This window comes from Psychrobium sp. MM17-31 (assembly GCF_022347785.1).
Lineage (GTDB): Bacteria > Pseudomonadota > Gammaproteobacteria > Enterobacterales > Psychrobiaceae > Psychrobium.
Genome location: NZ_JAKRGA010000006.1, coordinates 1 through 115,343 on the forward strand (window position 1 = coordinate 1; position 115,343 = coordinate 115,343).

The window sequence follows — 115,343 nt, forward strand, 5'->3', positions numbered from 1 at the left end:
TAGTTTGGTAACCATAGCAAGTTGGTCCCACCTGATCCCATTCCGAACTCAGTAGTGAAACGACTTAGCGCCGATGGTAGTGTGGGGCTTCCCCATGTGAGAGTAGGACATTGCCAAACACCTATTTCATATTATGAGTTGAGAATACTCCTCGTGATATACAAAATTAGACTGGTAACCATAGCAAGTTGGTCCCACCTGATCCCATTCCGAACTCAGTAGTGAAACGACTTAGCGCCGATGGTAGTGTGGGGCTTCCCCATGTGAGAGTAGGACATTGCCAGTCACATATTTAGAAAAAGCCGCTGCAGAAATGTAGCGGCTTTTTTGCTTTCTGTCTGAGAAGTGACTTAGCGCCGAGGTAGCGATCGTCGCTCGCGGAGCGAGTGCAATATAGTTAAGGTTCTTTTGCAAATATTACAACACAGCGTGGGGCTTCCCCAACTTGGCAAACCGAGCTGCGTCAGTTCGCTGGACTAACGGTCTCGGCTTGCCTGAGTAGGACATTGCCAGTCACCTATTTAGAGAAAAGCCTCCGCATTGATTGCGGGAGCTTTTTTCGTTGCTGTGTATTTGAAATATTTCATCGATTCATTTGAGAGCAACGCACAGGCGGAGGCTTCACTCTAAAGCGCTAGCGCGCAGTTCCTACTCCCGATGCTCACCCGCTGCTTTGCTAGGAATTCATTCGCTACATCCATGTAGCTCACCCTTCGGGCGGCTTACGCCGTGCAAAATGGCTTTCCTGCCATTTTGTCCCCAACTTAGTTGATATTGCTACTCACCTTATACTGCTTCTTATATTTTTTATCTGAAATATTGTCGTAGCAGCACTATTGATAGCTGTGTATGATGGCGTTTTTAGTTACCACTTATCTGAACATGCTGTATTTCATAACCATATTTATTAGTGCACTCTTACTGTTTTTAGTCCAGCCGATGGTGGCGCGGGTGATTCTGCCGAACTTTGGTGGCGGTGCTGCGGTGTGGTCTATGTGTATGTTGTTTTTTCAGGTGCTGCTGCTTGGTGGTTATTGTTATGCCCATTGGCTAACTAAGTTATTTAAGCCAAAGGTTCAGCTAACTATCCATGCTGTGTTACTTAGTATCGCCTTATTGTTTACACCATTGGATGTAGAAGTCATTATGAGTGGTTCTTCTCCTCAGTTTGCTATTCTCGTGACACTGGCGTTGAGTATCGGTGTACCGTATTTTGTATTGGCGGCTAACGCTCCTTTGATTCAGCGTTGGTTTTCTTATGATAAACCGACGCTCTCTCCCTATAAATTGTATGCGTTTTCTAATGTTGGTTCGCTATTGGGGCTACTTCTCTATCCGTTTATTATCGAGCCTTTCGTTACGCTAGAAAATCAGCTGCTTGGCTGGAGTGTTGGCTATTGGTTGTTTGTTGCGTCCTCTGTGAGTTTACTTTTACTACTTGCTCGTTCTCTCAAAGGAAAGTCGATTTGTACAACGAATGAGGACAGTCGATGGACTCTTTCTAACTTTTCACTTTGGACTATTTTGTCTGCTTTAGGTGTTGTTACGCTATTAGCGGTTACTAGCGCAATGACACAAAATATCTCATCTATTCCTTTTCTCTGGCTATTACCGCTTTGTCTTTACTTAGTGAGCTTTATTGTCGCTTTTGGTCACGAATCTTTGGCGGCTAGACGCGTTTGGTTAATAGCGACGCTTTGTGCGCTGCCGTTAAGTATTTTACTGTTTTTCTTCGCCTCGATGTTTTCAATCGGTGTACAAGTAGTGTTATTTAGCCTTATTCTGGTTTCTACTTGTATGCTGTGTCATGGTGAATTGGCGCGTGGTAAGCCTGCTTCTGAACAATTAACGAGTTATTATCTAGCTATGTCGTTAGGTGGTGTTATCGGTGGCTTACTGGTTAACTTTTTAGCGCCTGTATTATTCGAGCAGTTTATTGAATTTCCGTTAGTCAACTTACTCGCTTTAATTGTTGTTGTGACGCTTTTGAATAAGGCAGGTGCCGCTAAGAAATATGTTTATGGCGCAGCAGCATATCTGGCTATTTGTGCAATAGGTTTTGTCGCTATCAATAATTTGTATCAGCGTTTTGATGTGGCTGCCGATCGTAATTTTTACGGGCAGCTGGCGGTGAAAGATGTACAAGTCGGCGAGTTTAACGAGCGACGTTTGGTTGATGGCACGACATCGCATGGCACTCAATCACTGGATAGTAGTTTTAGTAAAGAGCCTTTGAGTTACTATCGTCGAGGAACGGGTATTAGCGCTGCATTCGAAACAGTGCAAACAAAGCCAATAAACGCTGTGATGATTGGCTTAGGTGCTGGCACGTTAGCGGCCTATGGACGCTCTGGCGATAAGTTAGAGTTCTTGGAGTTAAATCCGCTTGTTCGCGATTATGCGACTGAATATTTTACATACATCGCAGACTCTCGAGCTCAAGTGAGTGTTGTGATTGGCGATGGTCGTCAGTTATTAGCTGATATAGACGATGAAAGTGCTGACTTGTTAGTGGTTGATGCGTTTTCAAGTGATGCCATTCCCGTTCATTTGCTAACTGCTGAAGCTTTAGCGCTTTACGCATCAAAGCTAACTGACGATGGAATACTTGCCTTGCATATTTCAAACTCTCATCTTGATTTAGTGCCGTTAACGTATTCATTAGCGCAACATGCCAACCTCGCTAGTGCCTTTGTGCTAACACCTGCCGCAGATGCAACGCAAAATACCACGCAATGGGTGTTAATGAGTAAGGATGCAGACACGTTGCAATCGTCTTTCATCGAGTCTGTGCGCACCCCTTGGCCTGATTCAGTACAAAAGCCTGTGATTTGGACGGATGATTACAGTAATTTGCTCTCCGTTTTAAAATAAGTGTTCTGAAGTAAATGTCTTAAATAATTGACGAAGTGTGACAATTTGTCGCACTCGTCTTTTGTTGATTTTCCATAAAATAGCGCCAAGTTTTTACGTTATTAAGGAAAGTCATGATCTTCCTTCGTTTTAGTCTGCTAACAGCTGCTTTATTCGCTAGTTTTAACGCTAACGCAGATGACATTGAATCTATTACTGTGCTCGGTAAATCCGCTGTGGCAAATGCTAGTCACGGTGGTATCGACGTTAAGTTATTGCCGATTAATGTTCATGTCGTTAATCGCGATGAGATTGAGCGCATTCGTTTTGTTGACCCTAACGAGCTATTGGACCGTATTCCCGGTGAAACACAGGTTCGCAATTTACGTATTCCCAATGGTAGTAAAGGCTACACCATAGTTTTGGTGGACAGCATGCCGATCGAAAATCCATATGGCGGCGCCACTAGTCGTTTAACCCGCTTAAATACTGCTGACATCGAGCGTGTAGAAATCTATAAAGGTCCGTCGTCAGCGCTGTTTGGTAACAATGCTTTTGGCGGAGTGGTTAATCTTATTACTCGCGGCACGCCAACTGAATATAGTCATAAGGTGCATGTTGAAAGTGGCGATCATGGACGCGTGCGTTATGGTATCGATAGCGAAGGATTACTAGGCGATGTTGGCTATGTATTTAATGCCAATAGTCGAAAAATAGATGGTCTACGAGCTGAAGGTAAAGACGATAAAGATCAGTTGAGTAGTAAGTTTTCCTATGATTTTAACGATAATACCTCTCTGATTTCTCGTGTTGAATATTTAGATGAAGACACAGTAACCCGTGGTGATTTAACGACAGCGCAAATCGACGATGATAAAACACAAGCTGGATCCTTGTCGTCGTCGGAGCAGGTAAAGCAAGCGTTAGCTGCTTTTAAACTTAGCCATGAATTTGACGACGCGACATTGGAAGTGTCATTAGCTAATCGTTTGCATAAGGCGATTGGTGTTTCTCGTTATCGCGGTCCGAAAGATACCCGTGATCGCGGTATTATGGCCAAGATTAACTATATACAGCAGTTAGATAGCGGTAACTTTGTTATTGGTAGTGAGCATTACAATGGCAATGAAGATGTCAAAGCATTTGGTCGCAAAGACCTTGCGATGACAGGAGCCTATACCAGCCAATTTAATGAGTTTGAAGACTTAGCATTTTTCTATCAGCAGCACTGGCAAATCAATAATCAATGGTCGCTTGATGCGGGCGCACGTTATGAGAAGATTTCGCTTGCGGCGACGCAAGGTGGTGAACGTCAGCGTGTTGAGTTCGATGATATATCGCCAAAGCTTGGGATAAGTTGCCAGCTAAACAGCGATAACCGATTGTGGTTAGGGCTGTCGCAGGGTTTTTATGCGCCGCACCTCGACGATGTATACAGTACTGATGCTGATAGTAGTAATCCTAATTTATCCCCTGAAAAATCAAATAACATTGAACTCGGCCTGCGCGGTCATATCGGTAACTTTAGCTATGATAGTTCGTTATACGTTAATCGCATTTCCGATTATCTGGTGGAGCAAGAGTTTGTGCGTGGTGATGGTTCTGAATATCAGCGCGTTACCAATGCTGGCCAGGTGTCGATTCGCGGTTTGGAAACCGTGCTTGAGTATCGCCTGCATCAAGATTGGCGTTTGTCTTTAACTCATACCTATACCGATAATACCTATGATAAATTCGTTCAATCAACTGTTGGCGCAAGCGATGATTTGTCTGGCAAGGTTTTGCGTCGTTCTCCTGCTCATCATTACAACGCTCGTGTCGCTTGGAATCCACTAGAAGGATTAAATATTGAATTAGAGGGCGACTTCTATTCAAGTTACTTCGCTGATCACCAGAACTCACCTGAATCTAAATTTAAGCGTGACGAGCGAATAAACTTACGTGTTAACTATCAATATAATGAATATTGGAAGTTCTGGATTAACGGCCTGAATCTTACCGATACCTTGGAAGACCGTGCGACCTATAGTCGCGGTAAAATGAAGTTTAGAACTATCGACGGTCGCACGCTTTACGCTGGCCTGTCGTATGAGTTTTAAGGGGCTTTACTGATGTCGCCAAAGATAACTCAATGGTGTTGGCGTTGGCATGTGATAGCTGGGTTGCTATCACTACCTTTTGTCATCTTACTCACCGTGACAGGCATTGCTTATATGTTCAAAGCTGAAGTAAATCACTACTTTTATCAACATATGACAGAAGTAACTCCTCAATTGTCTGAGCCGCTTAGTTATGAGCAACAGCTGGCGTCAGTGCAACGATTCAGTAATCTGCCTGTGGTAAGTGTGACTTTAGCCGCCAATGCCAATCAAGCTAGCGCCTTTCGACTCAAGGGCAAAGGTCGAACGAAACATCTGGTGTATATAGATCCCTATACGGGAACCATGATGGGAGAGTTCAAGCAGGTGGATTCTCTGATGTACAAAATTCGTAAGTTACATGGCGAGTTATTGCTAGATAAGCCGGGCACGTTAGTGGTGGAACTTATCGCCAGTTGGTTTATTGTTTTGCTGATCACTGGGCTAATCATTTGGTGGCCGAGTACTAAGCAATTGGCGGGAGTCTTTAGTGTTCGATTTAAGGCGTCAAAACGAATCTTATGGCGTGATTTACATGCTGTGACCAGCTTTTGGATCGGCCTGATTTTGTTAGTCGTTATAGCAGGTGCCATGCCATGGACAGATGTTTTCGGTTCCAACCTAAAACGCGTCCAAAAGATGACTGATAGCGGATACCCGATGGCGTGGCGCAGTGATAAAGGAGTTTATTCACAAGTCGTTGGCAGACCAATGACGCTCGATGAGATGGTAAATAAAGCGCAGGCTCAAAACTTAGCAGGCACCATTGAAATTAAGTTACCGCAAAAAGATGAAAGTCCGTTTAAGGTGTCAAATCGCAGCTTTTGGCTGAGCGATCAGCAGGTGATGTATTTTGATCAATACTCAGGTCAAGTTTTAAACCAACTAACTTGGGATGATGTTGGGCTCTTAATGGATATGAGGCAAGTTTTTATGCGCTTGCATCAAGGAGAGTATGGGCGCGTAAATTGGTGGATTTTACTTGTTGGTTGCATGCTGTTTTTAATGGCAAATATCGCGTCGATTATCGCTTATATTAAACGTAAACCACGACAACGACTTGGTATTCCAGCTGTGCCTAAGTCTTTTAAAATCGGATATGGACTATTGTTGCTAATTGCCCTATTGGCTATTGTTTTTCCTTTATTTGGCTTGAGTGTAATACTAATTATCGGCGGGCAATACGTTTTTAATAGACAACAAAGTACCTAACAAAAAGGCCGACTCATCAATATGAGTCGGCCTTCAAAATTGCATTTTGGTAATCGAGATTAGTCAATTAAGCCACGGCTGCGCAGTAGTGGTTCGATGCTGGCATCTTTACCACGGAATTGACGGTAAAGCGTTAGTGCATCGTCGCTGCCGCCAGACGATAAGATGTGCTTTCTGAACGCATCAGCTGTCTTCTTATCGAAAATACCGTTTTCTTGGAAGGCTGCGAATGCATCGGCGCCGAATACATCAGACCATATGTAGCTGTAGTAACCCGCTGAGTAACCGCCAGAGAAGATGTGAGCAAAGTAAGTTGAACGATAACGTGGATCGATCTCTTTAATTAGACCCCATTCTTTAAGTGCGTCTGCTTCAAATTTCGCCGTATCACGGATTTTGTCATCTTCAAGCGAGTGCCAGTTTAAATCTAATAAGGTTGCGGCCATGTACTCGGTAGTAGCGAAACCTTGGTTAAATTTGCTTGCCGCTTGGATCTTGTTAACAAGCTCTTGTGGAATCACTTCACCAGTTTTGTAGTGCTTAGCAAATTGCGCTAATACTTCCGGTTGTAACATCCAGTTTTCCATTACTTGCGATGGGAACTCTACGAAATCACGTGGTGTTGCAGTACCCGTTTGTGAGCGGTATTTACCGTCAGATAATAAACCGTGTAGCGCGTGGCCAAACTCGTGGAATAAGGTGCTTGCTTGATCGAACGTTAATAGCGCAGGTGCGTCGCCAGTTGGGCGCGGGTAGTTCAATACGTTAACAATAATTGGTGTAGAGTCTTCGCCGTTCATGTTGTATTGCTTGCGGTATGAGTTCATCCAAGCACCGCCACGTTTGCCAGGGCGTACGTAGTGATCAGCTAGGAATAAACCAACATAAGTGCCGTCTGCTTCGTAGATTTCGAAGGTGCGAACATCGTCGTGGTACTTAGGTAAATCTGTGCGCTCTTTTACTGTGATGCCAAAGAGTTTTTGCGCAGTGTGGAATACGCCTTGTAGCGTTGATTCTAGTGCGAAGTAAGGACGTGTTTGTTCTTCGTCTAAATCGTAACGCGCCTTGCGAATTTTCTCAGCGTAGTATGGGTAGTCCCAAGCTTCAATCTTGAAGTTACCGCCTTCAGCGTCAACAAGCTTTTGCATATCAGCCACTTCAACTTTCGCTTTCTCAAGTGCCGTTGGCCAGATCTTGTTAAGTAGTTCGTAAACAGCTGCAGGTGTTTTAGCTACGCGATCTTCTAGCACGAAGTGAGCGTGAGATTTGTAACCCATCAATTGTGCTTTTTGGACACGTAATGAAGCAATTTGGGCTAAGATTTCTTTGTTATCGTGCTCGTTATTGTTGTTAGCGCGATTGATGTAACCAAGGTATAGCTCTTTACGCAATTCGCGGTTGTCTGCAAATTTAGTTACTGGCGTAATTGATGGGCGGTGAGTTGTAAATACCCATTTGCCTTCGTGACCACGCTCTTTTGCTGTAGCTGCCGCGGCGGCAATAACAGAGTCTGATAAGCCAGATAATTTGCTCTTATCTGAAACTACAACTTCGAAACCATTAGTTTCAGCGAGTAGGTTGTCGCCAAACTGTAGTGTTAGCTTAGCGATTTCTGCGTTTAGCTCACGGATTTTTTCTTTTTGTTCGCTGTTTAACTTAGCACCACTGCGTACGAAACCGACGTAAGTGTCTTCAAGCAATTTCTTTTGCGCTGTTGTTAGCTCAAGCGAGTCTTTCTTATCGTAAACCGCTGCAACACGCTTAAATAACGCATCGTTTAACGAAATATCGTCAGAATGCGCTGAAAGTAGTGGTGAAACTTCTTTGGCGATGGCCTTTAAATCATCGTTAGTTTCTGCTGACGTTAGGTTGTAGAACACGCCAGATACTTTTGAAAGTAGGTTGCCGCTGAATTCGATAGCTTCGATAGTGTTTTCAAAAGTCGGTGCTGACTTTTGGTTTAAGATCGCTGCAATTTCTTGTTTTTGCTGCTTAATTGCTGCTTTGAATGCTGGCAGATAGTGCTCGCTTTTGATCACTGCAAAGTTAGGCATTTCATGTGGCGTGCCCCACTTTTTTGAGAATGGGTTGCTGTCAGCGAGTAATTGCTGTTGTTCTACCGCTGGTTTTTCTTGAGAAGTGGTTGGGGTTGTCGCCGAATCACAACCGACAAGTGCGATGGCTAGCGCAAGTGGCGCCAAAGTAAATTTCTTCATAAAAAAGGGCCCTAAAAATATGATTATTTTTGTTTTCGCCGCCTATCCTACGGGGATTAGCGGCAGATGTAAAACATTCACAACACCGTCGCTAAGGGCTATAATTACGCCACTACATCAATTGTGAGATAAGGCCATGAAAAAGCAACAAGACGAGTTGTTTTCACATCACGAACACGCACTGGAAAAAGAGTATGAATCTTGTCCGAAGTGTGGCCTTTCTTTGCAAATAAGAAATTCTAAACACGGCCCTTTTTTGGGATGTACTGGCTATCCTTCTTGTGATTACAGCAGACCGCTGGTCGAGCATGAAACCATGGAACAGCAAGTTATCGTCGGATCGAGCTGCCCAGAATGTGGCAATGAACTAGCGATAAAAAATGGCCGTTACGGCATGTTTATCGGCTGTACTAACTATCCCGAATGTAAGCATATAGAGCATCAAGAAGACGAAGAAGAGACTTTAGATTGTCCTGAATGTGGTAAAGGGCATATTGCTCAGCGGGTTTCTCGTTACGGCAAAACTTTTTATGCGTGTGATACCTACCCGAAGTGTAAATTCGCAGTAAATTATCATCCCATTGCTGGGGAATGTGAGCAATGTGGCTTTGGATTGTTGGTAGAGCGTAAGATGAGTGGTGAAAAGCGCTTAGTTTGTGCTAAAAAATCTTGTAGTCACAAACAAGCGCTTTAGTGCTTCGCTAATTAGCTACATTGTTTGGCGATGTAGCTTTTGATATCTGCAAAGCTTTCATTTGGCAGTAATTGCGCAATTGTCAGCAAGCGTTGCTCGAGCTGAGCTTGATCTTTACCCGACACATTAATGTGTCCCATCTTGCGACCCGCACGTTTTTCTTTGCCATACCAATGTACGTTTACACCATCCATACCCAAGGCCGCTTGCGGAAGAGTATCTTCACCCAAAATATTAATCATGGCTGTAGGACGCGCCAACTCAGTAGAACCAAGTGGTAAGCCGCATACTGCGCGGATGTGATTGGCAAATTGGCTACAATCACAGCCTTGTTGGGTCCAGTGACCTGAATTATGAACGCGTGGCGCGATTTCATTGACCAGCAGTTGATCGCCAACTTGGAAGAATTCAATCGCCAATACGCCAACGTATTCCATTTCTTGAGTAAGACGGGTAAATACTTCTGTTGCTTGTTGTTGCAGTTGCGGCTCATCTGCGAGCGCTGTCGACACTGACAGTACACCGTCGGTGTGATGGTTTTCGGTAAGTGGGTAAGTTTTTACCTCACCGCTTACACTGCGTGCACCAACTAGCGATACTTCGCGTGAAAATGGCACCATTTGTTCGGCGACAATTCCTTGCTTTGGATTGCTGCTAATGAAGCGCTCGATGTCTTGCCAAATTGTAGCTGCATCTTCTTTTGATTTTAGACGCCACTGTCCCTTGCCGTCATAGCCTTCAAGGGCACTTTTTAAAATTATAGGTAATGAAAGCGCTTCAATAGCAGTCTGAAAATCTTGCTCTGAGCTAATGATGTGATGTTTAGCATTCGCGGCATCACAAGTGGTGAGTAGTGCTTTCTCTAAACGGCGATCGCCACCAATTTTAATTGCTTGCGCACTTGGTTTGAGCTTGCCAGAAGCTTCACATAACGCCAGTACATCGTGAGCGACGTGTTCAAATTCGGCGGTAATAACATCGGCGCGCTCGATTCCTGCGGCTAAGTCACATACAGGGTGTTGCGGAGCAAGCGGATTTACCACTTGTTTAGAGCCAACGTCATAGGCCAAAACTTCAATGTTTAGTGGCTTAATACTCAATGCCATCATACGCGCTAGTTGGCCGGCACCTAATACTAAAACGTTCATCAAATTATCCTACTCGGCCGCTGGATCTGGGTTGTTTAAGATACTTTCGGTTTGCGCTTTGCGGAAGGCCTCAACGTTCGCCATGATAGCTTCATCGTGAGTACCGATAATTTGCGCAGCCATTAAACCAGCATTGGCGGCACCCGCTTCGCCAATCGCTAATGTGCCTACAGCAATGCCTTTAGGCATTTGAACAATAGATAGTAGTGAATCTTTACCGCTTAATACGCGAGACTGCACTGGCACGCCGAGTACTGGGAGGCTGGTGTAAGCCGCTGCCATACCTGGTAAATGCGCTGCGCCACCTGCGCCAGCAATAATTACTTTTAATCCACGCTCTTTGGCTGTTTCAGAGTACTCGGCAAGCAAATGCGGCGTGCGATGCGCAGATACCACTTTGGTTTCGTATGGAACACCAAGAGAATCAAGCATTTGTGCTGCATGTTGCATAGTTGGCCAATCTGATTTTGAACCCATGATAATACCGACAGTCATTATTTTTACGCCTTTATGAGGTGGATGATAGTGTGTGCTAGGTCACATTTTTCGGGGATTATACACAGGTTTTAATGAGATCGGAATCAAACTTGGCGCTAGTTGTAGACCAATTATCTTGATAAAATTGCGGCACTATTTTTTAGAGAGTTTTTAGCGAGATTTAACAGTGAATTATTGTGATGCGCCAAGTGCATTTTTAGCTGGTGGACTCATTGCTTATCCGACGGAAGCGGTGTTTGGTGTGGGATGTGATCCCGACAATAACCAAGCGCTTGAGCGATTGTTGGCGATGAAACAGCGGGACCCGAGCAAAGGACTGATTCTATTGGCTAGCAGTTTCGAGCAATTGACACCTTATATCGATAAAGATCGCCTAACTCCTGATATGATATCGGCGATGCTTAGTCGCTGGCCAAATGGCGTAACTCAAGTTGTGCCTAAATCGAAGAATTTGGCGCCGTTATTATCGGGTAAATTCGATAGTATTGCGGTGCGAGTGACGGATCAGTCAGATGTTGTAGCCTTGTGTGAAGCGGTTAGTAGGCCCATCGTTTCTACAAGCGCTAATTTATCGGGGCTAGAGCCTGCGACGACGTGGCAGACGCTTGACCCTCAACTCGTCGAACAATTGGATTTCGTTGTCAAAGGTGAGACTCTTGGTTTTGACAAACCATCGACCATTGTCGATGCAATTAGCGGTCAGTGTTACCGTTAAATTATTTTTAAAAGGCATTTAATTATGACAACTCAGATTTCAGCGCAAGTTGTAAAAGACTATCTGTTAGCGCTTCAAGCGAGTATTTGTGAAGGGCTAGAAAGCCAAGAGCCAAGCGTGCGCTTTGAGCATGATGCTTGGGAGCGTGAAGAAGGCGGTGGCGGTGAAAGTCGAGTGTTGACCGGTGGTCAGGTGTTTGAACAAGCTGGCGTTAATTTCTCGCATGTGATGGGAGATACGTTACCTCCTTCGGCAACCGCTGCTCGCCCTGAGTTGACTGGTCGTCGCTATGAAGCCATGGGCGTGTCGTTGGTTATTCATCCGAATAATCCTTATGTGCCGACGTCCCACGCTAACGTTCGTTTCTTTATCGCTTACAAAGAAGGTGAAGATCCTATCTGGTGGTTTGGCGGTGGATTCGATTTAACACCGTACTACGGCAATGAGGAAGACTGTAAATTCTGGCACCAAACGGCTAAGGATTTATGTGAGCCTTTCGGCAGTGATAAATACCCGAAATACAAAAAGTGGTGTGATGACTATTTTTACCTCAAACATCGCAATGAAGCACGTGGTATTGGTGGTTTGTTTTTCGACGACCTCAATGAAGATGGTTTCGAGCAAAGCTTTGCCTTCATGCAGGCGGTGGGCAATGGCTTTATAGAGGCTTATCTTCCGATCGTTAAAGCGCGCAAAGATACTGAATACGGTGAGCGACAACGTCAATTCCAGCTGTATCGCCGTGGCCGTTATGTTGAATTTAACTTGGTGTATGATCGCGGCACGCACTTTGGTTTACAAAGTGGTGGCCGTACGGAATCCATTTTAATGTCGATGCCGCCATTGGTAAGATGGCAGTATTGTTATTCCCCTGAACCAGATTCTGAAGAAGCGAATCTATATTCACAATTTCTACCAGTACGAGACTGGGTGTAAGGATATATTATGAAAAATAAACTATTAATTGCTGGCGCAGTCTTTTTGTTAGCGGCTTGTGGCAAGATCAACAAAGAAAATTACGACGCATTAGCAGTAGGTATGGATTACACGGAAGTTGAATCGCTATTAGGCAACCCTGCTGAATGTGATGAAACCCTTGGCATGAAACAATGTAAATGGGGCGACGATAGCAAAAACATCAATGTGAAATTTGTAGCGGACAAAGTTACTATTTATTCACAGAAAGGCCTTTAGGCTACTAACAGATTAATTAGCCTTACCTCAGGCTAATTAACAAAGACCACTTCGTAAGGACAGTTAAGCTGTTTTATGGGGTGGTCTTTTTTTATTGGTGTGTAAACCAAAGCTTCTCGCGGTCCCATGGGGGTATCGCGCATTGCCTCGCTTTGTATAAAACGCACAGGTGCTAAATCCTTAAAGTTGGCGGTGACTATGCTGCCGTCAAATGCCCAAAAGCCTCGTTTAAAGACTAAGCGGTAATCGCCGTTGCGGTGGACGTCGTATTCCAGTTCCAGTTTGTGGTCGGGGCTAAAGAATAAGGTTGCTTGTTGTTTGCCACAATTAAATGAGCGCACATAAAGCGGCAGTGTTTCATTAAGGTTGATATCGGGATGACGTAAATAGAGGCCGATGTTGCCTTGATTGTAAAAATGACGCTTTTGGCCAAATTGCATTTCTAATGCCTGTGGTAATTCATTGGCCGCGACAAATTTCTTTAATTTCTCTATATCGGTCGGTTTGGGATGCGCAGGATGAAAGGAGATAACTGTGCTAGGAAAGTGATTTGGCATCACAATATCGGCTTCGCGAACATTAAACCCTTGTTGTGACAGGGTAACAACGAATTGCTGACGCTCTTGTTCTGAATAGCCTTGGGTGATCAAGTGTACTTTAGTGGCGCAGCCAGATAAGCAAAAGCAACATAAAAGTGTATAAACGATAGCTTTCATTTTAATAACCGATAAAGATAACCCGAACTCAGGTTAAGTAAAAAACAATAGATTACACGTGTAATCTATTGTTTGCAAATTATCGTAGTTACTAAAATTGGCTGTAAAAATACCTCAAGTCTTTCTCTTTATTTATCAGTGGCTAATGTGTAATATCTTCTCGTCACTCATTATAAGGATAGTTGTTTTGTGGTTTTTTATTGCGTTGCTGGCTGTTGTTAATTTGGTTTATTACGCTGAATTTGATCAGCTAAATCTTGCATTCTCGGTGATGTTTATCGGACTAATCATTGAGAAGCTTCGACGCTTAAAACAGCAATAAGACGGCGTTATTCTTCCACCAACCATTCAACTTTAAAGCTAGCTTTGTCGTCTTGAGCTAGTTGCTCCATTAGCCACGGTAATGTTTCACGCATTTGCTGTTCTAACTTCCATGGTGGATTGACTACAATCATGCCTGTGCCTGTCATGCCGTATTCTTCGGTGTCGGCTTTTACATTGAGTTCAATGCGCAGAATTTTACGAATGCCTTGTGCTTTAAAATCGTCACAAAACTTTTCCACTTGGCGTCGCGAGACGACAGGATACCATAGCGCATAGATACCGGTTGCAAAGCGCTTATGGGCTTCGACGATACCTTTGATAGCATCTTGATGCTCGGTTTTTAATTCATAAGGTGGATCTATTAATACCAAGGCGCGGCGCTGTGCTGGTGGCATATTGGCTTTTAATCCTTTGTAACCATCAGTCTTTTGAATGCGCACTTTTCTATCGCCAGCGAATTCTTGTTCAAGCAGTGCTAAATCAGCGGGGTGAAGTTCGGTGAGCTCCATTCGTTGGCTGTGCCCAATCAGCGATTTAGCTACCAGTGGTGAGCCGGGGTATTGGGTTAGCTCACCTGTTTGATTAAAGGACTTAATCATTTCGATATAGCTGCTCATAACCACTGGGATATCGTCACGTTGCCAAATTCTGCCGATACCGTCTTTGTATTCGCCTGTTTTTTCACTCGTTTTATCACGCAGGTTATAACGACCAGCCGCCGAATGGGTGTCGCAATACATAAAAGGTTTTGGCTTTTGTTGGAGTGCTTCAATGATGAGAACTTGTACTAGGTGCTTGAGTACATCGGCGAAATTGCCGGCGTGAAAGCTGTGGCGATAACTTAGCATGAAATGGTCCAAAAATTATTTTGGCTAAGTATACCGCTTAGTTTTCATTTGTTTTAGGATGGGAAGTAATTAATTCAAGAAATAAGAAGATTAAATGAATTCAGCTATTTTGCCTCTGGTTGAGCAGATCGACCGCGTCCTTTTGGGGAAGCAGCAACAGATAAAGTTATCATTATGCTGCTTAATGGCCGGTGGTCACTTGTTGATTGAAGACGTTCCCGGTGTTGGCAAAACCACCTTGGCAAATAGTTTGGCTCATTCATTGGGTCTATCATATCAACGGGTGCAATTTACCAGTGATATGTTGCCTGCCGATTTACTTGGTGTGTCGATCTTCAACCAAGACAGTCATGAATTTACTTTTCACAAAGGCCCAGTTTTTAGCCAAGTGGTATTAGGGGATGAGATTAATCGCGCCAGTCCCAAGACACAAAGCGCATTGCTCGAAGCTATGGCGGAAGGACAAGTGAGTATTGATGGCGAAACCTATACCTTGCCGCAGCCATTTTTTGTTATTGCCACTCAAAACCCACTGGAGCATTCCGGTACCTTTGAATTGCCAGATTCGCAACTCGATCGCTTTCTAATGCGAGTGACTTTGGGTTATCCAAGTGCCGATGCCGAAAAGGCAATGCTTAATCAAGTTGAGCAACCAACAATAGCTAAGGTAATTAACAGCGAGCAACTCAGTGAGCTTAAGCAACAGGTCAATCAAGTGACTGCGGCCGATGCGGTGTTGGATTATATTCTGCGATTAGTCAATGAGACGCGTAGCAACAGCCACTATGCACACCCATTGTCACCTCGTGCTTCGCGGGCGCTATTGGCGGCGAGCAAGGCTTGGGCTTTCATCGAAGGGCGTGATTACGTATTGCCTGAAGATGTGCAGGCGGTTATTCCTGCGGTGTGTGAACATCGCTTGCGCGGGGCTTCTAGTCCTCAAGCGCAGAGTTTGAGTGAACAATTGCTTCACAGCGTTAACCCCTTGGGATAATACCTCGTGAAAAAGTTATTTCAGCAGCGGTGGCTCAAATGGTTGAAAAGGCGGATACCCGTGCAATCACAGGTAACCTTGCATCGTCGTAATATCTTTATTTTGCCGAGCAAGTTTGGTGTCGTATTCCTCGTGCTCAATATCTTATTGTTTATCTTGGGCGTTAACTATCAGAATAACTTGGTCATTATTTTAAGCAGTTTCTGTTTTTCGCTATTTGTTACCACCATGCTGTTTTGCTATCAAAATATGGCAGGACTGCAAATAAAGCCTGTATTACGACAAGAATACACAGCGGGGCAGCTGGTTAGTGTCGAATGTCATCTAAGCAGTGAGCAAGATAAACACGCGATAGATTTTTGTTATCAGCGCCAACCATTGCAATCGGTGCCATTAGTTGGCCATCAAACCAATGTTGCCTTGACGTTGCACGAAAAAAAGCGCGGTGTTCATCAATTGCCACGCTTAATAGTCGCCAGTCATTATCCGCTAGGAATTTTTCGAGCTTGGTCTAATTTAGAGTTTGAGCAACGTCTTATTGTGTTTCCTGAGTCGCTACCTTATGCCGAGCAATTATCGGCGATTGAACAAAGCGATGGTGCTTATGATTCTAAACGCACGACCAGTGGCGACAGCTTTTCAGGACTTGAACCATATCGTGAAGGTGAATCTTTGAAACGTGTGGCGTGGAAACAGCTGGCACAGGGTAAGGGTATGTTAACTAAGCAGTTTGAACAGACCTTAGGTGAGCCACAATGGTTAGATATTGCGGATATCGATGGCCAAAATATAGAACTGAAATTGAGTTATTTGGCGTATTTAGTTAATTACTTTTCCAGCTTAAGCCAACCGTTTGGCTTATTACTAGGCGCGCAAAAACTGGCTATTGGCCACGGCAATCAACACCGATTGGATGCGCTTACCATGCTTGCGACCTATGGCGTTAACGGAGCTGATTATGAATAGTTCGTGGTTGGTCAATCGTCATATTATCGTGTGGATGATGGCCGCCTATTTTATTAGCCTGCTGATGTTGTTTGAACATACGCCGTGGTGGATTCTGCTGTTTAGTGGTGTCGCCATTGGCTGGCGCTGGCTTTATGTTATCGGCAAGGTCAGCGTGTTTAATCGCCTTGCTCATCATGGCTTAACCATCTCTGCGGTGGCGATGTTAATTGTCTCTAGCCTTGGCAGCGGCATGATGGAAAATATGGTCAATCTATTGCTGCTTGCTTATGGTTTGAAATTTATTGAGTTACGGCAAAAGCGCGATGTATTTGTATTGGTCTTAGTTGGCCTTATTACTATTGCTGTAACCTTTATTTACAGCGAATCGCTGGCGACTACCCTAGTTGCTGCCGTGCTGGTGGTGTTGCAGTTGAGTATTTTGGTGGCACTGCACGCGCCGCAAATGAAATGGCATCAGCAAATGAAGATGGCGGGTAAAATTGCTGCGTTGTCGTTGCCAATGACTATCAGTTTGTTTTTGATAATGCCGCAGCTCGGGCCGCTGTGGTCGGTTACCATGGCTGGCGGTGCAACAACGGGATTATCTGACAATATGTCGCCGGGGGATATTGCTAGTTTACGTGGTAGCTCTAAATTGGCGTTTAGCGTAACTTTCGACGGCGAGCCTGTGCCTGAGCGAGATCGCTATTGGCGTGCTCTGGTGTTAGATCGCTTTGATGGCCGAGCGTGGCAGCAACGAGAGCGACGTTCGCGCTGGCAGCCTTATGAAGATGAGGTAACTTGGCCTGATCTGAGCAGTGAGCCAAGTATTAGCTATCGAATTATTGCTAAGTCGAGCAATCAACATTGGTTGTTTGGTTTGAATGTCGCGACAAGTCGCGATAACGATGTTAAACAAATGGCGGACTTAACGTTAAAGTCTGCGACGCCTTTGGCTTCTACAACGGCTTATAACGTGGTGAGTTATCCGCAACTCGCCAGCAAGCTGGCACTGCCCAAAGCAGAGCGAGCACGTAATCTCCAGTTACCAGAGCAAAGTAATTTACAAACTAAAGCTTGGGTTGCACAGCAAAGGCCGCTATTTGCCTCTGATCTTAAGTTTGCTGAATCGGTATTGCGACACTTCAACCAGCAGCCATTTTATTACACTTTAGAGCCGCCGTTGCTCGGAGAAAATAGTGTCGATGAATTCTTGTTTTCAACGCAGCGTGGCTTTTGTTCTCACTACAGCAGTGCCTTTACCTTGATGATGCGCTATGCGGGCATTCCAGCGCGTGTAGTGACGGGCTATAAAGGAGGAGAGTGGAATGAAGAAGTTAAATATCTCAATGTATATCAATATGATGCTCATGCTTGGAGCGAAATTTGGATTGAAGGCGCTGGTTGGACTCGCGTCGATCCAACGGCGAGCATAGCGCCTGAGCGAGTAATTTCGAGTCTCGACAATGAAACCGCCCAACCCTTTTTAGGTGGTAATGCCTTTAGTTTGGTGCGCTACAAGGAAAACCCATGGCTCAATAGTTTGCGTTTAACCTTAGCGGATATTGAGTTTTATTGGAGCCGTTGGGTTGTTGAATATAACAATGAAAAACAAATGCAGCTGCTGCAAATGATTCTAGGAAAACTAACAGGTTTGCGAATTGTCGCTTTCACGCTATTTCTGATGGCAGCAATAGGTTTATTACTGTGGTGGCAAAGTGGTTTTCGCTGGCAGCGGCCTACGATGCAGGACAAATTTGAAGCCGTGTATCAATCGCTGATCAAACAGATGGCTCGACGGGGTGTGGTGCGAGAAAATCATCACACTGCCAGCGAGTTTGAAGCGGTTATCTGTGCGCAACATCCTGAGTTATCAAAAGAAATTAAGGAATTTACGGCGTTTTACAATCGGGTAAATTACCGCACTCAATCAGCTGCTAGGGCGGATGATGTAAAGTGCGCCAAGCAGCTATTGAATCGACTACTCAAGAAAATCTAAGATGGCATGGGCCACGTCGCGCGGTGCTTCCATCGGTAATAAGTGATGTTGGCCCTGAAATTCAATATAGGTGTCATGGGGTTTTATTTTTTGCCATTTTTGCCATGACTTAGGCGTTAAGAATTCAGACTTCTCGGCACGCAGTCCTAAAAATGGTTTGTCGAGCTTGCGTAGCATTGGCCACGCATAAGGAGGGTGTTGATAGAACCACGCCTCCCAATGCTTACTGTATTTCAATTGCCATTGTTCACCCACGGCTTTGGTGCCGCCAACAATATATTGCCATAACGCTGGATCGGGCAATGCGCGATAGGCTCGCTTACTGCGATGAAAATCAAAGGCTTGTTGTAGGCTGTCCCAAGTATCTGGCCTGCCAAGAGTTTTGGTTATCATCTTAGTTTTGCGGGTAAATTTATTGGGTAGCCAATTTGCGAGTTTTACAAGTGGAGTGGGTAAGAATATTGGATCGATAAATACTATTTTTCCAAATAATTCAGGTGCTTGCTCAATTGCCATTAATAACACAATAGCGCCCATTGAATGACAGACGCAATGGAAAGGTTGATTTTGCTGGTGGGCGCGCGCGAACTTTACAAGATCGGCGGCGAGTACCGGCCATTGATTGTTTTGCCATGGGTCGCTGTCATCCCAACACGGACGACTAAGTGGCGCTAATACATCATAACCTTGTAGTTGTTCTAACAAGGGCTTATAACAGGCGCTAGGGTAGCCGTTGGCATGAATAAATAGGCAGGGCATGTCGCCTTGTGAAAACTGGATGAAGGGAATGTTGGTGGTTGCACAAATTTGCTCTTCTACGGCGTTGTACTTGTCGCTAGTATCCATGTTCTGGCATCATACCTATTCAAAAATTAGTTGGAAAAACAATGAGTCACTGGTTAGGGAATTTACAACAAAGTACGCTCCAAGGCACTAACAATATCGAAATTCACTATTGTGCCATGGTGCAAGAAGGCGCGTCACCTGCGATGATTATGGTGAACGGGCGTACTGAAAGTTATTTAAAATATCAGTCACTTATTAATGAATTCTATCAACTTGGTTACAGTGTTTATATGCTAGATCACCGTGGACAAGGCTTGTCGCAGCGGTTGTTGGATAATCATCACAAAGGTCATGTTGAAGAATTTTCTTATTACGTCGAAGATTTAGCAAAGTACATCGATGACGTGGTGTTGCCAAACAAGCATACTCATCACATTTTGCTCGGACATTCGATGGGGGCAACAATCGCTACTCGTTACGTGCAGACAAAAGTACATCAAATTGAGCGCCTGATCTTAGCCAGCCCAATGCACGGTATTTTATTGCCTGCGCCACAATTTGTGGTGGAACAGATCGCCAATGCGGCATTAATGGCGGATAAGTTATTGCAGCGGGAATCGAGCTATGTGCTTGGTGGCAAGCCGTATGACAACGCAGCGTTTGAAGAGAACGAATTAACGCAAGACGAAGCACGTTATTCTAATTTTCGTCAGATCTATGATGATAATCCGCAACTGCAATTAGGCTCGCCCACTTACCATTGGCTCCAGACGTCACTTATTGCCTGTAAAGCTTGTATTGCTGATGCGCCAAAGATCACTATTCCGACCTTATTATTGCAAGCTGGTGCAGAAACCATCGTCGACAATGAGGCGCAAAATGAATTTGTTGCCAATATGAATCCTGAACTGATCGAAAAAATGGCAGTAGACGGCGCGCGTCATGAATTGTTTTTTGAGTTAGAAGACTATCGCACCCCAGTTATTGCCAAGGTGCGACAATTTCTCTCTTTTAATGATGATGCTTAGTCGCAGTGTGTTTGTTACTTAAGCTACGATAAAATAACTTAGTGGTGCGCTCCTCTGGCAGCCAGCTGCTGTATTTGAGCTTCAGTGGTGCTAGCGGACGCATTGTGACGACTTGCTCCATGGTTTTACCATCGCTCATCGCCTCAACCATTAAACTACGAGCTCGTTTTAGTAGTTTGAGATACTTTTTTAAGTCTTGTTTATTAGTAACTTGGCCGTGCCCGGGGATAATGATGGTTTGGTTGTCTACCTGTTTCAATATATCGGCGACTGCATCGATTACGCCACTTAAACTACCGCCACTATCGACATCGACAAAAGGCAATCCACCGAGGTTAAAGTAAATATCGCCAAGATGTACCGCATTCGCCTTAGTGAAAAAGATAACTGAATCGCCATCGGTATGGGCGTGAGGATAGTGCTTTAGGTTGGCTTTCTCATCGTTAAAGTGCAGTGTCATGTCGTGACCAAAGCTAAGTACAGGTAAGAACTTAGAGTTTTTACCGTGCTTGTGTTCAAGCCTTTTATACACGTTGTGATGAGCGATAATATGACTGCCATCATTGGCAAAGTTTTCGTTACCGCCGGTGTGGTCGCCGTGATGATGAGTGCTTACTACAAACTCGGCGCGATTGGTTTGAATGTTGCCCAAGGCTTTTTTGATCTCGTCTGACAAACGAGCAAATTGATCATCAATGATATATAAACCGTCCTTGCCATGGCTTACAGCGATATTACCGCCTTGACCATAAATAACGTGCAGTTGCTTAGCAACAGGAGTGACCGTTAATGGGCTTTTGTGTTCATCGGCAATCGCCAATGAGCTTCCCCATAACAAACTTGCACTTAATAATGTTGTTAATTTCATTATCGATACGCTTATTGGTTGGTTCTTTTTAGTCACTTTGACATACTAGCTGCAGAACGTAAATCAAATAAATGTAACCGTATGAATCTCAAGTTGTTAACCGCTAGCCTGTTTTTAATTGTCAGTCATCCATTGGTGGCTAAAGCAAGCAATTTCACTATTGAAAACAAAGCGCTTTCAGGAGCAATGACGCCGTTAAGTAGTGACGACCTATGTGATGTCGCCTCTGGCACTATTAATTATCTCGATAAGGGCAAGGCTTATGACGGCCATGCTAATCACGCAGGAATTAGCCAGCAGTTCGGTGGTGATTTAGCGCGCGTAAAGGCAACACTAGCTTTTATTTGTAAAGTAAATCAGCAAGATAAGAAAGCGGGGCGACAATCTCGTTTACATAATATCAACTTCATCAACCGTCATTTTGAGATGGTTCGTTGGCTACCAGATCAGCAGCAGGTGGCTAAGTTTTCCCATCAAAAACCTTTGTTGCAGAATATTCCAGACGGTCATTTACTATTAACTAAGTATTACATTAAGAAAGCCAAGGGCAGTGCTACTCAGTCTGAGTCGACACCGCATGCGCTGTATCAAATTCCCCATGATGAGGCGTCATTAACGCTAGAACAGGCGGACGCTAAAAAAGACCACATTACCCGTTATCAATACACCAAGCAGCAAGTCTTGTCTGGTGTATTAGATAAAAAAGAATTAGCAGAGCCTATGGTGTGGTTATCTCGAAGTGATTTAGAAGATACCTTGATGCAGGGCACTGTGATGATCGAAGATGCGGCGGGTAATCCAAAGCACTTTTTTAATGTGCACCGTAATAATGGTATTGCTTATGATCGCAACCTCAAGAAAGAGCAGCAAGGTCGCTATTGGTATTTCAAGAAAACCCAAAGTGTATTGGGATATGGTAAAGACGCCAGTTACAAGATTCCTATTAAGCCGTTAGTGACAGTGGCAGGGGATTTAGCGCACTTGGGATTGGGCAAGCTTATTATGCTAAGCCACAATAATCAGCATCGTTTGGTGGTGCTGGCTGATACGGGGGGAGCGTTTGAAAACAACCAGTATCAGCTGGATTATTTGGGAGGTTATTTCTATAACTGGGGTGATTACATTAATACTTATCGCCATTTTCCTGATTATTTTGAAGCGCGTATTTTGCTGTTAAAAGAAGAGGCTAGCCAGTGAAAACCGTTCAGTGGATAGCAGGGCATCGCGTCGATTGGCAACGTGGCGAAGTCGTTTTCGGTAAAGATATCAAATCGGTTGAGCCAAAGGCGATGGCGGTACTTAAGGTACTAGTCGAAGCCAATGGGGATGTGGTTACGCAGCAGAAAATACTCGATGCTGTGTGGGGAGAAGTTGTCGTTGCACCGAATGCTTTGCAGCGGTGTATCGCTCAGTTGCGCAAGGTTTTTGCCGACGATGCTAAGTCGCAATCGGTCATCAAAACTCATCCTAAACTCGGTTATAGCTTGGTGGCTAAGGTTAATAAGAATCCGGTGGCGAGTGTTGCCACGAATAGCCGTTTTAAAAGTTACTCATTGATTGTTATCGCGATTTTGGCGCTGGCCTTTGGTTTATTGAAACCGCCGACTCAGCAATCACCTGACAGTACGCCGAAAATAAAACAACTGAAGATGCTTACCAGTGCCGATGAGGCGCAATATGGCGGCGTAATTGTTGATGGTAAATTGATTTATATTCAAGGGGATAACCCTCGCCAATTAAGCATTGTCCGTCAAAATCTTAGTGATGGCAGCTCAGAAGTATTAGCACGAGAGTTATGGATTGAAGGCGGCTTGTCATTTGATCATTACAATAATGCGTTATTGTTTAGTCGCTTGCGTTTGAATGGAGCAATCAAGTGCAGTGAAGTTGCCAAGCTCACCCTTGACTCGCTAAGTGTAGAAACGTTGATCCCTTGTAAGCGCGGCTTTATGACAACGCCAAATGCGCTGAATGCGGCGCAAGTATTGACGATTTATCGTGATTATCAAGGCAAAATCTCATTACAACGTCATGATTTATCGCAAGGTACTATGCGTGATATTGCGCTTGAGCTAGGTAAATTGAATAGTTTGGCGATTGAACCACAAAGCGGCAAGCTAGCCATTATTAGCGCCGATGAAACTCAGCCTTATCTCACGGTTGGACAACTTGAAGATAACGAGTTTAAGGTGTTACAACAATGGCCGCTTAGCAAGGAGCTTTCATCGTCAAATGTTAGGTGGCACACACCATCAAAAGTGATTATTGCCGCTGAGCAGCGCTTGAAGATCTTTGAAGTTGGAAACGAAGAATCCACTATCGCTATTCCGAGTAGAGATAAGTTATTTGCTGTTATAAATTATGATGACCGACTCATTGTCGAGTTAGGGCGTGAAGATTGGGATGTTCATTCGGCCCAGCTCTTAAACTCGCAGAAAAGCGTTCAATCAATAGCGCGCTCGATTTATCGAGATTTTGATGCTCGCTTTCGGCCACAACACCAAGATATGAGTTTACTCTCAGATCGCAATGGCGGCGTCCAATTATGGCTGCAATCGACGCAACAAACTCAGCAGTTGACTAATAGTCAGTCCGATGTGTCGTCTTATGCATGGAGTCCACAGGGTAATTCATTGGTATTTGTTGCTGGTGACGAGCTTTGGAGCAAAGTCGTAGGAAAGCAAGCTCAGCGCGTTAATTTAACGGCAAAACCACTAAGAGTTTATCAATGGTTTGAGGGTTCTGCGCCGACGGCGTTGTTAAGTGGATTAGTAGATAATGAACAGTGGTTAATGGAAATTAACTTAACCACGGGAAGCACTCGAAAAGTCATGAAAACTGATACGCAGTGGGCACAGCGTATCGGCGATCAGCATTATCTGACCAATAGCACCGATGGTTATTTACGGCACATAGATTTAAAAGGCACTTTATACGTCGCAGAACCAATCGCATTAACCAAAGATATGAAGCTGCAATGGCGTTTTATCATTGGCACTGACAGCGGTATTTATTTTCAAGATAAGCAGCAAAATGTGTGGCGCTTATCGTCTGATTTGTTAACCATTAAACGTGTTGGTCACTATGATGAAAACACCCTGTTAATGACGGACGTCGATCCAAAAACTGGGCGTTTTTTAAGTGATGCCTTTAAGCGCAATATTCGAGATTTTGCGCTCTTAGACTAGCTATAGCTACATAATTAGTATTAGCTTTTTTCGCTGATAATGTGCTGAATATACTCTATCGCCTCTTCATTGTTAGCGGCTTTCGCCAGCGCTAATGCCTCGTCGATGTAGTGCTGATATTGCGCTTGTTGTTTGTTATCGAAAAACACGTTTGCCAACATAATCCGATAAAACACATTGTCTGGCTTTAGTTTGAGGATGTGTTTTAAGGTTTGGACTTGTTTTTTAGGCTGGTTGTGTTGAGCGTAATAATCGCTGAGATCGTGCAGAGTGTTAATTGGCGATAGTGAGTAGCCGTATTTTTTAGCAAGTTGCTGATAGTAGCTATCCACTGCTGCAATTCCGCCTTTGGCCAGCGCTGACAAGTCTTTTGGATTGCGATCACTAAAGACTAATTCTAAGGCCTTGGGAAAGAGCACCATTGGCGCGGTGTAATAATTAATATCACTTTGCTTGTCTAAGGTTAGTGACAACTTGGTATCTACCTGCTCACTTAGGTGCTTAAATTCGGAAAAAGCCGCGTTATTTTGATGGAAGCTACCTAAGGACACATAAGCGGAACGATATTTTAACTGGTCGCTGGTCAGTTGTTTTTTAAGTCTCGTCATAACATTGTTCTTATCTAAGACCCATGCTGGATTGATGCTGATATAGGCATTAAACAGCTGCGGTGCATCTGCCATGATATTTAGCGGCAAGTTAGCATTAGTGGAATAGCCTTCAAGAATGCTAAATGGCAAAATTGAATAGTGTTTCTTTACCAGCGGCAGAATCTCTTGTTCGAGAACATCGATGGTGATCGCTGTATTGTTGCCAGATGCTTGCACGTCTTTCATGGGCACTTCGTTCGGTGCGGGAATATAGGGCAATTGAATAACGATCATCTTCGGAATTGGACCAAAACTGACGTGGCTCATCCAATCGATTTGTTCCAACATACTCTTTAATCGTCTGTCACCTGCTGTGGTATACAGCGGAATGTATTGCTGTTTTTCGTCGTAATCTTGCGGCAGGTGAACGCGCAATTCGATAGCTTGTTTGCTGAATTTGCTCGCTATTTTATGCTGTTTGAGTTGATGTTCAGCGGTTGCATGGCTCGCGAGTAATAAGCTAAGTGCAAATATGCTGGCTAGTCTGTTAATCATGGATAAAAACATGAGAGTTCCTTGTGGTTTTTGTTGTCGCGACATTACAACCAGAGAATTGGATAATTGATTGATTTTTCTATGAGTAAAAGCTGATGTTTTTATGATGAAAAGTCAAAATAGTTGAGCTGAAACAAAGCGATATTCTTCATTTCTAAGCTATGATACATTAGCGCTAATAACCATTGACTAAACAACACAGCCTCGAACTTATGCAAACACGCTCCCTGATTCGAATTCTTGGTCTATTAATCACCATTTTCAGTACCACTTTGTTGGTTCCTGCGTTAATTGCAGCTTATTACGACGATGGTGGTGGTGTTGCTTTTGTCGAATCTTTTGTGGTTTGTGTCATCATCGGCTTGTTTTGTTGGTATCCGAACCGCGAGCATAAGCGCGAACTCAAGGTACGTGACGGATTCGTTGTCGTTGTGATGTTTTGGCTTGCGCTAGGCAGCGTGGGTGCGGTTCCTTTCTTATTGTCAGATAAGCCCGACATGAGCTTAACCGACAGTGTCTTTGAGTCTTTTTCTGCCCTGACCACGACGGGCGCAACTGTTATCACTGGGTTAGATAATTTACCAAAAGCGATTTTGTTTTATCGTCATCTGCTGCAGTGGCTTGGTGGTATGGGGATAATCGTATTGGCGGTAGCTGTACTGCCAATGCTTGGCGTTGGTGGCATGCAGCTGTACCGCGCGGAAACACCGGGACCCGTAAAAGATTCCAAGATGACACCGCGGATTGCCGAAACCGCTAAGGCGCTGTGGTATATCTATGTTGCCTTGACCACGCTTTGTAGCTTGGCGTATTGGGCGGCGGGCATGACGCCATTTGATGCTATTTGTCATAGCTTCTCCACCATTGCCATCGGTGGTTTCTCAACCCATGACGCTAGTATTGGTTATTTCGATTCATCACTTATCAATCTGATTTGTGTAATATTTTTATTAATATCAGCCGTTAACTTTAGCCTTCACTACGCCGCGATTATTCGTCCCAAACAAATGCTGCGCTCGTATTTTAAAGATCCTGAGATGCGCCTATTTTTCCTATTTCAGTTGGCGCTGGTGGTTATCGTATTTACCGTGTTGTACCGCGAAAATATCTATAACTCAGTCGACGAAGCATTCGATCATGCTTTATTCCAAGCGGTATCTGTGTCAACCACCGCAGGATTTGGTACCCAAAGCTTTAGCGGCTGGCCGTTATTCTTACCGCTATTACTAATCTTCGCATCATTTATGGGGGGGTGTGCTGGTTCTACTGGTGGTGGCATGAAGGTTATTCGCGTGGTATTACTGTTTTTACAAGGCGCACGTGAATTAAAGCGCTTGGTGCATCCGCGGGCAGTTTATGCAATTCGCTTGGGTAGCAAGGCATTGCCAGATCGGGTGGTTGATGCAGTGTGGGGCTTCTTTGCCGCTTATGCGCTGGTGTTTGTAATCTGTATGCTAGCGCTGCTATTCACCGGCCTCGATGATATTACGGCGTTTAGTGCGACCGCTGCATCATTAAACAACTTAGGCCCAGGCTTGGGTGAGGTCGCGGCGCATTATGGCGATATCAATGATGCTGCGAAATGGATTTTGGTGATTGCTATGCTGTTTGGCCGTCTTGAAATCTTTACCTTACTTGTCTTATTTACGCCGGTATTCTGGAAAAACTAATGTCGATTATTGCTCTAATTTACTCAACTCACGATGGCCAAACACTAAAGATATGTCAGCGCATGGCGCAGCGTATGGCGCAAGGTGGTCAGGAAACTAAATTGATGTCGTTGGCGGAGGCAGATGCGATAAATTGCAGTGATTACAGTCAGGTAATTATCGGGGCTTCAATCCGTTACGGCCATCTAAACAAGGCGCTCTATCAGTTTATAAACAAGCATCAAGCGCAGCTTGAGCAAGTAAAAAACGGTTTTTTCTGCGTTAATTTAACCGCTAGAAAACCGGAGAAAAACACGCCGCAAACCAATGCCTATATGAAGAAGTTTATGAGTTTGTCGCCGTGGCAGCCGCATAGTCTTGCAGTGTTTGCGGGGGCTTTACTCTATAGTCGTTACGGTTTTTTCGACAAGTTTATGATCCGTTTAATCATGAAAATAACGGGTGGCGAAACCGATACCAGCAAGGATATCGAATACACCGATTGGCAAAAAGTGGACGAGTTCGCTGATTCGTTGTTGGAAAATCACGACTAGTTTATGAAGCTGCCACTGCGGATAAAGTCACCGGCACCTAACTATAAGCAGTTTTTTATGGTGGCGGGTGTCGCTTTACTGGTTTTGGCTATCTTGGGGCAGTTGTGGTGGCCATCATTGTCACTGCAATTTGGTTTGGTGTGTTTGGCGGCTGTTTCACTGTTTTTTATTGGCATTGCTAAACATTTTGAGCCGTCTGTTAGCTTAGAGCTAACTCAGCAACACCTGCGCTACTTTCATCGTTATGGCCAGTGGAATCTTGATTGGGAAAATATCAGTCGCATCCACATTCCTCGTTTCTATTATCAACTGCAACAAAAAGAAATTCACTATATTGGTGTAAAAATCATTGATTTAGAAAAGCTAATCGATAATGTCTCGCCACGCTTAGCTAGCCGTATTATTCATGAGCATCGCGATATTCTGGCATTGGCTATTTCACAAGGAGATTTAACAGCTGAGGAGGCGCAAATTGATTTGGCACCGTTTAAGATGCCATCCGGCTTTCAGGTCGTTGGGCCATTAGCACCATTTTTTCATCAAATGGTTTTATTGGAAAAACACTACGGTGCCCACTTATTTATTCCATTTAGCGGCTTTAATGAAGCCGTCGATGAAGTGGTTAACCAAATGAATACTATAAGAAAAATGCGCTAGGTGAGAACAGGCGCTCAATATCGCCGATGTGTTTTTTATCGATTAAAAACAGAATAACGTGATCGCCTGTTTTGATTTCGGTTTTGTCATGAGCAATGAGCACATCATTATCACGCACTATTGCACCTATAGTAGCCCCCGGCGGCAATTTAATATCCATGATGCGACGACCAACAACCTTCGATGTCATGGAATCACCGTTAGCGATGGCTTCGATGGCTTCTGCCGCGCCACGGCGTAGTGAATATACGTTACTAATATCACCGCGTCTTACGTGAGAAAGCAGCGCTGAAATCGTGATTTGTTGCGGTGAAATGGTGATATCAATGTTGGTATCTTCCATTAAATCAGCGTAAACACTACGCTGAATAAGCACCATGACTTTTTTCGCCCCCATGCGTTTTGCGAGCATCGACGACATGATATTTGCTTCATCGTCATTGGTTACGGCGATGAATAAGTCGGTTTGCTCGATGTGTTCTTCGCTCAGTAGTTCGTGATCGGCGCCATCACCAACAAACACCGTCGCGTCGGTCAGCTCTTGTGATAGGGCTTCGGCGCGTTTCTGATTGCGCTCGATAAGCTTAACCTGATGGCTTTCTTCAAGCTGCTTAGCAAGCCCTGCACCGATATTACCACCACCGACAATCATTATTCGTTTATAGTGATTTTCGAGCTTTTGTAGCTCACCCATTACCGCGCGAATGTGGCCTGTAGCCGCAACAAAGAATACCTCGTCATCTGCTTCGATAATGGTGGTACCTTGCGGCCTTACTGGACGACCTTGACGGAAGATGGCAGCTACACGGGCGTCGATATTAGGCATATGCTCCCGCAGTGCAGAAAGCGCGTGACCAACCAAGGGGCCGCCGTAGTAGGCACGTACCGCAACTAGGCTGACTTTTTTGTTGGCGAACTGTAGTACCTGTAATGCACCGGGGTAATCTACAAGGCGGCGAATGTAGCCAGTTACCAAGGTTTCTGGCGAGATAAGCTCGTCGATAACAAAACCTGCCGCAGGATCTTTTTTCTCCAGCTTCTTATCGTCTTTAAAACAGGCTTTCTTGGAGTGAAAGAGATGTTTAGCAACACGTAGATAATCGTCGTTGCGAATACGGGCGATTTTAGTAGGTACTTTATACAAAGAGTAAGCAACATGGCACGCGGCCATGTTGATTTCGTCAGAGTTGGTTACTGCAATGACGAGATCGGCGTCGTCGGCACCCGCATCTAACAACACCTGTGGGTGTGATGCATGGCCGTGAACGGCGCGTAAGTCTAATTTATCTTTGAGCTCGGCAAGTGCCGCGCGGTCGCTGTCGACAATGGTGATATCGCTGTCTTCACCGACTAGGTTTTCTGCGAGGCTACCGCCTACTTGTCCTGCGCCTAAGATAATTATTTTCACGCGACTGACCTTTTATTGTTTTTGTAGTTTAGCGTAGTAAAAACCATCACTATTATTGTCGCCGGGCAGCAGTTGCCATCCTGGCGTTTGTGGCGTATCGCCTTGATGTAATGGAATTAATTTAGCATCTTGATGACGCTCTAGAAACCTAGCAACTTGCTGGCTATTTTCATTAGGGAGAATAGAGCAAGTAGCATAAACAAGCGTACCGCCTGATTTTAGTAGTTTCCAGCTCGCATCGAAGATTTGTTGTTGAAGTTCGACTAATTGCTCAATATCGCTGTCGCGACGCAGCCATTTAATATCGGGGTTGCGGCGAATTACACCTGTTGCTGAACAAGGGGCATCGAGTAATATGCGGTCGAATTCTTTGCCGTCCCACCAAGTTTCTGGCGCCGTGCCGTCACCACAAATTAGCGTAGCTTCAAGGCCGATGCGCTCTAGATTTTGGGCAACGCGATCTAAACGTTTTTGATCGCAATCTAAGGCTGTAACTTCAATATCTTTTGCCAATTCAAGTATATGGCAAGTTTTTCCACCTGGTGCTGCACAGGCATCTAAAATGCGTTCGCCTGCTTGGGCATCAAGTAATTCAGCCGCTTGTTGGGCGGCAATATCTTGTACCGAGCTAGCGCCTTTATCAAAATCTGGTAAGGCGGTTACTGGCACAGGATTGGCTAACAAAATGCTGTTATCACCAATTGCGCCTGCGGTAGCCTCAATTTCTAACTCAGCTAGTTGAGCAAGATACTGGTCACGACTTTGCATTGCACTGTTGTTACGCAGCCACATCGGTGAACGTTCATTGTTAGCCTTGAGAATTTGTTGCCATTGTTTTGGATAAGCAGCCGTAGCACGTTTGATTAACCATTTCGGGTGGTTAAAGGTAATAGGGCCTTTGGTTGGCATGTTCTCGCGCAGTTCTTCACTCTGGCGTTGCAGATTACGCAGCACACCATTGACCAAACTCTTGAATTTCGGACGCTGAATATCATCTACCGCAGCAACGGTTTCCCCAAGCGCCGCATGTGCTGGAATGCGAGTGTGTAAAAGCTGATAAGCACCGACGATAAGCAGGTGATGAACAATGCGTTGCTTACCTTTTAATGGTTTATCCATCAAGGTGTTAACAAAATACTCTAGCTGAGTTAACTCACGCATTACTCCATAACAAAGCTCTTGCAGTAGTGCTTTATTTTTGGGGTTGTCAATTTGCGATTGAGCTGCTGGTAATGCTGTGGCGAGAGACTCGCCACGTTCGAGTACGGCGGCAACCGTTTGTGCTGCTAGGGCACGTAAGTTCATAGTTGGCTGCCTACTTCAAATAATGCTTTGCGGCTATTGAGAATATCGTTAATCGCCATCGCTTTTTTACCTGGGAATTGCAGGTTCAATAAGGTGATAGTGCCTTCACCAGTCGCCACTACAATGCCTTTCTTATCGGCGTTAATGATAGTACCAGCAGCTTGACTAACAGGCGTTAAGTCCGCTGTAGCTTGCCAAACTTTAACATTGAGATCAGCTACTTGGAAAAAAGATACTGGCCACGGATTAAAGGCGCGAACACAGCGCTCGATATGTGCTGCACTGTCATTCCAATCTATCTTAGCTTCATCTTTCGACAACTTATGGGCATAGGTAGCTTGTTCGTCATCTTGAGCTTCTGCTGTTAGTTTGCCTTCACTAAGCAAATCTATTGCTTCAACTAAGGCGCTAGGTCCTAACTCGGCTAAACGCTCATAAAGCGTAGCACTGGTTTCTTGGGCATCAATATCTAAACTTGCTTTATATAGCATGGCGCCAGTATCTAGACCTTTGTCCATTTGCATAATAGTAACGCCACTTTGTTTGTCACCCGCCCAAACAGCACGTTGAATGGGCGCTGCGCCACGCCATTTCGGCAATAGCGAACCGTGAACATTGATACAACCAAGTCGCGGTGTGTCTAACACTTCTTGTGGCAGGATAAGACCGTAAGCGACAACTACCATCAGATCTGCATTAAAGGTAGCCAATTCTGTCTGTGCATTTTCATTGCGCAGTGATTTAGGTTGGACAACAGGTAGCTCGTGCTCTAGTGCAAGTTGTTTTACAGCACTAGCTTGTAGTTTCTTACCACGACCCGATGGTGTGTCTTCTTTCGTGTAAACCGCCACAATTTCATGTGGCGATTCAATTAAAGCGGCTAGGTGTTTTGCGGCGAAATCTGGAGTGCCAGCAAATATAATTCGCAATGGTTGCAAACTTGTATCCTTATTTAGCGAGTAGTTTAGCTTCTTTTTCTAATTTCTTAGTGATGCGGTTGCGCTTAAGTGGCGACAGGTAATCAACGAATACCTTGCCTAGCAGATGATCTAGCTCGTGTTGCACACAAATCGCCAGTAGTTCTTCTGCGTCGAATTCAAACTCTTTGCCATCGCGATCTAGGGCGCGAACCGTTACTTTTTCGGCGCGCTCTACGCTAGCGTAAACGCCTGGTACAGATAAACAGCCTTCTTCATTCATCATTGAGCCTTCGCGGGCGATGATTTCTGGGTTCACCATAATGATTGGCGTGTCTTGATCTTCTGAACAATCCATTACTACGATGCGTTGGTGAATGTCGACTTGCGTTGCGGCTAAGCCTACGCCTTTCTCGTCGTACATGGTTTCTAGCATGTCATCGATGATTTTTTGCGTTTCGCTAGTAACTTCTGCAACAGGCTCAGCAACTGTGCGTAATCTTTTGTCTGGGAATCTTAAAACTGTAAGGACTGCCATAATTTTTCTCGTTTATCCTAGCGATCTAGGGTTAGGTCCGCTATTAATCTGTGTTATGTTGGTATTTTAAACATTTCAACAGCGCTTTGACAGTTTTATTGTTGTGGAGCAAAGGTTAATTTGAGATCGTTGTTGCAATTTGATTAAATCAAAATGTTTTTATTTTTATCCCAAGAGTTTACGCAAGGATCAAGCTATGTGGCGAGTGATAATTTTGTGTCTGCTTGTTGTAACAACAAGCTGGGCAAATGCAGACGAATTGAAGGTTAAAGCAGATTCTCCCAAGCGCTATGTGGTAGTGAAAGGCGATACGCTGTGGGATATTTCATCAAAGTTCTTATCTACTCCTTGGCGTTGGCCAGAATTATGGGGCATGAATAAGCAGATTGCTGATCCTCATTGGATTTATCCCGGAGATGTACTCAATTTAGTTATGGTGGATGGCAAACCACGTCTTGTTGTAGAGCGGGGCAAACCTAAGTTGAAAATGACTCGCCACGGCCGTAAATCGCGAAAAGTTAATCCTATTCCGACTATTCCACTAAAAGATATTCAGCAGCATTTGACTGAACACCAAGTTGTTACCTTGGGAGAGTATGACGATTTACCTGTGTTAGTAGGTGCGGAGCGCAATAGTGTTTTCTATAAAAATACTGATATTGTGTTCGTTAATCAGAAGCTTGTGAAAGACGCTAAATATGGACTTTATTCTCGAGGCCGCGTTTTTTCATCGCCTAAAACTAATCAAACTCTTGGCTTAGAGCTAAACCTTATCGCCACTGGTGTCGCCGTTGAATCGGCAGATATCAGCCAACTGCAACTAACTAGCGTTAAATCTCAAGTGAGTAATGGTGCGGTGATCATGCCGTTGCCAGAAGATGATTTCCCAGCTTACTTTATGCCGGAAGCGGCACCAGCTGATCTAGCGTCTGAGGTAATTGGCTCTGCAAAGCTGTATCGCGAGTCGGGTTTACACAACGTGGTTATTATTGACGGCGGCAGTGAGCAAGGTATTAAACAAGGTAATGTATTTAGTGCTTATCAACCTGGAAAAATTCAGTTTGTAGATTCAGATGGTGTAGTACGCGATCCGGCAAACTACCGCTCTTATGACCGCATTAAGGCGTACTTCGTTGATGACGAAACTCAAAAATTGCCTAATGTTTATCGTGGCAAAGTGATGGTTTTCAGAAGCTTTTCAAATTTGAGCTATGCTTTAATTATCGATATCAAACGTCCTGTTAGATTAGGTGATGAATTAATTAATCCATAGTTGTATCTTAAATTAATCATTCTCCTTTTAGGCGTCATAAGGAGAATGAATGCAACGTCTACATCAGGTCCTCACATTAGATCTCTTGCCGCAGCTGGGTGTTTATCGCCTTGAACAGCGCTTGCGGGGGCGTGATCCTTTTTCACTATTTGCTTTGTCGGAGCCTGAATTAGTTGATTTGGGCTTTAACCCTCAGCAAATAACTTTGCTGCAAAATCCTCCCATCGATAAACTGCAAACGATAGAAGATTGGCTGTCTCAAGCAGTCAATCGCAGCGTCATTAGTTACTATGACGATGATTATCCTACCTTATTAAAAGAAATATCCTCACCTCCGATGCTGCTGTTTTGTGAAGGCAATCAGGGCTTACTTCACGCACCGCAAGTTGCCATTGTTGGTAGCAGAACTGCGACTATTTCAGGTAAAGAAACCGCCAAGCGTCTAGCAAGTGATTTAGCTAAACAAGGCATTTGCGTAACCAGCGGTTTGGCGGCTGGTATCGATGGTTTTGCCCATAAAGGCGCGCTGCTTGGTGGCGGAGCAACTATCGCTGTCATGGGCTGTGGTTTAAATACTATTTATCCAAAGTCTCATACGACCTTAGCAAAGGAAGTTGCTAACTCGGGATTGCTTCTTTCCGAGTTTTGGCCAGAGATTACGCCAAAAGCAGTGCAATTTCCAAGGCGCAATCGCATTGTTAGCGGCTTGTCGCTTGGTGTTGTGGTGGTCGAGGCAGCAGATAAAAGTGGCTCACTTATTACGGCGCGACTCGCCACCGAGCAAAACAGAGAGGTGTTTGCAGTACCTGGTTCTATCAATAACCCAAAAGTGGCGGGATGCCACAAATTAATTTCACAAGGCGCTAAACTTATCACTGGCGTGGCCGATATCTTAGAAGAGCTTTCTCACTACACCCTTATTCGGGACAACAATGTAAGTGCTGAAATTTCAGATGACAACAATCAAACAACTTTAAACTCTCCAACCGCAGACGATATTGTATTGGCGAATGTCGGCTATGAAGTAACCGCGGTTGACGTTATTGCGCAGCGTTGCGAAATGACGGTAGAGCAAGTACTTGAGCGTCTTCTAATGCTTGAATTATCCGGCTGGGTCAGTGCTGAATCTGGCGGCTATATTCGTATTCAGGGGGAAGCTTAATGTTTGAATGTCTAATGTATTTATTTGAGAACTATGTTCATAGCGAGATGGATGTGATGATGGAAAATAAGATCCTCACTGATGAATTATCGGATGCGGGCTTTCAGAAAGACGCCGTATTTAAGGCGCTAGCGTGGATTGAAGGGCTAGCCGATATGCAAGAAAGGCTAGATTATTCGGCACTATCACAGCAACCTGTTCATTCAGTTCGCATTTTTACTGACAGCGAGTGCGTCAAGCTAGATCAAGACTGCCGTGGCTTTATTTATTTTCTCGAAAAGATTGGTGTGCTCAGTGCTGAAACCCGTGAGATGGTTATTGAACGTGCGACACAAATTGAAAGTAAATCGTTTTCGGTAGATGATTTAAAATGGGTTGTCTTAATGGTGCTGTTTAATTTACCCGATCAACAAGCCGCTTTTACTCAGTTAGAAGGACTGATGTTTGATGAAGCTGGTGGCACCATGCATTAATTGTCTGCTAATTTGTTTAAAAAAACCGCTGTTATACCATTGGTATACAGCGGTTTTTTTGTGCTATGGCGAGTTTGTTATAACTAATAAGTTTAAATTCGTTGTTCGTTATTCCTTGGGGGTATAAACTTTTTGCTATTACGATGATCGAGTTATAAGCAAATGAGCACACTAATAGACAAAATTGATAGTAAAAGTGTATTCGCAAAAGGCGAGGTGGCACTTGTTGGCGCTGGACCTGGTGATCCAGAGCTATTGACTATTAAAGCACTGCGTTTTATCGAGCGTGCTGAAGTAGCTGTTTATGATCGCTTAGTGAGCGCCGAAATTATGGCATTGCTCAGTGACGACTGTGAGCTGATTTACGTTGGTAAAAAGCAAGCCGATCATCGATTAACACAAGACAAAATCAATGAGCTATTGGCAGAGCAAGCCAAGTTAGGTAAACGCGTATTGCGCTTAAAAGGCGGCGACCCTTTCATTTTTGGTCGCGGTGGCGAAGAAGCGCTTCATTTGCTCGCTGAGGGAGTGAGCTGTCACGTTGTACCTGGTATGACGGCGGCTTCATCGTGTGCCGCTTATGCTGGCATTCCTTTAACGCATCGCGGTGTTGCGCAAGGTTGTAGCTTTATCACTGGGCACCTACAGACCGAAGGACGTTTAGATTTACCGTGGCCGGCGCTAAGTGTTGATACGCAGACTATTGTTTTCTATATGGGAATTAATACCTTACCTATCATTAGGCAGCAACTGATTGAACATGGCCGCAATCCTCATACACCAGCGGCTATTATTGAAAAGGGCACACGCCCTGAGCAGCGAACCATTCGCGGTACGCTGACAACATTGCCTGAGTTAGTAAAACAACATGACATTAAGCCGCCGTCTTTAATCGTTATTGGCGATGTTGTTGCCCAGTTTGATGAAGAAAACATTAACAACAACGGCTACCTGCAAGCTACAGAGAATACCGATGCAATATTTTCCGATTTTCGTCGATACACAGCAGCTTAATGTTTTAGTGGTTGGTGGCGGCGAAGTAGCTACTCGAAAAATTGAGCTGTTATTGAAAAGTGAGGCTTGTGTTAGCGTCGTTTCTCCGGATTTATCCTCGGAAATTCAAGAGTTTGTTAAAAGTGGCCGCGTAACTCATATCGATGGCTTTTTTGATGAGTCCATGCTCGAAGGGCGCCAATTGGTATTTGTGGCAACGGCTAACGAAGCACTCAATGCGCAAATCAGTCGGTGTGCAAAAGCGCTTAATGTAATGGCCAATGTGGTTGATTCACAAGAACTTTGTCACTTTATTACCCCATCTATTATCGATCGCAGTCCCATGGTGTATGCCATTAGCAGTGAAGGTAAAGCGCCCGTATTAGTGCGCTATTGGCGTGAGCGTTTAGAAAGTTTAATTCCGCTAAACTTAGGAAAAATAGCTGATTTTTCGGGAAGTAAACGTCAGATAATTAAAGATGCCTTTACTGATGGCAACAAACGCCGCCGCTTTTGGGAACGTTTCTTTTCAGCTGGCGATAGCGATAGTGTCGGAAAACTTGAAGGGCTGTTTAATCGCTTGTTTCGCGAAGAGCAGGCAACGCAAACTGTCGATGGCGAGCTTTATGTGGTGCAAGTAACAAATGATGCTCAAATGTTGTCACTAGGTGCTTTGCGTCATATGCAGCAATCGGATATTGCATTACTCGACAACGATATCGATGGGCAAGTGGTAGAGCTAGTGCGCCGAGACGCCAATGTGGCGAATTTGGATGCCAATGAACCGTTAAATCAAGTTGGTGATCTATTGGCGGACAATCAGCGAGTTTGCATTCTAACGACCAAGCCCGTCGATGAGTTTGTTGAGCTTTGCCTACATTTTGAAAGCGATTATCTGATTAGGCGTTTTAATTCCGCGCTATCAATTGGTTAAATATGGCGCTAAAGTAGGCGCAGTTTTAATTTTGAGTCTATTTGCGCTATGAATATTTGGGTGGACGCCGACGCCTGTCCTGTCGTTATTAAAGAAATCCTCTATCGCGCCGCACATCGCGCGCAAATTCCTATGACCTTGGTGGCCAATCATGCCTTATCGACGCCGCCATCTCCTTATATAAAAACGCAAACCGTCGTTAGTGGCTTTGATGTTGCCGATGATGAGATTGTGAAAAAGGTTGAGGCTAACGATTTGGTGATCACTAGTGATATTCCGCTCGCCGATGAAGTCATCACCAAGGGCGCTAAGGCGTTAAGCCCTCGTGGCGAGCTGTTTACCAAGAGTAATATTAAAGCGCGACTCAACATTCGAGATTTTATGGACACTATGCGTGCCAGTGGCGTACAAACCGGCGGCCAAGCGCCGTTGAGTCAGGCTGATCGCCAAAACTTCGCCAATCATCTAGATACTATTATCTGCAAAGCACAAGCGAGTATTCGCAAGGCACAATCCAGCAAAGGGAATTCATAAGATGCAGTCACAGCCTAAAATAGCGCTAATCACTGGTGGCAGTCGTGGTATTGGCGCAGCGACAGCGCGCGCGTTAGCTGCTCAAGGATATTATCTTTGTATTAACTATCGCGGTAATCATGACGCTGCAACAGAGTTACAACAAGAGTTGTTACAAGTAACCGAAAAAGTCGTGATTAAACAAGCTGATATTGCTGTTGAGTCGCAGGTAGTCGAGCTATTTGAATTTATAGATCGCGAATTAGGAACCATAACAGCGTTGGTAAACAATGCAGGTATTTTACGGCAACAATGTCGCTTGCAAGATTTGACTGCTGAGCGCATAGATCAAATTTTAAAAACCAATGTGACTGGTAGTTTTATTTGTGCTCGTGAAGCCGTTAAGCGCATGTCGACGGCCTTAGGTGGCCAAGGTGGCGCTATTGTTAATGTTAGCTCGGCAGCCTCTTATACTGGGGCGCCAAACGAGTATGTCGATTATGCTGCCTCTAAAGGTGCAATGGACAGCATGACCAAAGGTCTGTCGTTGGAAGTTGCAGCAGAAGGCATTCGAGTGAACAGTGTGCGACCGGGTTGTATTTATACCCAAATGCATGCCGATGGCGGCGAAGCTGGACGAGTCGATAGGTTAGCGCCGTTAATTCCAATGCAACGCGGCGGCAAGCCACTAGAAGTAGCCAATGCTATCGCTTGGTTGTTGTCTGATGAAGCTTCTTACGCCACAGGCACCTTTATCGACTTAGCTGGTGGGCGATAAATAGATGGTCAATAAGAGTATTTACAGGTTGTGCACTATTTAGCTCTTCGGGCCGATTTGGTGTGCTAATTGAGTTTAGCTGTTTATTCAAATTAAGCGATAGCACACCAGTTACTTTTCTTAAATGAAATACTTCCATGTATTTCACCCGATGGGTAGCCTGCGGCTATTCAAATTTGTTCCAAACAAATTTGTGCGTCGCCACTAGAATATCTGGAATATTCTAAGACTGCGCTAGCAGGTCGCAAAGCGATAAGTCTCAGGACGAGACTTACAAAGAAAAGTAACCAAAAGAAAGGCGACCCGCGATTTATCGCTTAATCTTAAATGATAAATTGTCTATTCAATACCGTATTTGATCCGCATCCCTGCGGCAAATACTCAAAAATCGTCCCTGATTTTTGCATTGGCCAATTTCTAATTTAAGGCGACAAATAACGGGAGAGATCCGCGCTGCAGTATTTCTACTAAATTTAAGGTAATAATATTAAGACGCGAATATGCCCTCTATATTCATCAAAATTATAATTATCACCAAATCTCAGTTGTGTATGAGATTATTATTTAGATAGCGTCTCAATAAACTTATTAGACTCAGCAATAGACTGATTTACTTCCTTTATCAAAACGGCAATCTCTTGTTTTAGTTGCTTAAATTCAACTTCTATTGCGTTAACAGCGTTGGCGTTTAGATTGTGTTTTAAGTAGAGCACATTGTCGTTCAACGCTGCTAAAACAGGATCCATTTTCTTTTCTGACTGATGCATACTGCGCAGCATTCGGGCGTAAAGACGCTTAGTGTCATTGAGTTGTTTGGTGCTGTTACGCTTAAACGTGGCACTGGTGTATTGGTCAATCTCATCTTCCCATTCATCAAATAGCGCCTGTGCAACAGATTCGACACTGTCGATACGCTTTGATACCAAGGCCTTGGCTTCTGTGCTTGATTGGTATTGATCATTGAGGTTGTTGTAAATGGTTTCTAATTCGCCGCCATCGAAGTTGATCAGTGCGGACAACTCTTCGAGTGCCGAGTTAAATTGTTGCTGCGCTTCATTTTGCGCATCGCGAGTTTCCTCAACGCGGTCGACTAGTATGTCGCGTTTGTGGATTCCTACTTTTTCCATCGCGCCGTAATAGGCGCTTTGACAGCCCACTAAACCGACGAGAGCCAGTGCAAATAAAAAGCTTCTTTTCATGGTTTTATCCTTATCAATTGACTTGAATTCGTGCAATTTCAAGTAGTTTGGTTATTATATCTAATACTCTTAATGCAAAGGCCTGCCAAGTGAACAATAGATTTTCAGTGGACAATATTAAATCCATTATTGCGACAATTCCGCCGTTAGTGATGCACGTATTTCATCGTGCGAAACAAAATCGATTGCGGATCGTAGCTGGCTACCTTGCTTATGTATCACTGCTATCGATTGTACCACTGGTAACGGTGATCTTTTCGGTTTTATCGGCATTTCCTGTGTTTAAATCGATGCGTACGCAAATCGAAAACTATGTCTATGGCAACTTTATTCCCGCTGCTGGCGATGTCGTTCAAACCACCATCGGTGAGTTTGTTGATAATGCCTCAAAAGGTGGTGCCATTGGTATTGGTGCGTTAGTCGTCTTTGCGTTAATGCTGATTTCCAATATTGATAAAGTCCTTAATCAGATTTGGAAAAGCCCCAAGAAGCGTCCATTAATTATTTCTTTTTCAATTTATTGGATGGTCATTACTTTAGGGCCGCTATTTGTGGGGGCCAGCATTGCTATTACCTCTTATGCAATTTCATTAGGCGGATTGCAAGATGGCGTATTTAGCGGGGCAATGGAATTTTTCTTACGTTGGTTACCGCTGTTTTTCTCAGTCTTGGCTTTCTTGATGATGTATTTATTGGTACCAAATGTGCGCGTAAAAGTGCGAGATGCATTAGTGGGTGCGATTATCGCTGCCTTGTTATTCGAACTCACCAAGAAAGGTTTCGCTTTATACATTAGTAACTTCCCATCTTATCAAGCAATTTATGGCGCGTTAGCGGCGATTCCGATTCTATTTGTTTGGGTCTATTTGTCGTGGATAGTGGTGTTAATTGGCGCCGAAATTACCGCTGGTTTACCTGAATTTTATGCCCCAAAAGAGGCTAATGAAAGCCAGTCTACAACCGAGGAGTTAACAGATGAATCCGTTGTTTCCGGAGATAAAACCCTTTAAAGAGCAATTTTTATCGGTCAGTTCTATTCACACCTTGAGTATTGGGCAATATGGCAATCCCAATGGTATTCCTGTGGTTATTCTTCACGGTGGCCCTGGCGGCGCTCGCAGTCCTCGTTTAACGCAGTTTTTCGATCCTAAACACTATCACATGGTGACCTTTGATCAGCGCGGTTGTGGTCATTCGACGCCGTATGGCGAGCTTCGTGACAATAATGCCCAAGCACTGATTGAAGATATCGAGGCGATTAGGCAGTTGCTCGATATCGACCAATGGCTGGTGAGTGGTGGCTCATGGGGGGCGCAGTTGGGGTTGCGTTACGGTTTTAGGTATCCAGAGCGAGTGCTGGGCTTTATTTTACGCAGCCCATTTCTGGGGCGGCGACAAGATTTAGCGTGGCGTTTTGCGCCCAACGGCGGGGCGGCGCAGATTTTTCCAGACCATTACGCCGATTTTTGCCAGCGATTAACCGAGCAGCAAACTGCCGATCCCGTAATGGCCTATTGTGATGTCTTTGCCAATGGCAGTGAGTTTGAGCAATTGGCGGCGGCGCAACAGTGGTCGGTATGGAAGGGCAGTTTGTCACACCTTTTACCGCCTAAGGTGGCTCACGAGCGCTTTGGTTTGGGTAAAAAATCATTAGCACTGGCGCGGATCGAGAGTTACTTTTATCGCGAGCATTGTTTTATGCCCGATAATCATATTATTGATAATCTTGATAAAATTAAACATATCAACGGTATTTTGGTGCATGGTCGCTACGACATGGTGTGTAAATTAGAAGGATCTCAATTAATCGCTCAGCATTGGCCTAATTGTCAGTTGCAAATCGTGCCGGGCGCAGGACATTCGAGTAGTGAAATTGGTATTATTGATGCGCTAGTGCAGGGTACCAATACCATGGCGAATTGGTTAAATAGTAAGAATTAGAGTTAGGAAAAAAGAAGTGATTGCGTTAATTCAACGAGTAAAAAATGCAAAGGTTGAAGTAGATAACCAGACGGTTGGTCAAATCAATCAAGGGTTATTGGTGCTGTTAGGCGTAGAGAAAGATGATACTCCTGCGTTGGCCGATAAATTATTAAAAAAGGTCGTTAGTTATCGCGTGTTTAACGATGACGATGACAAGATGAATCTCAGTTTAAAAGACATTAACGGTGAGTTGCTGGTGGTGTCTCAATTTACGTTAGCCGCGGATACTAGTAAAGGGCTGCGTCCGGGGTTTTCAGTCGCTGCGACACCAAGTGATGCACAAAAGCTGTATGAGTATTTTGTTGCGCAAAGTAAAACAATGGATTTTGATACTCAAACTGGTGAATTTGGCGCAGACATGCAGGTGTCTTTGGTTAACGATGGCCCAGTTACATTTTCATTAAGAGTTTGATGTTATGAATATTACTTGGGAACTACTGCCATGTGATAACTTGCGTTTGTGTCAGTTCATGGCTAACTATGAATTACGTCAACAAGATTATTTAGTCGCTTTTGATGGTGATGTAATTCTCGGTGCTGGACTGTTAAAAGACGATGGCGCAGATGCGCACGTCGATGTGGTGGTGGCTCCCGAATACCGTAAGCAAGGCATAGGCAAAACTATCGTCAGCCGCTTAATTGAATCGGCAAAATCACAACGCGTTGAGCGCTTAACCAGCCATGGTGATTTTGCTTTTTGGCAAACACTTGGTTTTGAAAATATTGCCGATAATCAATATTGTAAACTGCTGCCTGCAGCAGCGCAGGGGTTAGTTGAAACTTGGCATCAGGGCATTCCCGTCACTGAGTTTTTGGGATTAACTATTACTCACAGCAGTTCGACGCGGGTAGAAACCTCGGCCGATATGGAAAAGAGCATTAATGTCCATCAAAGTATGTTTGCTGGTGCTATTTACTCGCAAGCGGTACTAACCGGCTGGGGGCTGATTCATCTTCGAGCGCAACAGGCGGGCATTAATGGCTCGATTGTGTTGGCGTCTGGTGATATTAAATATCGTAAGCCAATCACAGAATCGCCGCGTGGGGTTGTTAATGCGTCACTGCCGTTGTCAGATTTTATGGTTATAAATGATGGTGATAAATATCGGGTCGAGCTGACGGTGATTATGCATCAAGGGGAAAGTGATGACGTTAGCGCCCAATTTATTGGACGCTATGTGATTTTGCCGAAGAGCTAGATTATTGCTGTTCTAGCTGCGCTAAAGCGCCTTGGATTTGCTGTAACTTAGGGCGCAGTTTGGTGATGTTGTCTGGGCCCATGCGCAGCATTAATTTTTGAATATCTGATAGTCCTTCTAATTGCGGGTCGGCGTATTTATACATTGCCGATGGCGCAACAACCTTAATTGGATTTCTAATCACTGGTGCTTGTAGCATTTCCTCAAGTGCTTGATTTAATGTGCCAATAAAGGCTCCCTTATCGTAACCCAATTCCATATAAGCCTCGTCAACTAGTGGCATCAACGTAGTTAGTGCTGAGATAGCTAAATCGACATTGAGGGAGTTTATAACATCGACGTACGGGTTGTAGCGCTCGTAACTTTCGGGGGTGATGTACATCTCACGCTCTATTTCATTAACGGTAAACTTATCGCTTGGAGAGATAATTGGGCTAAATTTTGCGGCTAAATCACCACGCGAGGCATTATCAACAAAGGTAACAAAGTTTCTGACTAGATCTTTGTTGTTGAGATAGCTTGTCGCCGTCGGTAGCCATGACAGTGATTTGGCTTTGTCCATTACTAGCGTATCGGAATCGTCGAGTGATGGGAGTGGCTCTGGTTTAGGCTCTGGCGCTGCTATTGGTGCTGGTTGCTCGGTTTCAGCGACAACGATTGGCTTCTCTTCGACAACTGTGTCGACTACAGGCTCAACAACAGGCGTTTCGACCACTGGCTCTGGCTCAACGACGGGAGCAGGTGTTTGTTCTGTGACGACCTCAACAGGGGTTGGTGTTGGTTGTGGCGCTTTGTCGTTAAGAAGAATTACGCCTACCACCGCAGATACTAAAACGGCTGCGCCAATGGCGTAAATTTTTAGGGGCGCTTTTGCTGGCGTCGCTGTTTGATTTTCTTGCATGCTAAATTCCTTACTAGGCTTGGCTAAAGTGACTCTTGTTGCCAAGCCAGCGTTTAACAATGGGCGCAACCCATTGTGGGTAATGTATTAATAGTTGGTTGGCTAGATAGTCAACTTGCGGTACCAGTTGTTGGTCGCGCACGAGATCTGCGATTTTTAAGTCTGCCAATCCTGTTTGTTTGGTGCCCAGTACTTCACCGGGACCTCGAATTTCTAAATCTTTTTGGGCGATAACAAAGCCATCGTTTGTTTCTCGCAACACTCCCAAGCGTTTATTAGCGGTAAACGACAATGGTGTCTTGTATAGCAACACACAGTGACTTTCTACGCTGCCACGACCGACGCGACCACGTAATTGGTGCAGTTGCGCCAAGCCAAGTCGCTCAGGGTTTTCAATAATCATTAAACTGGCGTTAGGAACATCGACGCCAACTTCAATAACAGTTGTAGCAACCAGAAGATGAATGTCACCTTGCTTGAACTCATCCATGACACTTTGTTTTTCTTTCGCGCTCATTCGGCCGTGTACTAAGCCTACTTTTAAGTCCTTTAATAACTGAGTTAGTTCCGTTGCAGTTTGCTCAGCTGCCTGACATTGCAGCACTTCTGATTCATCGATTAGCGTACACACCCAGTAACTTTGGCGACCATTGAGACAAGCGTTTTTAACACGCTCAATCACCTCATCGCGTCGGATGTCACCGATGGCAACGGTTTTTATTGGCGTACGTCCTGGTGGCAGCTCATCGATTATTGAGGTGTCGAGATCAGCATAAGCCGTCATTGCTAAGGTGCGCGGAATTGGCGTTGCCGTCATGACAAGTTGGTGTGGATAACGATTATTGTGTAATCCTTTTTCACGCAGTGCTAATCGCTGTTGTACACCAAAGCGATGTTGTTCATCAATAATGACCAAAGCTAAGTTGTGATAGTGAACATCTGGCTGAAAGACTGCGTGAGTACCCACAATCATATTGATGGTGCCGTCGGCAATCTCAGTCATGGTTTGTTCGCGCTTCTTGCCCTTGAGTTTGCCCGCTAGCCAACCGACTTTGAGCCCCAGTGGTGCTAGCCAATTTTCGAAATTTATTGCGTGTTGCTCCGCCAGCAACTCAGTTGGCGCCATCAGTACGACTTGATGGCCTTGAGATAGTGGTCCCAAAGACGCAAGTGCGGCAACGAGTGTTTTACCTGAACTAACATCACCTTGCACTAGTCGCATCATGGGTTTTTCTAATATCATATCCTGTTTGATTTCACCAATGACTCGCTGTTGCGCATTGGTTGGCGAGAAGGGTAATGCCGCTAACAGCTTTTCTTCTAATGGATTAGTTGGATTTATGATGACCGATTTCAGTTGCTGTGTTTGTTGTTTGGCTTGCAGCATCGACAGATTGTGGGCGATGAGCTCTTCAAGTGCCAATCGCTGCTGCATTGGGTGTTGACCCATGGTCAATAGCTCTACATCGGCTTCCGGTGGTGGTTGGTGAATATAAAGCAATGCTTCTTTAAGCGTCGATTGCTCAGCGTATAAATTTGGTGGCAACAAGTCAGTTATTTCATAACGCTGCAAATAACTCATTGCCTGCTGCGCAATATTGCGCATGGTAATTTGTTTTACCCCGTCAGTAGTTGGATAAATCGCAGTCAGTGATTCTTGGGTTTCAATCTGACTGTATTCATCGACGAACTTATATTCGGGGTGAATGATTTCTATGCCGCGGCTGCCACGTTTTATTTCACCAAAACAGCGGATCTGCCGTCCGGGTTGTAATGCATTACGCTGACTAGCGGCAAAGTTAAAAAATATTAGTGTCGCGCGACCAAAATCATCGCTAACGGTGCAAATTAGCATTCGCCTGCGGCCCGCAGTAATTTCGCTGTGTTCTACTGTGGCAATGAAGCTGACATGATCGCCTGGCACTAACTGATTGAGGAAATAAAGGCGAGTGCGGTCTTCGTAGCGGCTGGGTAAGTGAAACAGCATATCTTCAATGGTTCGTAGGCCGATTTTTTCTAAACGCTGGGCCATTTTGTCACCGACGCCTTTAAGATCCGTCAGTGGTGAAGTTAGCATGCTGGTGCGGTGTAACATTGCAATCTGTGATTAATGTGATGTCGTTTGACAATATACTCCACTGGATCTATTGGCAAGTACTAACTGTGACAAAGTATTTCTTCAGAAAAAATCTCCCATCATAATAATTAACATTTTGTTTACATGATTAGGTGGGCGTTAGTTGTCACATGTGACAACTTTTTGTTTTGTGAACTAGCCCTTGAAAAATCGACTATTTTTTAACTTCTTAATTTTCGTGTGTGATGCAAGTCACGCATTGGGAATGTTGCTAAATTGTAATATTTAACCTTTCTTTACATTTAAATTATTTAATTCAATGCTTTAGCTTTTTAATCCTCATTTTAGTTGTTTTTTCTTATATTTTGCTCTGTAGACAATGCTTTTTTCGTTGGGTTTAATGCCGAAAATTTGAAGAATCGCCAGCTTATGTTTTTAAGTATTGCGATTTATTGCTTTTTCTCTCAAGCAATTGCTTCAAATTTTGCACACGCGTATATGCGAAAACTAAAAATCATGGAAAACAATGATGAAACTAACTAGCAAGTTACAACTAAGTGCTTTGACTTTGGCACTAGGTGTTTCAACTGCGGCACAAGCAGAACTGATTATCACCGAATATATCGAAGGTAGTAGTAACAATAAAGCGGTTGAATTAACAAATCGTGGCACAACAACATTAGATTTAACTGGTTATGTGTTAAATCTTCACTCAAACGGCGGTACTGACGCTCGTAATCCTCAAGAACTTACTGGTGAATTAGCCGCTGGCGCAAGCATTGTAATTTACAATAGCAGAGCAACGGATTCATTTAAAAAACCAGCACCACAAGGTATTGAATCTTCAGTTACATTTTTCAACGGTGATGATGCATTAACGCTGACGCTAAACGGTGTTGTTGTAGATAGCTTTGGTCAAGTTGGAACGGATCCTGGTTCTTCTTGGAGCGGTGCAAATGGGTTCGAAACTAAAGACAAAACATTGCGCCGTCTTGAAAGCGTCACTACAGGCGACGTTATTACCTATGATGCCTTCCCTGGTGATGCACCTCAATGGCAAGTATTTGATAAAGATACTGCAGATGGTTTAGGTTGTGACGGCATTGAAGCTTGTGATGGTAGCGTTACACCACCAGTTGACCCTGTTGATCCGGTAGAGCCAACACCGCCAGTTGAGTTGCCAACGGCTGAGTCACCATTAGTTTTCTCTGAATACATCGAAGGCGGCAGTTTTAATAAAGCAATCGAAATTGGTAACACTAGCGATAGCGCATTAGATCTGACTGGCTATTCTGTAGCTATGTACTCTAATGGTGCGACAGATGCTAAGTACACATTAGATCTATCAGGTTCATTAACAGCCAAAGGTACTTTAGTTATTTATAACAAAGGTGCAGAAAACGCATTTAAGATTGCTGATGGTATCGAGTCAAACGTTACTGCATTTAACGGTGATGATGCGTTATTACTATTATTAAATGGCGCTGTAGTTGATAGCTTTGGTCAACTAGGTACAGACCCTGGTACATCATGGTCAAGCGGTGACTTTAACTCTAAAGACAAGACACTACGTCGTAAAAACAGCGTAACTGCTGGTGACAAAGTGGTTGGCGATGCATACCCAGGTGCTGGCGCTAGCGAGTGGATCGTTTTAGCTAAAGACACTAGCGACGGCTTAGGCTGTATTGGTGATTTGGTATGTCCTGACGTTGAGCGTGTACCAGAAGAATTACCAAATGACGACGAGTGTACTAACTGTCCTACAGTAGCCAAAGTTGCTGATCGCAATACTTATGATGAGAACGTTTACTACGCTAACGCGCTTGTTGCTTCTGATGAAGAGCTACGTGGTGCAATTAACAAAGACATCAGTAAAGATCAGAAGAAACTAACTTACAGCGAAGTGTGGACTGTTGTTACTCATTCTGACGAAGATCCAACTGATGCTGGTAAAGTTATTGAAATTTACACTGGTCGTTCAATTGGTAAAGGTCTAAACGCAGGTAAGATCGGTAACAGCGGCGACGCTTGGAACCGTGAGCACGTTTGGGCGAAGAGCCATGGCTTCCCAGATCAAGGTCAATACGCTTACACAGATGCACATCATCTACGTCCAGCTGACGCTTCTGTAAACTCTGAGCGCAGTAATCTTGATTTCGATAACGGCGGTACGCCAATTACTGAAGCACCTGAAAATGCTAAAGATAGCGATTCATTTGAGCCACGCGATCAAATGAAAGGTGATGTAGCACGTATGCTGTTCTACATGGACGTGCGCTATGAAGGTGCCGCAGAAGATAAGACACCAGATCTTGTTCTTGTTGATCGCACTGGCACTGAAAACGGTACGCCAGAACTAGGTAAACTGTGTACGCTTTACGCTTGGCATCAAGCTGATCCAGTAAGTGACTGGGAGCGTAACCGAAACGACGTGGTATACGAGTTCCAAGGTAACCGTAATCCGTTCATCGATCGCCCTGAGTGGGTACAACAAATCTTCGGCGCTGCTTGTGGTGATGCACCTATCATAAACACTGCTCCTACGGTTGAAATTCCTACGGTTGACGCTGTAACTGAAGGTGATTCAGTATCTGTTACTGCAACAGCTGTTGACGCTGAAGGTGACGAGCTAACTTACCTATGGACACAAACAGCGGGTCCTGCTGTTGAGTTTGACGCTACAAGTGCAACATTAAGCTTCACAGCGCCAGAAATTGATGAAGATACAATAGTAGCCTTCACGCTAGTCGTATCTGACGGTGAGTTCTCAGTTGAGAGTGGCGTATCTGTTGCTGTTGAAGCAAAACCAGCACCTATTCATCCAGCAGTTGCAGCGGCAATCGCTTACATCAAGCGTATTCTAGCTTACTTCGCTTGGTTGCAATCTCTGTTCTCTAAATTCTGGTTTTAATCACTAAATTTACTCAAGCCCAATTATTTAGGTAATTGGGCTTTATTGCTTTATAGCACGATTCTTGGAGTCAAAACTCGAGTTGAGATTGTATTCAATATTCGAGTTTTAACTTCGTTATAAGCGCTAGATGCGCATTAAATCATGGAAAACAATGATGAAAATGAAAAATAAGCTACAACTTAGCTCATTAGCTTTCGCATTAGGAATGACTGGAGTAGCAAATGCTAATCTGATTATTACCGAATATGTCGAAGGTGGAAGCAGCAATAAAGCCGTAGAATTAACTAACCGTGGTTCTGCAACTATAGATTTAACGGGATACGTTTTAAATCTTCATTCTAATGGAAAAACAGAAGCTTCGAACCCTCAAGCATTAACAGGTACTTTGGAAGCAGGAAAGAGCATTGTTATATACAATGCGAATGCAACAGATGCATTCAAAAAGCCTGCTCCTCAAGGAATTGAATCAACCGTTACTTTTTTTAATGGTGATGATGCATTAACGCTAACCTTAAATGGTGCAGTTGTTGATAGTTTTGGTCAGGTAGGGACAGATCCTGGTTCATCGTGGGATGGCCCAAATGGTTTTGCTACTTCGAATAAGACACTGCGACGCCTAGAAAGTGTTACTTCTGGTGATACTGTAGTTGATGATGCATTTCCAGGAGATACACCAGAGTGGCAAGTGTTTGATCAAGATACTTCAGACGGCATCGGTTGTGATGGCGTTGCAGCTTGTGCTGGAAGTACACCGACACCAACACCGGAGCCAACACCTACACCAACGCTAGAGAGTGTTGAATCACCTTTAATTTTCTCTGAGTATGTAGAAGGTGGAAGTAACAATAAAGCGATTGAGATTGCTAACACTTCTGACGCAGCGGTTGATTTAACAGGATACAAGGTATCACTTCACTCGAATGGTAAAGAGTTTAACGATCCAACCTCTACTTATGAAATGTCAGGCTCATTAGGGCCAAAGGAAGTCTTTGTTCTTTATAATTCTGGCGCAGCAGATGAATTCAAAATCCTTAAAGGCGCAGAGTCTAATGTGACGTGGTTTAATGGTGATGATGCCCTGCTACTGACGCTAAACGATAAAATAGTCGATAGTTTCGGTCAATTAGGTACAGATCCAGGTTCTTCTTGGGAAAGCGGTGACTTTAATACAAAAGATAAGACTCTGCGTCGTAAAGACAGTGTAGTGGCTGGTGATAAAGCTCCTGCTGACGAATACCCTGGGACAGGTGTGAATGAATGGGTTGTGTTAGCCAAAGACACCAGTAATGGCTTAGGTTGCATTGGTGAAGGAGAATGTACAGATGTGGAGCTTGTTGATAGCGAGGCTGCAAGCGGTGTTTGTAGTAACTGCCCTGAATTGACGACTGTAGCCAAGCAAGAAGAGTATGATGAGAATAAGTACTACGCTAATGCTTTGGTAGCTGAAGGTGCTGCTTTACGTGCTGCTATTAATAAAGATATTAGTAAAGATCATAAGCAATTAACTTACAGTGAAGTTTGGACTGTTGTTACACATTCAGATGAAGATCCAACAGACGATACAAAGGTTGTTTTAATATACAAAGGCACCTCTATTGGTAAAGGGCTGAATGCTGGTTTAGCGGGTAATGGCGGTGATAACTGGAATCGCGAACATGTATGGTCTAAGAGCCATGGCTTCCCTGATCAAGACCAATGGGCTTATACCGATGCCCATCACCTTCGTCCAGCAGATGCATCAATTAATTCTGAACGTAGCAATCTTGATTTTAATGAAGGTGGTGAAGCTTTAACTGAAGCGCCTGAAAATAAGAAAGATAATGATTCATTCGAACCACGTGATGAGGTGAAAGGTGACGTTGCTCGTATGATGTTCTACATGGATGTGCGCTATGAAGGCGCTGCTTCTGACAATACGCCAAATCTAGTATTGGTTAAGGACGAAGTAACTGAGAGCGGTGAGCCAGAGTTTGGTAACCTTTGTACACTTTACAAGTGGCATCAAGAAGATCCTGTGAGTGATTTTGAGAAAAATCGTAATAATGTAGTATACGAGTTTCAAGGTAACCGTAATCCATTTATTGACCGTCCTGAGTGGGTTCAAGAAATTTTCGGCCCAGCCTGTGGTGATGCGCCGAATCTTCCTCCAGTAATTGGTACTATTGAAACAGTGCTAGTTGATGAAGGCGAGTCAGTTACTATAACTTTGCCAGTTACAGACGCAGAAGGTGATGAAGTTACTTATCTATGGGCTCAAACAGGTGGTTATGATGTGGAGTTTAATGCAACAACTAATGAACTAACTTTTACTGCACCAAATGTTAAAGGTGACGCAAAGTTAAGCTTTAGCCTAACAGCAAGTGATGGTACTACTAGCGCGACTGGTAATGTAGATGTCATCGTATCTGCGAACCGCAACACCAGCAGTGGTGGTATTGGTGCGTTTGTATTAGCACTAGCTGCAATGGTATTTGTTAGAAAACGTAAACTTGCATAATTATCAAAATACCTAGATAAACAAAAAGCCCAAATAACATTGTTATTTGGGCTTTTTTAATGGGGTTGGAAAATGGTTTATAGAACCATTACACCGTCCATTTCTACTTGGCTGCCTTTTGGCAGTGCGCTCACTTCAATGGCCGCACGTGCTGGATAAGGTTGCTCGAAGTAGCGAGACATTACATCATTAACAGTCGCGAAGTTGCTTAGGTCTGTCATAAAGATGTTTAACTTTACGATGTCATTCATGCTGCCGCCGGCTGCTTTGGTTACAGCAGTTAGGTTGTCAAATACCTGAACAACTTGGGCTTCAAAATCTTCGCTAACCATTTCCATTGTCGATGGTACTAATGGGATCTGGCCAGATAGGTATACTGTATTGTCAACTTTTACCGCTTGGCTGTAGGTACCGATTGCCGCTGGCGCGTTGTCTGTTGCAATGATTTCTTTATTTGCCATTTTTGTTCTCTCTAAAAGTTAGTGTTTGATACGTTGTACTTTGATTACGTCGGTTAATACGCGCACTCGGCGGAATACGTTGGCGAGATGGATGCGATCGTTAACGCTGATAGTCGCGTCAATCATGTAAATCTTGCCTTCTTTCTCTTCGGTGTTCATCGAGTGGATGTTAGCACCAGCTTTGGAGATAGCGGTAGTTACTGCTGCTAGAATACCTTGGTGGTTAATCATCTCGATGCGTACGCGTGTTACGTATTCTTCTTCGCTATCGTTATCCCATTCAACGTGGACGTATTTGTCTTTTTCTTTCTCAAAACCAGAAATATTGGCACAAGATTCGATGTGAATCACTAAGCCTTTACCTGGGCTTAAGTGAGCAATTACAGGATCACCAGGAATCGGTCGACAACACTTGGCGTATGACACAAGCATGCCGTCCGCACCTTTAATTGAAACGCGTTGTTGATCGGCATCCATTAGCCCATCGGCGAGCTGGTGGGCAATGGCAAAGCTCATTGCGTTGCCTAAGCCGATATTTGATAGCAGTTCATCGAAGGATTCGTTGTTGGTGTCTTTAACAACCTGCGCCACGCGCTCTTGATCTAGGGTGTCTAAATCGATATCGCCCATCGCGTGTTTGAGTAGACGACGACCTAAGCGAATAGATTCTTGCGTGTGACGGTTCTTCAGCACGTTTCTGATTTTAGAACGCGCACGAGCTGTTACCACGAAATTTAGCCATGCTGCATTGGGCTGTGAACCTGGTGCAGTAATGATTTCAACGGTTTGACCACTGGTCAGTGGTTGACTCAGTGGGTAGGCTTGGCGATTGACGCGAGAACCAACACAAGCATTACCGACATCGGTGTGTACGGCATAAGCAAAGTCGACTGGCGTTGAACCTGCAGGCAGTTCTAACAAGTTGCCATCTGGCGTGAATACGTAGATTTCGTCAGGGAATAAATCGGTTTTAACGTTTTCGATAAATTCGAAAGAGTTACCGGCGCTTTGTTGTAATTCAAGTAGGCTTTGAACCCAGCGACGAGCGCGAACTTGCGCGGTGGTACCTTGTGAATCATCGTTTTTGTAGACCCAATGCGCTGCAACACCTTTATCCGCCATTTGATCCATGTGATCGGTACGGATTTGAATCTCTACTGGAATACCGTGTGGACCAAGTAAAGAAGTGTGGAGCGATTGATAGCCATTGGCTTTGGGTAGAGCGATGTAATCTTTGAAGCGACCAGGACGTGGCTTAAACAAGGTGTGCATAGCGCCTAGACTGCGGTAACAGGTATCGATATCGTCAACGATAATACGGAAGGCGTAAATATCCATCACGTCTTCAAACTGAATTTCCTTACTGCGCATCTTGTTGTAGATGGAGTAGAGATTCTTTTGACGGCCGACAATCTTCGCATCGATATTGGCTTCTTCTAAACGGCCGAGAATTTCCTGTTTAACGTTTTCAAGAACTTCTTTGCGGTTGCCTTTGGCGTGTTTCACAACTTCGTTCAGTACGCGGAAGCGATTTGGATAAAGGCCTTTAAAGCCTAATTCTTCGAGTTCGTACTTAATGTTGTGAATACCAAGGCGATTGGCAATTGGCGCGTAAATATCTAGTGTTTCACGCGCGATGCGGCGACGTTTGTCAGGGCGTAAAGAACCCAAGGTGCGCATGTTGTGCGTGCGATCAGCAAGTTTGATTAAGATAACGCGTAGGTCTTGAACCATCGCCATCATCATCTTGCGGAAGTTCTCTGCTTGCGCTTCTTTTTTATCGCGGAATTTGAGCTTGTCGAGCTTTGAAACGCCTTCAACCAATTCGCCTACGGTTTCACCAAATTGCGCCGCCAGCTCTTCTTGAGTGACTTCGGTATCTTCGATGACATCGTGCAGCAGAGCTGCCATTAAGGTTTCATGATCGAGACGCATGTCTGCCAAAATTTGGCAAACAGCGACGGGGTGAGTTACATAAGGTTCGCCCGATGAGCGAAATTGACCTTCGTGTGCCGCGTGCGCGACTTTGTAAGCTTCAATGATTTGCTCGACTTGAGCAGGTTCGAGGTAGCTGGATGCCACCTCAACAAGGTTTTCTATTAGATACAATGTTCACCCCGACGTTGAAAAGGATGAAGCGGTATTACTCGCTGATACGGCCTTCTGCAATGGCAGCTACCGCAGCTAGTTCTGCTGCTTCTTGTTCGCGTTGAACCACACGCTCACACTCATCCATTGTTTCGTTGGTCACTAGACCTTTTTCAATTTCACGAAGTGCAATTACTGTTGGTTTATCGTTTTCTTCGTCTACTAGAGCGTCTTGGCCGCCGTTTGCTAACTGACGAGCACGACGTGCTGCTGTTAGGATTAAATCAAAACGGTTGCCAACTTGATCTAAAGCATCTTCAACTGTTACGCGAGCCATGGAAACTCCTAAATTTATCTGTATAAAAAATGACGCAAAAGTATACTCGATTTGAGTTACTGCGCCAATAGATCTTTTAACATATCACTGTGTTTTAGTGATTGTTGTGCTCTAGCTAGACGATTGCCATTGATAATAGCACTAAAATCGACTAATGCTTGTTCGAAATCATCATTAATAATCAAATAATCGTATTCGTCGTAATGCGACATTTCGCTTACCGCTTGTTGCATACGCGAAGCGATCACTTCATCACTGTCGGTACCACGACCTACAAGACGGCGCTCTAGCTCGGTGCGCGATGGCGGCATAATGAAAATGCCTTTCGCTTGTGGCATTAGTTCTTTCACTTGGCGAGCACCTTGCCAGTCGATATCTAAGAATACATCGATGCCGTTGGCCAATTGCTCTTCAATAACAGTGCGTGAAGTACCGTAGTAATTATCGAATACTTGCGCCCACTCAAAAAACACGCCTTCATCGATTAGTGATTTAAATTGCTCAACGTCTACAAAGTGATAGTGAACACCGTTTTCTTCTCCCGGACGTGGTTGACGGGTGGTGTGAGACACGGACACTTGGAGATCGTTGTTGGTATTCTTTTGAATCAATGCCGAAATTAAGCTCGATTTACCTGCACCACTTGGGGCAGAAACAATGTAAAGGGTGCCTAGTGCGGCCATGAACGTCTCCAAAGAAATAACCATAAAAATAATGTTACAAATATACCGTATTTCATCGCTGATGCCCATTGGCAATGTGTCTTATCGATAATTTTTGTGCGCCAGTGCTATTGCTACTTGCTATTGCTAATTTTTTGCGAGATAACAAGGCATTATTTTGAGGTGTTACAAGGTTTTTACGTGCTAGACAATATTCTCGCTGGGCCGATTTTGCGGCGTTTATCAACGACACAACTGGTTTTGTGGTGGGTAAGTCCACAGCCGTGTCGCGGCCAGTTCCAGTGTTATATTGATGACCGAGTGGTACTTGATATCGTGCTTGACCAAAAGAGCGTGAGCGAATATCGCGTCGGTGCTAAAGCAGTTATTCATTTACTCGACATCGAGATTGATTTACCTATCGATACCTATATTGAATATGATCTGCAGCTTGAAACAGAGCGCGGCACAGAAGGCCTTGCGCAGTCTATTCCACATTTGATGTATGAAGGAAGGTCACGTCCGTCGTTTATTATCCAGCCGCAAACCACCAATATTTTGCACGGCTCTTGTCGCAACCCGCATGCGGCATGTGATGATAGCTTGTTGGCAGGTGATGAGTTAATCAGCAAAGCCTTAGATGACAGTGAAGCTAGGCCGTCGTTTTTAATGATGAGTGGTGATCAAATTTATGCCGATCACGTCGCAGCGCCAACACTTTACGCCATCCATCAAGTTATCGATTTACTGGGACTCAATGACGAATCCTTTGAAGGCTGCGAGCTAGCCACTGCCGATGAGCTGCATCAGCTTGAAGATCAATATTATTATCGCCACGATTATCTGCCGACTACCCAACTTGGCGCGCCTTGGTATAACAAAAATGCCAAACAGGATATTTTCACCTCAGTTTATGCCCACAACCATTTGATTTCATTTGCTGAAGTGATGGCGATGTATTTAATGGTGTGGTCGCCATCGCTGTGGGAGAAAGTATCATTAAGCGGTTACGAAGTGCCGAGTGCATTTGAAAAAATGCATAAAACAGAGCGCTATGCCATCGCTGGTTTTATCGAAGGTTTGCCGCGTGTTCAACGACTGCTGGCGCACATTCCCACCTATATGATTTTTGATGATCACGATGTAACCGATGATTGGAATTTGACGGCTTTATGGGAGCAAGCTGCTTACGAAAATCCGTTTTCTAAGCAGATTATCGGCAATATGATGATGGGCTATTGGTTGTGTCAGGGCTGGGGTAATGATCCTAAACAGTTCAATAGTGAATTTTTAGAAATTGCTAATAATTACAATGAACTACCTAATAAAGAGAATCATGATTCATTTGTTGATTTGGTGCTCCATTATTCCCATTGGCATTTCACCTTAGACACTTTTCCCAAGGTTGTGGTACTCGACAGCCGCACTCGCCGCTGGCGCAGCGAACAAGACTTGGCGCACCCGTCTGGTTTAATGGACTGGGAAGCAATGTGCGAACTGCAGCAAGAACTGATTGGTGAAGACTCAATCGTGTTAGTGTCGCCGGCGCCGATTTTCGGGGTCAAAGTTATTGAAGCCATTCAACGTGTTGCCACTATGTGTGGTAAACCGTTAGCGGTTGATGCAGAGAATTGGATGGCGCATCCAGGCTCGGCGAGTACCATTCTTAACATTTTTAAACACCCTAAAACGCCACAGCATTTTGTGATCCTCTCTGGCGATGTTCATTACTCTTTTGTTTATGACATCGAACTGCGCTTTAGAGAGCATTCGCCTAAGATCTGGCAAGTAACCTCAAGTGGCATTAAAAATATGTTCCCTGAGCCGTTAATTGGTTGCCTCGACCACCTCAATCGTTGGTTGTATGGCTCATATTCTCCATTGAATTTTTTCACTAAGCGTCGCTCAATGCGCGTTAAAGGTCGCGATGTGGTTGGTGGCGGTCAGCGTCGTTTAATTGCTAAAAGCGGGCTTGGTTATCTAGAGCTCAATAGCGATGGCTCACCACGATTAATATGTGATTTACATAACGATGGCTCTAAGACGGAATTTGTCGAAGGACACGAAGAACAAGTACCCTAATAAGGAAACACCATGAAGAAACTATATTTATCGGCAGTTGCTGGCGTATTAATGCTTGGTGCATTAACTGGCTGTCAGTCAACAACACCTAATCCTGACGTGGCGACGACGCAAATTAATCAGTTTATGGACCAATGGCACCGTGCTGCGGCGAAAGCTGACGCTGATGGTTACTTTGGGGTAATGAACGAAAACTCGATTTTTATTGGCACCGATGCCTTGGAAAACTGGCGCAAAGATGCCTTTTTCGATTGGAGTAAGAAATACTTTGAGCGCGGCAAGGCGTGGGATTTTACTGCCATCGATCGCAATATCTACTTTTCACAAGATGGAAAAATCGCTTGGTTTGACGAGCTGTTAGATACGCCTAATTTGGGTATTTGTCGCGGATCGGGCGTGATTCGAATGACAGATAACGGCTGGAAAATAGAGCATTATGTGTTGTCAGTTACCTCACCTAATGAAACTGTCGATAAGGTAACTGAGCTTAACAAGCCTTTTGAGGCGGGGATTAAGGCGAAGTTTAAAAACTAACTTAACTATTCTGCTAATAGTTTTGTTGTCAGCTAAGCGAGAATTTTGATAAATGGGAATAATTTGGTGTGCTGATAAAGCCTATCTGCTTATTTAAAATTCGTGAAAGCACACCAGTTACTTTTCTTTGCGTCGCCAAAGAAAAGTAACCAAAAGAAAGGCGACCCGAAATTTATCGTTTGATCTTAAATGATAAATTGCCTATTCAATACCGTATTTGATCCGCATCTCGGCAACTGCTCCTGCGTTGCTCTACCTCCTGCATCCATGCAGTCGCCTACGGCAAATACTCAAAAGTTTGTCTGGAACAAACTTTAACAGCTGTAGCTGGCCTCGAAGAGGTGAGTACATGGAATGTACGAATCAAAATCATCCCTGATTTTTGCATTGGTCAATTTCTAATTTAAGACGCTAAATGGCGGGAGCTGGCCGCGCTGTCAACCTATAATAATCTTTAACTGTTCGGTATTACGAACCAAAGCTAAGAAATAAAGATTTAGCTTTTAATACCAAGTGCTGCAGCGAGATCTTTAGCAGGTAAGTAACCTGGTAATAGCTCGCCTGATTCCATAATAATCGCTGGAGTGCCTGTTACGCCTAAGCGATTACCTAGGATAAAGTGTTGGGCTACTGGATTATCTTTACAGGCTGACGTGTAAACTGGTTGGCCATTTTTAAGTTTGGTTAGTGCATCTTGTTTGTTGTCTGAACACCAAGCGCTAACCACTTTGTTGTATGACGGCGAGTTAATGCCAGCACGAGGGTAGGCTAGGTAACGTACTTCGATACCCAAATCATTAATTTGCGCCATTTCTTTGTGAAGCTTACGACAGTAGCCGCAATCAACATCGGTAAATACGGTAATGCTAGCCTTTTTCTTACCCGTGGCTGGGTAGATAATCATTTCATTTTTATCGATTGCTGCAATCGCTGCCTTACGCGGCTTTTCCATGCGTTTTTCTTTGACGTTTACAAAGCGGCTGCCGTTGATTTGCAATAAATCGCCTGTGAAAAAGTAATCGCCTTTAGGAACGTAATATACGGTGCCTTTGCCTGAGAAATTGAGCAGGTACATGCCGTCAATATCTGTTTCTTCAACATCTGATACCACAAGCTCTGGACGAACGCTGGCAAATTTTTTGGCGATACTGTCTTTTTCCGCTTGAGATATTTGTGCATAGGCGTTGATACTAGAAAGCATCAAACTAGCGGGAAGTGCGACAACGGCGCACTTTTTCAATAACTTACTAAACATTTTTGTTCCTAAACTTTTTTTCCTAATACGGGGATCATTTATCCCTGATTTTTATATTGCCCGAAGGTTAACACATCATAGTGACGATTGATGTGTTTTCTCTATATTGGCCAATAGCAATCTAACATTGGGTTTATAAACCCGACCGACGGGAATTGTGACATCACCGAGGGTTAATTCGTTCGCTGTAAACAGAGTTACAGCATTGAGAGCTACTAAATAAGAACGGTGAACACGGCAAAAAATCTCAGCAGGTAGCAATTTTTCAAAATCGGAGATTTTCATTTGGCTGATGATGTGGCCGTCCCTTAGCTCAATGGAGGTAAAGTTACCGTTGGCTTTTATATAGCGGATATCAGTTAGTGGCACCTTATGGTGCTTTTTTTCATCCTTAATAAATATGTGATTTGAGGTTGATTTAGTCGGATTTGGTGCGTTGTCATTGGCAGTGAGCTCGGCGCTTACTTTTCTGACGGCTTTTTCAAAACGCTCAAAATCAAAGGGTTTTAGCAGGTAGTCGCTAATGGCGTATTCGTAGCTTTCTAGGGCGTATTCTTTGTGCGCGGAAATAATAATGACTTTGGGCGGGTTACTCAGCGATTGCAGAAATTCGAATCCCGAAACTTGGGGCATTCGAATGTCGAGAAAAATGAAATCGACTCGCTGCTGCGCTAAAAAATCTTTGGCTTGCTGCGCGTTATGGCAGTTTCCTAGATGGGTTAAGTAATCGATTTTGCTGGCGAAACTTTCGATTAGTGTATGAGCAAGCGGCTCGTCGTCGATTATGGCAAAGGTAAGTGGCATGGTGTTTCCTAGGTCAAATCTATGATTACTTTGGTGTAAAACTCGGTGCCCTCAATACGCTCAATGTATTGATGTTTGCTTGGATAGAGCAGTTTCAAGCGTCGCTTGAGATTCGCTATGCCAAGGCCACCGGATCGTTGTTGATGTTTTTTAGATTCCAGTACTTGCGGATCAAAGTTATTGCGCAATTCAAACGCTATTGTTTGTTGATTAGTCGTTAGAGTGAACTCGATATATTGGCCACTCGTTTGAGTATCTATGCCGTGTTTAAAGGCATTTTCAAGCAAGTTAATGAATAGGAGCGGTGGGATCCGCTGATCCATGTTTTCGCATTGCTGAATAAAGGTGATATCGAGGGTGTTTTTATGGCGTATTTGGTTGAGTTCTATGAAGTTATTAAGGTAGTTTACTTCGTCTTCTACTGAAACACTGTTTTTTCGACCGTCGTAAATCGTAAAGCGCATCATTTGTGACAGTTTATAGATAACCTCTTGTGTTAAATCAGATTTCTCAATGGCCAGTCCGTACAGGTTGTTTAACGTGTTAAAGAAAAAGTGTGGGTTAATCTGGCTCTTTAGTAAGTTGAGTTCGGCAGTGAGGGTTTCTTGATGAAGGTTGTCGATAATTTGTTGCTGTTTAAACCGATCACGAATAAGCCACACGATTGGCGCCATCAATGAGATGGTAAGAAAAACGATGAGTAAATCGGGCTGGTTGCTTTGATAAAGCCAAAATAAAAAGCCTGCGTATAACGCTAGTGCGCCAAGGATTTTTACGCTGGTTATAACATGAGATTTTTGAATCAAAATGGAATCCTAAGGTGAAAATATGTCGTTCGTGTGGTTTTAAATGTCGTTCGTCATTTGTTTCACCATTGCACAAAAAGCGATCGTAGACTAGTCCCATCATAAAACCAATATCAGGAATTGGCATGTTAAATATTAGAAATCTTTCAAAGACCTACGACAATGGGGTCAAAGCACTAAACGGTGTTTCACTGGATATTGAACCGGGATTATTCGGCTTATTAGGACCTAACGGCGCGGGTAAATCGAGCTTAATGCGTACCATTGCTACATTACAATTGCCATCGCACGGCCAAATCAGTTTTGACAACAAAGACATTATTGAAAACCCTAATATTTTGCGATCATGCCTAGGGTATTTACCGCAAGAATTTGGCGTTTATCCTAAGGTTTCTTGTTATCAATTGCTCGAGCATATGGCGTTACTAAAAGGCGTAACTGATCATAAACAACGCAAGGCGCAAATCGAGCAATTGCTGCATCAAACAAATCTACATGATGTGCGTAAAAAAGACGTTAGCTCATTCTCGGGCGGCATGCGACAACGTTTTGGTATTGCACAAGCATTATTGGGGTCGCCTAAGTTAGTCATTGTCGATGAGCCAACGGCGGGCCTAGATCCATACGAGCGTAACCGTTTTCACAACCTATTGTGTGAGATCGGCGAAAACGTCGTGGTTATCTTATCAACCCACATCGTTGAGGATGTCAGTCAGTTGTGTCCAAACATGGCGATTTTAGCCCAAGGTCAGGTGCAATTAACGGGCAAGCCTCATCAGTTAGTTAAAAGCATTGAAGGCACCTTGTGGGGCAAAGTTGTCGAAAAATCACAAGTGGCAGATTATCAGTCGAAGTTTGATGTAATTTCAGAACAGCTGATTACCGGAAAAACTCAGCTTATTGTCCAAAGTGAATTCCAGCCAGAAATTGGCTTTGAACCTGTAACGCCTAATTTAGAAGATGTGTATTTTTCGACGCTGCACCAACTTAAAAAAGGTGAAACACATGATCTTTAAGTTAACGCAATTCGAATTACGCGCCCACTTTAAACAAATTGGTTTCTGGGTTGCTGCACTATTATTGGCGTGGATGGCGTTTTTAGTAACGGGTCAGCGCGGCTCTAATTTATTGTTTGCTAATTCAGCCTTTGCTATCACGCAAACCACCTTATTTATCGTGCCAAATATTATCTTTGTCGTCTGTGTTTTGGCTTCTTCAACACTATTGCGAGACAGTCAATACAAGATGGAGCCACTCATCTTTGCGACGCCGATTGATAAGTTTGAATATTTAACGAGTCGCTTCTTGGGGCTGTTGTTCGCAACCTTGACGCTAATGTTATTTACCATTGTGGTGATGATGCTGACATTGATTAAATTAGACTCAGCATTAGTTGGCCCGTTCCGCTTACAGTATTATTTCGCTGCTTTTTGTATCTTCATGGTGCCAACGGCAATTTTCGCCTGTTGCGTGGTATTTGCTACCGCGATGTTTAGCAAAAGTATGATTGCGGTTTATGTCTCGGGTATTGTTGTTTATGTGCTTTACATCATTGGCTCGGTATTTGGTAACTCTCCTTTATTGGCAAATTCATCGCCAATTTTAGAATCTGGCTCAGGTTTTTCCTCATTGTTAGAACCTTACGGGTTTATTGCCTTTATGGCGCAATCTGCCACCTGGAGTGTTGAGCAGAAAAACGTGTTGATGCCAATGCTGTCAGGTGATCTACTCCTCAATCGCATTTTGTGGTTGGCGATAAGCGCAGGTCTATTTGCCTTTACCTATCAGTGTTTTAGTTTTAGAAAAGCCAAAACTGTTAAAGCCCAAAAAGCTGAACCTGCAAAAACTCTTGGTGGCCGTTTGTTTACTCAGTGGCAAGCGGTGGCGGTGAATCACGATTTTAACCGCTTTAACTTGGCCATTTGGTGGTCGAAGATAAAGCTAGAGTACCGCACTGTCACTAGAGGATTTACCTTTATTGTCTTACTGGTGGTGACCGTGGTGTTTTCAGTCGCATTATTAATTGGCAATATTTTCTCGGGGCCGATCTCTGGTGGGCAACCTTACTTCCCGTCAACAGAATTAATTTTAGAAATGTTAGAACAGCCGCTATCTGATATCGGTATGTTAGTGGCAATTTTCTACACGGTAGAGCTGTTTTGGAATGAGCGTAACGTTAATATCAACGGTTTAGTTGATGCGACGCCAACGCGAAATTTTACTTTGTATTTCGCTAAATTGGCCACGGTATTAGCCGTTGGCTTTAGCTTAATTACCGTTAGCATTTTGTGTGCGATTGCCTTTCAGTTGAGCCAGCAATATTACGCCATCGATTTGTTTATTTACCTGTCGTTGTATTACTACGCTGGCGTACCTATTTTATTGATTACCTTGCTGACATTGTTTTTGCAGCGCTTTGCTTCCACCAAGTCATTGGGGCTGTTATTTGGCTTTGGTGTGTTCTTTGCCAATATTTTTGCTAAGGCAATATTATTTGAGCATCCGTTGATTTCATTCGCTTATCGCCCACAGTTTATTTTTTCGGATATGACGGAAGCTCACTATCACCTCGATGCGCTCCATTGGTATAACGCTTATTGGTTGAGTTTCGCCCTAATCTTAGCGGTACTGACAGTTAAGATGTGGCAGCGTGGAATATCTACAGTCAATCAAAGTATTGGCAAAGTTGGTGTCGCGACACTGTCAGTAGCTGTTATTGGAATGCTGGCAAGTGGCAGTTACATCTATTCGCAAGTGAACGTTAAGCATGAATTTTTAACAGCTGAGCAGCGTTTTGATCAGCAAGAGCAATATGAAAAGCGCTATCAGTCGTTTAAAAATATGGCTGTGCCGACGGTGACTGATATTACTGCCGATGTGGATATTTTCCCGCGTGATCGCAGTTATCAAGTAAAAGGGCGTTATCAATTTCAGAATAAAACGGCGCAACCGATTGATAAGCTATTAATTTCAGTGGTTAGTAGCGGTGCTATCGATGCAGAGTTAACCCTCGATGGTGCTTCATTAATTGAGTTTGATGAAGTGAATAACCAATATATCTATCAATTTAACAAGCCGTTGTTGCCAAATGCAGTTGGCGGGCTGAGTTTCACCTATGACATTACTCATAGTCCTTTTGTTGAATTAGATGGCGAGCATTATGTGACTGAAAGAGGCTCTTACATCGAGCTGGAAGATGTGATGCCTCAGTTTGGTTATGATTCTCGTTTGGCCATTAACAGTGAACGCGAGCGCGAAAAGCGCAATCTAGCGTCAATGTTATACCCTGCGCCAACTCGTAGCGATCAAAAAGTTGCAGACGATTGGGTTAATTTTGAAACCACCGTCTCGACCAGTGCCGATCAATCTGTGGTTGCGGTAGGTAAGTTAGTAAATAGCTGGCAAGAGGGCGATAGAAACTATTTCCACTATAAGTCTAACGGCAAGATCAACACGCAGTTTGCTTACGTATCGGCCGAGTTTACTGAGCACAAAAAACACCACAAGGGTGTGGATATCACGATATATCATCATCCTAAGCACAATAAAGACAATGCCTTGGTGAATCATGCGCTAACCCATACCATGGATTATTTTGCGAAAAACTTTAAGCCTTATGAAAATGATTATTTTACGGTGGCTGAGTTACCATATTTTTCGAGTAATCAATCTTTTGGTAGTGCGCAACCCGGCGTGTACTTAGGCGTCGAAAACCGTTTCTTTAATCTCAATAACGAAGGGGCTGAGGTAAATCCGTTGTTGCGCGGTGTCTCTCACGAGTTTGCCCATCAATATTGGGGGAACTATATTGAGCCGAATTATATTGGCGGTTATGCGGTGCTCACAGAAACCTTGTGTAAATACACTGAATTAGTGATGGCACGCCAGCTGTATGGTGAGTATGCGGCTAATGAAGAAGTGCATCTGTCGATTGATCGCTACTTAAATATGCGCTCGTACAATCCACGTATCGAAAATCCGTTATACGCCGCTGGGTTTGAACCTTTCATCTACTACTCTAAGGGTAAGCAAGTGATGCATGCGATGTTGGGATTGTTGGGTGAGGAGAAAATTAATCTCGCGCTGAAAGGGTTGTTGGCCTCTCATGGTTATCCAAAAAAGCCGACTTCACTCGATTTGCTCGATGCTTTCTATGGTGTGGCTAATGATAAGCAAAAGCTAATTATCGATGACATGTTTAAGCGCGTAGTGTTTCATGACTTTGAAATTCATAGCGCGGAAACAGCGGTTAACTCTGAAGGGCTTTATGCCACCCAAATCGATGTTAGCACTTTGAAGTTGGTGTTAGATCACAAGACCAATCAAGAAGTGGCTGAGCTTATCGATGACGTTATTGAAATTGGTTTGTATAGTGGTTTTCCAGAGGTTGATAATAGCAATATGCTGACCTTAACCGAGCTGCACTTTAACAGTGATCGCAGTAAGGTAACTGTGTATTCGACGGAAAAACCGCAATACGTGCAGATAGATCCAAATCGCTATCGCATCGACCGCGCGGTCGCGAACAATGTGATGGAAATACATTAGCATCACAATGTTAGTCAGCTTTGATTGACAGTCGATATAACCTTTTATATCGACTGTCGTTGGACTTTAGTTGAGGACGATGATACAAAACGCTCTTTAGACGACTCGATGAGTCGTTCATCAATAATAATAAGAGTCGTCTTATGATCGAAAAAATCAAATCACTTGGCCTTGTTAGCCAAATCATTGTCGGGATTATTCTCGGTGTCGCAATTGCTTTATCAGCGCCAGAAATGGCCAAGTCACTGTCTTTGTTTGGTGATCTCTTCATTAAAGGTTTAAAGGCTGTTGCTCCTATTTTGGTATTTGTATTGGTGGCGGCGTCGATTGCCAATCAAAAGCAAGATAGCGATGCCAACATTAAGCCTATCGTTGGTTTGTATTTTTTAGGCACCCTCAGTGCGGCGATGGTGGCAGTGTTAATGAGTTTCGCATTTCCAACCATGCTGACCTTAGATCTCGCTGGCGCTAATGCAAACCCGCCACAGGGGTTAAGCGAGGTTTTGAAAACACTGGCATTTAAAATTGTTGATAACCCAATCAATGCCATTATGACGGGTAACTTCGTTGGTATCTTGGCTTGGGGTATTGGTTTAGGTATCGCCTTAAAGCATGCCAATGAGTCGACTAAAAGTACTGTGCAAGATATGTCGAATGCCGTGTCATCGATTGTGCGTTTAGTGATTAAATTTGCACCGCTAGGTGTTATGGGCTTAGTCGCCAATACTGTGGCGACAACAGGTTTTGACACGCTATCAGAATACAGCCGCTTAGTCGCAGTGCTAGTGAGCTCGATGCTGATGATTGCATTAATTATCAATCCTCTGATTGTGTTTACTGTCACTAAGAAAAATCCGTATCCGTTAGTGCTTACTTGCTTGCGTGAGTCTGGCATTACAGCATTCTTTACTCGCAGCTCTGCGGCAAATATCCCTGTTAATATGGCGTTGTGTAAGAAGCTTAACTTGCATGAAGACACCTATTCGGTATCTATTCCACTAGGCGCAACGGTAAATATGGCGGGTGCTGCCATTACCATTACCGTACTAACCCTAGCAACGGCGAATACCTTGGGAATTGATGTCGATTTCACCACTGCTATTTTATTGAGTTTGGTTGCATCAGTTGCTGCTTGTGGCTCATCTGGCGTAGCTGGTGGTTCACTATTGTTAATTCCATTAGCTTGTAGCTTGTTTGGTATTACTGATGACATCGCGATGCAAGTGGTTGCGATTGGCTTTATTATCGGTGTGATCCAAGATTCAGCTGAGACAGCACTAAATAGTTCTACCGACGTTGTTTTTTCTGCCGCCGCTTCACATTTTGTTACAAGTGAAGAGCAATAAATTGTACCTATAGGCGATTGTATACATAGACATAATATGTCAGTATGCGCGCCGTTTATTAATCTTGTGAGAGAATCTTATGTTTACTAAGAAAAATCTGACTCTAGCTGCAACTGTTGCTGCCTTGGGTCTAAGTAATTCTGCGTTTGCTGAAAAGTTCGAGTTTTCATCAAGCTCAACTAAAGCTGGTGCTGTTGTTGTATTTCAAGCTGGCGATCAAGCGTCACCTGATTTAAGCCGTTTGGACAAGCAATCTCAATCGCAAATTTCTAACGCATTAAAAGCGGCAGATTTTTCTGGTAAATCAAAGCAAATGGTTGAGATTTTAGCGCCAGTAGGTATGGACGCTAAGCGTCTGATTGTTGTTGGTTTAGGTGACGACGCCAAATTAAACGCAGGTGACGTTAACCTTGTAGGTGCGGACATCAGCGCTAAATTAAAATCTAGCAAAGTTGAGAATGTTCAAGTATTTACGCAAGGTATTTCTGATAGCGTAAGCAATGCTAACTTCGCTGCTGAACTAGCACACGGCATCAACTTACGTGCTTACAAGTACGACAAATACTTATCCAAGAAACGTCCTGCAGAGAAAAACTACCACGTTGTTGTTTCTCAGCCTGCAAAAGCAGAGTCGCGTTACGAGTCGTTAGAAGCTATCGAGCAAGGTGTATTCTTAGCTCGTGACTTAACGACCGAAGTTCCAACGGAAATGACGCCAGTAGATTTTGCTAAAGCGGCAAAAGAACTTAAAAAACTAGGCGTAAAAGTTAAGATTTTAAAACCTAAGCAAATCAAAAAGATGGGCATGGGCGCACTTTATGCAGTAGGTAAGGGTTCGTCTGAAGGTTCACGCCTCGTTGTTGCACACTGGAAAGGTAGCGACGATGCACCTATCGCTTTAGTTGGTAAAGGTATCACTTTCGATTCAGGCGGTTACAACGTTAAAACTGGTAGCTCAATTGCTAACATGAAATCTGACATGGCTGGTGCTGCAGCAGTACTTGGTACAGTTAAAGCGATGGCATTACAAAAAGCACCAGTTAACGTGGTTGCAGTAATGGGTATGGCGGCCAACATGGTTTCTGAAAACTCTGTTGCACCAGGTGACATCGTAATGACTGCTGAAGGTAAGAGCGTTGAGATCTTAAACACTGACGCAGAAGGTCGTTTAGTTCTATCTGACAGTTTATGGTATGCACGTAAAAACTTTGAACCTAAAGTAATGGTTGATGTTGCAACCTTAACTGGTTCTAAAATCCGCGCCGTTGGTAACCGTTACATTGGTTTATTTAGTAACGACGAAGAGCTAGTGACTCAATTAACAGCGTCTGGCGATATCGTTGGTGAGAAATTATGGCGTCTACCGCTTGCATACGGCGACATGCTAAAGAGCCCTGTTGCTGATTTGCGCAACATCGGTAAAGGCGGTCCTGGTGCAACAACTGCTGCTATGTTCCTAAAAGAGTTCACTGGCGACACGCGTTGGGCACACTTAGACATCGCTGGTAATGCACTAACTGCATCTGACAAAGGTGTAACACAAGCTGGCGGTACTGGTCACGGCGTTCGTCTTCTAAGCCACTGGATTTTAAACACTCAAGTTAAGTAATTTGATTATCCATTTGAAAAAGCTGCTTCGGCAGCTTTTTTTATGTCTATTCGACGATAATTCACGACTACATGGAGGATGAGGAGAATAGTCAGAATGAATAGCTATATCTCAGGACTATAAAGCTGATATTACATAATCATTTGTCTATAGACTAACCAATTTATCAGGGGTAATATTTCTTTGATATTCAGGCAAGTAACGCTATGTAGATTGGGGTAGTTTTGTTTTACGATTTTCAAACATTTAGTCTCGATACCACTAATCGTCAATTGGTAATTGGCGGCGAAGCTGTCGAAATTGATGAGCGTGCTTTTGTCCTTTTTGACGCCTTGATTACTGCTTACCCTGAAACCTGTACTAAGCAACAGCTACTGGAATGTATTTGGCCTGATACGGTGGTGAGCGAGTGGTCTCTGTCAAAGCTGATTTCAGATATACGTAAAGTGTTCAAAAGTGCTGGTTACGATGGCCCTTTATTGCAAACGGTCCACGGTAAGGGCTATCGGTTAGCGGTAGAACTGGCCAAGGCGCTTGAAGGAGAGTCTGAACAGCAGAAATCACAAGAGCAAACGTCAGCTAAGCCTGATTCGACGAAGCTCAATATCAATAAAAAGCCACTCATTTTATTTTCAGTGTTGTTGGCGATAGTGATGATCGCTGTTTCTCAGTTCAATAAAACAAATTTGGTTACGCAAGAGCCAGCTGGTGCCATTGGTCGCATTCTGTGGGTTGACGACAATCCATCTAATAACGAAAAAGAGCGCGCTTATTTCGAGGCCAATAAAATTGCGGTTTATCCCATAGAGTCTACCGAAAAAGCGCTCAGGTTATTGTCGTTATATCAATATCAAGCAGTTATCTCAGATATGGGGCGACAAGAAGATAAGCTAGCAGGGATCCACCTGTTAGAGCAGATGCGCGCCGCTGAAAATGACACACCTTTTGTTTTATATACTTGGCATTCGACGCCTGAACTCGAAAAAGAGATTACCGATTTAGGTGGCCAAGCCGTCGCTGTTGACTCTCAGTCATTATATAAATATATCGAGAACTATATTGCCGTAGCGCAACAAGAATAATCCGCTAAATTATCAGTAAATCGACGATTTAGCTGTCGATTCAAAAGATTTCAAAACCTTTCAAACTCAAGCCCCGTCAAGTTATGGATAATGATTCTGCTGATTTTTTCGCTTTGTGAAAAAACGAAGAAATCCATCGCTCTCAATTGGTGTAAGCAAATATCACTTAGTGATATTAAGGATCTAAACATGGTTAGTTTAAATAACGACAATAAAAAACTTAGCGGATATCAAAAAACGCTTTTAGCAATAACAATCACCGGACTGTTAGCTGGTTGTGGTGGCAGTAGTAGTGACGACGATAAAAAAGAACAACCTAAAGTCGATACGACACCGCCGATGATTACCATCAATGGTACCTCAGTAACTTTAGAACACGGTGAAACCTATACCGAGCAAGGTGCCAGTGCCACTGACGATACTGATGGCACAGTTACAGTCACAACTTCAGGTACTGTTGATAATATGACCCTTGGTCAGTACACCATTACCTATAAAGCAGTTGATGCTGCTGGTAATGAAACGACGGCAACTCGACAGGTTGACGTGGTTGATACTACGGAGCCTGTATTGACTCTAAATGGCGCCAGTGAAGTGAATGTTGTCAAAGGTCAAACCTATGAAGAATTATCAGCCAGTGCTACTGACGCAGTCGATGGCGACATTACTATAACCACAGAAGGTAGTGTCGATACAGCGACTATTGGTAGTTACACTATCACTTACATTGCAAAAGATGCTTCTGAGAATGAAAGTCGATTGACGCGTACAGTTCATGTTGTTGAAGCTAAATTAAAAGGTACCGCTGCTGCTGGTGCCCCTATTGTCGGCACGGTGACTGTAAAAGACGCCACTGGCGCTGTGCGCAGTAAACTCATTGAAGCCAATGGTGATTATGAAGTTGATGTCACTGGAATGCAGGCTCCATTTCGTATCCGTGCAGAAGGCACTGTTGGGGGCCGTAGAGTGCAATTGCATTCATACACTAATGAATTAACTGCAGATGGCGTGGTGAATGTCACGCCGTTTACCGACCTAATTGTTGCTAATGCTGCGCAACAAATCGCATCTAACTTCTTTGATTCAACAGCAGATGAGTCATTAAGCGATGACGATATCAAAGCGCAGGAGACCGCGCTGCAAAATAAGCTTCAAGACGTCTTTGATGCTCTTGGGGTTGATAGTGCTATTGATTTGCTCAATACCAGCTTTAGCGCTGACCATTCAGGGCTTGATGCGGCGCTTGACGTAATTCGCATCGAAAACACCGCAGATAATATTATGACTATTACCAATATTATCGATGGCACGAGCATTACTGATGATGTGTCAGATAGCGATGACAATGACAGCAAAGTGGTTGCCGACAAAGATAAGCTCACCGGCGCGATATCCGATACGGTCGCCGTTGCTAACTTGTTTGATGCGTTAGCGAAAGAGTTTGCTGCTGGGCTGCCAAAGCCTGCGGCTATTGAAGGCTTCTTTGCTGATGATTTTGTTGATGATGATGAAAGCGTAGGAGAGCTACTCACCGATTTAACCACAGATCCTGACTTGATTGGCTTTTCGTTTGATAGTGTATCGGTAGAGGATATCGATTTAGAAAACAAAACGGCTAAGGCATTTTTCAATACCACAATTCAGGGCGTTGTCGATCCATCAACTGAAATGTGGATTGTGTCAAAAGACGATACCAAAGGTTGGCAAATTAAAGGTAACCAGCGAATAGCGGATATCGACGATTTACATTTCCACTGTAATGACTACAACGGCAGTGATGACAATCCAGGTGGTTGTGGTATTAACGTTTCAGTGGCAGATGATAATCCGAATAATAACGGCACTGACGGCAAACAATTCCAGTCTGCATTAGTGACTATTATCGATGGTGATGACGGCGAGACCGTTAAAGAGACTATTTATTTAGGTCTACCAGAGTATGAAGCATCGAACCTCAATGTTTATAATCCTGTATCTGGTCAATATAACTTTGATTGGGCTGGCTTTGGCAGTGGCGAAGGGGAAATTGACGCGTCAAAACTAGCAGCTGGCGACAAAGTTAAATATCAACTTTATACTGCTAATTTGGATTTAACTAACGCTCAGCAACCTGCTGTGACAGGTGAAAGTGTTGTTACTTATTATTCGAGTATTCCATTCGCGCCAGCGACAACAGGGCTATATCCTAAAGCTACCGCAGCAACTGCTACAGCTATTGCTGCCATTGGCTCTCGCGCAGATGATGATGACTTAACGCTTGAATGGACCTTGGCGGATGGCACTATCAACTATCAGGTGCTAGTAGAGTTAACGGGAACCAATGGTAACTACGCGCAAATGTGGGAATACACCAGCGGTACCGACACGACACTAGTGGTAGATTCTGCAAATCTGAATGCGCAGTTATTTGAAAACTCAGATTTCGATTTTAATCAAAATTACGAGTTTGTAGTGCGCATTTATGCTCAAGATAAGCAAACAGGTCAGCTCCATTCGACGGATTATCGCCAATTGGTTGAGTATAGCGGCGGCGGTGATAGTACGCCTCCAGATGGCAATAGTGGAGAATTAAACTGTGGCTTTGAATCACCATGGAATGATGCCACCGATATGCCTGCTTCTTATAACTCGTTCGCAGATTTCGAGACGGTTGTTGAAGCCTGTGGCGGCGTTCAAGCGGTAACTCGCGCCGATTTCGCTGGTAAAACGTTTATCGATGGCACTGAGAAAAATGTGTTCAATGACGACGGAGCGGCTACTTCAGCTAACCCGGGTACTGGAACATTTATCGATGAAGATGGTGAAAACCAAAGCTTCACATGGTATTTCGAGACGGTTAATCAGGTGCAATACTTAGTGGTTACTGGCAGTAATGCACAAGAAGGTATTGAGTTTAGAGATACTTTTGCAATAACCGCACTTGCGGGAACGCGGGGAGCAACTGGCTCGACGATGCAATTCAAAGTCTATGCTGAGCAATCGAACTACACCAATAGCGACATGGTGAGATTGACGGGCAGTGACGGCGAAATCTGGGGCTCCACTTTTACCCAAGAATAAGTCACTACTCGATAAGTCTATAAGCCGGAGTTCGCTCCGGCTTTTTTTGTTTTTGTGTGTTCTACGTGCTATCTAGGTGGTTATTGTTAGGCCAGATCTCTATAATACCCTGCAATTTATGCCAACCTTCAGAGAGTGAGTCTATGACAGCTACAACAGTCGTGCGTCCAAGTGGTCGCACCTATGATCAAACCCGCGAAGTAAGTTTTACTCGTGACTATACCGCTCATGCAGAAGGTTCTGTTTTAGTTGAGTTTGGCGGTACTAAAGTGTTGTGTAATGCGACTGTCGAAGAAGGTGTGCCACGCTTCTTAAAAGGTAAAGGCCAAGGCTGGATTACCGCTGAATACGGCATGTTACCTCGCTCTACTCATTCACGCATGCGCCGTGAAGCCAATGCTGGTAAACAAGGTGGCCGCACCTTAGAAATTCAACGTTTAATCGCTCGCTCATTACGTGCTGCGGTTGATTTAGAGCTACTGGGCGAATACACCATCACTATCGATTGTGATGTGATTCAAGCCGATGGCGGTACTCGCACAGCGTCTATCACTGGTGCTTGTGTTGCGTTAGTGGATGCCCTGCGTCACATGCAAGAAAACAAAATGATTAAAACTGACCCGCTAAAATACATGATTGCCGCTATTTCAGTTGGCATTTATCAGGGCGAGGCGGTGTGTGATTTGGATTATCCAGAAGATAGCGAAGCCGAAACCGATATGAATGTAGTGATGGCGGACAACGGCAAGATGATTGAAGTGCAAGGCACCGCTGAAGGCGAACCATTTAGCCACCAAGAACTATTATCAATGCTGTCATTAGCTGAGAATGGCATTAAAGATTTATTTGCGAAACAAACTGAAATTTTGAAATAGGGTAACGACATGAAACAGTATCAAATTGATTTTATTGAATTTGCACTTGAGCGCGGTGTACTTAAATTTGGTGAATTCACCTTAAAATCTGGCCGTGTAAGCCCGTATTTCTTTAACGCTGGTTTGTTTAATACCGGTAAAGATTTAGCGCGTTTAGGTCGTTTCTACGCGGCAGCTCTTATGGATAGCGGTGTTGATTACGATTTACTATTTGGTCCAGCATACAAAGGTATTCCAATTGCATCGGCAACTGCACTGCAATTATGCGAGCAACACGATATCGATATGCCTTACTGCTTTAACCGTAAAGAGAAAAAAGCTCACGGTGAAGGCGGCAGCTTAGTTGGTAGTGAGCTAAAAGGTAAAGTGATGTTGGTAGACGATGTAATCACTGCAGGTACGGCGATCCGCGAATCAATGGACATCATCAATGACGCTGGCGCTGAACTTGCTGGCGTATTAATCGCCCTAGACCGCCAAGAAAAAGGCAAAGGCGAATTATCGGCTATCCAAGAAATCGAACGCGATTACGGTGCTAAGATGATTTCAATCGTGACGCTAGGCGACTTAATCGGTTACTTAACCGAAAAAGGTGAGATGGGTGATACGCTAGCAAGTGTTACCGCTTATCGCGAGAAGTACGGCATTTAGTCGTTAATTATCGCTGATAAACTAAAGGGCCGCTATATGCGGCCCTTAGTTTTTATATCGTTTGAAATAAGTTTGGGGATAAATGAATTAGAGCAAGGCATTTATTTTGATGTATAGCAGCGCTATATGAAAAATCAATAACGCAGCTATCATTTATTTAGCCCAACAACTTAGCAAATTGTTGCCATTGCTGTTCGAAACCGTCTGTTGGCTTGGTTTTAAAACCGCTGCGGACAAACTGATTGATACGGCCTTCGGCATAAGCAAGTAACATGTTGGCGAGCTGTGCTTCATCGATATCAAAGCTCTTTCCTTCGCGTAGCTTGCGTTCGCGTAGAATTTGCTTGAGGTGCGTTTCTAGCTTTTCAAATAGCAGGCTGATGCGCTCGCGCAGCCTATCGTGTTCACCAAGTAGTGCATCACCAGTAAGAATTCGCGTGATACCTGGATTTTTCTCGGCAAACAACAACACTAATTGGATGATGTGATGACAGCGAAGTAAGGTGTTTTTTTCTTCACTGGTAATGATGTTAACGCGTGATAGTACTGATTGTTCAATAAACTCGATTAATCCCTCAAACATACGCGCTTTTGATGGAAAGTGGCGATATAGCGCAGCTTCAGAAACGCCAACCTCAGCAGCTAGTTTTGCTGTGGTAATGCGGTTTCCCGGAGTTTCTAGCATGTGAGCTAATGATTGGAGTATTTGTTCGCGACGGTTCGATTTTTTGGTAACGGCCATGAGGCAACTAATCCTACTGCTATAAAGTGTTGGGGATGTAAAATTTATTGAGCCTGATTGTAATGCTTAATAATTTCAACTACTAGTTGTTTTGCTAATTCTTGTTTATCGGCCAGTGGTAAATCAAGTTTACCTTGTGGCCAATATAATGTGAGTGCGTTGCTATCACTATTGAAACCTTGGCCTGCAATGCTGACGTTGTTGGCGGCAATCATATCAAGCTTTTTGCGTTGTAATTTTCCGCGGGCGTAGGTTTCAACATCTTGAGTTTCGGCGGCAAAACCAACGCAGAATGGGCGTTGCTCTTCAAGCGCTGAAACATCAGCCAGAATGTCTGGGTTCTTAATCATGCTAACGACCATGTCATCGTCGTTTTTCTTGATTTTTTGATCGCTAATAGCAGCTGGGCGATAATCGGCAACCGCAGCACAGGCGATAAAAATATCGTGCGTTGGTGCATGAATGATGGCTTGCTTGTGCATATCGCTAGCGCTAACTACATCGAGGCGATTAACACCATTTGGTGTTGTTAATGACACTGGTCCAGCAATCAGTGTGACATTAGCGCCAAGTTGTTTGGCTGCTTGTGCAATGGCAAAGCCCATTTTTCCTGAGCTGTGATTGCTGATATAGCGCACGGGATCAATAGCTTCACGGGTTGGTCCCGCGGTAATTAAAATATTGAGATCTAATGACGGCGCGGCAAAATGGTTTGTTACGCGCTCAACGATTTCCATCGGCTCTAATAAGCGGCCTTTACCCACATCGCCACAGGCTTGCTCGCCGCTGGCAGGGCCCCAAATGTACATGCCCATTTGCTCAAGGCAGGCAAGGTTGCGCTGGGTGGCTTTAGCGGCGTACATTTGCTGGTTCATCGCTGGGGCGATAGCGATTGGCGCGCTAGTGGCTAAACAAATGGTGGTCAGTAAATCGTTAGCCATACCTGCGTTAATTTTGGCAATTACATCGGCAGATGCGGGTGCTATAACGACTAAATCTGCCCATTTAGCTAGCTCGATGTGGCCCATTGACGCTTCGGCAGCAGGATCTAATAAGCTATCGCTTACCGGATTGCCACTCACTGCTTGTAGGGTAAGTGGTGTAATAAATTCTTTGGCACCTGCAGTCATCACGACACGCACGTCACATTGTAAGTCTTTTAATCGGCGAACTATTTCAGGGCATTTATAAGCGGCGATTCCACCTGTGATCCCTAAGACGACTTTTTTGTTTGCGAGTGTCATGAACTAAGCCTTTATTCATTGATATTCAATTGGGGGCATAAGATAGCATAAAGTCGGCGAAATTCGCTTACTTGACCCATAATTAATGTCTATTTCTTCATCGTGTGTTTCTAACAGGAGGTTGGGGATGAGTGACAGTCATAGTTCAATTAAGGAATGGCCGGAGCAAATGCGGCCACGTGAGAAGCTGCTACAATATGGGGCGCAATCATTGTCGGACAGTGAACTATTAGCCATATTTTTACGCACTGGTGTCAAAGGATGTTCGGCGGTGGAATTGGCTAATCGCTTATTGGTGAGCTTTGGTGGTTTAAATGAATTACTTGGCGCAAACCAGCAGCAGTTTTGTGAACATTTAGGATTAGGTCCCGCCAAATACGCCCAGCTTAATGCTGTGTTGGAAATGAGTAAGCGTTTTTATCGTCATCAATTAGAATCCAAAGTTTCGATGACTAGCTCAAATGCAGTTGCTCAATATTTATCGCATTTGATGCGCGAGCTGCAATATGAGTGTTTTTATGTGTTGTATCTCGATAATCAAAATCAGTTGATTAGTTGTGATGAAGTTTTTCGCGGTACTATTAATGCGGCAAGTGTTTATCCGCGAGAGATAGTGCGCGAGGTGATTAAATATAATGCCGCCAGTGTGATACTCAGTCACAATCATCCATCGGGGATCGCAACGCCTAGCGAAGCGGATCGTAGAATTACCCAGCGAATCGTCGACGCACTGGCACTGATCGACGTCACGGTTTTAGATCATTTCATTATTGGGCGAGATGATCCTTATTCTTTTGCCGATCACGGTCTACTTTAATTGTTTTTTTTCTGATAGAATGCCCGCGTTTTTGAGAGCGTAGCTCCTTTATTGCCCATCATAGGCTTAAAAGTAGTCTCTTTTTTTAAAACAACTTATATCAGGCGTATGTTGTTATTCACAGCATGCGGCCCTCATTTGAGCATCGAGCATAGGCCAAATGAGGCAAGTTTACAGCTCGAGCTAGTAGAAATATTTTGGAGGACAGTCATGTCTAGAGTTTGCCAAGTAACTGGTAAAAAACCAGCAACAGGTAACAACGTATCGCACGCTAAAAACCACACGCGTCGTCGTTTCTTACCAAACCTTCACACTCACCGTTTTTGGGTTGAGAGTGAAAACCGTTTCGTTAAATTACGCTTAACTACTAAAGGTATGCGTATTATCGATAAGAAAGGTATTGACGCTGTCTTAGCTGAAATGCGTGCTCGTGGTGAAAAGGTTTAAGGAGTTAGAAAATGCGCGATAAAATTAAATTAGTATCAAGTGCAAGCAGCCACTTTTACACAACTGACAAGAACAAACGTACTATGCCTGAGAAATTAGAGCTTAAAAAGTACGATCCAATCGTTCGTAAGCACGTAATGTACAAAGAAGCTAAAATCAAATAATTGATTTTTCTTCAAACGTGATAATGAAAAACCCAGCCCCGGCTGGGTTTTTTATATTCAGGATGAATGGTATACCGCGATACCATGGACGGTAAGGAGCGGTGACGTTCTTGATGAACGGTCAGGCTTTTTGCTCCTGCAAAGCCTAAGTACCTACATCCCTGTAGGCAATCCTGCGAAGCCATGGATGGCTAGGAGCAGGGTTGCTGAAGCGTGCGTATCAGTTGAGGCCTATTATGGATGGCAAAGAGCGATGCGATGACAGCGAATGCCTTTGTTGAAGAGACAGCAAAGAACAAAATTTTCAATCCCAATTAAACGTCAGATTGGTGATTCTCCTTTTCCCTAATTCTTTTTCCCAGTAGACTATCAGCGATTTAATTGCTGAGGACTCGTTGTGGGCTTGTCGAAAAAAGGTTGGAACAACGTACTTATCTTCGCCTGTATGGGGATGATTATTATGTTTAATTTAATGAACGATAAGCTGGTGGACAACGCCGAAGGGCAGGTAGTACCCATTCTTCCTGAGCAAAGCATGATTTTAACCTTGCAATATCCCAATTATGCGATAGAGCGTTTGGGAACCAGTTGGCGAGTTAACCCTGGTGATAAATTACCAACCGATGAAGCTGCACCATTAATTCAAGCGTGGGGTGAGTTGACAGGCGAAGTAAGTTTGGCAACTAGCGAAGAAGAAGGCTATCGCGTGACCCTGTGGTTAGCTGGTCAAGAACATCCAACCAAACTATGGATTCAGCCGCAAGAAGGCTTGATTACCGATATTATTGCTCAGAAAACGTGGCGCTTAATGCCCGCGCAATTAGCCCAAATCGATAAAGGGTAATAGAAAATGCCAGAGTTACCAGAAGTTGAAGTCAGTCGCCTTGGTGTTAGCCAGCACCTAGATGGTAAAACTATTAGTGATATTGTTATTCGCACCCCGAAATTACGTTGGGACATTCCAAAAGCTGATTTAGCAAAGCTAATTGGCCAAAAAATTACTGCAATTTCGCGTCGTGCTAAATATCTCATCATTGAAACTGCCATTGGTCACATCATCATTCACTTGGGGATGTCGGGTAGTTTGCGAGTCATCGATAAGTCTACACCCCTCAAAAAACACGATCACGTTGATGTTACTGTCGGTGACAAAGTGTTAAGGCTTAATGATCCGCGCCGCTTTGGTGCTGTGCTTTACGCTGATGAATCTGGTGAGCATCAAGTATTTGAAAAGTTAGGACCTGAGCCATTAACCGATGCTTTTAATGCTGAGCATCTTGCTGAAAAATGCGCTAAGCGAAAGGCGGCGATTAAACTGGTTATTATGGATAATCCCGTTGTGGTTGGCGTCGGTAATATTTATGCCAATGAAGCGCTTTTCTTGACGGGGATACATCCTTTAACACCCGCCAATAAGGTACCAACAGAAAAGATTCCACAATTAGTTAGTACCATAAAGGACGTTTTGGCGGCTGCGATTAAGCAAGGCGGAACCACATTAAAAGATTTTAGTCAGACAGATGGCAAGCCGGGTTATTTCGCCCAATCGTTATTTGTTTATGGGCGCGAAGGAGAACCGTGTTTGCGTTGTAAGAGTGAATTACAGGGAGTGAAAATTGGCCAACGAGCGAGTGTGTTTTGTTCTCAATGTCAGCCTGAATAAATTGAACGCATACTTATGATTTAAAGTATGCACTTTCATTGCTAGGCAAGCTTGTTTTCTAACTCTTGTGCCACTAGCGGCGGTACAAATTGCTCGACTTTGCCGCCGTGAATAGAGACTTCTTTAACCAGCGTTGAAGAAATGAATGAGTTTTCTTCCGCAGGTGTTAAAAACACACTTTCTAATTCTGGGTAGAGGCGACGGTTCATGTTTGCTAACTGGAATTCATACTCGAAATCAGACACTGCTCGTAAGCCGCGAATCAAAATTGTTGCCTGATGATCTTTGGCAAAGTCCACTAATAGTCCAGAAAAGCCAACCACAGACACATTGTCCAAATGCGCTGTTACTTTAGATGCTAACTCAACACGCTCATCGAGGTTAAATAGCGGTTTTTTACTTGGGCTATTGGCAACACCAACCACTACGTGCTGAAACATTTTTGCGGCGCGTTCAATCAAATCTAAATGACCGTTAGTGATGGGATCAAATGTTCCCGGATAAATGGCTTTGCTATGCACAAAAATACCTTTGCTTTAAAAATTTTTGCTCATACTAGCAACTTTTTACGTGATTATGTAGCCAAAGGGATTTGGCGTAGTGTCTACGTATAATTTTTGCTAACATGCGCATCCAAGAATGCGATTAACCTCAATGGATTATTGATGAAAAAACAATTATTAGGACTTACTGTTGGTACAGCTTTGTTGTCACTGGCGCAAAACGCCCAAGCTGGGGTTTCTCCGTATCTACCGCTTAAGCTCAATCCTGTATTTGAATTGGAAATTGAGCGCTTAGTAACTATTACTGGTTATCCGGCGTTAAAAAAGCCTTATCACATCGCAACCGTTGTTAAATATCTTGATGAAGTAAAAACATCTCATCCTAAATTACATGGTCGTATTAATCGCTATATTAAGCGCTTTAAAAAGCCTTATGCGCTGACGCATTTTAAATCTGAATTGCGAATTTCAGATTCAAATTACAAAACGCTACCAAATTCTCGTGGCCGTTCAACTGAGCAAGAATACTACGTTGAAGCCACTGGCTTTGCGCAATTTAATAAATATGTGATTGCTAATGTAGGCGGTGGCTTTAGTGGTTCTAATTATAGTTACAACTTTGGCAATTTCTTGTCGGTTGGTAATGAGTACATGCAGGCCGATTTAGGCTATCGCGAACACTGGTTATCGCCGTTGCAAGATAGCTCGCAAATGATTTCGACGCAGGCATTGCCAATGCTTGGTGCGACGTTATCAAATGTGAAGCCTATGACTGATTACAACATTATGTATGAACTAGGTTTTGGTCGTTTAGAAAAAGTTGATGGCATTGTGTTTCAAGATAAGCTGTCGTCAGGTAAGCCTGGTTTCTTGACCATGCACTTGAGTATGCAACCTACTGACTGGTGGACAATTTCCGGTAATCGTACTATGCAATTTGGCGGTGGCGATCGCGGAAGTGTTGGATTATCCGAGGTGTGGGACGCGATTATCGATCCTGTGAGTTCTGATAACTGTGGCGGACAATCAGATCTACAAAACTGTGATAATGAATTTGGCAACCAACAAGCGTCAATCGCCAATCGATTCGATTTAAGTTGGGGCGACAATCCATTTAGTATTATCTTAGAAGTTGCTGGTGAAGATACTAACGATTATTCAAATTATAAATTGGGTAATAAGGCCTATAGTCTAGGTTTATTTATTCCGTATTTGTCTGAAACAGAGTCATTAAACCTTACCGCTCAATTAATTGAAGACGCTTGGTATACGCATCACCTTTATCTCGCAGGGTACAGTAACAAAGGCCACAAAATGGGCCATTGGTGGGGGGATGAAAAAGGCGTTCGGGATATGATTGGCGCCGAAATATTAAGTGTTGGTTACACCAATGACCTGACTGAAAGTAGCCATCTAAGCGTCAAATATCACACGGTACAAAATAAATATTCGGAGTCTACAGCTAGCCACAACTACGAACGTGGTCACTACCTGCAAGTGGATTACAACTGGCAGTACAAATCACACTTTTTAGGTCTGCATGTCTATGCGGGTAAAGATGTTAATGGCGAGTCTTTCTCAAGTTTAGGTTTCTCTAAACTGTGGTAATTTTGGAAATTAAATAATGCGTATTATTACTTTTGGCACCTTCGATGTCTTTCATGTGGGTCACGTTAATATCCTAGAGCGAGCTCGTGCAAAAGGGGACTACTTAATCGTTGGTGTGTCTTCTGACGCTTTGAACATGAGTAAGAAAGGTCGCAATCCGATTTATTCGCAAGAAGATCGCATTCACATACTAAAATCATTACGTTGTGTTGACGAAGTTTTTGTTGAAGAGTCACTTGAGCTTAAAGAGCAATATTTAATTGAGCACAAGGCTGATATGTTGGTGATGGGAGATGATTGGGAAGGTAAATTTGATCATCTTAAGCATGTGTGTGACGTGGTTTATTTGCCGCGTACTCCATCAATATCAACAACAGAAACTATTGAAATCGTTAAAAACTTACCAAATTAATTGGCTTTGACTTATGCAGCAACATTACCTTTTCTTTATTGCCCAAAACTATTCGTTTGAGATTTTACGTCCATTGCAAAGCCACATTAGGCAGCAAGGCGGTGAAGTGTTGTGGTTTGTCTATGGCAATGAAGTGAATGTCGCTCATTTTAACGAAGACGAAATGTACACCACAGAGGCGCAACAGGCAGTAGATTTCAATCCTTTGGCGACCTATGTGCCGGGTAATATTGTCCCGAACTTTATCCCTGGACTTAAAGTTCAAGTATTCCACGGCCTAGAATGGAAGAAGAAAGGGCACTTCGTCATTCGTGGTTGTTTCGACTTGTATTGTACCCACGGCCCTGCGACGACTAACCGTTTTAACGAGTTAGCGGCGCAGCACGGCTATTTCGATATTATTGAGACTGGCTGGCCTAAGTTAGATGGTTTATTTACTAGCCCAAGCTATCAATGGGATGAACAGCGCGACGTACCGACGATTTTATTCGCGCCAACCTTCTCGCCATCACTCACTGCTGCACCAGCTTTATTCGATGAAATTACTCGCCTGAGCCGTGAAAAAGACTGGCAGTGGTTAGTGAAGTTTCATCCGAAAATGGATCCTGACTGGATTGCAAAATATCGTAGTATCCAAAGTGACAAGCTCAAAGTGGTTGATGATTGCGATGTGTCTCACGTGCTACAAGCAGGCGATGTGATGGTGTCTGATACTTCATCGATTATTGGCGAATTCGCATTGCTCGGTAAACCTGCGGTAACCCTCAATAATTCACAACCAGGAGATTACTTGTTAGATATTAGTGATGCTAGCCAACTAGAGTCTTCTATCGAACAAGCATTACAACCACCTGAAGAGTTAGCGCAACATATAAAAGGTTATGCGCTAGACTTGCACCCTTATGATGATGGCCAGAGTGCAAAGCGCATTTATGAGGCCACCCAACAATTGCTAAATAATGGTAAGCAAGCGCCTAAAAACATGCCACTGAATTTATTCCGCAACTTAAAAATGCGTAAAAAGCTGGGCTATTGGAAGTTTTAATTTGGACTTAGATAAAGGCAATTAATGTAAGCCTTTATCTAAAATCAGCGTTTCAAATTTATCACGTACACGCTTTATCGTAATATCGTTCATTAGCTTTTCGCCTTTGGCGCGTTTTCCCCATTTTACGATCTCTAGTGGTCGTTGCTGCTGACTAACGATGTGATGTTCGTAAACACTTACCACGTATTCACGCGATAAATACGGGCCTGTGCGACCTGGATTACTGTGGGCATATAAACCGATAACAGGTGTACCCATAGCTACCGCCATATGCGCTGGGCCGGTATCTGGTGCTAATACAATATCGGCATGCTTAACCATACCGAGTAATTGCTTAAGGCTAGTTTGGCCAATCATGTTCTTCGGTGTTGATTTACACTGCGCCATAATCTCATCACCAAGGTTTTTCTCAAGCTCCGTTGGGCCGCCACATAAAATAACATCCCAGCCTTTCTTAGCTGCATGATCAGCGATTGCCGCATAACCTTCCGCGTGCCAGTTACGCTCAGCTTTACTCGCCGCAGGGCTAATTACCAAGGTGCGTTTGTCAGCTTTAAAGCGCGCTTTAGCCCACTCGTCATCTTCGCGCGGTAATGGCATATTCCATGTCGGCGTGGTGTCAGTAACACCAACTACTTCAGCAAATGCCATAAAGCCGTCTAAAACATGGGGTTCTTTTTGTCTGGCAATACGACGATTAACGAACAACCAATGACCTTCTTTGGCGCGAACTTTATCAAAGCCAACTTTAAACTTTGCCTTAATACACAAGCTAGCAAGACTGGCGCGCAGTGCTACTTGCATTTGCAGTAAGACATCGAATTTGCGACCTTTCATTTTGGCTTTGAGATCTTTATAGCCTTGCGTGCCTGCGCCTTTGTCGAAAACAACAAATTCAACGCCCGGTAAGTCTTTTAGCAACATGGCCTCAACCTTACCAACTACCCAAGTGAACTTCGCCTCTGGCCATTTGCGCTGCATGGCTTGCACAGCTGCGACACAGTTACAAACATCGCCGATCGCCGATAATCGTAAAATACAAATCGACTGTGGAGAATCACTTGGAAATTTCATGAATTAACGCCTTAGATAAAATGAGCGAGCAGTTTAGCATGAAATCTGTCATTGATTACCAATAAGGCAGTGATAGAATTATCAAAAAATTCACTAGGTCACCTTTCTTGCAAACACATATCCATCAAGACGCTAATCAATGGTTAATTCACGCGCCTGAGCTTTCAGTTACCAAAGAATGGTTTGAGCCGAGCTACTGGCAAACGCAAGACAAAATCTTGGGACAATCACGTGGCCGCAACGTGACTTGGTTTGTCGGCGAAAAAGACTCTCCAATGGTACTGCGCCATTACTATCGTGGCGGTTTGATTGGCAAGCTAGTGACCGATAAATATTGGTTTGAAGGCCTTGAGAAGACTCGTCCATACCGCGAGTACGAATTGCTCGTTGAATTGGAAAAACGCCAGTTATCAGCGTGCCGCGTGGTGGCGGCGCAAGTGACGAAGTCAGGTTTGAGCTATCGCGCCGATTTACTAATGAAAATGGTCGATGGCGGCAAAGATTTAGTGGCCTTGTTAACCAGTGCGCCTATGAGTGATGAGTTGTGGCAAGAGGTAGGGAAAACCATTGCGTTATTCCATAAACACAAGGTATATCACGCCGATTTAAATGCCCATAACATCCTGATCAATAAAGACAACAAAGCATGGCTGATTGATTTTGACCGCGGCGAAATTAAAGTACAGCGCGGCCAATGGTGTCAGGATAACCTCGATAGGTTGCTGCGCTCATTTAACAAAGAGTTAAACCAATTACCGCAGTTTTATTTTACGGATGATAATTGGCAAACGTTAATGAGTGCTTACAAAGCAGAGTTAGATGCTTAACTCTTCTAGTTAAACCTTCTGCTTAACCCAATTCATTAAGCGGGCAAGCGTTCCTTGGTTATCAACAACAACTTGTAGTGCCTTAGCTCCCATTTCACTGCACTGAATACCGTCGTTAAGTAACTGGCTAATAAAGATCGCTAATTCGTCACTATTGGCCACTTGTTGCAGACCACCACTAGCAACGAGTTTGTCGCAGATGTCGCTAAAGTTATAGCAAGATGGCCCCATAATGACTGGTTTGCCAAGTGCTGCTGGCTCTAGCGGATTATGACCGCCGCGCTCGATTAGGCTGCCACCGATATAGCTAATATCGCTAATGCCTAATAACAGCAACATTTCTCCCATAGTATCGCCAATCACAACTTGAGTATCGTTATTTGGCGCAACCCCTTCACTGCGGCGCACTATGGCAAAGCCTACATCAGACGCTTGTTGCGTAACTTCATCAAAGCGCTCGCTGTGGCGGGGAATAACGACTAATAATAGGTCGGGAAAATCTCTTAATAAGGTCTTGTGGGTCTCAAATATCTGCTCATTTTCACCGGGATGGGTGCTGCCTGCAACCCATACTGGGCGATTTGGCGCCCACTGCTGTTTTAATGCTTGTTGCTTCGTTTTTAGCTCATCAGAAATGCTTAGCTCAAACTTAATGCTACCGCCGATAGTGAGTTTTTCCTCAGGCAGTCCAAGCTTAACAAAGCGCTCACCATCGCTAGCGTATTGCGCCGCTACGCAATCAAGCTTGTTAAGCATTTCATGCATTAATGGCGCAGCCTTACCCAAGTAGCCATTCATCGACTTTTCAGACATACGCGCATTAGCCAATAAAATTGGTGTGCTAGCACTTGATAGTTGGTGAATGAGATTCGGCCACAATTCGGTTTCCATCACTATGACAGCTTGTGGTTTAACCTGCTTTAGAAAGCGCTTAACGCTGCCGGGTAGATCAATGGGCAGGTAGCAATGAACCACGCTGTCGCCAAAGTTTTTCTTGACCACTTCGCTGCCTGTAGGGGTGCTAGTGGTTACTAAAATATGATGTTCGGGATAACCACTAACTAGTTGTTTTATTAGCGGTGTTGCAGCAATGGTTTCACCAACAGAGACACTGTGCACTAGAATAACAGGCTTGGTTAAGGTGAGTTTTCTAAAGCCAAATCGCTCGCCAACTCGGCCGCGATAATCGTCGCTTTTTAGCGCGCGATACAACAAGTAAAGCAAGAAAAAGGGAGTGGCTAAATACATAAAAACATTGTAGAAAAAACGATTCATTACTTTGCACAAACTCCGATTACAGGTTACATTGGCGAAACGCCTAACGGGCATTTTACGCCGTTTTACCGTAAATCAAAATACGGCGTTATAAATCAAACCATAAGATAGTGAAAAGCTACGCATGAAAACGAAAGATAAGATTATTCAAGGCAGTATTGAGTTATTCAACGAGCAAGGAGAGCGCAATGTAACCACCAATCACATTGCCGAATATGTCGGTATTAGCCCCGGCAATCTCTATTATCACTATCGCAACAAAGACGACATTATTCGTTCTATCTATAAGCTGTATGAGAAAAACCTCGACCAAATGTTCACGCCGCAAGACGAAAGTAGTCAGGGCATGGATGAGATGATGTACTACCTTGAACGCGTATTCTACTCGATGTGGCAATTTAGATTTTTCTACGCCAATCTGCCGGATATTCTCGCCCGTGACCCACAGCTTCACGAGCGTTATCTAGTGGCGCAAAAGTCTCTTTATCAGCGTTTGGTCAAGACCTTAAAACAAGTGAGAAGTCAGGGTTTTATTACGCTAGATGATGAAATGATTGATGATTTAGCCCATACCCTTAAATTAGTGGTGGCGTTTTGGATCAGCTATCAACACACCCAAAGTCTTGGAGAAATTACTCAAGCGACAATCTCACAAGGTGTCTTAAAAGTATTTAATGTGGTTAAAGGCTATTTAACACCGTCCGGTTTAGCGAATATTCAAGAAATTGAACAAAAATACTCAAAGATGATGAAATCTAATGTAAGTGATATGAAATAGAGATTAGTTTAGCTAATGTCTACTGCGTATCTTATGTTTTTTATATTTTAAAAACAAAGTATTAATATCGTAATGATATCTTTACCATGAAATATTCTAATAGTGCTTAATTATCCGACCCAAAGAGCTGATTTAGTTTTTTAATCCGATTAAACTTACCTTATCAATATTTGACCATCTGCTTAATCATTATGAGCCGGTATGGAAATTAACGTGAGGGGACATTATGTCTAAAGCATTTAATCAATTCATTTCTGAGCAACTAGAACAAGTTAAGGCCGAAGGTCTCTACAAGGAAGAGCGTTTCTTGTTGTCTCCTCAAGAAACTGATATCGCCGTTGCCAAGGGTGACGTAATTAACTTTTGTGCGAATAACTACCTAGGGTTAGCTAACCATCCTGATCTTATTGAAGCAGCGAAAGCTGGCCTTGATAAAAACGGCTTTGGTATGGCATCTGTGCGTTTTATCTGTGGTACGCAAGACATTCACAAGCAACTAGAAAGAGATTTAAGTGATTTCCTAGGTATGGAAGACACTATTCTTTACTCTTCTTGTTTCGATGCTAACGCTGGTTTATTCGAAACGCTATTAGGCCCAGAAGATGCAATCATTTCAGATGCATTAAATCACGCTTCAATTATCGATGGCGTTCGCCTGTGTAAAGCAAAACGCTTCCGTTACGCTAACAACGACATGGCAGCACTAGAAGAGCAACTAATCGCAGCGACAGAAGCCGGCGCGCGCTTTAAACTAATCGCTACCGACGGCGTTTTCTCAATGGACGGTGTTATCGCTAACCTTAAAGGCGTGTGTGATTTAGCTGATAAATACGATGCTATGGTAATGGTTGATGATTCTCACGCCGTTGGTTTTGTTGGCGAAGAAGGTCGCGGCACACACGAATACTGTGAAGTAATGGATCGCGTAGACATCATCACTGGTACCTTGGGTAAAGCATTAGGCGGCGCATCAGGTGGTTTCACGTCGGCGAGTAAAGAGATTGTAGACTGGTTACGTCAACGTTCACGCCCTTACTTATTCTCAAACTCACTAGCACCGGCGATTGTTTCAGCGTCAATCAAAGTATTAGACATGCTGAAAAACGGGCAAGACTTACGTGATCAAGTAAAAGCTAATGCAGAGTACTTCCGCACGCAAATGGGCGCTGCTGGTTTCACTATGGCTGGTGCTGACCACGCTATCGTTCCTGTAATGCTAGGCGATGCGAAATTAGCCTCGACTATGGCTGATAAGTTACTAGAGAAAGGCATTTACGTTATTGGTTTCTCTTTCCCTGTTGTGCCAAAAGGTCAAGCGCGTATTCGTACCCAGATGTCAGCAGCACACACTAAAGAGCAGCTAGATCGCGCTATTGCTGCCTTTATCGAAGTTGGTAAAGAGCTAGAGGTTATCTAAGCATGAAAGCCTTAAGTAAATTAAAAGCCGAAAAAGGCATTTGGATGGTTGATGCGCCTACACCGAAAATGGGCCACAACGATCTATTAATTAAAATTAAAAAAACCGCTATTTGTGGTACTGACATGCACATCTACAACTGGGACGAATGGTCACAACGCACTATTCCAGTTCCTATGGTTGTTGGTCACGAATACGTGGGTGAAGTTGTTGGTATCGGTCAAGAAGTAAAAGGCTTCGAGCTAGGCGATCGCGTATCTGGTGAAGGTCACATTACCTGTGGTCACTGTCGTAACTGTCGCGGTGGCCGTACTCATCTATGTCGTAATACCACAGGTGTTGGTGTAAACCGCGAAGGCTCATTTGCTGAATACTTAGTTATTCCAGCATTTAACGCCTTTAAACTACCAGATGATATCTCAGATGAGTTAGCCGCAGTATTCGACCCATTCGGTAATGCCGTGCACACAGCTCTTTCATTTGATTTAGTTGGTGAAGACGTATTAATTACTGGTGCTGGCCCAATCGGCATCATGGCGGTAGCTATCTGTAAACACGTTGGCGCACGCCATGTGGTAATTACTGACGTAAATCCATATCGCTTAGAATTAGCGGAAAAGATGGGTGCGACTCGCGCTGTTAACGTTGCCGAAGAAAACCTTGAAGATGTTATGAAAGATCTTGGCATGACGGAAGGTTTTGATGTTGGCATGGAAATGTCAGGTGTACCTATGGCTTTCCAAAGCATGCTAGATGCCATGAACCACGGTGGTCGTATCGCTATGTTAGGTATTCCACCGTCAGACATGTCAATCGACTGGGACAAAGTGATTTTCAAAGGCTTAGTAATCAAAGGTATCTACGGCCGTGAGATGTTTGAAACTTGGTACAAGATGGCGAGCTTGATTCAATCTGGTTTAGATATTTCACCGATTATCACCCACCACTTTCCAATCGATGAATTCCAGAAGGGCTTCGATGTCATGGGCTCTGGTCAATCAGGTAAGGTAATCCTGCACTGGGATTAGTTTTTTTGACTATTACCGAATGAAGAAAAGCCCAACATTGTTGGGCTTTTTTATATGTTACAGCGTAATTTAGTGGATTCTTGATGAGTAAATTAGCTCACTTTTTAATTCATTTAGTGAAATTATAGACTCAATTTGTGAACCTAATCTGCTTGTAGAAGGTGTGTCATGAACTGGTATAAATGGTGGTAGCCGACGATACGAGCTTCCACAATCCATACATTTAGAAGCATTAGTTGATGTTTGATTTTCATCAAAATAAGAAGAATCTAGCTGCATTCCTGGAAAACAATAAACTACACTTCTGCCGTGATAGCCTTCAGAATTAATTAAACTGACCATTAGTACAAATGAAAGAAGAACAATTGGTATCGCTAATAATGATGAAAGTAGAAATCTCATTCTTTGCTCCGCCGTTCAATTAGGCTTCGTTATATCCATCTTTAACACCTTGAATAAAACATTCAATGCCTTCTGGGATATTGTGAATATCGGAATTAGAAATTGCCGACAATGCAATTAAGCATCCTGAGAGAGCGATGGCGCCTTTCGGATTACCCTTTCTATAAAGAATGAAGGCTGTAATTGCTAGAACAACGAGAATCAATGCTTTAATGGTGAACATAGGTTAAATTCCTTATCAGTGTTTATTCCTTTGGGGTACATTAAAGCATAGCATGCTTTATTAATCTAAAAAGCTTAATTCTCAAACTGATACTCCCTAATCAACGCCAAGAATTCATCGCCGAATTTTTCGAGCTTTCGCTCACCTACGCCGTTAACCCGTAGTAATTCGAATGGAGTTTGTGGCTGTTGCTCAGCCATTTCTGCGAGGCTAGCGTCGCTAAACACTACGTAAGGTGGCACGCCTTGATCATCGGCAATGGTTTTACGCAGGGTGCGTAGTTTGGCAAATAGTACTTCGTCGTAATCGTAGTCGTCTTTGCGAGAGCGGCCTTTGGCGCTGCTGCTCTTGGTAATGGCTTGCAGACGTGGCACCGCAAGTTCTACCCGTTTTTCTCCCTTAAGTACCGCTCGTGCTTCTGGGTTGAGCATTAATACCGAGCTGCGGGTGATGTCTTGGCGTAAGTAGCCAAGATGAATGAGTTGGCGGAAGATACTGAGCCAATATTCGGTGCTGTGTTCAACACCTATACCGTAAGTGGTTAGTTTGTCGTGGCCATAGTCTAAAATACGCTGATTTTTAGAGCCGCGCAGTACATCAATAACATAAGCGACACCAAAGTTTTGCTGCACGCGATAAACACAAGACAGGGCTTTTTGCGCGACTACTGTGCCGTCAAAATGCTTGGGTGGATCTAAACAAATATCGCAGTTGCCACACTTTTCTGAGCCGTATTCACCAAAATAGTGCAGAAGTACTTGCCGGCGACAAGTTTGCGCCTCGGCAAAGGCAGCCATCGCATTGAGTTTTTGATGCTCTACCTGCTGTTGAGCTTGGTTATTGCCTTGTTCAATCAAAAAGCGCACCCGTCCAGTATCGCTTGGATCGTATAGCATTACCGCTTCGGCGTTCATGCCATCACGACCAGCACGGCCAGTCTCTTGATAATAGGACTCGATATTTTTCGGAATGTTGTAGTGAATAACAAAGCGCACATCGGGTTTGTCAATGCCCATGCCAAACGCCACTGTTGCTACAACGATATCGGTGTCGCCGCGAATAAAGCTCTCTTGCACGCTCATCCGCTCGCTGTGCTCCATGCCACCGTGGTAGCCAAGTACACTCAGGTGTTGCTGCTGTAATTTGGCAGTCGTTTCTTCCACCTGTTTACGGGTAGTGCAATAGATAATGCCGGAGTTGTCGCCTTGGGTTTTTAAATATTGCAACAGTTGATGAAAAGGTTTGAATTTTTCATACAGGGTGTAGCGAATATTAGGGCGATCGAAACTCGCTTGATGATAAAACGGATTATTAAGATTCAAGCGCGAAGCTATTTCTTGGCGAGTTGCGTCATCTGCCGTTGCCGTTAGCGCCATAATTGGCGGTGTTGGTAACACTGATTTGATTTGACCAAGATTGGTATATTCCGGTCTAAAGTCGTGCCCCCATTGAGAAATACAGTGTGCTTCATCTATGGCAATTAGTGAGATATGCAGCTGCTGAATGCGCTCTAAAAAACTCGGCTGAAGGATGCGCTCTGGCGCTACGTAAATTAATTTGATTTCACCGTATTGCAATGCATTAAGTACCGCGATGGATTCTTCGCGGCTTTGGCTTGAGTTTAAGTAAGCTGCGGCAACGCCATTGGCTTTAAGGGTGTCTACTTGATCTTTCATCAGTGAAATCAGCGGCGAAATCACTATGGTAATGCCAGACATTAACAGCGCGGGAATTTGAAAACACAGCGACTTACCACCACCTGTTGGCATAATAACGAGGCAATCGCGATGGTTTAGCGTTTGCTCGATGATGTCTAGTTGTCCGGCGCGAAATTCACTGTAACCAAAAACTTGGCTTAGAACCTGTTGCGGCGTTGACTGCGTTGTTTGCACTGCGTCTCTTTATGCATCTAAAAATCAGAAGACGTAGTGTAATCGACTATCACCTTGTTGTCCTATTAAAATGCTTGTTTAAATCAACTGTATTATTTATTCTGTTGAGCAGATAACAAATGGACATTAGCAATGAGCGAACAATTACAAACCCAAGAAGTTAGAGATATTATCAAGGATATTTTCGACCGACAGATGCCGTATCACCAATTAATTGGTTTGAATATTTCGTGTTACGAGAATAATAAAATCGAACTTAAAATTGCCATGAAGCCTGAGTTGGTGGGCAATATTATGCACGGCATTCTACATGGCGGTGTAACGGCAAGTATGCTCGATGTTGCTGGTGGCATGATTGTGTTTTCAGATGTGCTCGAAAACATGGAAGATCTCAGTAAAGAAGCCGTCATGAAACGATTGCAAAACCTCGGTACTATCGATTTACGCATCGATTATTTACGTCCGGGCCGCGGTGAAGAATTTACAGCAACCGCAACGGTAATTCGCACGGGCAATAAGGTAGCTGTTGCACGGATGGAACTCCATAACGAAAAGGGCGATCATATCGCTTTTGGTACTGGTACTTACATGGTGGGTTAGCCTAAGAAATATTCGTCTATACTTAGTTTTTTCGTCGCAAAAGTTGAGTATAGTGTTGAGCTTTTTTATTAAATCATTGTGCGTTATTGTGGTTTTGTCTTGCTCCTCTGTTATGGCAAAACCACTTACAGTGGTTACCGAGATCATTCCTCCTTATCAAACCAAAAATGAAGACGGCTCTGTTGGCGGTTATGCTACGCAAGTGGTTAGGCGTTTGTTTCAGTTAACGGGGCAGCAGCCAGATATAATTCCACTACCTTGGGGACGTGCTTATTTAATGGCGCAAAAAGAGCCTAATGTACTGATTTATTCAATGATCAGGACGGTGGCGAGAGAAGAGCAATTTCAATGGATTGGCAACCTGCATACTCAGCGTTTTTACATGTGGGGCTTAAAGAAAAACTTCGATAAGCCATTCAGTGATCTCTCACAGGCTAAACCTTATCGAATTGCAACCTCTAAAGGTTATGGTGCTGCTTACCTGTTGGCAGAAAACAATTTCGACAACGTGTTACATACTGCGCGTAATGATCAAAATGTCGGCATGTTATTTAAAGAACGTGTCGACATTATTTTCAGTTCAGAGGTGCTGCTGTACAACAGAATCAAAAAGCTTGGTTACTCGAATGAAGATGTTAGGAGATTATATGAAGTTGCGCCCCTTAGTAGGGAACTTAGCATTGCTTTCAGTCGAGAATCTAATCCGCATTTAGTGCTGCGATTTCAGGTGGCATTTAATTATTTAGAACGCACTGGCGAATTAGAGAAAATAAGACGCCAGTGGGACATTATTGAGCGTTAAACTTCGCTATTCACCGATATCTTGCTTGGATTGAATAAAGCTACACACCAAAGCTGCTGTGCCTTGACCAACGTCGCTAGTTCCAGCTTCCATGCCTGCTGGGTGCTGACAAGGCGCGCCTTCGGCAAGGTGTAGGTAGCTTGCTTGTGGCAGTTGCGCAATGCTGTGTACATAGAATTGTGCATCAGTTAGTTCAACACCAACGTTGGTGTAGGCACTCGCTGGCATAAATGAGATCGCATCGACGTCTAACTCAATACCGACAGGCGCATGACAATCTCTTAAATAACACAGTGCATCATCGATGGCTTGTGCAAAGGTCATTTCTCGTCTAACGTAAATTTGTTGATAACTCACATACGGAAAATGATGCTGATTTAGGCTTTTAATGTTGGCAGCAGAGTTTTTAAGTTCGTGCATGCCCAATGAGAAGTAGTGACTCAGATAGTTTTCTGACGCGGCATAACTAAATCCGTTACCGCTGTGACGACCTTCGAGGTTGCGAAAATCGGTATGAGGGTCAAGATTTATCGCCGCCATCGGCTTGTTGTTTGCTTCACTCATTCCTCGCAGAATGCCATAGGCATTATTATGACCGCCGCCAATAACTATTGGCATTAAACCCCGTTCACCAATCGCCTTAATAACTGTTGTCACTCGCTCATCGAGCTTACTCACTAAATCGCGTATTGTCGCGAGCTCGTCTTCGTTGGTTAAATCTAAATCGGCGCTTTGCTGCTGTAAATCATCGGTAATAATATGGCCGAGCAAGCCAATTTCTTCACTGCGAATAAAGGCGTTTTGCTGTAAGTTTAAAAAACGTGATAAAAACGCATTCCAACCATCAGTGCTGCCGCCGCGACCTAAATTCGCACGCGGACCGATGTCCTCAGGAATACCTAATAAAACAAATTTCGCACCAAGGGCTTTAAAGTCATCAAGAACGGCGTTCAATTCACTAGCCTTTGGCAATAAAATCTGCTGACCAATTTTAGTTTCGCCAAGGCGATTGCTAATAAAATGAGAAATTGAATTTAAAGAGGCAAAGTGGAGTAGAGTCGTCATAGTTAAGGTGTGCAGTTGAAAATCTAGGCGCCTTTATACCACAAAGCGCCTAAATAGAGAGTAGATTATTCAATATCTAGCGGATCTGGCGATAAGATAATCCCCGTTGAATCGGCATATACATGATCTTCAGGCAAGAAAGTTACACCGCCAAAGTTGACTGGCATATCGGTTTCACCATCGTGATTATCGTTGGCTAAGACTGGAATGGACGCTAAGGCTTGAATACCTAAATCTAGCTCGTCAATTAAGTCGACTTCGCGAATACAACCGTAAACGATAATGCCTTCCCAGCCATTGTCTAACGCGAGCTCGGCCAGTTCAAAATCAACCAAAGCACGACGCAGCGAGCCGCCGCCATCAATGACCAATACTTTGCCTGCACCACTTTGGGTCAAGGTTTCGCGAATTAATCCATAGGCTTCGTGACATTTCACGGTGACTACTTCGCCGCCAAATGAATTTCGGCCGCCGAAATTGGCAAACATAGGTTCAACCACATCGACGCTATCTAGGTACATGTCGCAGAGTTCAGAAGTATTGTATTGCATGGCTGTTTCTCACAAAGAAGTGTTAATACTTAGATACTAGCCTAAGCACAGATCATTGCCAATGAATTACGGCGTAAAGCTTATTTTATATCAAGCTCTTTTAGCTTACGGGTCAGTGTATTACGTCCCCAACCTAGCTTTTTAGCCGCTAATTGCTTGTGTCCCGCACTACTAGTGAGAGCGCAATCGATAACGGTGCGTTCAAAATCTGGCACTGCTTGATTTAAAATTGCCTCATTACCACTATTAAGTTGCTCCATACACCATGCGCGAAGTGCTTGTTGCCAGTCACTGTGCTGTGCTTGTTGTGGTTTGGCTTGAGTGAGCTCAGGAGGAAGATCGTTAACTAGAATTTCTTGGCCAGATGCCATCACGGTTAGCCAGCGACAGGTATTTTCTAATTGACGTACATTACCCGGCCATTCGAGTGTTGTGATGTAAGCTTGTGCTTCTTTGCTCATTTTCTTCGCTTCAACTTTGAGCTCCTTCGCCGCTAAGTTGAGGAAGTGATCGGCCAACGTCGGAATATCTTCACGACGCTCGTTGAGGCTTGGGATATGAATGCGAATTACATTAAGGCGATGGAATAAATCTTCACGGAATTCACCGTCAATCACTAGCTGCTCAAGGTTTTGGTGAGTTGCCGCAATAATTCGAACGTCTACCGACACAGGCTGGTGGCCACCAACACGGTAAAACTGCCCATCTGCTAAGACACGTAGTAATCGCGTTTGTACCTCTAGTGGCATATCGCCGATTTCATCGAGAAATAAAGTGCCGCCGTTGGCCTGTTCGAAGCGACCTTCACGCACGGTATTTGCGCCAGTAAACGCGCCTTTTTCGTGACCGAATAATTCAGATTCAATCAGATCTTTGGGAATAGCCGCCATGTTAAGCGCGATAAAATTATTGTCTTTACGCGGGCTGTGCTTGTGCAGCGCCTTGGCGACTAACTCTTTACCCGTTCCCGATTGACCGTTGATAAGCACACTAATGCTCGATGATGATAAGCGGCCAATGGCGCGGAAAACCTCTTGCATCGCAGGCGCTTCGCCGATGATTTCTGGCGTTGCACTCTGATTGTTAGCGGTTTTTTTAGCGCGTTTAGTTTGTTCGTTACTGTGGTCGATGGCGCGATTGATTAAGCCTAATGCGTCATCGATATCAAAGGGTTTGGGCAAGTATTCAAAAGCGCCGCTTTGATAGGCACTTACCGCGCTATCGAGATCGGAATGCGCTGTAATTATGATGACCGGAATTTCTGGGAAATGCTCTTGTATGCGGCCTAGTAATTCCATGCCGTCGGTATCAGGCATTCGTACATCAGAGACAATAACACTTGGTTGTTCGTGTGCTAAGGCTTCCCACAGACTTTCCGCGGCGGCAAAGGTGCCAACGCTGATATTAGCGCTCGATAATGCTTTTTCTAATACCCAGCGAATTGAACTGTCGTCGTCCAGTACCCATACTTGTTCGGTCATTAGGATTCCTTAATTACTGGTAGTGAAACGGTGAATTCGGTTTTACCTGGGCGCGAAGTAAAATCGATACGTCCGTGATGTTGCTGTATTAGCGTTTGCGCGATAGATAAACCGAGGCCTGTTCCCTCAGCACGGCCTGTCACCATGGGGTAAAACAGGGTGTTGTGCAATTGTGGTGCAATGCCGGGACCGTTATCGATAATCTTAATTTCGACGGCGAGTCGATGGCGCTGACCATTGATAGTGACTTGGTTGGTGACGCGGCTCATTACTGTCAGATGACCGCTTTTACCCATTGCCTGAATTGCATTTTGAATGATGTTCAACAATGCTTGCTGGATCTGTTCATCGTCGATGGAGATATCGGGAATACTGGGATCATAGTCGCGCTCTATGCTGATCCCTGTTGGTAGTTCAATGGACACTAGTTTAATTATTTTTTCCAACACCTGATGAATGTTGTGCAGTTTGTGCTGATGGTGAGTATTGGGCCCTAGTAGGCGCTCAACTAAATTGTTGAGACGATCCGCCTGTTCCATAATCATCTGAGTATATTCTCGGTTTTCTTCATCGAGCTGACGATGTAAAAGCTGCGCTGCACCGCGTAATCCGCCGAGGGGATTTTTGATCTCGTGAGCAAGGCCTTTAACCAAGTTCTTGGCGAGTTGCTGCTGGGTCAGCTGCTGCATCTCTTCGGAGATGCGCTGCTGTTGGTCGACTTGTCTAATTTCTACTAATAAGAAGTGCTCGTCATCGACTTCTAGTGGGCTCACACTGAGATCGATGGTGACGCTGCGGCCATCGACGCTAATCAAGGTCGCAAGATTGTCGGTAAAGCCTTGGTCGGTTTCAAATACTTGTGAAAATAGCTGAGTGCTTGAACTTAGATGATGGAACAAGGTATTGAGGTGGCTTCCCGCCATGCGTTTGGTACTAATTTTTAATAATTGCTCTGCTGCTTGATTGCTATGTTGCACGCAAAGCTGCTGATCGAGTAATAAAATACTCGATACCACATTATCAAAAATCGACTTGTAAATGCTGGCCACCTTGAGCTCCAATGATTGAAATCTATTAACGCACCATTTTGGTGCGAAAGATTGTCGATTGCAAACATCTTGCTCAATTTTGGGCTATCTAGCGCGATTTATTGAGGCTTTATGCATGTAAACAACCGTTTCATCAGAAGCTGCAAGAACTTTGCCACGACGCGTTTGTAATAACGCTTTAATTTTAATGATGCCGCGGTCGAGTTCTTTTAGTGCAAAAGTGGTGTTTTTGGTTGGTTTGCCATAGGGCTTTTCATTGATTAAAAGCTGAATGAGGTAATCGTCAACGGCATCGTGTGTCGCACCTATACGAATGTTTAATTCGCCGGCATTGCTGCGAATAGAATCGCCATTGGTTGGTGATAGCACGGTAATGTTAGCCACAGCTTTTTTCTCAGGTTTTTCCACTTCGATAGGTTTAGGGATTGGCTGAGTAGCTCGAGTGTTTATTGGCGGCAGCTTGGCTTTTTTAGCTCCGGGAAAGGGTTTGTCTGAGTAGGTTACAGTGCCGTCTTTATTGACCTTTTTATACACAGTGAAGGCCGATACCGTTAGCGTTAAGCTCAGTAAGATAATGGCGATGAGATATTTATACATAACGGCAGTTTTTGTTGATTATACATTGTCTTTAATAATGCGCCTTAACTGAATATTTTTCAAACTGGCACAAAAAAGCCTGCAAAGTTGCAGGCTTTTTAAGAAATGCGACTTAACGATTAAACGCTGTAGTACATTTCAAATTCAACTGGGCTAACTGCAAGGTTTAGGCGCTCTACTTCTTGCGATTTCAGCTCGATGTAAGCTTCGATAGCGTCTTTAGAGAATACGCCACCTTCTGTTAGGAAGTCGTTATCTGCTTTTAATGCTTCTAGTGCTTCAGCAAACGACTCAGCAACTGTTGGAATTGCTGCTGCTTCTTCAGCTGGTAGATCGTATAGATCTTTATCCATTGCATCACCTGGGTGGATCTTGTTCTTGATACCGTCAAGGCCAGCCATTAGTAGCGCAGAGAACGCTAGGTATGGGTTAGCTGTTGGATCAGGGAAGCGAACTTCGATACGACGTGCTTTTGGTGATGGTACAACAGGTATACGGATTGACGCACTACGGTTACGCGCTGAGTAAGCTAGCATTACTGGCGCTTCGAAACCAGGAACTAGACGCTTGTACGAGTTAGTTGACGCGTTAGTGAAAGCGTTTAGTGCTTTAGCATGCTTGATGATACCGCCAATGTAGTAAAGTGCTGTTTCAGATAAACCGCCGTACTTGTCACCAGCAAATAAGTTTTGACCATCCTTTGCTAGAGACATGTGACAGTGCATACCGCTACCGTTGTCTTGTGAAATCGGCTTAGGCATAAAGGTCGCAGTTTTACCAAATTCGTGCGCTACGTTGTGAACTACGTATTTGTAGATTTGAATTTCGTCAGCTTTGTTAACGATAGTGTTAAAGCGACATGCAATTTCGTTTTGACCAGCGGTTGCTACTTCGTGGTGATGTGCTTCTACTACTAAGCCCATTTGATCCATGAGCATACACATAGCACTACGGATATCTTGTGAAGAATCTACTGGAGATACTGGGAAGTAACCGCCTTTGATCGCAGGACGGTGACCTGTATTGCCTTCTTCGTATTCAGTGTTTGAGTTCCAACATGCTTCTTTATCGTCGATTGAGTAAGACGCACCATTGATATCGTTTTTGTAACGAACATCGTCAAATAGGAAGAACTCTGGCTCTGGGCCAAATAGTACATCGTCAGCGAAGCCAGCGCTGCGCATGTATTCTTCAGCGCGTTTAGCCACTGAACGTGGGTCGCGATCGTAACCTTGTAGTGTGTCTGGTTCTAAGATGTCACAACGGATGTTAAGTGTTGGGATGTCGCAGAATGGGTCTAATACCGCAGTAGAAGCATCTGGCATCATTACCATGTCTGAGTTGTTAATTGCTTTCCAACCAGCGATTGAAGAGCCGTCAAACATTTTACCGTCTTCGAAAAAGTCTTCGTCAACTTGGTGAGCAGGAATACTGATGTGCTGCTCTTTACCTTTGGTATCAGTGAAACGTAAATCGATAAATTTCACGTCGTTTTCTTTAATTAACTCTAGAACATTCTCAATAGACATTGGGTGTTTCCTCTTAACTAATTTTATTTAGGCGATTACTTTTTGAGATAAAAATAATTGCACCAATGATTCAACTACAGCCGTTAAAGCCAATATTGTGCCAACAGTTTAAGTATTTGATAGTAATTGATTTATTGTTTTTAGAGTGAAGTGAATGTGTTGTTTTTGCACCACATTGATCAGTTGGTTGCACCATATTGGTGCGAAGGTGTTGTTCCTTATTCAACTGCTACAAATTGGTGCGGTGTGTACTGGTTCAATATTCTCGTCACAATCTGTGGTTAGAATGCTAAATAGATAGCTTTTGAGGTGACAAGTCTGTAGAATTTGCCGCCTAATTTTTGTACCAGACGCAATGCGCGGCTGGTATCCATGGTTTTGAATAGTCAGGCTGAGCTGATTATTCCTATTTAGGCGAAATGTATGTCAAATAATATTACTGATATCAGCAAGTTGCGTAACGTTGCAATCATTGCTCACGTTGACCACGGTAAAACGACTCTGGTTGATAAACTGTTAGCACAATCTGGTACGGTTGAGTCTCGCGGCGAAGCCGAAGAGCGCGTAATGGATTCAAACGATCTTGAAAAAGAGCGTGGTATTACCATCTTGGCAAAACCAACGGCCATTAACTGGAATGATCACCGCATCAACATCGTAGATACTCCAGGACACGCCGATTTCGGTGGTGAAGTAGAGCGTATCATGTCGATGGTAGACTCGGTATTACTACTAGTAGACGCAGTTGATGGCCCTATGCCACAAACGCGTTTCGTAACGCAGAAAGCGTTCGCGCAAGGTTTGAAACCAATCGTTGTTATTAACAAAATTGACCGTCCAGGCGCACGTCCTGATTGGGTTATGGATCAAATCTTCGATCTATTCGATAACCTAGGTGCAACTGACGAGCAGTTAGATTTCACGACTGTTTACGCTTCGGCACTAAACGGTTGGGCAACGATGGATGCCGACGAGCCAACAGATAACATGAATGCGTTATTCGATGCGATTCTAGAAAACGTATCTGCACCAGATGCTGATCCTGCTGGCGATTTCCAAATGCAAATCTCACAGCTAGATTACAACTCTTACGTAGGTGTAATCGGTGTTGGCCGTATCAAGCGCGGTGTAGTTAAGCCAAACCAACAAGTTGTTGTTTCTATGGCTGACGGTTCTACTCGTAAAGGTAAAGTGGGTACGGTAATGGGTTACTTAGGCCTTGACCGTATGGAAGTTGATGAAGCACATGCTGGTAACATCGTAGCTATCACTGGTTTAGGCGAGTTAAAAATCTCTGACACTATCTGTTCAGTTGATAACGTAGAGCCATTACCAGCGCTATCTGTTGATGAGCCAACAGTTACCATGACATTCCAAGTAAACAACTCACCGTTTGCCGGTAAAGAAGGTAAATTCGTTACTTCACGCAACATTCACGAGCGTTTAGAACAAGAACTTGTACACAACGTAGCATTACGCGTTGAGCAAGGAGACGATCCAGATAAGTTCCGTGTATCTGGTCGTGGTGAGCTTCACTTAGGCGTATTAATCGAAAACATGCGTCGTGAAGGTTTCGAGCTTGCGATTTCTCGTCCAGAAGTAATCATCAAAGAAGTTGATGGCGTGAAAATGGAGCCAATGGAAAAAGTTACCGTTGATATCGAAGAAGAGCATCAAGGTTCGGTAATGGAGAAGTTGGGTCTGCGTAAAGCGGTAATGAACAACATGCAGCTTGACGGTAAAGGCCGTGTACGTATCGATTTTGATATGCCTTCACGTGGTTTAATCGGCTTCCAAACTGAGTTTATGTCATTAACGTCTGGTTCTGGTCTTCTATACCACACGTTTGAAGAGTACGCAGAGCACAAAGGTGGCGACATCGGTCAACGTCAAAACGGTGTACTAATCTCTAACGCGACTGGTAAAGCACTGACTTACGCACTGTTTAACCTACAGCAACGCGGTCGTCTATTCACCAACCACGGTGACGAGATTTACGAAGGTCAGATTCTAGGTATTCACAGCCGTGAAAACGACTTAACAGTTAACGCGCTTAAAGGTAAGCAGCTAACTAACGTTCGTGCCTCTGGTACTGATGACGCGCAAGTTCTAACGCCGCCAATCGTTTACACACTAGAGCAAGCACTAGAGTTTATCGATGACGATGAGCTAGTAGAAGTTACACCAGAAAGCATCCGTATTCGTAAGAAGCTATTAACGGAAAGTGATCGTAAACGCGCAAGTCGCGGTTAATCACTAGCTAACCTGAGCTAAACTAAAGAGGCCGACATTATGTCGGCCTTTTTTATTGTGCGGGTTTTAATACAGTTAATTCATTTGCGGCATATCGCAATCTTCGAGATGTTCAGCCCATTCGATGGCTGCTTGGTAATGTTTGTTAACGGTTTCAATAGGAACGCGTAACTTCATGGCTTCGCGCTCAGACTGATGCCAGCTGCCGCGCTCTAAATATTTTATAGTTCTAAGGGCCATACTGATTGGCGATTGGGATATGTCGTCTTCGTCGTGTAGTGTTTCACAAATTGCATCATCTAATGATAAACGTTCGGTAACATCGCGCATTGGAATATCGAGAATGGCGTCGATCAGTGAAAACATTCCCACCATAAAGGCTTGATCGCAAAACTTAGGCGCGATTTCATTAATAATGCTCTCGCAGAATTTGGCGCGAGTGGCACAAATTTGAATGAGTTCAGGCGGTTTTTCTTGCGCTAGAACAGCCGTAAAAAACAGTGAAATAAGCTCTTTGAGCTGCAGTTCACCCATGTAAGTGATGGCTTGTTTTACTGAAGTGATTTTCCCTTTGATGGGGAAGATGCCAGAGTTGACGTAGCACAACAGTTTATAAACCAAATTGCAGTCGCGCTCTAACAGTTCTATGACTTTTTTATGGTTGATGTTGGGTTTACTGACTTCGTTAAATAGCATCACCAATAGCATTTGTGTCGATTCTATTTCTTGGCTTTGCTTCATTTCGGGTTGGCAAAAATAATAGCCTTGAAACAAATGAAATCCCATATCGACGGCTTGTTGGTATTCCTCTTGTGTTTCGACTTTTTCTGCCAGTAATTTTATCTTGGTCTTAGCGAGTAATTCTGTCACCAAGGGCTCGATTGTTTTGAGCGGCGTGTGTTGAATATCAAACTTAATGACCCGAACAACGGTTAAAAAACGTTTCCATTCAGGCTTGTAGACAAAATCGTCAAGGGCTATAGAGTAGCCTGATTTTACTAGCTCCTTACACACCTTAAACACTTCATCAGTTGGGCGAACGTCTTCCAAAATTTCAATGAGGATTTCGTTTTTAGGCAATAGAAAAGGTAAGCGTTTTAATAGGGATTCTTCAGAAAAATTGATTAATGCGCGTTTACCGCAAGTAAAAGGGCGAATCCCTTTGTTGAAGTAGGTTCGGCCAATCAACTTGGAAGTCGCTTCGTGGTGATCGGTATTTTCAGGATAGGCGTTTCTAGGCCCTTCCCGAAAGAAGAGCTCATAAGCAGAAACTTGTTGCTTTCTGTTTAAGATAGCTTGCCGTGCAATGAAAACGTCCATAACCAAACCGAAATTAAGGTGAATTTACAACCTAAGATAATTATTTAGTATTGTAAACCGTTAGTACCTAAATCAATGGTCTAATCAGCCGATGAGTGGCTATTCGACAAATATCGCCATTTCCTCACCGATTTGTTTACGCATTTCCATTAGTTTGATGGCTGTGGCGTGTTGTTTCTTGTCTTCGTCGCTCTCTGGAGTCCAAGTAGGCACTTGAATAGACTCTCCGTGCTCGTCGACTGCTACCATAATCACGATACAGTGAGTGGTAAGTCGTTTATTAAGAGACTTTGGATCACAGGCATTTACTTCTAGTGCAATGTGCATTGAAGACTTTCCGGTGTAAATGACCTTGCCAGTCACCTCAACTAGGCTACCGACGTGAATCGGCGATACAAATCGAATGCCACCTGCATAAGCCGTTATACAATAGCGACCACTCCAGCCAGCAGCCGTTGCGTAGGCCGCCAAGTCAATCCATTTCATTACCGCACCGCCGTGTACCTTGCCGCCAAAATTAACGTCTTGAGGCTCGGCTAAAAAGCGCAATGTAAGTTCGCGTTGTGGTTTATTCATGGAATTTCCTTGGACTGTCGGATAAGCAGGTTTAAATAATCTTATGATCTAATGGGGGAATTTACTAGTAGCGGCTTACAGTGAAACAAAACCTTCAGACCAGTGAGTCTTATCTAATGGATATTCATCAATATAAAATCCACTCTTGCCGATGTTCTCATCACTTGTGATGAGCTGTGGATAATCTACGAATCCGCTTTCTGTGATGAGCTGATTAATGGCAGCAATGGCTTTTTCGCGAGATTGATAGACGCCAATAATTTCACGTCTTCAGTATCACTATCAACAACATGGAGATGCTGTAGGATAAATACGTTATTCATTGGTTGCTGCGGTTTTATTAAAGAAGCAATTTAACCATAACGAAAATAAAATAATTGCGCCGCCAATGACAAGACGAGTTAAGTCCTCATCGCGATTCCAAATGAGAATATTAACCACCAAGCCTGCAGGCACTAGGGCGTTATTCATTACCGCTAAGGTGCCAGAGCTAACGAGGGTAGCACCTTTATTCCACGCGAAATAACCAAGACCTGAGGCGATAACACCAAGGTAAATCAAAATGCCCCATTGCGTATTGGTGGTCGGCAGTTTTTCTGTATTGCCAAAGAGGGCGAATAAAAATAGCGCGACAATAAAAGCGCCAATGTAAAACAAACCAAATACGGTGGATTGCTTAATATCGTCTGGTTGTGATTCCATCACTCGCTTATACGCTACTTGGCCTAAGGCAAAGCTAATGTTAGCTCCTTGCACTATGGCAAATCCCAGCAAGAAACCATCGTTAACGCCTTGATACTTTATGGTCATCGCGCCAAAAACTGCGGTAATGGCACTGATTAAAAAGCCGAATGAAAATCGCTTATGGCTGATGTCGTAAAACAAGGTGACATAGATAGGAGTTAGTACGGTAAACAGCAGAACCTCTGGTACCGACAAATACAAAAAGGATTGATAGTAAAAACAATACATCAAGCCGAGCTGCACTCCGCCTATGGCCATAATTTTTAGGGCTAACGGTTTGGCAACATTGCGCAGTTTAAGCAATGGCAGAAATAACACCATAGCCAATGCAATTCGGGTTAGTGCTGAAAACCAAGCATCAACTTGGCCTGCGAGATAAACGCCAATTAAACTAAATGAAAAGGCCCAAAGGATGGTGGTGGCTACAAGATAGTTCATGGCGTTTTAATCATTTTATTCGACAATGAGTTGGTCGATTTTATTAGGTACGCCATTAACTTTATCGGCATCTGGCAGTGGAGAAATCACATCGGTTATTTTTGGCCACACTTCACTGAGTTCGGCATTTAATTCTTTAAATTGCTCTTGACCAGTTGGTAGCTCATCTTCTTGAAAAATGGCATCAGCAGGGCACTCAGGCGCACATAAATCACAATCGATACAATCAATTGGGTTAATCGCGAGAAAGTTAGGTCCTTCGTGAAAGGCATCGGCAGGACACACGGCAACACAGTCGGTGTATTTACAAGCAATACAGTTGTCGGTGACTACAAAGGCCATGAATGATTCCTAAATTGATAAGTGTGGAAATTTTTAGGGATCTTACTTACTGAAATATTAATTTCAATCTTTAGCAATGGGAATTGTGAGTGTTGATTCTATTTAGTTGTAATAAAAAAGCCATTCGTTCGAATGGCTTTTTTAGCATGGTTATTCTTGAGAAGCGTCAAGAAGCCCATCACCGTCACTATCTGAATCCGGTAGAATGGATAGTTTTATTAATTCATGGTGATCGTCGAGCAATTTTATCCAAAATGTATCTGTAGAGTCTTGCGCATAATAAATTGCAACGTTGGAATTTTGGGATTTATCTATCGAAATTTGATTTACTCGCATCAGTTTCAATTTATTGTCTGAGGTTATTTCCCATATATATACAGAAGCTGAGCCGTTAACTACATCAGTCATGGATATAAATCTGTTGTTATTTATACCCGATATCGTTAATTTCCCTTTTATACTCGTGTCATCCGTAACTATTAAACTTTCGTCCGTTTTATCCGCTTTAAGTACAGATAATGTCGTTTCTTCAGAATCAGAATCGAATTTAGAACCTATTCCAATTAAAGAGTTTTTTGCAAACTTTGTAGTGAGTGATGGATTAGAATTATCAACGATTTTTAAGTCGTCTTCGGAATACATAACAGTTTTGTCACCGACATTTAAACTATCATGATAAGGACTAAAAAATGCGGTACTCCATTGGTCATAGAAAGGTCTATTAAATGTGGAATCTAAGTACAATGAAGTTACAAACTCAACTTTCTGTTCATTTTTGTTAACTTTATAAAGAGATATGAAATACTCCCTAACTGTCGACTCTGCGCTTGTTGTGTGACGTTCATAGGTGATTATATATTTACCGTCTTGGCTGATAGATGCTCTAAACAACCTATAAGGCATTGAGTCTTCATGACGAATTGAATCTAATTCGGACTTTTCAGTGATGGATTTTGATTCATCGTTAAAGGAAGTAAAGAAATATGAGAAGCCTAATCCTTCTCCTGCTTCCAAATTGTTCACTAAAGTAATAATAGTGTCCGAATCAACTTGAAGATGAGAATTGACAGAGAAGTTACGATCGTCTTTATTGGCTTTTTGAATAACGGAAGTCTCGGTCGAATTCACATCATAGAAATTCAAATAAACATTACTCAAAAGGCCAAAGGAATGTGAAGCACCTACTACAGAGTTTTCTTTGACGATTAATGGAGTGAAGTTCGCCAAATTTTTCATACCAAAATTTTGCTGAGTAACTTGAGGGGACTCCTTTGATACTTTTCGTCCAAGAATACTGTTCTCATAAAAGTCGAGCCATAAGAACGTATCATTTGTAGAGCTAAACTCAATATCTGTGTATTGTCCTCTATTCAATTCTTGAGTATACAGTTTTGAAAAGTTTTCATCAGAGGATGAACGAGACAATACGTTTAGTTCTGAATCACCTGCATTAGCGCTTATGAGTGCCAGGCTTTTACCATCTGGAGAAGTGTCAATAGAAGTATGTAAAACATTTCTATCGACGGTTGTATCATCAAATATATTGACTGTGTAGTTTGCACTTAACTCTCCAGAAACACTGTAAGTTAAAATGTGTAATTTATCTGTGCTTGCGAAATACAGTTCATTATTTGTTTTCGATGCTTTTAATACCGACTGAGTCTCATGATATTCACCGGCATCGATAGTTAAGCTAGTGTGGCTTTCAACCGAGCCTTCTTGTCCAATTTGAAACGAATAAATTGTATCTTGGCGAGGAGTCCAAAATAGATATTTTGCATCATGTGAAATATCAAAACTTTGATCGTAATTGTATACGTTTGTTTCCGGCAGCAGATATGTGTGCTTGTTGCTAATAAATCCGGTGTGTGGATTAATTTCTAAGGTTACAACTCTAACCTCTGATTGGTTATTTATTGATGCAGGTGTTGGATGTATTGCATATAAGTATTTGTTATCTGGAGTTGTCACTAGAATATCGGCAATATTATGGTATGTGTCGAATTCAATTGTATTAATGTGAGTTGGAACCCCAGTGACTTTATTGAGTGAAAAAGCTTTGATGAAATTTCGTGTTAATTGGTCTGGATGATATTGTCTAACTGACCAATACATATAATTTCCATCTTTAGAAATTATGGTGTGTTCAGATGTTAATCGACTCCCCTTGTCGAATACAGTTTTATCTTCAAATCCCAGCTTTTCAATTGGTAGTATTTCATAGTTGTTTGTAGGTAAGGCATCACTATCTAATTGTGCAATGATAATTCCATGCGCACTTCCTGTGTAGGCAAACCTGTCATCTGGGCTAATTGTGAAGTCAAATGAAGAGTCTAAATCGCCATTGCTGATTTCGTACATTTTTTTAGTGAAAATATCTTCTTTACCATCACCATTATCGTCAGTATCTTCATTATTACCAATGCCATCTTTATCTGAATCGTACTGCTCTTTTGCATTGTAAGGAAATGCATCAGAGCTATCTTCAACATTGTCATTGTCGTCATCAGTATCTGCATTGTTTCCGATGTTATCACCATCTGAATCCAACCATTCTGTTTCGTCATGTGGGAATGCATCTTCTAGATCAATGGTACCGTCATTATCACTATCTTTGACGAGTGTTTTGTCTAATTTTAACTCTCTTTCTGTTGAATCGTATAACGACGAATTGGTTTGATTAATCTTGGCAATAAAACTATCTACTGTTTCTGGATCTTGAATGAGTCCAATCGTAGAAGTAATCCCTTCAGGCAATGATTGCTCAGCGTTGTCGACGACCACTTTGATCACTGTAGCTAGTTTTAAAAGCTCTTTATTATTTATTTCTAATGATAATTTTTTTAATGTTTCTTCATCGGTGATTGAGCTATTTTTACGTTGTAATAAAACAAACTTAGCTGTCGTGACATTAGTGATATTTAAATCTAAATTCTTTTCATTTGAGACAGCGTTATTATCATCCGCTTGTGCTTTTAGCGTTTTGATGGATGGTATAAGCGAAACGAACTCAACATTAGACTGAGATTCTGATGTGCCAAAGGCTCTCAATTCTACTAAGGCATTTTCTAGTGAATCATCAACTGATAATTCAATAGAATACTCGCCATTTTCATTACCATTAGTAGTAAAGCTTGCGCTGCCGATTTTGATATCGACTTTAGGGTTGGAAATAATTTCGTCTGTGACCAAGCCACTTATTGTTACGGTCGACGTTCTATTAACAAGCGAGATCGTGATGTCTTGTGTTGTTTCGGCGTTGTCGTTATCGGTAACAGTTAATGTTAGTACAGCTTCAGAGGGTTTGGTAATGGCGCTTGCGGTAATAGAAACTTCATCAGTGGTCTCATTTGCTAGCGTAAGGTTGTCGCCAGACTTGATTGACCAAGAATAGCTTTGAATTGTGCCATCGCCGTCTGTTGCATCGGCTTTTAGTGCTAGTGTTTCCGATTCTATTAGCGTTTGTGGTGAAATCGCTGCAATCGTTGGGGCCTGATTTGGAGAAGGAGGAGTTGGTGTAGAATCATTTGAGCTTCCGCCACCACCGCATGCACCTAATAACAAGATCGAGCTAATTAAGCCCATTGCTTTACAACGTTCTTTCATTTGTTGTCCCTAACTTTAATGGTTTTAAAATTTCGGACCAAGTATAGTTGATTAATCATTCTTATAACAAGCACATAAATAATTTTTTAAATAGAGCGATCACACTACAGGATTTGTTTTTCTTACCTAGATAAAAATGCATTACAATACCTGCCAAATTTTTACTATAGCCAAGTAACATATCAGGATAGCTCGATGATTCGATTAACCAATCTCAAACTCAATTTAGATCACAGTGAAGATGATCTAAAAAACCTTGTTTTATTTACCTTGAAAATCCCTGCTGAAAAGCTGGTGGATTTTACGGTGTTTCGCCGTGGTATTGATGCGCGTAAAAAGCGTCATATTACCTTGCTGTATACAATTGATGTTGAAACGACTGACAATGAAGCAATTCTAGCGAAATTTGAAAAAAACCAATCGATTCGCGAAACGCCTGATATGGAATACAAGTTTGTGGCTAAGGCGCCAACGGACTTAGGTGACCGTCCTGTGGTTGTCGGTTTTGGCCCTTGTGGGATTTTTGTAGGCTTAGTGTTGGCACAAATGGGTTATCGTCCGATTATTCTCGATCGTGGTAAGGAAGTGCGCGAGCGTACTAAAGACACCTTTGGTTTCTGGCGTAAACGTACTTTAAATACCGAATCTAATGTGCAATACGGTGAGGGCGGTGCTGGTACGTTTTCTGATGGTAAGCTTTATAGCCAAGTTAAAGATCGTAAACACTACGGCCGTAAGGTGCTTAACGAGTTTGTTGATGCTGGCGCGCCTGAAGAAATTCTTTACGTGAGTAAGCCGCACATTGGTACCTTTAAATTGGTAACCATGGTTGAGAAGATGCGCGCCAAGATTATTGAGCTTGGCGGTGAAATTCGTTTTAGTGCCCGTGTTGACGATTTAGATATCGAAGACGGCAAGGTAACAGGTTTAACGCTCGCTGATGGTGAGCATATTAAATCAAACCACATTGCGCTAGCTGTTGGTCACAGTGCTCGTGATACTTTCCAAATGATTCACGATAAAGGTATTTATGTTGAAGCTAAGCCGTTTTCGGTGGGCTTTCGCATCGAGCATCGCCAGTCGGTTATCGATGAAGCACGCTGGGGTAAAAATGCGGGCCACCCAATTTTAGGCGCGGCGGATTACAAGCTAGTTCACCATTGTAAAAATGGCCGTAGTGTATACAGCTTCTGTATGTGTCCGGGCGGTACCGTGGTTGCGGCAACTTCTGAAGAAAACCGCGTTGTTACCAATGGTATGAGCCAGTACTCACGTAATGAGCGCAATGCCAACAGCGCGATTGTGGTGGGGATAGATCCAAGTGATTACCCCGGTGGTCCTCTAGCGGGTATCGATTTCCAGCGTGAACTTGAAAGTGCCGCCTTTAAACTTGGCGGTGAAACCTATGATGCGCCGATGCAGCGCGTGGGTGATTTCTTAAAAGGCAATAGCACAGAGGAAACAGGCGAGGTTGAGCCATCTTACAAACCGGGAGTTAAGTTTACGGATTTATCAGGCTTATTGCCTGAATATTGTAATGAAGCACTGCGTGAAGCTATTCCAGCGTTTAACCGCAAGATCCACGGTTTTGCGATGGATGATGCGACCTTAACTGCGGTTGAAACGCGTACGTCATCGCCAGTGTGTATTAAGCGTGATGAAACCATGCAGAGTATTAACACTAAAGGTTTGTACCCTGCAGGCGAAGGCGCTGGTTATGCTGGTGGTATTTTATCGGCGGCTATCGATGGCATTAAAATCGCCGAAGCCATGGCGTTGGCGATTAATTCACAGCACGAAGAAAGCTAGGGTTCTAGTCTTTCTTTGGTGTATATGCGTAAGGGGCCTTTTTAGGTCCCTTTTTTGTTGGTTTTTTGCCAAAGCCGCTAGGTTTACTTAGTGAACCTCTCACACGTGGTTGCTGGCCGTTTTTAGTCTGCGAACGCTTCGGTTTGTTATCACTCGTTTTCGCTTTAGGTGCATCGTAACCTGGTGCTGTTTTGCTCGAATCTGCGATCAGATTATTTAGCTCGCGCATTTCGTGCTTTTTCAGATGACGCCATTCACCGGCTTTTATGTTATCCAGCGTCAGGTTCATGATACGCATACGCTTTAGCTTTCTTACGCGATAGCCAAAGTGTTCACACATGCGGCGGATTTGGCGGTTTAAGCCTTGGGTTAAAATAATGGTAAAGCTGTAAGGGCCAGTTTGTGTGACTTTACATTTGTTGGTTACGGTATCCAAAATAGGTACGCCGTTACTCATGCCAAAGACAAAGTCGCTATCGATTTTCTTATCGACGGTGACCACATACTCTTTTTCGTGGTTGTTACCCGCGCGCAGAATTTTATTAACGATGTCGCCATCGTTAGTGAGTAAAATCAAACCTTCTGACGGTTTATCAAGACGGCCAATTGGGAAAATACGCTCAGCATAATTCACGTAATCGACGATGTTGCCTTCGATGCTTTGATCTGTGGTACAGGTGATGCCGCGTGGCTTATTTAGCGCGATATACACAGGCTCTGGTTTGGTGGCAATTAGCTCGCCTTTGACTCGCACTTCATCGCCTTGTTGCACCTTGGTGCCCATTTCGACGCGTTTGCCATTGATGGTGATTAGGCCAGAGTCCAGTAACTTGTCGGCTTCGCGGCGTGAGCAATAACCTGCTTCACTGAGGAATTTATTAACGCGAACACCAGTTTGAGCTTGATCTGACATAATTTTCAAAGGCTGTATAGAAATAGAAGTGGCGCAATTCTATCACCCTTTGCTGGTGGCGAGAAATATAGCTTGGGTATATAACACAATGAAAAACGGGATGGTTGAGCGCCATCCCGTTATTTACTTACAGAAGATAAATTATGCTTGGCGGCGATCGCGTACTGCTGCCGCTAATTGACGTAACACGGCTTCGGTGTCATCCCAGCCGATACAGGCGTCAGTGACACTTTGACCGTAGGTCGCAGCTTCGCCATTTACTATATCTTGGCGACCTTCAACAAGGTGACTTTCAATCATTACTCCAAACAGCGACTTATCACCTGCGGCAATTTGACCACACACATCTGTCGCTACATCCATTTGGCGCTTGAATTGTTTTGAACTATTAGCATGGCTAAAGTCCACCATGATGTTATTTGGCAGTTTAGCCGCTGTTAGCTGCTCGTTTACCGCATCGATGTGGGATTTGCTGTAATTTGGCTCTTTACCACCGCGCAAGATGATATGACAGTCTTCGTTACCACGGGTTTGTACAATAGCTGAGTGGCCGTATTTAGTTACTGATAAGAAGTTGTGTGGCGCACTAGCTGCGCCAATGGCGTCGATTGCTACTTTAATGGTGCCGTCGGTACCGTTTTTAAAACCAATTGGACATGACATACCTGAAGCAAGCTCACGGTGTACTTGTGATTCGGTAGTACGAGCACCAATCGCCCCCCAGCTCATGAGGTCGGCGATGTATTGCGGCGTAATCATATCCAAAAACTCACCAGCGGTTGGTAGGCCAAGATCATTAACGTTGAGCAGTAATTCACGTGCCATGCGTAGGCCATCGTTTAGCTTACAGCTATTGTCCATGTACGGGTCGTTGATCATCCCTTTCCAGCCAACAGTGGTGCGGGGTTTTTCGAAATAAACTCGCATTACTACTTCGAGATCTGCGCTAAGTTCTTCACGTAGCTTAACTAGGCGATTAGCGTATTCAATTGCCGCCTTAGGATCGTGAATCGAACAAGGACCAATGACTACTAATAAACGGTCATCTTTTCCCGTTAATATTTGGTGGGTCGTCTGACGCGCATCAAATACTGTTTTTGAAGCCTTAGTGCTTAGTGGAAATCGCTCTAATAGGGCAACAGGGGGTAACAGCTCTTTGATTTTTTCAATGTTGATGTCGTCAGTTTGGTAGTACATTAAGGTTCCTTAGTTTTTGCTCATTGTTTACTAATAATTGCGGATAGAACCCACACGGTAACTAAGGGAAAGGACTTTGGCAATAACAGATTTGGCTAATCTAGCGTATTTGGGAATTTAGGATGGTTTTTGTTGATATTTGCCACTTTAAGTTGGCAAATATCAACGAATTATTAGGCGTTAGGCTGGAGCGTCAAATGATTTTAACGACTCACACTCTTTATTAATTGCTTCTCGCAGACGATCTTCTTCACGAGCGCGTTTTACATCAAAACGCATACGCTCTTGACGAGGTAGGGCTTTGTAGCCTTCATGTGTTGGGTAGTCTGCTAAAAAGCTATCGAGTTCATGTAACGCTGGGTATTGCGTCGGAAAATTTGCATCAGCAGTTACATGGATTTTTTCTAATAGACGACAGATTCTGATGGCACCTTCAGATGGCTCGCACTGCTCTTCGCCAATCGCTTTGGCGATTAATCGAATACTTTCGACTAATTTTTGGTTGTGTGCGGCTATCTTTTGTTGCTGCTCAGCAATCGCAGCTTGTTGCTTTGCTTCTTGTTCACGCACCTTAGCGAGGAGCTTGCCAGCGTAAAACGCTAAGCCACTAATAATCAGTAAAGCGACTACGATTAGAACGATATGTAATGTGGTCATTTTGATTTAAACTCATCAAACTCAGAACTATCGATTTGTTCCCACGCTTCTTTCTTTTCTTCTGGTTCATCGTTGTCGTCAACGAGTGCCATTAGTTTTTGGTGCGCAGCTGTTTGGTGATCGATATAAGCTTGATCTTTCGCTGAAATCTCAACGCCATCATCTAACTTATCTAATAGATCGTTTAGGCGCTCATCGTTTTCAATGTTCGCAAGTTGTTGCTCAACAGAAAGTTTAGGTTCTGGCTTACGTTTTTTAACTGCAATTTTCTTAGGCTCAAGTGGTTTGCTTACCGCTTGAGGTACAAGCTCAATCGCTTTTTTGCTGCCAACACGAGCATCTTGTGTTTTGGCATTGCCACCTTTGCTCGGCGATTTCTTTACTTTGGCGCCATCGATATTTGCTTTAGCACCCGCTGGTCGGCCTTTGCTTTTTTTCTTTCTGGTGTCTTTTAAGCGTTCGGATAACTTTTCTAATGGCTTTTTACCTGCGCCAATAGATTGTTCCTTACGGGTCTTTTTCTTACGGGTCATAGCGATAGCTTCATTGAATTTAATTAGCGCGTGTTATACCAGAAACTGGCGATAATTTCAGTAGAGGAGGGGAAATTTGTGCTGAGACACAAATAAAAAAACGGCAGATAAATCTGCCGTCATCAAGTGAATACACACTACTTTTATATTTGAGCTCTCCTTCAAATATAAAAGAAAGGTTGTTTCCTAGTTTCACATCCTATTTTTATTCAACCTTCCATGATTACTGGTGAATAGTAGGTAATGTATTTTATTATTATAAGCTTCGCTAAATCATCAACATAAAAAGGCATGTTCAAATGCGTTAGCTACAAGCTAATCTACTAACCGTAGATAATCTCTCATCATTAAGAGACAAAGGAGACAAGGTCTCAAATGCCGCAATGGCTTTTTATTATTTTCCTAACAACTAAATCAGTTGTTGAGGTAGCTTAAACTTAAGCTAAAAATCGCACTTAATTAATACTGCAAAGTACATTGGTACAAAGTACCTAATTTCTTATTCTTAAAGCCAAATCTTGGCTTGAGTCAAACACTTATAATTATGTAATTTTTATTATTATTTAGTCGGTGCGTTTAACTGGGGGTTACTTTACTGATGTGAAAACGCATCACAAGCGATTTTCTCCACTTTTTTTGTGCGGTTACAAATGTAAATAACCTAAGTAAGTGATAATAAACAACAATAAAAATATCTTACGTTTACGTAATGGCCAATATCTTACAAATATAATGGCTTTTGTCTCTATTTAAAAATAGTGAATATCGTAATGTATTGCTGTTTTTTTAACGCGTTGTTAAATAAAAGTTAATGCATAAAGTCGCGTAAAATATTCGATCAGCACAAAAAAAGAGCTAACATGCGTTTGAATTTTTAGGTTTGGTCATGCTGCTTTGTATACATTCTGCATTGCTAAATTCTGTGAATTAACTGATGAATTTCTATCGTTTTTTCAAAATTCACCTATATCACGTAATATTCATCTACTTATTCCGCTAGGAATACCGAAGAATACGCTTGAAATTAATCAACATGGAATTAAAAAATGACTTTAGGACAACGTATTAAGCAATTACGCGTAGATAAAGAGCTGAATCAACCAGAGCTGGCAAATGCCATGGGCATTGAACAATCTTACTTATCGAAACTTGAAAATGATAAGGCGTTCCCGTCGGATGAGATGTTTGAAAAGTTGCTGACAGCACTAAAGATGACGGTAGATGATTTCATTAAAGGGCTTGATCGTACCTATGTGATTAAGCATTTGTCGAAATTGAACTTTGTAAAGCAACATACGCAAGCACTGACACAATCGAACGCAAAGTATTTATTCAAATGGATAATTATCTCGAGTGTGATGATTGCTCTGGGTGTGACGTTTTATATGGCTGGGGAAAAGAGTTGGGTTGCGCCGAGTCAAGTACAGGCTTTATATAAGTCTATGGGAGTAGTTAAAGAGGGGGAGTCTTTATTGTTATTTGAAGACAGTCCTCGTAGTTTATCAAACGAAGTATTGACAAGAATTGAGCCTAAAACAGTACACCTAAGCCAAAAGAATGGGGACTTTTTTGTAAAGTCAGTAACTGGAGGCCAGCGTTATTATAAATATATAAGAACAGGGGTTCAGCGCAATCGTGTTTTGAATAATTGGTTACGTATTGTCGGTTTATTTGTGGGTGTGTTAGGTGTGGTTGGCTTGCTAATCGAGCCTAAAGTTCGCCGCTTGAGATCTTTTGGCTAAATGCTAAGCTAGCCGCGATTTAACTGATTATGAATGACTTATGTTATCTAACACGCTAAAAATCGTGGTTGGCTCCCACAACCCAGTAAAAGTTAATGCAATTAAAACGGCTTTTGAAACCTACTTTCCGCAAAGTGACATTGAATGTATTGGTATGCATGCACCGTCTTTAGTGGCTGAACAGCCAATGACGGCTAAAGAAACCCGAGATGGTGCTGTCAATCGATTGCGTTATTGCCAACAACATGCCCAAGCAGATTTTTATGCGGCAATTGAAGGTGGCGTTGACTTGTTTGAAGATGGCCCTGCCACTTTTGCTTATATTGCCATAGCAAATGA

General features: G+C 43.5%; 103 protein-coding genes and 2 rRNA genes (1 of these 105 running past the window's edge). 60 read left to right on the forward strand and 45 right to left on the reverse strand.

All coding sequences use genetic code 11. The features are described 5' to 3' along the window. The first annotated feature begins 3 nt into the window (after positions 1–3). From rrf (MHM98_RS16475) to MHM98_RS16495, 5 genes are all read left to right on the forward strand, one after another. Positions 4–119: ribosomal RNA gene (gene rrf, locus MHM98_RS16475) — 5S ribosomal RNA — on the forward strand. Between the two features lie 51 nt (positions 120–170). After that, positions 171–286: ribosomal RNA gene (gene rrf, locus MHM98_RS16480) — 5S ribosomal RNA — on the forward strand. Between the two features lie 563 nt (positions 287–849). Continuing rightward, positions 850–2,874, forward strand: a complete 2,025-nt coding sequence (locus MHM98_RS16485) for a fused MFS/spermidine synthase (RefSeq protein ID WP_239440464.1) — start codon at positions 850–852, stop codon at positions 2,872–2,874. A 113-nt stretch (positions 2,875–2,987) separates the two neighbouring features. Beyond that, positions 2,988–4,952: a TonB-dependent receptor gene (locus MHM98_RS16490; protein WP_239440465.1), complete on the forward strand. Its 1,965-nt coding sequence runs from the start codon at positions 2,988–2,990 to the stop codon at positions 4,950–4,952. A 12-nt stretch (positions 4,953–4,964) separates the two neighbouring features. Next, the gene (locus MHM98_RS16495) at positions 4,965–6,203 is read left to right on the forward strand and encodes a PepSY domain-containing protein (RefSeq protein ID WP_239440466.1); all 1,239 of its coding nucleotides are present in this window, start codon (positions 4,965–4,967) and stop codon (positions 6,201–6,203) included. A 59-nt stretch (positions 6,204–6,262) separates the two neighbouring features. Here the strand turns inward: MHM98_RS16495 and MHM98_RS16500 are convergent, their stop codons facing one another. Continuing rightward, the gene (locus MHM98_RS16500; RefSeq protein WP_239440467.1) at positions 6,263–8,419 is read right to left on the reverse strand and encodes a M3 family metallopeptidase; all 2,157 of its coding nucleotides are present in this window, start codon (positions 8,417–8,419) and stop codon (positions 6,263–6,265) included. Positions 8,420–8,555: 136 nt separating this feature from the next. On the opposite strand from MHM98_RS16500, the gene MHM98_RS16505 reads away from it, so the two are divergent. Further along, positions 8,556–9,113 carry a topoisomerase DNA-binding C4 zinc finger domain-containing protein gene (locus tag MHM98_RS16505; protein ID WP_239440468.1) on the forward strand — a complete coding sequence of 186 codons (558 nt, stop codon included), beginning with the start codon at positions 8,556–8,558 and terminating at the stop codon, positions 9,111–9,113. Positions 9,114–9,124: 11 nt separating this feature from the next. Here MHM98_RS16505 and MHM98_RS16510 read toward each other — a convergent pair whose 3' ends face one another. Both MHM98_RS16510 and purE read right to left on the reverse strand, forming a co-directional pair. Next, entirely contained in the window at positions 9,125–10,261 is a 1,137-nt protein-coding gene (locus MHM98_RS16510; RefSeq protein ID WP_239440469.1) for a 5-(carboxyamino)imidazole ribonucleotide synthase, read from the reverse strand. A 9-nt stretch (positions 10,262–10,270) separates the two neighbouring features. Further along, positions 10,271–10,756, reverse strand: coding sequence for a 5-(carboxyamino)imidazole ribonucleotide mutase (purE, locus tag MHM98_RS16515; RefSeq protein WP_239440470.1), 486 nt, complete (start codon positions 10,754–10,756; stop codon positions 10,271–10,273). A gap of 169 nt (positions 10,757–10,925) precedes the next feature. Between purE and MHM98_RS16520 the strand changes: the two genes are divergently transcribed. From MHM98_RS16520 to MHM98_RS16530, 3 genes are read left to right on the forward strand one after another with little or no spacing between them, the layout of a single operon-like run. Further along, the gene (locus MHM98_RS16520; protein ID WP_239440471.1) at positions 10,926–11,474 is read left to right on the forward strand and encodes a Sua5/YciO/YrdC/YwlC family protein; all 549 of its coding nucleotides are present in this window, start codon (positions 10,926–10,928) and stop codon (positions 11,472–11,474) included. Positions 11,475–11,498: 24 nt separating this feature from the next. Further along, positions 11,499–12,410: an oxygen-dependent coproporphyrinogen oxidase gene (hemF, locus tag MHM98_RS16525; protein WP_239440472.1), complete on the forward strand. Its 912-nt coding sequence runs from the start codon at positions 11,499–11,501 to the stop codon at positions 12,408–12,410. Positions 12,411–12,419: 9 nt separating this feature from the next. Beyond that, the gene (locus MHM98_RS16530) at positions 12,420–12,668 is read left to right on the forward strand and encodes a DUF3862 domain-containing protein (protein WP_239440473.1); all 249 of its coding nucleotides are present in this window, start codon (positions 12,420–12,422) and stop codon (positions 12,666–12,668) included. A gap of 32 nt (positions 12,669–12,700) precedes the next feature. Here the strand turns inward: MHM98_RS16530 and MHM98_RS16535 are convergent, their stop codons facing one another. Next, positions 12,701–13,384 (reverse strand): hypothetical protein, encoded by a 684-nt coding sequence (locus MHM98_RS16535; RefSeq protein WP_239440474.1) that lies wholly within the window; start codon positions 13,382–13,384, stop codon positions 12,701–12,703. Between the two features lie 187 nt (positions 13,385–13,571). Here MHM98_RS16535 and MHM98_RS18865 point away from each other — a divergent pair, with 187 nt between their 5' ends. After that, a complete protein-coding gene (locus MHM98_RS18865) occupies positions 13,572–13,706 on the forward strand; it encodes a hypothetical protein (RefSeq protein WP_275441652.1) in 135 nt (44 codons plus the stop codon). A 7-nt stretch (positions 13,707–13,713) separates the two neighbouring features. On the opposite strand, the gene MHM98_RS16540 is transcribed toward MHM98_RS18865, so the two are convergent. Beyond that, positions 13,714–14,556 (reverse strand): 23S rRNA (adenine(2030)-N(6))-methyltransferase RlmJ, encoded by an 843-nt coding sequence (locus MHM98_RS16540; protein WP_239440475.1) that lies wholly within the window; start codon positions 14,554–14,556, stop codon positions 13,714–13,716. A 94-nt stretch (positions 14,557–14,650) separates the two neighbouring features. Here MHM98_RS16540 and MHM98_RS16545 point away from each other — a divergent pair, with 94 nt between their 5' ends. The 3 genes from MHM98_RS16545 to MHM98_RS16555 are packed head-to-tail and all read left to right on the forward strand — an operon-like array spanning position 14,651 to position 18,497. After that, the gene (locus MHM98_RS16545) at positions 14,651–15,550 is read left to right on the forward strand and encodes a MoxR family ATPase (RefSeq protein ID WP_239440476.1); all 900 of its coding nucleotides are present in this window, start codon (positions 14,651–14,653) and stop codon (positions 15,548–15,550) included. A 60-nt stretch (positions 15,551–15,610) separates the two neighbouring features. Next, a complete protein-coding gene (locus tag MHM98_RS16550) occupies positions 15,611–16,516 on the forward strand; it encodes a DUF58 domain-containing protein (RefSeq protein WP_239440477.1) in 906 nt (301 codons plus the stop codon). Beyond that, entirely contained in the window at positions 16,509–18,497 is a 1,989-nt protein-coding gene (locus MHM98_RS16555; protein WP_239440478.1) for a DUF3488 and transglutaminase-like domain-containing protein, read from the forward strand. The genes MHM98_RS16550 and MHM98_RS16555 overlap by 8 nt, the downstream gene beginning before the upstream one ends. Here MHM98_RS16555 and MHM98_RS16560 read toward each other — a convergent pair. After that, positions 18,480–19,343, reverse strand: a complete 864-nt coding sequence (locus MHM98_RS16560) for an alpha/beta hydrolase (protein WP_239440479.1) — start codon at positions 19,341–19,343, stop codon at positions 18,480–18,482. The genes MHM98_RS16555 and MHM98_RS16560 overlap by 18 nt on opposite strands. Positions 19,344–19,384: 41 nt before the next feature. Between MHM98_RS16560 and MHM98_RS16565 the strand changes: the two genes are divergently transcribed. Beyond that, positions 19,385–20,311, forward strand: coding sequence for an alpha/beta fold hydrolase (locus MHM98_RS16565; RefSeq protein ID WP_239440480.1), 927 nt, complete (start codon positions 19,385–19,387; stop codon positions 20,309–20,311). Here MHM98_RS16565 and MHM98_RS16570 read toward each other — a convergent pair. Beyond that, positions 20,295–21,179, reverse strand: coding sequence for an MBL fold metallo-hydrolase (locus MHM98_RS16570; protein WP_239440481.1), 885 nt, complete (start codon positions 21,177–21,179; stop codon positions 20,295–20,297). The genes MHM98_RS16565 and MHM98_RS16570 overlap by 17 nt on opposite strands. 81 nt (positions 21,180–21,260) lie before the next feature. Between MHM98_RS16570 and MHM98_RS16575 the strand changes: the two genes are divergently transcribed. Both MHM98_RS16575 and MHM98_RS16580 read left to right on the forward strand, forming a co-directional pair. Further along, positions 21,261–22,376: a hypothetical protein gene (locus MHM98_RS16575; RefSeq protein WP_239440482.1), complete on the forward strand. Its 1,116-nt coding sequence runs from the start codon at positions 21,261–21,263 to the stop codon at positions 22,374–22,376. Then, complete coding sequence (locus MHM98_RS16580; RefSeq protein WP_239440483.1) at positions 22,373–24,367, forward strand: winged helix-turn-helix domain-containing protein; 1,995 nt, start codon at positions 22,373–22,375, stop codon at positions 24,365–24,367. Before MHM98_RS16575 ends, MHM98_RS16580 begins: the two co-directional genes overlap by 4 nt. 20 nt (positions 24,368–24,387) lie before the next feature. Here MHM98_RS16580 and MHM98_RS16585 read toward each other — a convergent pair whose 3' ends face one another. Further along, positions 24,388–25,524 (reverse strand): alpha/beta hydrolase-fold protein, encoded by a 1,137-nt coding sequence (locus MHM98_RS16585; RefSeq protein ID WP_239440484.1) that lies wholly within the window; start codon positions 25,522–25,524, stop codon positions 24,388–24,390. 200 nt (positions 25,525–25,724) lie between these two features. Here MHM98_RS16585 and MHM98_RS16590 point away from each other — a divergent pair, with 200 nt between their 5' ends. Genes MHM98_RS16590 through MHM98_RS16600 form a run of 3 tightly spaced genes read left to right on the forward strand, consistent with a single transcriptional unit; the run spans position 25,725 to position 28,372 of the window. Continuing rightward, positions 25,725–27,182, forward strand: a complete 1,458-nt coding sequence (locus tag MHM98_RS16590) for a TrkH family potassium uptake protein (protein WP_239440485.1) — start codon at positions 25,725–25,727, stop codon at positions 27,180–27,182. Continuing rightward, complete coding sequence (gene hemG / locus MHM98_RS16595; protein ID WP_239440486.1) at positions 27,182–27,715, forward strand: menaquinone-dependent protoporphyrinogen IX dehydrogenase; 534 nt, start codon at positions 27,182–27,184, stop codon at positions 27,713–27,715. The genes MHM98_RS16590 and hemG overlap by 1 nt, the downstream gene beginning before the upstream one ends. Positions 27,716–27,718: 3 nt before the next feature. After that, positions 27,719–28,372: a DUF2982 domain-containing protein gene (locus MHM98_RS16600; RefSeq protein ID WP_239440487.1), complete on the forward strand. Its 654-nt coding sequence runs from the start codon at positions 27,719–27,721 to the stop codon at positions 28,370–28,372. On the opposite strand, the gene trkA is transcribed toward MHM98_RS16600, so the two are convergent. From trkA to def, 4 genes are read right to left on the reverse strand one after another with little or no spacing between them, the layout of a single operon-like run. Beyond that, entirely contained in the window at positions 28,353–29,780 is a 1,428-nt protein-coding gene (trkA, locus tag MHM98_RS16605) for a Trk system potassium transporter TrkA (protein ID WP_239440488.1), read from the reverse strand. The genes MHM98_RS16600 and trkA overlap by 20 nt on opposite strands. A gap of 12 nt (positions 29,781–29,792) precedes the next feature. Beyond that, complete coding sequence (gene rsmB, locus MHM98_RS16610) at positions 29,793–31,085, reverse strand: 16S rRNA (cytosine(967)-C(5))-methyltransferase RsmB (RefSeq protein WP_239440489.1); 1,293 nt, start codon at positions 31,083–31,085, stop codon at positions 29,793–29,795. Then, positions 31,082–32,023, reverse strand: a complete 942-nt coding sequence (fmt, locus tag MHM98_RS16615) for a methionyl-tRNA formyltransferase (RefSeq protein WP_239440490.1) — start codon at positions 32,021–32,023, stop codon at positions 31,082–31,084. The genes rsmB and fmt overlap by 4 nt, the downstream gene beginning before the upstream one ends. Positions 32,024–32,033: 10 nt before the next feature. Beyond that, entirely contained in the window at positions 32,034–32,540 is a 507-nt protein-coding gene (gene def, locus MHM98_RS16620) for a peptide deformylase (protein WP_239440491.1), read from the reverse strand. Between the two features lie 196 nt (positions 32,541–32,736). Here def and MHM98_RS16625 point away from each other — a divergent pair, with 196 nt between their 5' ends. The 7 genes from MHM98_RS16625 (at position 32,737) to MHM98_RS16655 (ending at position 38,666) form a co-directional block, all read left to right on the forward strand. Continuing rightward, entirely contained in the window at positions 32,737–33,813 is a 1,077-nt protein-coding gene (locus MHM98_RS16625) for a LysM peptidoglycan-binding domain-containing protein (RefSeq protein ID WP_239440492.1), read from the forward strand. A gap of 49 nt (positions 33,814–33,862) precedes the next feature. Then, a complete protein-coding gene (gene dprA / locus MHM98_RS16630) occupies positions 33,863–34,975 on the forward strand; it encodes a DNA-processing protein DprA (RefSeq protein WP_239440493.1) in 1,113 nt (370 codons plus the stop codon). Beyond that, positions 34,975–35,448: a DUF494 family protein gene (locus tag MHM98_RS16635; protein WP_239440494.1), complete on the forward strand. Its 474-nt coding sequence runs from the start codon at positions 34,975–34,977 to the stop codon at positions 35,446–35,448. The genes dprA and MHM98_RS16635 overlap by 1 nt, the downstream gene beginning before the upstream one ends. 162 nt (positions 35,449–35,610) lie before the next feature. Further along, on the forward strand, positions 35,611–36,462 hold the full coding sequence (gene cobA, locus MHM98_RS16640; protein WP_239440495.1) for a uroporphyrinogen-III C-methyltransferase: 852 nt from the start codon (positions 35,611–35,613) through the stop codon (positions 36,460–36,462). Next, the gene (locus MHM98_RS16645) at positions 36,422–37,375 is read left to right on the forward strand and encodes a bifunctional precorrin-2 dehydrogenase/sirohydrochlorin ferrochelatase (protein WP_239440496.1); all 954 of its coding nucleotides are present in this window, start codon (positions 36,422–36,424) and stop codon (positions 37,373–37,375) included. The genes cobA and MHM98_RS16645 overlap by 41 nt, the downstream gene beginning before the upstream one ends. A 48-nt stretch (positions 37,376–37,423) precedes the next feature. Further along, entirely contained in the window at positions 37,424–37,909 is a 486-nt protein-coding gene (locus MHM98_RS16650; RefSeq protein ID WP_239440497.1) for a YaiI/YqxD family protein, read from the forward strand. A gap of 1 nt (position 37,910) precedes the next feature. Next, positions 37,911–38,666, forward strand: a complete 756-nt coding sequence (locus MHM98_RS16655; protein WP_239440498.1) for an SDR family oxidoreductase — start codon at positions 37,911–37,913, stop codon at positions 38,664–38,666. A gap of 560 nt (positions 38,667–39,226) precedes the next feature. Here MHM98_RS16655 and MHM98_RS16660 read toward each other — a convergent pair. Further along, on the reverse strand, positions 39,227–39,865 hold the full coding sequence (locus MHM98_RS16660) for a DUF2959 domain-containing protein (protein ID WP_239440499.1): 639 nt from the start codon (positions 39,863–39,865) through the stop codon (positions 39,227–39,229). A gap of 89 nt (positions 39,866–39,954) precedes the next feature. Here MHM98_RS16660 and MHM98_RS16665 point away from each other — a divergent pair, with 89 nt between their 5' ends. Genes MHM98_RS16665 through MHM98_RS16680 form a run of 4 tightly spaced genes read left to right on the forward strand, consistent with a single transcriptional unit; the run spans position 39,955 to position 43,047 of the window. After that, entirely contained in the window at positions 39,955–40,875 is a 921-nt protein-coding gene (locus tag MHM98_RS16665; protein ID WP_343229220.1) for a virulence factor BrkB family protein, read from the forward strand. Next, entirely contained in the window at positions 40,841–41,806 is a 966-nt protein-coding gene (gene pip, locus MHM98_RS16670; protein WP_239440500.1) for a prolyl aminopeptidase, read from the forward strand. Before MHM98_RS16665 ends, pip begins: the two co-directional genes overlap by 35 nt. Before the next feature lie 16 nt (positions 41,807–41,822). After that, entirely contained in the window at positions 41,823–42,260 is a 438-nt protein-coding gene (gene dtd / locus MHM98_RS16675) for a D-aminoacyl-tRNA deacylase (RefSeq protein ID WP_239440501.1), read from the forward strand. Positions 42,261–42,264: 4 nt separating this feature from the next. After that, positions 42,265–43,047: a bifunctional GNAT family N-acetyltransferase/hotdog fold thioesterase gene (locus MHM98_RS16680; RefSeq protein ID WP_239440502.1), complete on the forward strand. Its 783-nt coding sequence runs from the start codon at positions 42,265–42,267 to the stop codon at positions 43,045–43,047. A gap of 1 nt (position 43,048) precedes the next feature. Here the strand turns inward: MHM98_RS16680 and MHM98_RS16685 are convergent, their stop codons facing one another. Together MHM98_RS16685 and recG are read right to left on the reverse strand one after the other, a co-directional pair. Further along, positions 43,049–43,948: a DUF3014 domain-containing protein gene (locus MHM98_RS16685; protein ID WP_239440503.1), complete on the reverse strand. Its 900-nt coding sequence runs from the start codon at positions 43,946–43,948 to the stop codon at positions 43,049–43,051. 13 nt (positions 43,949–43,961) lie between these two features. Then, the gene (gene recG, locus MHM98_RS16690; protein WP_239440504.1) at positions 43,962–46,043 is read right to left on the reverse strand and encodes an ATP-dependent DNA helicase RecG; all 2,082 of its coding nucleotides are present in this window, start codon (positions 46,041–46,043) and stop codon (positions 43,962–43,964) included. A 508-nt stretch (positions 46,044–46,551) separates the two neighbouring features. On the opposite strand from recG, the gene MHM98_RS16695 reads away from it, so the two are divergent. Then, positions 46,552–48,936, forward strand: a complete 2,385-nt coding sequence (locus tag MHM98_RS16695) for an endonuclease (RefSeq protein WP_239440505.1) — start codon at positions 46,552–46,554, stop codon at positions 48,934–48,936. A gap of 163 nt (positions 48,937–49,099) precedes the next feature. Next, positions 49,100–51,436, forward strand: a complete 2,337-nt coding sequence (locus tag MHM98_RS16700; protein WP_239440506.1) for an endonuclease — start codon at positions 49,100–49,102, stop codon at positions 51,434–51,436. 77 nt (positions 51,437–51,513) lie between these two features. Here MHM98_RS16700 and MHM98_RS16705 read toward each other — a convergent pair whose 3' ends face one another. From MHM98_RS16705 to gmk, 4 genes are read right to left on the reverse strand one after another with little or no spacing between them, the layout of a single operon-like run. After that, positions 51,514–51,897, reverse strand: coding sequence for a RidA family protein (locus MHM98_RS16705; protein ID WP_239440507.1), 384 nt, complete (start codon positions 51,895–51,897; stop codon positions 51,514–51,516). An 18-nt stretch (positions 51,898–51,915) separates the two neighbouring features. After that, entirely contained in the window at positions 51,916–54,006 is a 2,091-nt protein-coding gene (spoT, locus tag MHM98_RS16710) for a bifunctional GTP diphosphokinase/guanosine-3',5'-bis pyrophosphate 3'-pyrophosphohydrolase (protein WP_239440508.1), read from the reverse strand. A 34-nt stretch (positions 54,007–54,040) separates the two neighbouring features. Then, positions 54,041–54,322, reverse strand: coding sequence for a DNA-directed RNA polymerase subunit omega (gene rpoZ, locus MHM98_RS16715; protein ID WP_239440509.1), 282 nt, complete (start codon positions 54,320–54,322; stop codon positions 54,041–54,043). Positions 54,323–54,378: 56 nt separating this feature from the next. Further along, the gene (gene gmk / locus MHM98_RS16720; protein WP_239440510.1) at positions 54,379–55,005 is read right to left on the reverse strand and encodes a guanylate kinase; all 627 of its coding nucleotides are present in this window, start codon (positions 55,003–55,005) and stop codon (positions 54,379–54,381) included. Positions 55,006–55,185: 180 nt separating this feature from the next. On the opposite strand from gmk, the gene MHM98_RS16725 reads away from it, so the two are divergent. Beyond that, positions 55,186–57,066, forward strand: a complete 1,881-nt coding sequence (locus tag MHM98_RS16725; protein WP_239440511.1) for an alkaline phosphatase D family protein — start codon at positions 55,186–55,188, stop codon at positions 57,064–57,066. Positions 57,067–57,078: 12 nt separating this feature from the next. After that, positions 57,079–57,600: a nuclear transport factor 2 family protein gene (locus MHM98_RS16730; RefSeq protein ID WP_239440512.1), complete on the forward strand. Its 522-nt coding sequence runs from the start codon at positions 57,079–57,081 to the stop codon at positions 57,598–57,600. 496 nt (positions 57,601–58,096) lie between these two features. Here the strand turns inward: MHM98_RS16730 and MHM98_RS16735 are convergent, their stop codons facing one another. The 3 genes from MHM98_RS16735 to MHM98_RS16745 form a co-directional block, all read right to left on the reverse strand. Next, the gene (locus MHM98_RS16735; RefSeq protein ID WP_239440513.1) at positions 58,097–58,855 is read right to left on the reverse strand and encodes a thioredoxin fold domain-containing protein; all 759 of its coding nucleotides are present in this window, start codon (positions 58,853–58,855) and stop codon (positions 58,097–58,099) included. 75 nt (positions 58,856–58,930) lie between these two features. Further along, a complete protein-coding gene (locus MHM98_RS16740) occupies positions 58,931–59,659 on the reverse strand; it encodes a LytTR family DNA-binding domain-containing protein (RefSeq protein ID WP_239440514.1) in 729 nt (242 codons plus the stop codon). Between the two features lie 8 nt (positions 59,660–59,667). Beyond that, entirely contained in the window at positions 59,668–60,465 is a 798-nt protein-coding gene (locus MHM98_RS16745) for a histidine kinase (protein ID WP_239440515.1), read from the reverse strand. Positions 60,466–60,590: 125 nt separating this feature from the next. On the opposite strand from MHM98_RS16745, the gene MHM98_RS16750 reads away from it, so the two are divergent. The 8 genes from MHM98_RS16750 (at position 60,591) to pyrE (ending at position 73,636) form a co-directional block, all read left to right on the forward strand. Further along, the gene (locus MHM98_RS16750; protein WP_239440516.1) at positions 60,591–61,481 is read left to right on the forward strand and encodes an ABC transporter ATP-binding protein; all 891 of its coding nucleotides are present in this window, start codon (positions 60,591–60,593) and stop codon (positions 61,479–61,481) included. Continuing rightward, entirely contained in the window at positions 61,471–65,013 is a 3,543-nt protein-coding gene (locus MHM98_RS16755; RefSeq protein ID WP_239440517.1) for a M1 family aminopeptidase, read from the forward strand. Before MHM98_RS16750 ends, MHM98_RS16755 begins: the two co-directional genes overlap by 11 nt. 143 nt (positions 65,014–65,156) lie before the next feature. Continuing rightward, positions 65,157–66,359: a serine/threonine transporter SstT gene (gene sstT, locus MHM98_RS16760; RefSeq protein ID WP_239440518.1), complete on the forward strand. Its 1,203-nt coding sequence runs from the start codon at positions 65,157–65,159 to the stop codon at positions 66,357–66,359. Positions 66,360–66,438: 79 nt separating this feature from the next. Beyond that, positions 66,439–67,968 (forward strand): leucyl aminopeptidase, encoded by a 1,530-nt coding sequence (locus tag MHM98_RS16765; protein WP_239440519.1) that lies wholly within the window; start codon positions 66,439–66,441, stop codon positions 67,966–67,968. 224 nt (positions 67,969–68,192) lie between these two features. Then, the gene (locus tag MHM98_RS16770) at positions 68,193–69,050 is read left to right on the forward strand and encodes a winged helix-turn-helix domain-containing protein (protein WP_239440520.1); all 858 of its coding nucleotides are present in this window, start codon (positions 68,193–68,195) and stop codon (positions 69,048–69,050) included. Positions 69,051–69,239: 189 nt separating this feature from the next. After that, positions 69,240–72,110: a DUF5011 domain-containing protein gene (locus MHM98_RS16775; RefSeq protein WP_239440521.1), complete on the forward strand. Its 2,871-nt coding sequence runs from the start codon at positions 69,240–69,242 to the stop codon at positions 72,108–72,110. 161 nt (positions 72,111–72,271) lie between these two features. Next, positions 72,272–72,985: a ribonuclease PH gene (gene rph, locus MHM98_RS16780; RefSeq protein WP_239440664.1), complete on the forward strand. Its 714-nt coding sequence runs from the start codon at positions 72,272–72,274 to the stop codon at positions 72,983–72,985. A gap of 9 nt (positions 72,986–72,994) precedes the next feature. Further along, entirely contained in the window at positions 72,995–73,636 is a 642-nt protein-coding gene (pyrE, locus tag MHM98_RS16785) for an orotate phosphoribosyltransferase (protein ID WP_239440522.1), read from the forward strand. 157 nt (positions 73,637–73,793) lie between these two features. Here pyrE and slmA read toward each other — a convergent pair whose 3' ends face one another. Then, positions 73,794–74,378 (reverse strand): nucleoid occlusion factor SlmA, encoded by a 585-nt coding sequence (gene slmA / locus MHM98_RS16790; protein ID WP_239440523.1) that lies wholly within the window; start codon positions 74,376–74,378, stop codon positions 73,794–73,796. Between the two features lie 44 nt (positions 74,379–74,422). Next, on the reverse strand, positions 74,423–75,622 hold the full coding sequence (coaBC, locus tag MHM98_RS16795; RefSeq protein ID WP_239440524.1) for a bifunctional phosphopantothenoylcysteine decarboxylase/phosphopantothenate--cysteine ligase CoaBC: 1,200 nt from the start codon (positions 75,620–75,622) through the stop codon (positions 74,423–74,425). Positions 75,623–75,749: 127 nt separating this feature from the next. Here coaBC and radC point away from each other — a divergent pair, with 127 nt between their 5' ends. From radC to mutM, 5 genes are all read left to right on the forward strand, one after another. Beyond that, a complete protein-coding gene (gene radC, locus MHM98_RS16800) occupies positions 75,750–76,439 on the forward strand; it encodes a DNA repair protein RadC (protein ID WP_239440525.1) in 690 nt (229 codons plus the stop codon). A gap of 210 nt (positions 76,440–76,649) precedes the next feature. After that, positions 76,650–76,886, forward strand: a complete 237-nt coding sequence (rpmB, locus tag MHM98_RS16805) for a 50S ribosomal protein L28 (RefSeq protein WP_239440526.1) — start codon at positions 76,650–76,652, stop codon at positions 76,884–76,886. 11 nt (positions 76,887–76,897) lie between these two features. Then, positions 76,898–77,050, forward strand: coding sequence for a 50S ribosomal protein L33 (rpmG, locus tag MHM98_RS16810; protein WP_239440527.1), 153 nt, complete (start codon positions 76,898–76,900; stop codon positions 77,048–77,050). Positions 77,051–77,447: 397 nt separating this feature from the next. Then, on the forward strand, positions 77,448–77,894 hold the full coding sequence (locus tag MHM98_RS16815) for a hypothetical protein (protein WP_239440528.1): 447 nt from the start codon (positions 77,448–77,450) through the stop codon (positions 77,892–77,894). Positions 77,895–77,900: 6 nt separating this feature from the next. After that, entirely contained in the window at positions 77,901–78,713 is an 813-nt protein-coding gene (gene mutM, locus MHM98_RS16820) for a bifunctional DNA-formamidopyrimidine glycosylase/DNA-(apurinic or apyrimidinic site) lyase (RefSeq protein WP_239440529.1), read from the forward strand. 41 nt (positions 78,714–78,754) lie between these two features. On the opposite strand, the gene coaD is transcribed toward mutM, so the two are convergent. Then, a complete protein-coding gene (gene coaD, locus MHM98_RS16825) occupies positions 78,755–79,234 on the reverse strand; it encodes a pantetheine-phosphate adenylyltransferase (RefSeq protein WP_239440530.1) in 480 nt (159 codons plus the stop codon). Between the two features lie 144 nt (positions 79,235–79,378). Here coaD and MHM98_RS16830 point away from each other — a divergent pair, with 144 nt between their 5' ends. The 3 genes from MHM98_RS16830 to MHM98_RS16840 are packed head-to-tail and all read left to right on the forward strand — an operon-like array spanning position 79,379 to position 82,281. Beyond that, complete coding sequence (locus MHM98_RS16830; RefSeq protein WP_239440531.1) at positions 79,379–80,824, forward strand: capsule assembly Wzi family protein; 1,446 nt, start codon at positions 79,379–79,381, stop codon at positions 80,822–80,824. A gap of 13 nt (positions 80,825–80,837) precedes the next feature. Next, a complete protein-coding gene (locus tag MHM98_RS16835) occupies positions 80,838–81,236 on the forward strand; it encodes an adenylyltransferase/cytidyltransferase family protein (RefSeq protein ID WP_239440665.1) in 399 nt (132 codons plus the stop codon). 13 nt (positions 81,237–81,249) lie between these two features. Continuing rightward, positions 81,250–82,281, forward strand: coding sequence for a CDP-glycerol glycerophosphotransferase family protein (locus MHM98_RS16840; protein ID WP_239440532.1), 1,032 nt, complete (start codon positions 81,250–81,252; stop codon positions 82,279–82,281). 21 nt (positions 82,282–82,302) lie between these two features. Here the strand turns inward: MHM98_RS16840 and MHM98_RS16845 are convergent, their stop codons facing one another. Continuing rightward, entirely contained in the window at positions 82,303–83,358 is a 1,056-nt protein-coding gene (locus MHM98_RS16845) for a glycosyltransferase family 9 protein (protein WP_239440533.1), read from the reverse strand. Positions 83,359–83,465: 107 nt separating this feature from the next. Here MHM98_RS16845 and MHM98_RS16850 point away from each other — a divergent pair, with 107 nt between their 5' ends. Next, a complete protein-coding gene (locus MHM98_RS16850; protein ID WP_239440534.1) occupies positions 83,466–84,185 on the forward strand; it encodes a 3-deoxy-D-manno-octulosonic acid kinase in 720 nt (239 codons plus the stop codon). Between the two features lie 9 nt (positions 84,186–84,194). On the opposite strand, the gene waaA is transcribed toward MHM98_RS16850, so the two are convergent. Then, a complete protein-coding gene (waaA, locus tag MHM98_RS16855; RefSeq protein WP_239440535.1) occupies positions 84,195–85,460 on the reverse strand; it encodes a lipid IV(A) 3-deoxy-D-manno-octulosonic acid transferase in 1,266 nt (421 codons plus the stop codon). Between the two features lie 124 nt (positions 85,461–85,584). Here waaA and MHM98_RS16860 point away from each other — a divergent pair, with 124 nt between their 5' ends. The 3 genes from MHM98_RS16860 (at position 85,585) to tdh (ending at position 88,683) form a co-directional block, all read left to right on the forward strand. Beyond that, positions 85,585–86,238, forward strand: coding sequence for a TetR/AcrR family transcriptional regulator (locus MHM98_RS16860; RefSeq protein ID WP_239440536.1), 654 nt, complete (start codon positions 85,585–85,587; stop codon positions 86,236–86,238). A gap of 226 nt (positions 86,239–86,464) precedes the next feature. Continuing rightward, positions 86,465–87,655, forward strand: coding sequence for a glycine C-acetyltransferase (locus tag MHM98_RS16865; protein ID WP_239440537.1), 1,191 nt, complete (start codon positions 86,465–86,467; stop codon positions 87,653–87,655). A gap of 2 nt (positions 87,656–87,657) precedes the next feature. Beyond that, positions 87,658–88,683, forward strand: a complete 1,026-nt coding sequence (tdh, locus tag MHM98_RS16870) for an L-threonine 3-dehydrogenase (RefSeq protein ID WP_239440538.1) — start codon at positions 87,658–87,660, stop codon at positions 88,681–88,683. Positions 88,684–89,104: 421 nt separating this feature from the next. Here tdh and MHM98_RS16875 read toward each other — a convergent pair whose 3' ends face one another. Both MHM98_RS16875 and recQ read right to left on the reverse strand, forming a co-directional pair. Further along, the gene (locus MHM98_RS16875) at positions 89,105–89,308 is read right to left on the reverse strand and encodes a hypothetical protein (RefSeq protein WP_239440539.1); all 204 of its coding nucleotides are present in this window, start codon (positions 89,306–89,308) and stop codon (positions 89,105–89,107) included. A 74-nt stretch (positions 89,309–89,382) separates the two neighbouring features. After that, positions 89,383–91,200 carry a DNA helicase RecQ gene (gene recQ / locus MHM98_RS16880; protein ID WP_239440540.1) on the reverse strand — a complete coding sequence of 606 codons (1,818 nt, stop codon included), beginning with the start codon at positions 91,198–91,200 and terminating at the stop codon, positions 89,383–89,385. Positions 91,201–91,332: 132 nt separating this feature from the next. Here recQ and MHM98_RS16885 point away from each other — a divergent pair, with 132 nt between their 5' ends. Both MHM98_RS16885 and MHM98_RS16890 read left to right on the forward strand, forming a co-directional pair. Further along, positions 91,333–91,800: a thioesterase family protein gene (locus tag MHM98_RS16885; protein ID WP_239440541.1), complete on the forward strand. Its 468-nt coding sequence runs from the start codon at positions 91,333–91,335 to the stop codon at positions 91,798–91,800. A gap of 112 nt (positions 91,801–91,912) precedes the next feature. Then, the gene (locus MHM98_RS16890) at positions 91,913–92,602 is read left to right on the forward strand and encodes a transporter substrate-binding domain-containing protein (protein WP_239440542.1); all 690 of its coding nucleotides are present in this window, start codon (positions 91,913–91,915) and stop codon (positions 92,600–92,602) included. Between the two features lie 6 nt (positions 92,603–92,608). Here MHM98_RS16890 and MHM98_RS16895 read toward each other — a convergent pair whose 3' ends face one another. The 6 genes from MHM98_RS16895 to glnA form a co-directional block, all read right to left on the reverse strand. Further along, complete coding sequence (locus MHM98_RS16895; protein ID WP_239440543.1) at positions 92,609–93,667, reverse strand: formimidoylglutamase; 1,059 nt, start codon at positions 93,665–93,667, stop codon at positions 92,609–92,611. Between the two features lie 65 nt (positions 93,668–93,732). Further along, complete coding sequence (gene rraA / locus MHM98_RS16900; RefSeq protein WP_239440544.1) at positions 93,733–94,218, reverse strand: ribonuclease E activity regulator RraA; 486 nt, start codon at positions 94,216–94,218, stop codon at positions 93,733–93,735. An 80-nt stretch (positions 94,219–94,298) separates the two neighbouring features. Beyond that, complete coding sequence (gene glnG / locus MHM98_RS16905; RefSeq protein WP_239440666.1) at positions 94,299–95,705, reverse strand: nitrogen regulation protein NR(I); 1,407 nt, start codon at positions 95,703–95,705, stop codon at positions 94,299–94,301. Next, entirely contained in the window at positions 95,699–96,748 is a 1,050-nt protein-coding gene (gene glnL, locus MHM98_RS16910; RefSeq protein ID WP_239440545.1) for a nitrogen regulation protein NR(II), read from the reverse strand. Before glnL ends, glnG begins: the two co-directional genes overlap by 7 nt. A gap of 84 nt (positions 96,749–96,832) precedes the next feature. Continuing rightward, a complete protein-coding gene (locus MHM98_RS16915) occupies positions 96,833–97,345 on the reverse strand; it encodes a DUF4124 domain-containing protein (protein WP_239440546.1) in 513 nt (170 codons plus the stop codon). 119 nt (positions 97,346–97,464) lie between these two features. Further along, positions 97,465–98,874 carry a glutamate--ammonia ligase gene (glnA, locus tag MHM98_RS16920; RefSeq protein WP_239440547.1) on the reverse strand — a complete coding sequence of 470 codons (1,410 nt, stop codon included), beginning with the start codon at positions 98,872–98,874 and terminating at the stop codon, positions 97,465–97,467. Positions 98,875–99,297: 423 nt separating this feature from the next. On the opposite strand from glnA, the gene typA reads away from it, so the two are divergent. After that, on the forward strand, positions 99,298–101,127 hold the full coding sequence (gene typA / locus MHM98_RS16925; protein WP_239440548.1) for a translational GTPase TypA: 1,830 nt from the start codon (positions 99,298–99,300) through the stop codon (positions 101,125–101,127). A gap of 75 nt (positions 101,128–101,202) precedes the next feature. Here the strand turns inward: typA and MHM98_RS16930 are convergent, their stop codons facing one another. The 6 genes from MHM98_RS16930 to MHM98_RS16955 all read right to left on the reverse strand — a co-directional run bounded on the left by MHM98_RS16930 (position 101,203) and on the right by MHM98_RS16955 (position 108,153). Then, entirely contained in the window at positions 101,203–102,447 is a 1,245-nt protein-coding gene (locus MHM98_RS16930) for an EAL domain-containing protein (protein WP_239440549.1), read from the reverse strand. Between the two features lie 99 nt (positions 102,448–102,546). Further along, positions 102,547–103,023, reverse strand: coding sequence for an acyl-CoA thioesterase (locus MHM98_RS16935; RefSeq protein WP_239440550.1), 477 nt, complete (start codon positions 103,021–103,023; stop codon positions 102,547–102,549). Positions 103,024–103,208: 185 nt separating this feature from the next. Then, positions 103,209–103,346 (reverse strand): hypothetical protein, encoded by a 138-nt coding sequence (locus MHM98_RS16940; protein WP_239440551.1) that lies wholly within the window; start codon positions 103,344–103,346, stop codon positions 103,209–103,211. Further along, entirely contained in the window at positions 103,339–104,205 is an 867-nt protein-coding gene (locus MHM98_RS16945; RefSeq protein WP_239440552.1) for a carboxylate/amino acid/amine transporter, read from the reverse strand. The genes MHM98_RS16940 and MHM98_RS16945 overlap by 8 nt, the downstream gene beginning before the upstream one ends. 15 nt (positions 104,206–104,220) lie before the next feature. Then, on the reverse strand, positions 104,221–104,547 hold the full coding sequence (fdxA, locus tag MHM98_RS16950) for a ferredoxin FdxA (RefSeq protein WP_239440553.1): 327 nt from the start codon (positions 104,545–104,547) through the stop codon (positions 104,221–104,223). Between the two features lie 150 nt (positions 104,548–104,697). Further along, positions 104,698–108,153: a PKD domain-containing protein gene (locus MHM98_RS16955; RefSeq protein ID WP_239440554.1), complete on the reverse strand. Its 3,456-nt coding sequence runs from the start codon at positions 108,151–108,153 to the stop codon at positions 104,698–104,700. A gap of 195 nt (positions 108,154–108,348) precedes the next feature. Here MHM98_RS16955 and MHM98_RS16960 point away from each other — a divergent pair, with 195 nt between their 5' ends. After that, entirely contained in the window at positions 108,349–109,962 is a 1,614-nt protein-coding gene (locus MHM98_RS16960) for an NAD(P)/FAD-dependent oxidoreductase (protein ID WP_239440555.1), read from the forward strand. A 4-nt stretch (positions 109,963–109,966) separates the two neighbouring features. Here the strand turns inward: MHM98_RS16960 and rluF are convergent, their stop codons facing one another. The 4 genes from rluF to yihI all read right to left on the reverse strand — a co-directional run bounded on the left by rluF (position 109,967) and on the right by yihI (position 113,262). Next, on the reverse strand, positions 109,967–110,875 hold the full coding sequence (rluF, locus tag MHM98_RS16965; protein ID WP_239440556.1) for a 23S rRNA pseudouridine(2604) synthase RluF: 909 nt from the start codon (positions 110,873–110,875) through the stop codon (positions 109,967–109,969). Between the two features lie 141 nt (positions 110,876–111,016). Next, on the reverse strand, positions 111,017–112,072 hold the full coding sequence (aroG, locus tag MHM98_RS16970; RefSeq protein ID WP_239440557.1) for a 3-deoxy-7-phosphoheptulonate synthase AroG: 1,056 nt from the start codon (positions 112,070–112,072) through the stop codon (positions 111,017–111,019). Between the two features lie 180 nt (positions 112,073–112,252). Beyond that, the gene (locus MHM98_RS16975; RefSeq protein WP_239440558.1) at positions 112,253–112,729 is read right to left on the reverse strand and encodes a DUF2489 domain-containing protein; all 477 of its coding nucleotides are present in this window, start codon (positions 112,727–112,729) and stop codon (positions 112,253–112,255) included. Then, positions 112,726–113,262 carry a Der GTPase-activating protein YihI gene (gene yihI / locus MHM98_RS16980; RefSeq protein ID WP_239440559.1) on the reverse strand — a complete coding sequence of 179 codons (537 nt, stop codon included), beginning with the start codon at positions 113,260–113,262 and terminating at the stop codon, positions 112,726–112,728. The genes MHM98_RS16975 and yihI overlap by 4 nt, the downstream gene beginning before the upstream one ends. A gap of 1,046 nt (positions 113,263–114,308) precedes the next feature. Between yihI and MHM98_RS16985 the strand changes: the two genes are divergently transcribed. After that, positions 114,309–115,004 (forward strand): helix-turn-helix transcriptional regulator, encoded by a 696-nt coding sequence (locus MHM98_RS16985; protein WP_239440560.1) that lies wholly within the window; start codon positions 114,309–114,311, stop codon positions 115,002–115,004. A 40-nt stretch (positions 115,005–115,044) separates the two neighbouring features. Beyond that, a protein-coding gene (gene yjjX / locus MHM98_RS16990; RefSeq protein ID WP_239440561.1) for an inosine/xanthosine triphosphatase crosses the window boundary here: on the forward strand, positions 115,045–115,343 show its 5' portion. Its footprint extends 241 nt past the window's final position; 299 of the gene's 540 nt are visible here — the first part of the coding sequence; the start codon lies at positions 115,045–115,047; its stop codon lies off the right edge, out of view.

What these genes read in the sequence shown, in the direction of transcription:
- MHM98_RS16485 (WP_239440464.1), top strand. Translation starts at nt 850, where the DNA reads ATGATGGCGTTTTTAGTTACCACTTATCTGAACATGCTGTATTTCATA.
- MHM98_RS16490 (WP_239440465.1), top strand. Translation starts at nt 2,988, where the DNA reads ATGATCTTCCTTCGTTTTAGTCTGCTAACAGCTGCTTTATTCGCTAGT.
- MHM98_RS16495 (WP_239440466.1), top strand. Translation starts at nt 4,965, where the DNA reads ATGTCGCCAAAGATAACTCAATGGTGTTGGCGTTGGCATGTGATAGCT.
- MHM98_RS16500 (WP_239440467.1), bottom strand. Translation starts at nt 8,419, where the DNA reads ATGAAGAAATTTACTTTGGCGCCACTTGCGCTAGCCATCGCACTTGTC.
- MHM98_RS16505 (WP_239440468.1), top strand. Translation starts at nt 8,556, where the DNA reads ATGAAAAAGCAACAAGACGAGTTGTTTTCACATCACGAACACGCACTG.
- MHM98_RS16510 (WP_239440469.1), bottom strand. Translation starts at nt 10,261, where the DNA reads ATGAACGTTTTAGTATTAGGTGCCGGCCAACTAGCGCGTATGATGGCA.
- purE (WP_239440470.1), bottom strand. Translation starts at nt 10,756, where the DNA reads ATGACTGTCGGTATTATCATGGGTTCAAAATCAGATTGGCCAACTATG.
- hemF (WP_239440472.1), top strand. Translation starts at nt 11,499, where the DNA reads ATGACAACTCAGATTTCAGCGCAAGTTGTAAAAGACTATCTGTTAGCG.
- MHM98_RS16530 (WP_239440473.1), top strand. Translation starts at nt 12,420, where the DNA reads ATGAAAAATAAACTATTAATTGCTGGCGCAGTCTTTTTGTTAGCGGCT.
- MHM98_RS16535 (WP_239440474.1), bottom strand. Translation starts at nt 13,384, where the DNA reads ATGAAAGCTATCGTTTATACACTTTTATGTTGCTTTTGCTTATCTGGC.
- MHM98_RS16540 (WP_239440475.1), bottom strand. Translation starts at nt 14,556, where the DNA reads ATGCTAAGTTATCGCCACAGCTTTCACGCCGGCAATTTCGCCGATGTA.
- MHM98_RS16545 (WP_239440476.1), top strand. Translation starts at nt 14,651, where the DNA reads ATGAATTCAGCTATTTTGCCTCTGGTTGAGCAGATCGACCGCGTCCTT.
- MHM98_RS16555 (WP_239440478.1), top strand. Translation starts at nt 16,509, where the DNA reads ATGAATAGTTCGTGGTTGGTCAATCGTCATATTATCGTGTGGATGATG.
- MHM98_RS16560 (WP_239440479.1), bottom strand. Translation starts at nt 19,343, where the DNA reads ATGGATACTAGCGACAAGTACAACGCCGTAGAAGAGCAAATTTGTGCA.
- MHM98_RS16565 (WP_239440480.1), top strand. Translation starts at nt 19,385, where the DNA reads ATGAGTCACTGGTTAGGGAATTTACAACAAAGTACGCTCCAAGGCACT.
- MHM98_RS16570 (WP_239440481.1), bottom strand. Translation starts at nt 21,179, where the DNA reads ATGAAATTAACAACATTATTAAGTGCAAGTTTGTTATGGGGAAGCTCA.
- MHM98_RS16575 (WP_239440482.1), top strand. Translation starts at nt 21,261, where the DNA reads ATGAATCTCAAGTTGTTAACCGCTAGCCTGTTTTTAATTGTCAGTCAT.
- MHM98_RS16585 (WP_239440484.1), bottom strand. Translation starts at nt 25,524, where the DNA reads ATGTTTTTATCCATGATTAACAGACTAGCCAGCATATTTGCACTTAGC.
- MHM98_RS16590 (WP_239440485.1), top strand. Translation starts at nt 25,725, where the DNA reads ATGCAAACACGCTCCCTGATTCGAATTCTTGGTCTATTAATCACCATT.
- hemG (WP_239440486.1), top strand. Translation starts at nt 27,182, where the DNA reads ATGTCGATTATTGCTCTAATTTACTCAACTCACGATGGCCAAACACTA.
- MHM98_RS16600 (WP_239440487.1), top strand. Translation starts at nt 27,719, where the DNA reads ATGAAGCTGCCACTGCGGATAAAGTCACCGGCACCTAACTATAAGCAG.
- rsmB (WP_239440489.1), bottom strand. Translation starts at nt 31,085, where the DNA reads ATGAACTTACGTGCCCTAGCAGCACAAACGGTTGCCGCCGTACTCGAA.
- def (WP_239440491.1), bottom strand. Translation starts at nt 32,540, where the DNA reads ATGGCAGTCCTTACAGTTTTAAGATTCCCAGACAAAAGATTACGCACA.
- MHM98_RS16625 (WP_239440492.1), top strand. Translation starts at nt 32,737, where the DNA reads ATGTGGCGAGTGATAATTTTGTGTCTGCTTGTTGTAACAACAAGCTGG.
- dprA (WP_239440493.1), top strand. Translation starts at nt 33,863, where the DNA reads ATGCAACGTCTACATCAGGTCCTCACATTAGATCTCTTGCCGCAGCTG.
- MHM98_RS16635 (WP_239440494.1), top strand. Translation starts at nt 34,975, where the DNA reads ATGTTTGAATGTCTAATGTATTTATTTGAGAACTATGTTCATAGCGAG.
- cobA (WP_239440495.1), top strand. Translation starts at nt 35,611, where the DNA reads ATGAGCACACTAATAGACAAAATTGATAGTAAAAGTGTATTCGCAAAA.
- MHM98_RS16645 (WP_239440496.1), top strand. Translation starts at nt 36,422, where the DNA reads ATGCAATATTTTCCGATTTTCGTCGATACACAGCAGCTTAATGTTTTA.
- MHM98_RS16650 (WP_239440497.1), top strand. Translation starts at nt 37,424, where the DNA reads ATGAATATTTGGGTGGACGCCGACGCCTGTCCTGTCGTTATTAAAGAA.
- MHM98_RS16655 (WP_239440498.1), top strand. Translation starts at nt 37,911, where the DNA reads ATGCAGTCACAGCCTAAAATAGCGCTAATCACTGGTGGCAGTCGTGGT.
- MHM98_RS16660 (WP_239440499.1), bottom strand. Translation starts at nt 39,865, where the DNA reads ATGAAAAGAAGCTTTTTATTTGCACTGGCTCTCGTCGGTTTAGTGGGC.
- pip (WP_239440500.1), top strand. Translation starts at nt 40,841, where the DNA reads ATGAATCCGTTGTTTCCGGAGATAAAACCCTTTAAAGAGCAATTTTTA.
- MHM98_RS16680 (WP_239440502.1), top strand. Translation starts at nt 42,265, where the DNA reads ATGAATATTACTTGGGAACTACTGCCATGTGATAACTTGCGTTTGTGT.
- MHM98_RS16685 (WP_239440503.1), bottom strand. Translation starts at nt 43,948, where the DNA reads ATGCAAGAAAATCAAACAGCGACGCCAGCAAAAGCGCCCCTAAAAATT.
- recG (WP_239440504.1), bottom strand. Translation starts at nt 46,043, where the DNA reads ATGTTACACCGCACCAGCATGCTAACTTCACCACTGACGGATCTTAAA.
- MHM98_RS16695 (WP_239440505.1), top strand. Translation starts at nt 46,552, where the DNA reads ATGATGAAACTAACTAGCAAGTTACAACTAAGTGCTTTGACTTTGGCA.
- MHM98_RS16700 (WP_239440506.1), top strand. Translation starts at nt 49,100, where the DNA reads ATGAAAAATAAGCTACAACTTAGCTCATTAGCTTTCGCATTAGGAATG.
- MHM98_RS16705 (WP_239440507.1), bottom strand. Translation starts at nt 51,897, where the DNA reads ATGGCAAATAAAGAAATCATTGCAACAGACAACGCGCCAGCGGCAATC.
- rpoZ (WP_239440509.1), bottom strand. Translation starts at nt 54,322, where the DNA reads ATGGCTCGCGTAACAGTTGAAGATGCTTTAGATCAAGTTGGCAACCGT.
- gmk (WP_239440510.1), bottom strand. Translation starts at nt 55,005, where the DNA reads ATGGCCGCACTAGGCACCCTTTACATTGTTTCTGCCCCAAGTGGTGCA.
- MHM98_RS16730 (WP_239440512.1), top strand. Translation starts at nt 57,079, where the DNA reads ATGAAGAAACTATATTTATCGGCAGTTGCTGGCGTATTAATGCTTGGT.
- MHM98_RS16735 (WP_239440513.1), bottom strand. Translation starts at nt 58,855, where the DNA reads ATGTTTAGTAAGTTATTGAAAAAGTGCGCCGTTGTCGCACTTCCCGCT.
- MHM98_RS16740 (WP_239440514.1), bottom strand. Translation starts at nt 59,659, where the DNA reads ATGCCACTTACCTTTGCCATAATCGACGACGAGCCGCTTGCTCATACA.
- MHM98_RS16750 (WP_239440516.1), top strand. Translation starts at nt 60,591, where the DNA reads ATGTTAAATATTAGAAATCTTTCAAAGACCTACGACAATGGGGTCAAA.
- MHM98_RS16755 (WP_239440517.1), top strand. Translation starts at nt 61,471, where the DNA reads ATGATCTTTAAGTTAACGCAATTCGAATTACGCGCCCACTTTAAACAA.
- sstT (WP_239440518.1), top strand. Translation starts at nt 65,157, where the DNA reads ATGATCGAAAAAATCAAATCACTTGGCCTTGTTAGCCAAATCATTGTC.
- MHM98_RS16765 (WP_239440519.1), top strand. Translation starts at nt 66,439, where the DNA reads ATGTTTACTAAGAAAAATCTGACTCTAGCTGCAACTGTTGCTGCCTTG.
- MHM98_RS16775 (WP_239440521.1), top strand. Translation starts at nt 69,240, where the DNA reads ATGGTTAGTTTAAATAACGACAATAAAAAACTTAGCGGATATCAAAAA.
- pyrE (WP_239440522.1), top strand. Translation starts at nt 72,995, where the DNA reads ATGAAACAGTATCAAATTGATTTTATTGAATTTGCACTTGAGCGCGGT.
- slmA (WP_239440523.1), bottom strand. Translation starts at nt 74,378, where the DNA reads ATGGCCGTTACCAAAAAATCGAACCGTCGCGAACAAATACTCCAATCA.
- coaBC (WP_239440524.1), bottom strand. Translation starts at nt 75,622, where the DNA reads ATGACACTCGCAAACAAAAAAGTCGTCTTAGGGATCACAGGTGGAATC.
- radC (WP_239440525.1), top strand. Translation starts at nt 75,750, where the DNA reads ATGAGTGACAGTCATAGTTCAATTAAGGAATGGCCGGAGCAAATGCGG.
- rpmB (WP_239440526.1), top strand. Translation starts at nt 76,650, where the DNA reads ATGTCTAGAGTTTGCCAAGTAACTGGTAAAAAACCAGCAACAGGTAAC.
- rpmG (WP_239440527.1), top strand. Translation starts at nt 76,898, where the DNA reads ATGCGCGATAAAATTAAATTAGTATCAAGTGCAAGCAGCCACTTTTAC.
- mutM (WP_239440529.1), top strand. Translation starts at nt 77,901, where the DNA reads ATGCCAGAGTTACCAGAAGTTGAAGTCAGTCGCCTTGGTGTTAGCCAG.
- MHM98_RS16830 (WP_239440531.1), top strand. Translation starts at nt 79,379, where the DNA reads ATGAAAAAACAATTATTAGGACTTACTGTTGGTACAGCTTTGTTGTCA.
- MHM98_RS16840 (WP_239440532.1), top strand. Translation starts at nt 81,250, where the DNA reads ATGCAGCAACATTACCTTTTCTTTATTGCCCAAAACTATTCGTTTGAG.
- MHM98_RS16845 (WP_239440533.1), bottom strand. Translation starts at nt 83,358, where the DNA reads ATGAAATTTCCAAGTGATTCTCCACAGTCGATTTGTATTTTACGATTA.
- waaA (WP_239440535.1), bottom strand. Translation starts at nt 85,460, where the DNA reads ATGAATCGTTTTTTCTACAATGTTTTTATGTATTTAGCCACTCCCTTT.
- MHM98_RS16860 (WP_239440536.1), top strand. Translation starts at nt 85,585, where the DNA reads ATGAAAACGAAAGATAAGATTATTCAAGGCAGTATTGAGTTATTCAAC.
- MHM98_RS16865 (WP_239440537.1), top strand. Translation starts at nt 86,465, where the DNA reads ATGTCTAAAGCATTTAATCAATTCATTTCTGAGCAACTAGAACAAGTT.
- tdh (WP_239440538.1), top strand. Translation starts at nt 87,658, where the DNA reads ATGAAAGCCTTAAGTAAATTAAAAGCCGAAAAAGGCATTTGGATGGTT.
- MHM98_RS16875 (WP_239440539.1), bottom strand. Translation starts at nt 89,308, where the DNA reads ATGTTCACCATTAAAGCATTGATTCTCGTTGTTCTAGCAATTACAGCC.
- MHM98_RS16885 (WP_239440541.1), top strand. Translation starts at nt 91,333, where the DNA reads ATGAGCGAACAATTACAAACCCAAGAAGTTAGAGATATTATCAAGGAT.
- MHM98_RS16890 (WP_239440542.1), top strand. Translation starts at nt 91,913, where the DNA reads ATGGCAAAACCACTTACAGTGGTTACCGAGATCATTCCTCCTTATCAA.
- MHM98_RS16895 (WP_239440543.1), bottom strand. Translation starts at nt 93,667, where the DNA reads ATGACGACTCTACTCCACTTTGCCTCTTTAAATTCAATTTCTCATTTT.
- rraA (WP_239440544.1), bottom strand. Translation starts at nt 94,218, where the DNA reads ATGCAATACAATACTTCTGAACTCTGCGACATGTACCTAGATAGCGTC.
- MHM98_RS16915 (WP_239440546.1), bottom strand. Translation starts at nt 97,345, where the DNA reads ATGTATAAATATCTCATCGCCATTATCTTACTGAGCTTAACGCTAACG.
- glnA (WP_239440547.1), bottom strand. Translation starts at nt 98,874, where the DNA reads ATGTCTATTGAGAATGTTCTAGAGTTAATTAAAGAAAACGACGTGAAA.
- typA (WP_239440548.1), top strand. Translation starts at nt 99,298, where the DNA reads ATGTCAAATAATATTACTGATATCAGCAAGTTGCGTAACGTTGCAATC.
- MHM98_RS16930 (WP_239440549.1), bottom strand. Translation starts at nt 102,447, where the DNA reads ATGGACGTTTTCATTGCACGGCAAGCTATCTTAAACAGAAAGCAACAA.
- MHM98_RS16935 (WP_239440550.1), bottom strand. Translation starts at nt 103,023, where the DNA reads ATGAATAAACCACAACGCGAACTTACATTGCGCTTTTTAGCCGAGCCT.
- MHM98_RS16940 (WP_239440551.1), bottom strand. Translation starts at nt 103,346, where the DNA reads ATGAATAACGTATTTATCCTACAGCATCTCCATGTTGTTGATAGTGAT.
- MHM98_RS16945 (WP_239440552.1), bottom strand. Translation starts at nt 104,205, where the DNA reads ATGAACTATCTTGTAGCCACCACCATCCTTTGGGCCTTTTCATTTAGT.
- fdxA (WP_239440553.1), bottom strand. Translation starts at nt 104,547, where the DNA reads ATGGCCTTTGTAGTCACCGACAACTGTATTGCTTGTAAATACACCGAC.
- MHM98_RS16955 (WP_239440554.1), bottom strand. Translation starts at nt 108,153, where the DNA reads ATGAAAGAACGTTGTAAAGCAATGGGCTTAATTAGCTCGATCTTGTTA.
- MHM98_RS16960 (WP_239440555.1), top strand. Translation starts at nt 108,349, where the DNA reads ATGATTCGATTAACCAATCTCAAACTCAATTTAGATCACAGTGAAGAT.
- rluF (WP_239440556.1), bottom strand. Translation starts at nt 110,875, where the DNA reads ATGTCAGATCAAGCTCAAACTGGTGTTCGCGTTAATAAATTCCTCAGT.
- aroG (WP_239440557.1), bottom strand. Translation starts at nt 112,072, where the DNA reads ATGTACTACCAAACTGACGACATCAACATTGAAAAAATCAAAGAGCTG.
- MHM98_RS16975 (WP_239440558.1), bottom strand. Translation starts at nt 112,729, where the DNA reads ATGACCACATTACATATCGTTCTAATCGTAGTCGCTTTACTGATTATT.
- yihI (WP_239440559.1), bottom strand. Translation starts at nt 113,262, where the DNA reads ATGACCCGTAAGAAAAAGACCCGTAAGGAACAATCTATTGGCGCAGGT.
- MHM98_RS16985 (WP_239440560.1), top strand. Translation starts at nt 114,309, where the DNA reads ATGACTTTAGGACAACGTATTAAGCAATTACGCGTAGATAAAGAGCTG.